At 46.4% G+C, this 115,343-nt stretch carries 102 protein-coding genes and 1 pseudogene (2 of these 103 cut by a window edge); 45 read left to right on the top strand and 58 right to left on the bottom strand.

Annotated elements, in window-relative coordinates; translation table 11 throughout:
- The 6 genes from GXP69_RS02620 to GXP69_RS02595 all read right to left on the bottom strand — a co-directional run.
- On the bottom strand, positions 1 to 432 hold the start of the coding sequence (locus tag GXP69_RS02620; protein WP_163912025.1) for a hypothetical protein. It extends 819 nt beyond the left edge of the window; the window shows 432 of its 1,251 coding nt (coding positions 1-432); its start codon is at positions 430 to 432; its stop codon lies beyond the left edge, outside the window.
- A 319-nt stretch (positions 433 to 751) separates the two neighbouring features.
- A complete protein-coding gene (locus GXP69_RS02615; RefSeq protein ID WP_163912022.1) occupies positions 752 to 1,234 on the bottom strand; it encodes a hypothetical protein in 483 nt (160 codons plus the stop codon).
- 104 nt (positions 1,235 to 1,338) lie between these two features.
- Positions 1,339 to 2,301 carry an NAD(P)-dependent alcohol dehydrogenase gene (locus GXP69_RS02610; protein WP_163912019.1) on the bottom strand — a complete coding sequence of 321 codons (963 nt, stop codon included), beginning with the start codon at positions 2,299 to 2,301 and terminating at the stop codon, positions 1,339 to 1,341.
- 29 nt (positions 2,302 to 2,330) lie between these two features.
- Positions 2,331 to 2,765, bottom strand: coding sequence for a hypothetical protein (locus GXP69_RS02605; RefSeq protein ID WP_163912016.1), 435 nt, complete (start codon positions 2,763 to 2,765; stop codon positions 2,331 to 2,333).
- Positions 2,766 to 2,910: 145 nt separating this feature from the next.
- Positions 2,911 to 4,191: a metallophosphoesterase gene (locus tag GXP69_RS02600; protein ID WP_163912013.1), complete on the bottom strand. Its 1,281-nt coding sequence runs from the start codon at positions 4,189 to 4,191 to the stop codon at positions 2,911 to 2,913.
- Between the two features lie 84 nt (positions 4,192 to 4,275).
- The gene (locus GXP69_RS02595; protein WP_163912010.1) at positions 4,276 to 5,283 is read right to left on the bottom strand and encodes an alpha/beta hydrolase; all 1,008 of its coding nucleotides are present in this window, start codon (positions 5,281 to 5,283) and stop codon (positions 4,276 to 4,278) included.
- 845 nt (positions 5,284 to 6,128) lie between these two features.
- On the opposite strand from GXP69_RS02595, the pseudogene GXP69_RS02590 reads away from it, so the two are divergent.
- Positions 6,129 to 6,335 (top strand): annotated as a pseudogene (locus tag GXP69_RS02590) (NADH-quinone oxidoreductase subunit D); the annotation flags it as partial.
- Here GXP69_RS02590 and GXP69_RS19330 read toward each other — a convergent pair.
- The 3 genes from GXP69_RS19330 to GXP69_RS02580 form a co-directional block, all read right to left on the bottom strand.
- Positions 6,302 to 6,574 carry an alcohol dehydrogenase catalytic domain-containing protein gene (locus GXP69_RS19330; protein ID WP_394367347.1) on the bottom strand — a complete coding sequence of 91 codons (273 nt, stop codon included), beginning with the start codon at positions 6,572 to 6,574 and terminating at the stop codon, positions 6,302 to 6,304. The pseudogene GXP69_RS02590 and the gene GXP69_RS19330 overlap by 34 nt on opposite strands.
- Positions 6,575 to 6,690: 116 nt before the next feature.
- Positions 6,691 to 7,083: a hypothetical protein gene (locus tag GXP69_RS02585; RefSeq protein ID WP_163912007.1), complete on the bottom strand. Its 393-nt coding sequence runs from the start codon at positions 7,081 to 7,083 to the stop codon at positions 6,691 to 6,693.
- Between the two features lie 42 nt (positions 7,084 to 7,125).
- Entirely contained in the window at positions 7,126 to 8,211 is a 1,086-nt protein-coding gene (locus tag GXP69_RS02580; protein WP_163912002.1) for a serine hydrolase domain-containing protein, read from the bottom strand.
- A gap of 564 nt (positions 8,212 to 8,775) precedes the next feature.
- Here GXP69_RS02580 and GXP69_RS02575 point away from each other — a divergent pair.
- The 4 genes from GXP69_RS02575 (at position 8,776) to GXP69_RS02560 (ending at position 15,709) form a co-directional block, all read left to right on the top strand.
- Positions 8,776 to 9,987, top strand: coding sequence for an NADH-quinone oxidoreductase subunit D (locus GXP69_RS02575; protein WP_163911999.1), 1,212 nt, complete (start codon positions 8,776 to 8,778; stop codon positions 9,985 to 9,987).
- 194 nt (positions 9,988 to 10,181) lie between these two features.
- On the top strand, positions 10,182 to 10,991 hold the full coding sequence (locus GXP69_RS02570; RefSeq protein ID WP_163911996.1) for a phosphatase PAP2 family protein: 810 nt from the start codon (positions 10,182 to 10,184) through the stop codon (positions 10,989 to 10,991).
- Positions 10,992 to 11,064: 73 nt separating this feature from the next.
- Positions 11,065 to 13,467 (top strand): DUF5686 and carboxypeptidase-like regulatory domain-containing protein, encoded by a 2,403-nt coding sequence (locus GXP69_RS02565; protein ID WP_163911993.1) that lies wholly within the window; start codon positions 11,065 to 11,067, stop codon positions 13,465 to 13,467.
- Between the two features lie 730 nt (positions 13,468 to 14,197).
- The gene (locus GXP69_RS02560) at positions 14,198 to 15,709 is read left to right on the top strand and encodes an NAD(P)H-hydrate dehydratase (protein WP_163911989.1); all 1,512 of its coding nucleotides are present in this window, start codon (positions 14,198 to 14,200) and stop codon (positions 15,707 to 15,709) included.
- Here the strand turns inward: GXP69_RS02560 and GXP69_RS02555 are convergent.
- From GXP69_RS02555 to GXP69_RS02505, 11 genes are all read right to left on the bottom strand, one after another.
- Positions 15,706 to 16,608 carry a UbiA prenyltransferase family protein gene (locus GXP69_RS02555; RefSeq protein ID WP_163911986.1) on the bottom strand — a complete coding sequence of 301 codons (903 nt, stop codon included), beginning with the start codon at positions 16,606 to 16,608 and terminating at the stop codon, positions 15,706 to 15,708. The two genes, GXP69_RS02560 and GXP69_RS02555, sit on opposite strands and share 4 nt — an antisense overlap.
- A gap of 112 nt (positions 16,609 to 16,720) precedes the next feature.
- The gene (locus GXP69_RS02550) at positions 16,721 to 17,287 is read right to left on the bottom strand and encodes an inorganic diphosphatase (RefSeq protein ID WP_163911984.1); all 567 of its coding nucleotides are present in this window, start codon (positions 17,285 to 17,287) and stop codon (positions 16,721 to 16,723) included.
- Positions 17,288 to 17,328: 41 nt separating this feature from the next.
- Complete coding sequence (gene pafA, locus GXP69_RS02545; protein WP_235925534.1) at positions 17,329 to 19,008, bottom strand: alkaline phosphatase PafA; 1,680 nt, start codon at positions 19,006 to 19,008, stop codon at positions 17,329 to 17,331.
- Positions 19,009 to 19,153: 145 nt separating this feature from the next.
- A complete protein-coding gene (gene atpG, locus GXP69_RS02540; RefSeq protein ID WP_163911981.1) occupies positions 19,154 to 20,044 on the bottom strand; it encodes an ATP synthase F1 subunit gamma in 891 nt (296 codons plus the stop codon).
- 71 nt (positions 20,045 to 20,115) lie between these two features.
- The gene (atpA, locus tag GXP69_RS02535; protein ID WP_163911978.1) at positions 20,116 to 21,696 is read right to left on the bottom strand and encodes a F0F1 ATP synthase subunit alpha; all 1,581 of its coding nucleotides are present in this window, start codon (positions 21,694 to 21,696) and stop codon (positions 20,116 to 20,118) included.
- Between the two features lie 2 nt (positions 21,697 to 21,698).
- Positions 21,699 to 22,256, bottom strand: a complete 558-nt coding sequence (atpH, locus tag GXP69_RS02530) for an ATP synthase F1 subunit delta (protein ID WP_163911975.1) — start codon at positions 22,254 to 22,256, stop codon at positions 21,699 to 21,701.
- A 55-nt stretch (positions 22,257 to 22,311) separates the two neighbouring features.
- Positions 22,312 to 22,806: a F0F1 ATP synthase subunit B gene (locus GXP69_RS02525; protein ID WP_163911973.1), complete on the bottom strand. Its 495-nt coding sequence runs from the start codon at positions 22,804 to 22,806 to the stop codon at positions 22,312 to 22,314.
- Positions 22,807 to 22,939: 133 nt separating this feature from the next.
- A complete protein-coding gene (gene atpE / locus GXP69_RS02520) occupies positions 22,940 to 23,197 on the bottom strand; it encodes an ATP synthase F0 subunit C (protein ID WP_163911969.1) in 258 nt (85 codons plus the stop codon).
- Positions 23,198 to 23,233: 36 nt separating this feature from the next.
- Positions 23,234 to 24,265 carry a F0F1 ATP synthase subunit A gene (gene atpB / locus GXP69_RS02515; protein WP_163911966.1) on the bottom strand — a complete coding sequence of 344 codons (1,032 nt, stop codon included), beginning with the start codon at positions 24,263 to 24,265 and terminating at the stop codon, positions 23,234 to 23,236.
- 38 nt (positions 24,266 to 24,303) lie between these two features.
- Positions 24,304 to 24,693, bottom strand: a complete 390-nt coding sequence (locus GXP69_RS02510; protein ID WP_163911962.1) for a hypothetical protein — start codon at positions 24,691 to 24,693, stop codon at positions 24,304 to 24,306.
- Positions 24,694 to 24,700: 7 nt separating this feature from the next.
- Positions 24,701 to 24,928, bottom strand: a complete 228-nt coding sequence (locus GXP69_RS02505; RefSeq protein WP_163911958.1) for an AtpZ/AtpI family protein — start codon at positions 24,926 to 24,928, stop codon at positions 24,701 to 24,703.
- A gap of 289 nt (positions 24,929 to 25,217) precedes the next feature.
- Here GXP69_RS02505 and porW point away from each other — a divergent pair, with 289 nt between their 5' ends.
- Genes porW through uvrC form a run of 3 tightly spaced genes read left to right on the top strand, consistent with a single transcriptional unit; the run spans position 25,218 to position 32,164 of the window.
- Positions 25,218 to 28,016 carry a type IX secretion system periplasmic lipoprotein PorW/SprE gene (porW, locus tag GXP69_RS02500; protein WP_163911955.1) on the top strand — a complete coding sequence of 933 codons (2,799 nt, stop codon included), beginning with the start codon at positions 25,218 to 25,220 and terminating at the stop codon, positions 28,014 to 28,016.
- A 6-nt stretch (positions 28,017 to 28,022) separates the two neighbouring features.
- Positions 28,023 to 30,341, top strand: a complete 2,319-nt coding sequence (locus GXP69_RS02495) for a penicillin-binding protein 1A (RefSeq protein WP_204281885.1) — start codon at positions 28,023 to 28,025, stop codon at positions 30,339 to 30,341.
- Between the two features lie 11 nt (positions 30,342 to 30,352).
- The gene (gene uvrC, locus GXP69_RS02490; protein WP_163911952.1) at positions 30,353 to 32,164 is read left to right on the top strand and encodes an excinuclease ABC subunit UvrC; all 1,812 of its coding nucleotides are present in this window, start codon (positions 30,353 to 30,355) and stop codon (positions 32,162 to 32,164) included.
- Positions 32,165 to 32,261: 97 nt separating this feature from the next.
- On the opposite strand, the gene porN is transcribed toward uvrC, so the two are convergent.
- The 10 genes from porN to lipB form a co-directional block, all read right to left on the bottom strand.
- Positions 32,262 to 33,122 (bottom strand): type IX secretion system ring subunit PorN/GldN, encoded by an 861-nt coding sequence (gene porN / locus GXP69_RS02485; protein ID WP_163911950.1) that lies wholly within the window; start codon positions 33,120 to 33,122, stop codon positions 32,262 to 32,264.
- Between the two features lie 21 nt (positions 33,123 to 33,143).
- Positions 33,144 to 34,745 (bottom strand): type IX secretion system motor protein PorM/GldM, encoded by a 1,602-nt coding sequence (gene porM / locus GXP69_RS02480; RefSeq protein WP_163911947.1) that lies wholly within the window; start codon positions 34,743 to 34,745, stop codon positions 33,144 to 33,146.
- 59 nt (positions 34,746 to 34,804) lie between these two features.
- Positions 34,805 to 35,608, bottom strand: coding sequence for a type IX secretion system motor protein PorL/GldL (porL, locus tag GXP69_RS02475; RefSeq protein ID WP_163911944.1), 804 nt, complete (start codon positions 35,606 to 35,608; stop codon positions 34,805 to 34,807).
- 72 nt (positions 35,609 to 35,680) lie between these two features.
- On the bottom strand, positions 35,681 to 36,706 hold the full coding sequence (gene porK, locus GXP69_RS02470; protein WP_163911941.1) for a T9SS ring complex lipoprotein PorK/GldK: 1,026 nt from the start codon (positions 36,704 to 36,706) through the stop codon (positions 35,681 to 35,683).
- Between the two features lie 234 nt (positions 36,707 to 36,940).
- Positions 36,941 to 37,915, bottom strand: a complete 975-nt coding sequence (locus GXP69_RS02465; protein WP_163911939.1) for a PorP/SprF family type IX secretion system membrane protein — start codon at positions 37,913 to 37,915, stop codon at positions 36,941 to 36,943.
- A 162-nt stretch (positions 37,916 to 38,077) separates the two neighbouring features.
- Positions 38,078 to 38,872, bottom strand: a complete 795-nt coding sequence (locus GXP69_RS02460; protein WP_163911936.1) for a uroporphyrinogen-III synthase — start codon at positions 38,870 to 38,872, stop codon at positions 38,078 to 38,080.
- Between the two features lie 58 nt (positions 38,873 to 38,930).
- Positions 38,931 to 40,040, bottom strand: a complete 1,110-nt coding sequence (locus tag GXP69_RS02455) for a DUF4271 domain-containing protein (protein ID WP_235925533.1) — start codon at positions 40,038 to 40,040, stop codon at positions 38,931 to 38,933.
- 46 nt (positions 40,041 to 40,086) lie between these two features.
- Positions 40,087 to 41,136, bottom strand: coding sequence for an MraY family glycosyltransferase (locus GXP69_RS02450; protein WP_204281884.1), 1,050 nt, complete (start codon positions 41,134 to 41,136; stop codon positions 40,087 to 40,089).
- Between the two features lie 103 nt (positions 41,137 to 41,239).
- Positions 41,240 to 41,644, bottom strand: coding sequence for a hypothetical protein (locus GXP69_RS02445; protein WP_163911933.1), 405 nt, complete (start codon positions 41,642 to 41,644; stop codon positions 41,240 to 41,242).
- Positions 41,628 to 42,362, bottom strand: a complete 735-nt coding sequence (gene lipB, locus GXP69_RS02440; RefSeq protein ID WP_163911931.1) for a lipoyl(octanoyl) transferase LipB — start codon at positions 42,360 to 42,362, stop codon at positions 41,628 to 41,630. The genes GXP69_RS02445 and lipB overlap by 17 nt, the downstream gene beginning before the upstream one ends.
- 130 nt (positions 42,363 to 42,492) lie before the next feature.
- Here lipB and GXP69_RS02435 point away from each other — a divergent pair, with 130 nt between their 5' ends.
- Positions 42,493 to 42,855 (top strand): YraN family protein, encoded by a 363-nt coding sequence (locus tag GXP69_RS02435; protein WP_163911928.1) that lies wholly within the window; start codon positions 42,493 to 42,495, stop codon positions 42,853 to 42,855.
- Here the strand turns inward: GXP69_RS02435 and GXP69_RS02430 are convergent.
- Both GXP69_RS02430 and htpG read right to left on the bottom strand, forming a co-directional pair.
- Positions 42,852 to 43,760 (bottom strand): toxin-antitoxin system YwqK family antitoxin, encoded by a 909-nt coding sequence (locus GXP69_RS02430; protein WP_163911925.1) that lies wholly within the window; start codon positions 43,758 to 43,760, stop codon positions 42,852 to 42,854. The two genes, GXP69_RS02435 and GXP69_RS02430, sit on opposite strands and share 4 nt — an antisense overlap.
- Positions 43,761 to 44,081: 321 nt before the next feature.
- Positions 44,082 to 45,908: a molecular chaperone HtpG gene (gene htpG, locus GXP69_RS02425; protein ID WP_163911923.1), complete on the bottom strand. Its 1,827-nt coding sequence runs from the start codon at positions 45,906 to 45,908 to the stop codon at positions 44,082 to 44,084.
- A gap of 238 nt (positions 45,909 to 46,146) precedes the next feature.
- Here htpG and GXP69_RS02420 point away from each other — a divergent pair, with 238 nt between their 5' ends.
- The 3 genes from GXP69_RS02420 (at position 46,147) to GXP69_RS02410 (ending at position 49,620) form a co-directional block, all read left to right on the top strand.
- Positions 46,147 to 46,470: a hypothetical protein gene (locus tag GXP69_RS02420; RefSeq protein ID WP_163911920.1), complete on the top strand. Its 324-nt coding sequence runs from the start codon at positions 46,147 to 46,149 to the stop codon at positions 46,468 to 46,470.
- Between the two features lie 133 nt (positions 46,471 to 46,603).
- Entirely contained in the window at positions 46,604 to 48,991 is a 2,388-nt protein-coding gene (locus GXP69_RS02415) for a TonB-dependent receptor (protein ID WP_317164561.1), read from the top strand.
- A 65-nt stretch (positions 48,992 to 49,056) separates the two neighbouring features.
- Positions 49,057 to 49,620 (top strand): hypothetical protein, encoded by a 564-nt coding sequence (locus GXP69_RS02410; RefSeq protein WP_163911914.1) that lies wholly within the window; start codon positions 49,057 to 49,059, stop codon positions 49,618 to 49,620.
- A gap of 227 nt (positions 49,621 to 49,847) precedes the next feature.
- Here the strand turns inward: GXP69_RS02410 and GXP69_RS02405 are convergent, their stop codons facing one another.
- Positions 49,848 to 50,471, bottom strand: a complete 624-nt coding sequence (locus GXP69_RS02405; RefSeq protein WP_163911911.1) for a YdeI/OmpD-associated family protein — start codon at positions 50,469 to 50,471, stop codon at positions 49,848 to 49,850.
- A gap of 164 nt (positions 50,472 to 50,635) precedes the next feature.
- On the opposite strand from GXP69_RS02405, the gene GXP69_RS02400 reads away from it, so the two are divergent.
- On the top strand, positions 50,636 to 51,877 hold the full coding sequence (locus GXP69_RS02400; protein ID WP_163911908.1) for an MFS transporter: 1,242 nt from the start codon (positions 50,636 to 50,638) through the stop codon (positions 51,875 to 51,877).
- A gap of 161 nt (positions 51,878 to 52,038) precedes the next feature.
- Positions 52,039 to 52,569 (top strand): hypothetical protein, encoded by a 531-nt coding sequence (locus GXP69_RS02395; RefSeq protein WP_163911905.1) that lies wholly within the window; start codon positions 52,039 to 52,041, stop codon positions 52,567 to 52,569.
- 24 nt (positions 52,570 to 52,593) lie between these two features.
- On the opposite strand, the gene GXP69_RS02390 is transcribed toward GXP69_RS02395, so the two are convergent.
- On the bottom strand, positions 52,594 to 53,097 hold the full coding sequence (locus GXP69_RS02390; protein ID WP_163911904.1) for a hypothetical protein: 504 nt from the start codon (positions 53,095 to 53,097) through the stop codon (positions 52,594 to 52,596).
- Positions 53,098 to 53,249: 152 nt separating this feature from the next.
- Here GXP69_RS02390 and GXP69_RS02385 point away from each other — a divergent pair, with 152 nt between their 5' ends.
- Complete coding sequence (locus GXP69_RS02385; RefSeq protein WP_163911901.1) at positions 53,250 to 53,582, top strand: DUF4286 family protein; 333 nt, start codon at positions 53,250 to 53,252, stop codon at positions 53,580 to 53,582.
- A gap of 76 nt (positions 53,583 to 53,658) precedes the next feature.
- Here the strand turns inward: GXP69_RS02385 and GXP69_RS02380 are convergent, their stop codons facing one another.
- The 4 genes from GXP69_RS02380 to GXP69_RS02365 all read right to left on the bottom strand — a co-directional run bounded on the left by GXP69_RS02380 (position 53,659) and on the right by GXP69_RS02365 (position 57,932).
- The gene (locus tag GXP69_RS02380; RefSeq protein WP_163911898.1) at positions 53,659 to 54,132 is read right to left on the bottom strand and encodes a GNAT family N-acetyltransferase; all 474 of its coding nucleotides are present in this window, start codon (positions 54,130 to 54,132) and stop codon (positions 53,659 to 53,661) included.
- Between the two features lie 107 nt (positions 54,133 to 54,239).
- The gene (locus tag GXP69_RS02375; RefSeq protein WP_163911896.1) at positions 54,240 to 54,995 is read right to left on the bottom strand and encodes an acyl-[acyl-carrier-protein] thioesterase; all 756 of its coding nucleotides are present in this window, start codon (positions 54,993 to 54,995) and stop codon (positions 54,240 to 54,242) included.
- Between the two features lie 134 nt (positions 54,996 to 55,129).
- Positions 55,130 to 55,591 carry a DUF5362 family protein gene (locus tag GXP69_RS02370; RefSeq protein ID WP_163911893.1) on the bottom strand — a complete coding sequence of 154 codons (462 nt, stop codon included), beginning with the start codon at positions 55,589 to 55,591 and terminating at the stop codon, positions 55,130 to 55,132.
- 145 nt (positions 55,592 to 55,736) lie between these two features.
- Entirely contained in the window at positions 55,737 to 57,932 is a 2,196-nt protein-coding gene (locus tag GXP69_RS02365) for a prolyl oligopeptidase family serine peptidase (protein WP_163911890.1), read from the bottom strand.
- Between the two features lie 231 nt (positions 57,933 to 58,163).
- Between GXP69_RS02365 and GXP69_RS02360 the strand changes: the two genes are divergently transcribed.
- The 4 genes from GXP69_RS02360 (at position 58,164) to GXP69_RS02345 (ending at position 61,007) form a co-directional block, all read left to right on the top strand.
- A complete protein-coding gene (locus GXP69_RS02360; protein WP_163911887.1) occupies positions 58,164 to 58,823 on the top strand; it encodes a 2OG-Fe(II) oxygenase in 660 nt (219 codons plus the stop codon).
- A 295-nt stretch (positions 58,824 to 59,118) separates the two neighbouring features.
- Positions 59,119 to 59,697: a LemA family protein gene (locus tag GXP69_RS02355; RefSeq protein WP_163911884.1), complete on the top strand. Its 579-nt coding sequence runs from the start codon at positions 59,119 to 59,121 to the stop codon at positions 59,695 to 59,697.
- An 86-nt stretch (positions 59,698 to 59,783) separates the two neighbouring features.
- Complete coding sequence (locus GXP69_RS02350; protein ID WP_163911882.1) at positions 59,784 to 60,221, top strand: TPM domain-containing protein; 438 nt, start codon at positions 59,784 to 59,786, stop codon at positions 60,219 to 60,221.
- A 6-nt stretch (positions 60,222 to 60,227) separates the two neighbouring features.
- On the top strand, positions 60,228 to 61,007 hold the full coding sequence (locus tag GXP69_RS02345) for a TPM domain-containing protein (protein ID WP_163911879.1): 780 nt from the start codon (positions 60,228 to 60,230) through the stop codon (positions 61,005 to 61,007).
- An 832-nt stretch (positions 61,008 to 61,839) separates the two neighbouring features.
- Here GXP69_RS02345 and GXP69_RS02340 read toward each other — a convergent pair.
- Complete coding sequence (locus GXP69_RS02340; RefSeq protein WP_163911876.1) at positions 61,840 to 63,099, bottom strand: M16 family metallopeptidase; 1,260 nt, start codon at positions 63,097 to 63,099, stop codon at positions 61,840 to 61,842.
- A gap of 225 nt (positions 63,100 to 63,324) precedes the next feature.
- Between GXP69_RS02340 and GXP69_RS02335 the strand changes: the two genes are divergently transcribed.
- Genes GXP69_RS02335 through ytxJ form a run of 4 tightly spaced genes read left to right on the top strand, consistent with a single transcriptional unit; the run spans position 63,325 to position 66,285 of the window.
- Positions 63,325 to 65,304, top strand: coding sequence for an alpha-ketoacid dehydrogenase subunit alpha/beta (locus GXP69_RS02335; protein ID WP_163911873.1), 1,980 nt, complete (start codon positions 63,325 to 63,327; stop codon positions 65,302 to 65,304).
- 22 nt (positions 65,305 to 65,326) lie between these two features.
- Entirely contained in the window at positions 65,327 to 65,536 is a 210-nt protein-coding gene (locus GXP69_RS02330; RefSeq protein ID WP_163911870.1) for a hypothetical protein, read from the top strand.
- Between the two features lie 40 nt (positions 65,537 to 65,576).
- Positions 65,577 to 65,903 (top strand): hypothetical protein, encoded by a 327-nt coding sequence (locus GXP69_RS02325; protein WP_163911867.1) that lies wholly within the window; start codon positions 65,577 to 65,579, stop codon positions 65,901 to 65,903.
- Between the two features lie 31 nt (positions 65,904 to 65,934).
- Positions 65,935 to 66,285, top strand: a complete 351-nt coding sequence (ytxJ, locus tag GXP69_RS02320) for a bacillithiol system redox-active protein YtxJ (protein ID WP_163911865.1) — start codon at positions 65,935 to 65,937, stop codon at positions 66,283 to 66,285.
- 24 nt (positions 66,286 to 66,309) lie between these two features.
- Here the strand turns inward: ytxJ and GXP69_RS02315 are convergent, their stop codons facing one another.
- Positions 66,310 to 66,714 carry an OsmC family protein gene (locus GXP69_RS02315; RefSeq protein WP_163911861.1) on the bottom strand — a complete coding sequence of 135 codons (405 nt, stop codon included), beginning with the start codon at positions 66,712 to 66,714 and terminating at the stop codon, positions 66,310 to 66,312.
- A gap of 65 nt (positions 66,715 to 66,779) precedes the next feature.
- On the opposite strand from GXP69_RS02315, the gene GXP69_RS02310 reads away from it, so the two are divergent.
- The 5 genes from GXP69_RS02310 (at position 66,780) to GXP69_RS02290 (ending at position 73,915) form a co-directional block, all read left to right on the top strand.
- Complete coding sequence (locus GXP69_RS02310) at positions 66,780 to 67,514, top strand: hypothetical protein (protein WP_204281883.1); 735 nt, start codon at positions 66,780 to 66,782, stop codon at positions 67,512 to 67,514.
- 108 nt (positions 67,515 to 67,622) lie between these two features.
- Entirely contained in the window at positions 67,623 to 68,534 is a 912-nt protein-coding gene (gene lipA, locus GXP69_RS02305; RefSeq protein WP_235925532.1) for a lipoyl synthase, read from the top strand.
- Between the two features lie 416 nt (positions 68,535 to 68,950).
- On the top strand, positions 68,951 to 71,110 hold the full coding sequence (locus tag GXP69_RS02300) for a T9SS type A sorting domain-containing protein (RefSeq protein WP_163911858.1): 2,160 nt from the start codon (positions 68,951 to 68,953) through the stop codon (positions 71,108 to 71,110).
- A 472-nt stretch (positions 71,111 to 71,582) separates the two neighbouring features.
- Complete coding sequence (locus GXP69_RS02295) at positions 71,583 to 72,521, top strand: DUF3667 domain-containing protein (protein ID WP_163911855.1); 939 nt, start codon at positions 71,583 to 71,585, stop codon at positions 72,519 to 72,521.
- 23 nt (positions 72,522 to 72,544) lie between these two features.
- Positions 72,545 to 73,915 carry a deoxyguanosinetriphosphate triphosphohydrolase gene (locus GXP69_RS02290; RefSeq protein WP_163911851.1) on the top strand — a complete coding sequence of 457 codons (1,371 nt, stop codon included), beginning with the start codon at positions 72,545 to 72,547 and terminating at the stop codon, positions 73,913 to 73,915.
- Between the two features lie 442 nt (positions 73,916 to 74,357).
- Here GXP69_RS02290 and GXP69_RS18930 read toward each other — a convergent pair whose 3' ends face one another.
- Both GXP69_RS18930 and polA read right to left on the bottom strand, forming a co-directional pair.
- Positions 74,358 to 74,534: a hypothetical protein gene (locus GXP69_RS18930; protein ID WP_204281882.1), complete on the bottom strand. Its 177-nt coding sequence runs from the start codon at positions 74,532 to 74,534 to the stop codon at positions 74,358 to 74,360.
- A gap of 366 nt (positions 74,535 to 74,900) precedes the next feature.
- Positions 74,901 to 77,744 (bottom strand): DNA polymerase I, encoded by a 2,844-nt coding sequence (polA, locus tag GXP69_RS02285; RefSeq protein ID WP_163911848.1) that lies wholly within the window; start codon positions 77,742 to 77,744, stop codon positions 74,901 to 74,903.
- An 854-nt stretch (positions 77,745 to 78,598) separates the two neighbouring features.
- On the opposite strand from polA, the gene ispF reads away from it, so the two are divergent.
- The 3 genes from ispF to GXP69_RS02270 all read left to right on the top strand — a co-directional run bounded on the left by ispF (position 78,599) and on the right by GXP69_RS02270 (position 82,375).
- The gene (gene ispF / locus GXP69_RS02280; protein WP_163911845.1) at positions 78,599 to 79,084 is read left to right on the top strand and encodes a 2-C-methyl-D-erythritol 2,4-cyclodiphosphate synthase; all 486 of its coding nucleotides are present in this window, start codon (positions 78,599 to 78,601) and stop codon (positions 79,082 to 79,084) included.
- A 43-nt stretch (positions 79,085 to 79,127) separates the two neighbouring features.
- A complete protein-coding gene (locus GXP69_RS02275) occupies positions 79,128 to 80,780 on the top strand; it encodes a M28 family peptidase (protein ID WP_163911842.1) in 1,653 nt (550 codons plus the stop codon).
- Positions 80,781 to 81,004: 224 nt separating this feature from the next.
- The gene (locus tag GXP69_RS02270) at positions 81,005 to 82,375 is read left to right on the top strand and encodes a LutB/LldF family L-lactate oxidation iron-sulfur protein (RefSeq protein ID WP_163911839.1); all 1,371 of its coding nucleotides are present in this window, start codon (positions 81,005 to 81,007) and stop codon (positions 82,373 to 82,375) included.
- A 160-nt stretch (positions 82,376 to 82,535) separates the two neighbouring features.
- Here the strand turns inward: GXP69_RS02270 and GXP69_RS02265 are convergent, their stop codons facing one another.
- Complete coding sequence (locus GXP69_RS02265) at positions 82,536 to 83,489, bottom strand: asparagine synthetase A (protein ID WP_163911836.1); 954 nt, start codon at positions 83,487 to 83,489, stop codon at positions 82,536 to 82,538.
- A 172-nt stretch (positions 83,490 to 83,661) separates the two neighbouring features.
- On the opposite strand from GXP69_RS02265, the gene GXP69_RS02260 reads away from it, so the two are divergent.
- Entirely contained in the window at positions 83,662 to 84,120 is a 459-nt protein-coding gene (locus GXP69_RS02260; protein ID WP_163911833.1) for an Lrp/AsnC ligand binding domain-containing protein, read from the top strand.
- 216 nt (positions 84,121 to 84,336) lie between these two features.
- Here the strand turns inward: GXP69_RS02260 and GXP69_RS02255 are convergent, their stop codons facing one another.
- The 4 genes from GXP69_RS02255 to sdaAA form a co-directional block, all read right to left on the bottom strand.
- Positions 84,337 to 85,596, bottom strand: coding sequence for a pyridoxal phosphate-dependent aminotransferase (locus tag GXP69_RS02255; RefSeq protein WP_235925531.1), 1,260 nt, complete (start codon positions 85,594 to 85,596; stop codon positions 84,337 to 84,339).
- A gap of 458 nt (positions 85,597 to 86,054) precedes the next feature.
- On the bottom strand, positions 86,055 to 87,230 hold the full coding sequence (locus tag GXP69_RS02250) for a DUF4407 domain-containing protein (RefSeq protein WP_163911830.1): 1,176 nt from the start codon (positions 87,228 to 87,230) through the stop codon (positions 86,055 to 86,057).
- A 163-nt stretch (positions 87,231 to 87,393) separates the two neighbouring features.
- Positions 87,394 to 88,119: a hypothetical protein gene (locus tag GXP69_RS02245; RefSeq protein WP_163911827.1), complete on the bottom strand. Its 726-nt coding sequence runs from the start codon at positions 88,117 to 88,119 to the stop codon at positions 87,394 to 87,396.
- 365 nt (positions 88,120 to 88,484) lie between these two features.
- Positions 88,485 to 89,390, bottom strand: a complete 906-nt coding sequence (sdaAA, locus tag GXP69_RS02240) for an L-serine ammonia-lyase, iron-sulfur-dependent, subunit alpha (RefSeq protein ID WP_163911824.1) — start codon at positions 89,388 to 89,390, stop codon at positions 88,485 to 88,487.
- Positions 89,391 to 89,595: 205 nt separating this feature from the next.
- On the opposite strand from sdaAA, the gene GXP69_RS02235 reads away from it, so the two are divergent.
- The 3 genes from GXP69_RS02235 (at position 89,596) to GXP69_RS02225 (ending at position 91,461) form a co-directional block, all read left to right on the top strand.
- Positions 89,596 to 89,880, top strand: a complete 285-nt coding sequence (locus GXP69_RS02235) for an acylphosphatase (protein ID WP_163911822.1) — start codon at positions 89,596 to 89,598, stop codon at positions 89,878 to 89,880.
- A gap of 59 nt (positions 89,881 to 89,939) precedes the next feature.
- Entirely contained in the window at positions 89,940 to 90,803 is an 864-nt protein-coding gene (locus GXP69_RS02230) for a YDG/SRA domain-containing protein (protein WP_163911819.1), read from the top strand.
- 106 nt (positions 90,804 to 90,909) lie between these two features.
- Positions 90,910 to 91,461: a DinB family protein gene (locus tag GXP69_RS02225; RefSeq protein WP_163911816.1), complete on the top strand. Its 552-nt coding sequence runs from the start codon at positions 90,910 to 90,912 to the stop codon at positions 91,459 to 91,461.
- A 179-nt stretch (positions 91,462 to 91,640) separates the two neighbouring features.
- On the opposite strand, the gene GXP69_RS02220 is transcribed toward GXP69_RS02225, so the two are convergent.
- From GXP69_RS02220 to GXP69_RS02210, 3 genes are all read right to left on the bottom strand, one after another.
- On the bottom strand, positions 91,641 to 93,056 hold the full coding sequence (locus GXP69_RS02220; RefSeq protein WP_163911814.1) for a thioredoxin-like domain-containing protein: 1,416 nt from the start codon (positions 93,054 to 93,056) through the stop codon (positions 91,641 to 91,643).
- 77 nt (positions 93,057 to 93,133) lie between these two features.
- A complete protein-coding gene (locus tag GXP69_RS02215) occupies positions 93,134 to 94,210 on the bottom strand; it encodes a site-2 protease family protein (protein WP_163911811.1) in 1,077 nt (358 codons plus the stop codon).
- A gap of 67 nt (positions 94,211 to 94,277) precedes the next feature.
- Positions 94,278 to 95,978, bottom strand: a complete 1,701-nt coding sequence (locus GXP69_RS02210) for an alpha-amylase family protein (protein WP_235925530.1) — start codon at positions 95,976 to 95,978, stop codon at positions 94,278 to 94,280.
- 107 nt (positions 95,979 to 96,085) lie between these two features.
- Between GXP69_RS02210 and arfB the strand changes: the two genes are divergently transcribed.
- Positions 96,086 to 96,490: an alternative ribosome rescue aminoacyl-tRNA hydrolase ArfB gene (gene arfB, locus GXP69_RS02205; RefSeq protein WP_163911809.1), complete on the top strand. Its 405-nt coding sequence runs from the start codon at positions 96,086 to 96,088 to the stop codon at positions 96,488 to 96,490.
- Between the two features lie 210 nt (positions 96,491 to 96,700).
- Positions 96,701 to 97,276, top strand: a complete 576-nt coding sequence (locus GXP69_RS02200; protein WP_163911806.1) for a hypothetical protein — start codon at positions 96,701 to 96,703, stop codon at positions 97,274 to 97,276.
- 442 nt (positions 97,277 to 97,718) lie between these two features.
- Here GXP69_RS02200 and GXP69_RS02195 read toward each other — a convergent pair whose 3' ends face one another.
- Genes GXP69_RS02195 through GXP69_RS02185 form a run of 3 tightly spaced genes read right to left on the bottom strand, consistent with a single transcriptional unit; the run spans position 97,719 to position 98,311 of the window.
- On the bottom strand, positions 97,719 to 97,874 hold the full coding sequence (locus GXP69_RS02195; protein WP_163911803.1) for a hypothetical protein: 156 nt from the start codon (positions 97,872 to 97,874) through the stop codon (positions 97,719 to 97,721).
- A gap of 56 nt (positions 97,875 to 97,930) precedes the next feature.
- Positions 97,931 to 98,095: a hypothetical protein gene (locus tag GXP69_RS02190; RefSeq protein ID WP_163911800.1), complete on the bottom strand. Its 165-nt coding sequence runs from the start codon at positions 98,093 to 98,095 to the stop codon at positions 97,931 to 97,933.
- Positions 98,096 to 98,146: 51 nt separating this feature from the next.
- Complete coding sequence (locus tag GXP69_RS02185; RefSeq protein ID WP_163911797.1) at positions 98,147 to 98,311, bottom strand: hypothetical protein; 165 nt, start codon at positions 98,309 to 98,311, stop codon at positions 98,147 to 98,149.
- Positions 98,312 to 98,722: 411 nt separating this feature from the next.
- Between GXP69_RS02185 and GXP69_RS02180 the strand changes: the two genes are divergently transcribed.
- Positions 98,723 to 99,559, top strand: a complete 837-nt coding sequence (locus GXP69_RS02180; RefSeq protein ID WP_163911794.1) for a cyanophycinase — start codon at positions 98,723 to 98,725, stop codon at positions 99,557 to 99,559.
- A 63-nt stretch (positions 99,560 to 99,622) separates the two neighbouring features.
- Here GXP69_RS02180 and GXP69_RS02175 read toward each other — a convergent pair whose 3' ends face one another.
- Positions 99,623 to 100,516, bottom strand: a complete 894-nt coding sequence (locus tag GXP69_RS02175) for an NAD(P)/FAD-dependent oxidoreductase (protein ID WP_163911791.1) — start codon at positions 100,514 to 100,516, stop codon at positions 99,623 to 99,625.
- Between the two features lie 285 nt (positions 100,517 to 100,801).
- Between GXP69_RS02175 and GXP69_RS02170 the strand changes: the two genes are divergently transcribed.
- From GXP69_RS02170 to GXP69_RS02155, 4 genes are all read left to right on the top strand, one after another.
- A complete protein-coding gene (locus GXP69_RS02170) occupies positions 100,802 to 102,034 on the top strand; it encodes an OmpP1/FadL family transporter (RefSeq protein WP_163911788.1) in 1,233 nt (410 codons plus the stop codon).
- Between the two features lie 17 nt (positions 102,035 to 102,051).
- Positions 102,052 to 103,485 carry an SGNH/GDSL hydrolase family protein gene (locus GXP69_RS02165; protein WP_235925529.1) on the top strand — a complete coding sequence of 478 codons (1,434 nt, stop codon included), beginning with the start codon at positions 102,052 to 102,054 and terminating at the stop codon, positions 103,483 to 103,485.
- A 253-nt stretch (positions 103,486 to 103,738) separates the two neighbouring features.
- Entirely contained in the window at positions 103,739 to 105,076 is a 1,338-nt protein-coding gene (locus GXP69_RS02160) for a M16 family metallopeptidase (RefSeq protein ID WP_163911784.1), read from the top strand.
- A gap of 114 nt (positions 105,077 to 105,190) precedes the next feature.
- Complete coding sequence (locus GXP69_RS02155) at positions 105,191 to 107,278, top strand: insulinase family protein (protein ID WP_163911781.1); 2,088 nt, start codon at positions 105,191 to 105,193, stop codon at positions 107,276 to 107,278.
- Between the two features lie 939 nt (positions 107,279 to 108,217).
- Here GXP69_RS02155 and GXP69_RS02150 read toward each other — a convergent pair.
- Together GXP69_RS02150 and GXP69_RS02145 are read right to left on the bottom strand one after the other, a co-directional pair.
- The gene (locus tag GXP69_RS02150) at positions 108,218 to 108,658 is read right to left on the bottom strand and encodes a GNAT family N-acetyltransferase (protein ID WP_163911779.1); all 441 of its coding nucleotides are present in this window, start codon (positions 108,656 to 108,658) and stop codon (positions 108,218 to 108,220) included.
- Positions 108,659 to 108,693: 35 nt separating this feature from the next.
- Positions 108,694 to 109,602 (bottom strand): DUF72 domain-containing protein, encoded by a 909-nt coding sequence (locus GXP69_RS02145; protein WP_163911776.1) that lies wholly within the window; start codon positions 109,600 to 109,602, stop codon positions 108,694 to 108,696.
- Between the two features lie 310 nt (positions 109,603 to 109,912).
- Between GXP69_RS02145 and GXP69_RS02140 the strand changes: the two genes are divergently transcribed.
- Positions 109,913 to 110,569 carry a septal ring lytic transglycosylase RlpA family protein gene (locus GXP69_RS02140; protein WP_163911773.1) on the top strand — a complete coding sequence of 219 codons (657 nt, stop codon included), beginning with the start codon at positions 109,913 to 109,915 and terminating at the stop codon, positions 110,567 to 110,569.
- A gap of 176 nt (positions 110,570 to 110,745) precedes the next feature.
- On the opposite strand, the gene GXP69_RS02135 is transcribed toward GXP69_RS02140, so the two are convergent.
- Together GXP69_RS02135 and GXP69_RS02130 are read right to left on the bottom strand one after the other, a co-directional pair.
- Positions 110,746 to 111,582, bottom strand: a complete 837-nt coding sequence (locus GXP69_RS02135; protein ID WP_163911770.1) for an alpha/beta fold hydrolase — start codon at positions 111,580 to 111,582, stop codon at positions 110,746 to 110,748.
- 87 nt (positions 111,583 to 111,669) lie between these two features.
- Entirely contained in the window at positions 111,670 to 113,835 is a 2,166-nt protein-coding gene (locus GXP69_RS02130) for a sensor histidine kinase (protein WP_163911768.1), read from the bottom strand.
- 108 nt (positions 113,836 to 113,943) lie between these two features.
- On the opposite strand from GXP69_RS02130, the gene GXP69_RS02125 reads away from it, so the two are divergent.
- On the top strand, positions 113,944 to 114,699 hold the full coding sequence (locus tag GXP69_RS02125; protein ID WP_163911765.1) for a LytR/AlgR family response regulator transcription factor: 756 nt from the start codon (positions 113,944 to 113,946) through the stop codon (positions 114,697 to 114,699).
- Positions 114,700 to 114,973: 274 nt separating this feature from the next.
- Positions 114,974 to 115,343, top strand: the beginning of a protein-coding gene (locus GXP69_RS02120; RefSeq protein WP_163911763.1) for a sodium:solute symporter family transporter. It continues 1,181 nt past the right edge of the window; 370 of the gene's 1,551 nt are visible here — the first part of the coding sequence; it begins with the start codon at positions 114,974 to 114,976; its stop codon lies off the right edge, out of view.

Raw genomic sequence — 115,343 nt, 5'->3', positions numbered from 1 at the left:
CGGCTGCGCATCGCCTATCTGGTAGAAAAAGCGGGTCAGGCTGGGCTCCTTGTAAACATAGAGCGTTATATCCCCTTCCAGCAAGACCCTCAAAAAAAGTTGTCTTGATTTGAATTCAGGCTCCCGAACATAGTGTAGTTCCCTAAGGTTATCTGAAGAGCGGTCTATGTTAACTATAAAGCGTTTGTATTTATGGATCGTGTTCAGAATCTCGAAGGCCTGTATGTTATCTATCGATTCGGTCTGGGCTTTACCTTCTTCTGTGAGTTTATATTCGATGAGAGTAGGGTTGGAGCTTTTATCCGTATTCCTGATCAGACAGTCAATCCTGGTTCCGTTATTGTCGATAAAATAGCCGGGCTCAAAAGTAACCTGGGCGTAGGTAGTAAGGCTGCAAACCAGAAGCAGTAGAGAAAGTAAAAGTTTGTTCATAAAAGTAGTGTTGGCTAAAAGTTAATTCGCTGATATAGACCGATCCTGAAATACGCTCTAATATCAAAGATATAGTATACATTTAATTTTATATAGTAATGCTGCTACTATTTACCAGATAAACACATAGAGTTATAAGTTTGCTATATCTATTGTTCACCGTGCGGTTAACATCTTGTACCAAACGCTGTTTTCTGCTTTGCCTTTTGCTTGTTCGGAGCCAAATTTTGTATAGCTAAACTACTTTGCCCATATGCATATTGGTATGCCGCTACCTGCCCGATCATAGCATTAATTGGGAATACCTCGCTCAGGTAAATTAATAGTCAATCGTATAGTTTACCTGGGCAGAACTTCTTGTTATATCGCTCATTTCAGTTTTCTTTAGGACGTACGGGCTACCATTTTTGCTAACAGAAATTTGAGAATGTAATATGAGAGGGTTCTTGAAATAAAAAGGATCATCCAAAGGCTCGCCCCTGGCTACTACAAGCTTTGCGTTAAATCCCTTTTTAACCGGACCTACTACAAGCTCCCATGGTGACCTAGCCCCAATTACAAAGTTTTTATCTTGATTATTTTCTGCACTTAACACAACGTTTAACTGGCCGGCAGGATAACTGGTCGAGCTATCCAATTCATATTTGACATAATATTCAGCAGCGTCAGAATTAACCTCTTCTTTTTTACAACCTAAACCGGTCATTACAACAATAAAAAGAAGTCCCCAGATAAGCCCCTTGCTCAAACGCTTTGGTTTAGGCTTTAAATAAACTAGCTCTATTTTTCTGAAGCTATTCATCCATTTTGAATTTCTAACTGGCTACTTTAGATCGTTTCCAGCTTACCAATTTGCACTGCAAATATTAACTTATAACCTGCTGTAGTTACAAGGTTTGTCACCCATTAATTCAGCGTAATAACCACGTTGCCAACTTTCTGGCCTGTTTCTACATACCTGTAAGCTTCAACTATCCGCTCTAACGGATACTGCCGATCGAACACAGGTTTGAACTCCTTGCGCTCGATCAACCGCTTCAGGAATTCTAAATCTGCTTTGCTGATAGTAGGTATAGGGAACAATACCTTTTTGCCTTTCCCAAACGGTGTTAGCAGTGCCAGGTAAATATTCTCCCAGTTTTTTCCGAGCTCTGTCGAGATGTAAATGCCCTTTTCCGTTAGCACCGGTTTACAATGCCCGAACGACGTTTTTCCGACAGCATCGAACACAACACTATAGTTACGATCCGCCTTTGCGTAGTCTTCCTGCGTGTAATCTATAACCACATCAGCTCCCAGGGATTTGACGAGCGGTATATGTCTGGTATGGCATACTGCTGTTACGCACGCCCCAAAGTGTTTGAGCAGCTGCACCATAGCGGACCCAATTGCGCCCGTGGCCCCATACACTAGCACATGCTGCCCGCTCTTAACTTTTGCTGCCCGAATGTGGCCCAGCGCATAGTGCGCCCCTTCGGTTATCGGGGCTGCCTCTTCGTAGGTCAGGCCATCCGGTATGGTCGTAAAAGCTTCGTTTTCTTCCAGCGTTAAGTACTCGCCATGTCCACCGCACTTTTTGTCGTTATAACCAAACACTTTTTCCCCAACCTTTACAGATCTCACTTCCTTACCCACTGCCTCTACCTGCCCGGCAAACTCACAACCAAGTGTTTGATAGTTTGGTCTGAAAACCCCACTCCAGAACCTCGAAATGAAATATTCGGCACTCCGAAATCCGCTATCGGTGCGGTTAACCGTAGAGGCATAGACCCGGATAAGCACTTCGTTACCTTTGGGCTCAGGCTTAGAAACTTCCTTTATGCTTACCACTTCAGGTGGACCATAGCGTGTATGTACTGCTGCTTTCATAAGGTGTGAAGCGTAAGGGTTTATACCTGCTAACCTGCCTTGCCAGATGCCAGAATTAGGTCTACAGGTGTTTTAGTGAAATAAGATCTGGGCAGATGGAATCTTCCAAAGGGCATGTATTCTGTCCAGCCGAAGAAAAAGGAGAAAAAGATATGAATAAAAGGGGCAGACAGAAAACTGAGAACCAGGTACAAGGCTGTTTTAGTCTTTCTTAGTTTCAGGACGAGCGGGGGCAATAAGACTGTTATCAGCATAGGAATTGGGTAGTAGATCCACCAGGGCAATCCCCAGGTAGCACCGTATTTCCCAAACAGCATCCCAACTATAACTACCAGAATGGAGAGTAGTGCAACCGTATACTTTTTCTGTCTGAACTCCTGCCCCGGCAAAACCGCTCTTATTACAAGAAAGAACACAAGCAGTGAGGCAAAGATCATTACCGGGAAATGCCATTCTGTATTCATGTTTGAGCAGATTTGGTTATGGTGGAGTTTTTAGGGTGTGATTTTTGCAAACTATAGTTAGGAATGAAAAACTCTTACTAATGCGTGCTTTTAACTTTTGTCCTTGTCTATATAAATATAAGCTAAAAGTTCGGACCAGCAGATATCATAATTCAGTCCTTTTACCTAAATCATCTACTTTATATTCAATACCCTTTTCGATGAGTAAACCTTTGGTCTTACCACTGTATTTTTCACGACCATGTTTTACATCTATTTTGATGAGAAGACCATTATAATCCGGGGTAATATCGCTGACAACATTATGGCCTACAACCATCTTAGACGCATTATAAAACTTTAAAACCTGCTCAGCTTCTTCCTGTGTAGTTTCGTGAAACGAAGCATTGAAAGGATCATAAAAGGCAAAGACTCCTGCAATGAGTACGTTCATGGCATAGCTTCTATCCCAGTAGGGGCTGTCGTACGAATTCAGTACCAGCCGTTCTTTCTGACTCAATGCCAGCCCTTTCGTTCGAAGGCCATAATACTTTCTGGCTATGCTGTTTATTTCCGGAATGGTCAGGTTCTCTTCTATAAGTTTCGATTTAATACCAGCATGCACAAAAACATAATCGCCAATCTTTTCAACTACATTTTTACTTCTCAGCCACTTCCCTAATTCCGACTCAGCTGAGAATAAGTACCTCCCGGCCTCCTCCCAATTCTGTTTACCGCTTATTTGTTTGGCAACTGCAACGTATTTAGTATCGGTATCTGAGTTATCGCCATAGAGGTTCATCACTTCATGGTTACCGATAATATAGTGCACTTTTCCGCCGGCTTTCCCCGCTTTTTCTTCCAGCATATAGATCAGCCAAAGCACCTGCGTCACATCGCCTCCCCGATCTACAAAATCGCCGTTAAGCACTAAGTGCCCCCTTCCAAATGTCCAGTTATACTTTTCATCCATCACACCATTCTTTACAAGGAAACTATAGAAGGCATTAAAATTTCCTTCTATATCTGAGATGGCTATCAGTTTAGCTGGTAACTCATAACTAAATGGCTCTATGTGGTGTGTTTCCTTTAGGTTAGCTTCAAATGAATCGCTGTCGTTATTTGCTACATGTACCTGTATGGGGTACTGCCTATCAAAAGGTGCTTTCAAAAGCTTGTTTTGTGCATCTACAGTATATTGATAGTTGCCATATATGTAGGGTCCATCTATACCTTTTAATTTTAGCTCAACAGGCTTATTCAGGGCAAACTCTATTTCTTCATTTTTAAAATAAGCATCGACTCCTGACCAGTAAATGGGGTACTCGTATTTTGCTTCATCAATATAAGCGTGCCCAAATACTAAAGTGGTTATTACCAAATAACCTGCCCACACCAGCAGGCTCCACTTTAAAAGTGTTTTAATGATCTTTTTAGATTTTTTCATGTTTTAGGGTAGTAGTCGATCTGCCAGGCATTATCGACGGGTGAGTTTTTATATCCATAATCCAGCCGGTTATACATGAACCCGTCACTTTGAAAAAGCTTCGTGCATGGCCGTTTTGATAAGGTTTTCATAGTCCTGCATTGCAGGAGTTCCTGGCTGTAATCCTATCAGGCAATGGATCTGTCCGGCAAAGCATTTGTCCCAGACCTTAACGCCCGCCTTTCTTAGTTTGGCGGCATATAATATTCCATCATCTCTTAGCGGGTCAAATTCGGCATTAATAATCACGGCTGGCGGTAGCCCTTTCAGGTTTTTGGTCAGAATGGGAGACACTTCCGGATTATTATATTGCCCCGGCGCATAGGTCTCTGCAGCAAAATAGCAGTCGTCTTTTGTTTGAAAATACCCTCTGGCATTTTGCTGATACGAAACGGAGCTCTCCATATTCTTCGGACGAAGGTCAATCGGTAATCCGTTCATGATATGCACCTTGATTTTATGGCTAATACCTTCTTTTTTAGCTTTTTGGGCAATTACTGCTACCAGGTTTGCACCGGCGCTATTACCAAGTAAGGCAATGCGACTGGTGTCTCCACCCCATTTACTTCCGTGTTGGACAATCCATTTAAAGGCATTGTAGCTGTCATTCACCGCAGCTGGAAATCTGTGTTCCGGTGCTACCCGGTAGTCAACGGCAAAAACAATGGCGCCAAAGGTCTTTGCTTCTTGCCATAGGGAGTACTCCCACCCCGGCAACAACGGCATAATAAAACCACCTCCATGGTAATTGATAATAATGGGAAGGTTTTTCTTTTGCAGGGGATTAAAGACGAGTACCGGAATGCTGTCTGCTGTGATCTTAATTCGCTGCACATCTTCTTTGGGATAGGGCCTTAGTGGCAGGTCGACATATTTGATTTGCTCAATGGGAATGCTACGAAGCTCTTCAAGCGTCCGGTCTTTATAGCCAATCATTTTCAAGAAGGCTGCTATATTGGGGTCTAACTGGCGACTTCCGCAAGACTGGGCAAAAAGCCCTTGCTGGGATAAGAGAAAGAGGCTTAGAAAAAAAAGGAGTAATATTTTTTTCATGTATCTATTGGTTGAATAATTGGTGTTGCCCAGTGATTTATTTCTTTAACAATGCAACTATGCAGTACTGTGCAATGAGAAATAAGCCGCATAGTACAGAAGGTAAAATCATTGTAGGAAAGTGGTATACTGTTCCTTTACCACCTATACCCTTGATTTATAAATATAGCCTTTGGTAATCTCTCCATTTTGTTAATTCTGTTTTCATAACGATGCCAAAGGTTATCTGCTGTAGAAGGAGCATATGTGGTAATTCCATAGAGTGAATCTAGCACATAGTACTTTGTATTGCAAGGTACTGATGACTTTATTATATGAATCATACATTATTATCCGTGAACTTCGGCGGATTTTCGACGAACAGACTGGATCAGAAAGAGTGAGAAGGGGAAGGGAAATAAACAGCAGCAGCCACTTACCAAAGCTACTTTATTGGGCAGTGTATAGATTGCGTTGATACACTGCGGATGGAAGGCGGCACCAGCGACCTGCTGGAGAGGGTTAATCCTATTAAGCTACTAAAGCAAGAATGAATAGAGTAAAACTACATGGGATTTCCTTTTAAATAGGCACTCAGAAGGTGAGCTGATGCCAATGCATGATTTCTTCTCATTGTGTCCTTCTCAATTTCGCTTGCCTCAAAATCCTCCTCCTTTAGTATAAACGTAACAAGGCTAATGAATATACTATCTATCTATCTATCTATCTATCTATCGCCAATAAAATATAACAGAAGTCCAACTATAAACCTCTCTAAACAAACCCCTGCAGAATTCCCCCATTTTTCCGAACTTTGCTATTCATTAACTCTCTAACTTTTTAACTTTCTAACTCCAGTATCCACCATCTACAAAGAATACCTGCTACAATCAGAGCCAAACAAGTTCAGCCTGGATGGCCTGAAGGCAGGCGAGATGATTGTGAACATGGGACCGCAGCACCCAAGCACACATGGCGTACTGCGCCTGGAAGTGATTACTGATGGCGAAGTGATACAGGAAGTAGCGCCGCATATTGGTTACCTGCACCGCTGTTTCGAGAAGCACGCTGAACACACAGCCTCTACCTGCCCAGCAAACTCACAACCAAGTGTTTGATAGCTTGGTCTGAAAAGCCCGCTCCAGAACCTCGAAATGAAATATTCGGCACTCCGAAATCCGCTATCGGTGCGGTTAACCGTAGAGGCATAGACCCGGATAAGCACTTCGTCATCTTTGGGCTCAGGCTTAGGAACCTCCTTTATGCTTACCACTTCAGGTGGACCATAGCGGGTATGTACTGCTGCTCTCATAATATGTAGAAGTAAGGGTTTAACTTGTGGTTAAAATGCTTTAAGCTTTTGATAGGCACACTTCGGAGGTCAGTTACCAGCGCGCCTGCATTAGCAGAGGGTTACGCTACGCTATTTTATTGAAATAAAATCTGCACAGTCGGAATTTTCCAAAAAGGCATGTACTCAGTCCAGCCGAAGCAAAAGGAAAAAAAGACGTGTATGAAAGGGGCCGAAAGAAAGCTCAGCACCAGGTACAGGATCGTTTTAGCTTTTCTTAGTTTTAACACAAGTGGTGGGAGCAGGACCGTTATTAACATTGGAATTGGATAATAGATCCACCAGGGCAACCCCCAGGTAGCTCCGTATTTGCCAAACAGCATCCCTACTATAACCACCAAAACAGAGAGCAGGACAATTGTATACTTTTTCTGCAGAAACTCCTGACCTGGCAAGACCGCCCTGATCACAAGAAAGAAGACAAGTAAGGAAGCAAAAATCATTATCGGGAAATGCCATTCTGTATTCAAGTGCTGAGCAGGTTTAATTTATAGTGGAGTTTTTATAGGGGTTTAGTCCTGAGTCCTCAAAATTTTATGAATACCATTTTCAATGTCCGACAGGTCTGCATTTTCGGCATTAGACAAGATTATAATGAATTGATTTTTTTGAGTTCTTCTGGTTATGAAACTTGCAAATCCTGCCAAGTTCCCTTTATGACAGTAAACATCCCATACACCACCTCTTTCTCGCACAAACCAACCATAGCCGTACTCCTCCGGAATATGCTGTTTCAGCATCTGCTCTTTCATATTTGCAGATAGAAGGCCATCTAAATATAGTGCCCTGTCCAACTTATACAAGTCTTCGGTGGTTGAAAATACACTCCCTGCACCGTCAATGTTTTCCAATGGAAAATCAATAATGGCGGGTTCCGTCTGACTTGCATCCTTATATCCTTTTGCTATTTTATCCAGTTTGGAATTTCGAGCTACTCCAGATGAAGTCATACCTACAGGGTCGAAAATTTCAGTCTGCACCAATTCGGCATACCCTTTTCCTGTAACAGATTGTGCAATTTCTTTAAGGATTACATATCCCGAGTTTGAGTATTTAAAACCTGATCCCGGTTCAAATCCTAAAGTAGCCTTCGACAACAACTTTTTTATGTCCATTCCTTTTTCCTCGTTGATAACCTCATTGATACCAGAGGTATGCGATAATAGCTGATGAACACTGATCTTGCCAAGCTTGGAATCTAAATTAGTGAAGTGTTTATTGAGTGTATCATCCAATTTAAGTATACCCTTATCCACAAGCCTCAGTATAAGAATGGCTGTGATTGGCTTAGAAACAGAAGCAATAAGAAACTTGGTGGTGTCGCTATTTTGTAGATTATTCTCTTTATCAGCGCTCCCGAAAGATTTCTTGTAGATGATTTCTCCTTGATCTGCGACTAAGATGTTCCCTATAAATTCTTTGTCTTCAAAAGCCTTTTGTGCCAGATAGTCGATTCTCTCCGTTTTAGTCTTTCCAGAATTATTCTTACAAGTCACAAGGAAAAGAAGTAACAAACAGTATACTATTATTCTCATTTTGAATCGCATTGATTTATGTCTACTTGGCTTTTTTGCCGTTGCCCTTAACGGCTCGTACATAAGCCGAGCAAGGTATAGCCGAAGCCTGCCTTATGTGCTGGGTTAGGTGATTTAATTTTATATGAAGTATAAAAACTACAAGTTAAGTTTTACAGGTTCCATATTTAAAACCATAAGTATGATAAAAGACATAAAACTAACCCAAGAGAAGACTATTACTAATCTTCTTAATTTCTTAAATTCTAGCTTTTCTTCTTTTTCTTTGTATAAGTAAAATGGGAAAAAGATTAATACTCTTGTATATAAATTACTAAAAGGATTGAACCACATTTCTAAAAAAGATACATCTGAGTTCTTCTTCCTTTTAAAAAGTAGAAAATGGTAATACGCCTTTGTCCACGCACTAACTCCGCATAAAAAGAAAAGAAAAAGGCTAAACCAATTCATTAATTCATATTATTTATTACACTTAACAGTAGTCGGATAAACGTAACTGCATTAACGAATATACTATATATCCCTGATAAAATATAACCAATTCCCAACTATAACAAGCCCCTGCATTTCTCCCACCTTTTTCCGACCTTTGCTAGTCATTAGTCTATAGCCATTATTCATTCGCACTTGAGTCAGTCTACCATCTATAAAGAATACCTGCTGCAGTCGGAGCCGAACAAGTTTAGCTTGGATGGCCTGAAGGCGGGCGAGATGATCGTGAACATGGGGCCGCAACACCCGAGTACGCACGGCGTTTTGCGCCTGGAAGTGGTGACGGATGGCGAAGTGATACAGGAGGTGGCGCCGCACATTGGCTACCTGCACCGCTGTTTCGAGAAGCACGCCGAAAGCATGGCGTATAACCAGGCCATTCCCTACGTAGACCGCATGGATTACCTGGCTGCCATGAACTCGGAGCACGTGTGGTGCATGGGCGTAGAAAAACTGCTGGGCATTACCGACCAGATCCCGAAACGGGTAGAGTACATCCGCGTGCTGGTGGCCGAGCTAAACCGCATAGCCTCGCACTTTGTGGCGATTGGCACTTATGCAATAGACATCGGGGCTTTCACGCCGTTCCTATGGCTGCTCCGCGACCGTGAACATATTCAGCGTTTGCTGGAGTGGGTTTCGGGGGCACGCATGCTTTACAACTATATCTGGGTGGGTGGCTTGTACTATGACCTGCCCATCGGGTTTGAGGACCGTTGCCGTGAGTTTATAAACTACCTGCTGCCCAAGCTCGATGAACTGGACACTATCCTGTTAGAGAACAAGATCTTTATAGACCGCACCGCCAACGTAGGTGTGCTGCCATTGGATGTGGCGATAAACTATGGCTGCTCTGGCCCGATGCTGCGTGGCTCTGGTTTGAAATATGACCTGCGCCGTATTGATAGCTATAGTGTGTACCCCGAGTTGGAGTTTGAAGTACCGATTGGCAAAGGCTTAGCAGGCACCACCGGCGACTGCTGGGACCGCAACTATGTACGCGCCCTGGAATGCAGAGAATCAGCCAAGATCATCCTTCAGTGCCTTGACCAGATGACCGGAAACTATAAACGCACTCCTGATTTTGACCCGCAGGCTGCCTGTCCTAAAAAGCTGCGTATGACCGGCACACAGGAACTATACTTTAGAGGCGAAACGCCGCGCGGCGAATTAGGCTACTTCTTCAGAACCACCGATAAAAGTGATGTGCCTTTCCGTTGCCATGGCCGTGCACCAAGTTTTGTAAACCTGTCTGTACTGCCCGAGATCAGCCGTGGCTGCATGGTTGCCGACCTGATTGCTATAGTTGGTTCCGTGGATATTGTACTGGGCGAAGTGGACAGGTAGGTCTCATTAGTCGCTGTTCGTTATTAGATTTACTTATAGTTTGTAGATGCTTTACTAAATAGTCTGCTTTCTTCCGATCAACGAATAATAAGTAACGGCTAACTAAAAAATGCCAGCGAGCAACTAATAACGAAATTCAAAATCCTACCGTTTGTATAAACCTTGATGTTTAACTTATCTAAACTAAACATAGCTTGAAACTATATAAACTTATTTCGATACACTTGCTCTGGCTTAGCATAGTGGCCGCACCGTTGCAGGCCATAGCACAGGAAAAAGACTCAGCTTTTGTAGTCCCTGCCGATACGGTATTGCCGGGCCAGAAACATCCTTTCACAGAATCGCAACGACTGGAAGGAGATAACAAACGTTTCCTGAAGCGGGCGGTTATCCCTTCAGTTGCACTCATCGGGGCCGGTATTTTAACCATGCACGACCGCGGCCCTATCAGCAGTTGGGATGTGAATGATGCCCGCGACAAGGTGCTGCCAAAATTTGCTACCAGAGCCGATGACTTCCTGATGCTGGCTCCGCTTGCCGGGTTATATGGGTTTAACATTATCTCATCGCAGAACAGGCACGAGCTAAGCCGGCAAACATTGCTACTAGCCTCGGCGGGCGCACTTACTTCCGTTATGGTCTGGCCTACTAAAAGGCTCACCAATATTGAAAGGCCCAATGGCGAACCGCATGCCTTCCCGTCGGGGCACACAGCTTATGCGTTTACCATTGCCACGTTTATGGATAAGGAGTTCCGGCACAAGAGTCCGTGGGTAAGTGTGGTGAGCTATAGTTTAGCCGGTGCCACAGGTGTGTTACGCGTACTGAACGATGCACACTGGATGTCTGATGTGCTGGCTGGGGCTGGTGTAGGCATCCTTTCGGTAAATACCGTGTATTGGATACATGCTAAACTAACACATGGCGGCGGCTTAAATACCGCAGTTATACCTGTTATGCTACCAAACGGAAGCCCGGGTGTAGGCATGTACCTTAGCTTTTAAAACATTGATGCATTAGAAATAGAAGGCGCTCTTCTGTAGCAGGAAGAAGCGCCTTTTGCTTTATCTTTACTTCATGCTACATCTCCGCCTATACCTGTTGTTTATATGTTGCCTGATAGCTACTACAACTATAGCACAGGTGCGGGAAGTTTATGGTACCGTGCGCGATGCCGAAACCGGCGAAAAGCTGCCTTTTGTAAGTATAGCTGCCAACAACGGCGAAACCGGCACCACCACCAACCTCGAAGGGCAATACCGCCTGCGCCACACACAACCTATTACCAGTCTGCGTTTCAGTTTTGTAGGATACACGCCTCAGGTCATCCAGCCAGACTCTACCGGTTTGATCAACATAAACCTGAAGCCATCGGCGGCACAGCTGCAGGAAGTTATAGTTAGGGCGGGCGCAAACCCTGCACACCGCATTATAGAACTGGCCACCCAAAACCGCAACCGCCACCGCATCGAGAACCTGCCAAGCTATAGTTACCGCACCTACAATAAATTTGTACTTACCGCTACCGACCCCAAGGGGCTGGAGTTAGCCGACACGCTGCACACTGCCCCAAAAGACTCAAGTTACTACCGGCTACGCAAGCTCTTGGAAAAGCAACACCTGTTTTTGATGGAAAGTGTAACCAACTATAGTTACCTGAAACCTAACCGCACCCAGGAAACCATCATCGCTACGCGCGTATCAGGGTTGCAGCAGCCCAGTTTTGGGATAGTAGCTGCCGAAGCCCGTGATTTTTCGGTGTATGCTGATATGCCCATCTTTTTCGGGAAGAATTACCTGAGTCCGCTCAGTCCCGGAAGCACGCGCAAATATGATTTTATATTGCAAGAAACCGTGGTTACTGGTCGGGATTCGGTCTTTATCATCTCCTTTGAGCCGCAGCAAGGCAAGAACTTTACCGGCTTAAAAGGCCTGCTTTACATCAACTCCGATGACTGGGCCGTGCAGAACGTAATCGCCGAATCGGCCAGCGACGACAAGCGCGACATACGCCTGCAGCAGCAGTTCAGCAAAGTGCAGGGGCAGTGGTTCCCGACGGAGCTCGATGTGGAGATCACCATTCCGCAGGTAGAGCTCAGGGGACATCAGCCATACGGCCGCATTCGCACTTACATCACCAACATCAACCTGAACCCCGACCTGCAGAAACGTGATTTCAGTGCCATTGCCCTGCAGCAAAGTCCATTGGCAAATAAACAACCCGAATACATCTGGCAGCAAAACCGCCCCGATAGTTTAGATGCTTTTGAGCAGCGTACCTACACGGTTATGGACAGCGTAGGCAAAGCGCAGAACCTGGACCGCACGATACGGTTAATGGAATACCTGCTAACCAAAAAACTGCCGATTGGCCCCATCAGCCTGGACCTGAACAAAGTGTTTCATATCTCCGATTTCGAAGGCTTGCGTTTAGGCATTGGTGCACATACCAACGACCGTTTGCTGAGCTGGCTAAGTGTGGGCGGCTACTGGGGCTATGGCTTTAAAGATGAACAGGAGAAATACGGCGCCGATGCCATACTTACCTTACACAAACCGACAAACCTGCAACTGCAAGCCGCTTTCTGGGAAGATGTAACGGAGCCTGGTGGCCGCCGTTTGCCTTTCCGGGAGAAGAGCCTGCTTGCCGACCTGCGTCAGCCGTTATTGCCTTTATTAGATTATACTACGCACCGCCACCTGAGCCTGTCGGGCAGGTTAGGCCGCTACCTGCAGGTACATACCCAACTACAGCAGGAAGAACGCCGCCCTACCTTATTTACTGCCAATGACCAGCCAACTATAGCCTACAACATAACCGAAGCCAAAGTCGGGCTCCGCTTTGCTTATGGCGAGCAGCTGATGCAAATGTTTAACCAAACGATGGCAATGCCTGGCAAATACCCGGTATTGTGGCTGCAGTATACACGCGGGTTGGATAATGTGCTGGACGGCAACTATAGTTACAACAAATACGACCTGCGCCTGGAAGCCAGCCTGCTGCACCGCACCTTCGGCAAAACCAACATAACTATAGCCGGCGGCCTGGTACACGGCGATGTACCCTTCGTAAATCTGTACAATGGCTACGGCAGCTACTCCGAAGATTATGAAGTGTACGCCGGCGAAGGCTTCGAAACCATGGCACCTTACGAGTTCTTCTCCAGCCGCTATTCCGCCCTTTTCCTGCAACAGGACTTAGGCAAACGCCTGCTCCGCACAAAATTCTTTAAACCTGACGTGGTGCTGGTCACCAATATCGGCCTCGGCGACCTGAAAGAACCACTACCCGAAACCTTCCTCCCGCAGGTAAAAACCATGAACAAAGGCTTCTTTGAGTCCGGGCTGATGCTGAATAACGTGATCAGCTCTGCATTCTCCGGAATTGGTGTGGGTGTATTTTACCGTTACGGCGCTTACGAACTACCTAAAAGCAAGGATAACCTGAAATTCAAGCTCACCGCTACACTGGCTTTTTAGTGTAAATGAGTCGGGGTATGGTTCTTGTGGAAACCTGCTCTTTATTAACTCACCCCTGCCTCTCATAAGAACAGTTTGCCCGAATCAGGATTTACAGGATTGGGTTTTTTGATATAGCTGACAACCACAGCTTTATAGTTGGTGTTAGTCATCCGCTCCCCTCTTCAAAGGGGAACAGTTTCTGCCATAGCTATAGTTTGGGCTGTAGTTCTATAGTTGGCAATTAACCCACCCCTGCCCCTCCCGAGAGGGGAATTTTAGCTATAGCCATAGCTTCAGTTATAGTTTTATAGTGACAGACCACGAGCAGGCAGGCGCAGCCTGGCCTAAGGAACTACTACCACGAGAAAACGATGAAACTATAGCATTTCAATCAAACTATAGATGAGCTATCGAAGGATCTCAGTCTTTGGGTTGAGCGCCTTTGACTTGTTGCGGTGCCGCAGGCAATCCGACGCAGGAGGATAGCAAGAAGGCAGCAGCGCGATGCTCGAAGACGGGGCCCCGCGGCCGTGAGCGCACCAAAGCCAGATTGAAACGATAGGTCAGTAAAGCTCCCAGGATTTGAGGTAACTATAGAATGAACTGCTTGTGGCAAGTAGTAACTATAGTTAGCTATAGTTTGAGATAGGTTTCTCACTATTCTCGAAGTGACAACACTAACTATAGTTGTTAACTTGGTAGCTAAAACTATAGTATATTCATGCAGCACACCTAATTGCCGTTCCACATGAAAATACTCTCCGCTACCCAGACACGAGAAGCTGATGCCGCTACTTTACAATTTGAGGATATCGATTCGCTGGAGTTGATGGAGCGGGCTGCACGTGCTTTTACAGCCTGTTTTGAGAACAAGTTTACTCCACAGGAGTCTTTCTTTATTTTCTGCGGCCCTGGGAACAATGGCGGCGATGGGCTGGCTGTGGCCCGGCTACTTTCTCAGCGGCAATATGCAGTAAAAGTGTTTATAGTTGGCGACCCCGAAAAAGCATCTCCTGACTATAAAGTAAACCTGCAGCGGTTGCCATCATCTGTTCAGCGGCAAACCATAGTTTCTACTGCTGACCTGCCGCAACTGCACAGCAATATGTGTATAATTGATGCTCTCTTCGGAACTGGCCTGAACCGCCCTGTTACCGGACTTTTTACAGATGTAATCCACTATCTGAATGAGAGCGGTGCCTGCATTACAAGCATTGACATGCCATCCGGACTTTACACCGACAGCCAGACACCGGAAGAAAGTACCATCATTAAAGCAAACTATACCATTAGCTTTGAACTGCCTAAACTGGCCTTTTTCCTGCCGCAGCACGAGCAGTTTGTGGGCGAGTGGCATGTGGTACCTATCGGCTTGAGTACAACTTTTATAGCGCAGGCGCAAACCAACTATAGGTATACCCTCGCATCAGATGTAAGATCATTACTAAAACCACGTCGTAAATTTTCACATAAAGGGTTGTATGGTCATGCTTTGCTCTTGAGTGGTGGGTTTGGCAAAATGGGGGCAGCTGTGCTGGCAGCACGTGCCTGCTTGCGAAGCGGTGTTGGGTTACTCACTGTTCATGCGCCAACGGCCGGGTACACCATACTGCAGACGGCAGTACCCGAAGCTATGACATTAGCCGATAAGCATCGAAAGCACATTTCCGAGCTGCCAGATAAAATGGAAAACTATAACGTGGTTGGTATAGGTCCAGGTATAGGCAAAGATAAGGACACAAAAACCGCGCTGGGTCAGTTGTTAGCTACTACGTCGTTACCGCTTGTTATAGATGCCGATGCCATCAACATCATTGCCGGCAGTGACCGCCTGAAAGCGCAATTACCCAGAAACAGGATCATCTTTACGCCTCATCCCAAAGAGTTTGAAAGGTTGGTTGGCAAGACAAAAAACGACTACGACCGGCTGGAACACCTGAAAGAATTCTGCAAGGAGTATAGTTGTTATGTTTGCTTGAAAGGCTCACACACGGCTATCGGCACGCCGGAGGGTAGGATTTATTTTAACACCACAGGCAATGCCGGCATGGCTACAGGCGGCACCGGCGATGTGCTGACCGGCGTGATAACAGCCTTGGTAGCACAAAACTATAGTTTAGAAGAAGCCTGTTTGCTGGGGGTTTATGTGCATGGCCTGGCCGGGGACTTAGCAGCGCAAAAAGTCGGGGAGATCGGGTTGGTAGCTTCTGACCTGGTTGATCATCTGCCGCAGGCTTTCCTGACACTTGCCAGCGGTTAGGAGCTTGCCAGAAATACCAGCACCGCATGCAGCAGCATGGCTCCGTCTGCCAGTAGTAAAAAGTAAACCCGAGGCCTGAACTCTGACGAGAACAGCACTACCAGGCCTGCTATCAGGGCACTTACCAGTAAAGCCAGCATAGTTCCCCCGCTCTCCGACTGCACCACTATAAGCGCATACACCAGCAATAAAACTACCGAGAGGAGCTTGGTATAGTTTACACCGATCAGGCCGGGTACAGTAAGGGTATTGGTTTGGCGGTCGTATGTATAGTCCCGAATATCAAACAGAAGTGCCAAGGCAAGTATAAACAGGAAACGGCGTAGAAACAATTGCAAGGCCTGCGGCTCCAGCACGAATATTCCGGCATCTATCAACGGAAAAAGTCCCGTAACTACAGCCCAGACATAGGCTATCAGGAATACCTTTAGCAGCGGCACTCGCCGTAACGGTTTGGCATCCTTTCGCCTGTAAACTATAGGAATTGTATAGCCAATCGAAATAATGGCCAGGTGCAGTAAAAACCAGAAATTAAGCCGCAGCCCGAAATAGAAATAAACTATAGTTGCCATCCCCAGGCTTCCTGTACCAACTATAGCCATACCAACCCGGTGCCGGTGCCACCACGAATCCTGCTGCTGGTTTCGTTCGGGTTCAGCGTTTCGGTGCAACAACACTCTCTGTATGCTGCTCAGGTTATAGGTAAAAAGCGTAGCTAGAAACACGAACACCGCCATCGGAAGGGAAACAGGGAGTTCTGCCAGCAGGTATGTTTCTATAGTTAGGGAAAAGGCACATACCGAAATGAACACACTACTATACAGCAGATAGTTGAGCAGTTGCCGGAACATGCCCGCATTTACCTGTTTCTTTTTTGTAAGTGTATGGCTTTTCTTCATCAATCCTGCAAGTTCGCAACTATAGCCTGCTTATCAAACCATCATACGGCTATAAACAAAAAGCCTGACACAGGATATCCCACGCCAGGCTAAAACAAGTAAATAATGGGTATTATAGTGCGTTCTGCTTCTCTTCAGTGAAAGTAGCATTATATAGCTCGATGCTCTCCTGGATGATCTTATAAGCAGCCTCGCGACCAAGGAATTGCTCAACAATCACTTCTTTCATTTCCAACTTCTTATAGTCTTCGAAGAAACGACGCACTTCCAGCAGGGTATGCGGAGGCAGTTCTGAAATATCATTAATGTGACGCACCGACATATCATTGTTGGCAACAGCAATGATCTTATCATCTTCTTCGTTGTTGTCGATCATCTGCATTACACCAATTACTTTCGCATCGATCAGGCACATCGGCTGTACATCTACTGAGCAAATAACCAGTATATCCAGCGGGTCTTTATCGTCGCAATATGTTTTCGGGATAAAGCCATAGTTGGCCGGGTAATGGATAGATGAGAAAAGAACACGATCCAGCTTCAGCATGCCGCTTTCCTTGTCCAGCTCATATTTTGCTTTTGAGCCTTTAGGTATCTCAATTATGGCTGTTACTACACCCGGCGCTTCTTCTCCGTAGCTTACGCTATGCCATGGGTTGTTTTTGTCTAAATTATTCATAAAACTCTTAATTAAACTTCCCGCACATCTTGCGGTACTTTTTATTTCATGTATTCTTGTAATGCTTTTCCCACGCTTCCGCTTGGTTCCTGTATATAAAGCCAGGTAGCTATAGTTGGTGCTATGTCTGATATTTCTACAGCAGTAGCGCTTTCCCCAGGCTTCACTTTCCAGCCATACCACAACATAGGTACGTGTGTGTCGTGGGTGGAATAAGAACCATGTGCCGTGCCTTTAGGTCCGTGTTTCTGCCAGTTAGGTTCCAGTTGCACAATCACGTCACCAGATCTGCGGGCGTTGTAGCCATTCTCTACCAAGCGCATCTGTCCGTGGCTCCAGCTTGTTTTCTCCAAGCAATCCGCCGTTATAGTTAGCGCTACACCCTCCAGCGTTGCTAAATAGTTAGCTACATTCTGCTGCACCTCTGCCAGGTTCAGTTTCTTTTCAGCTATGAGCTTACGGTTCAGGTATACCTGCTGGTTCGTATAACGGTCCATCCATTTGCCTGTTCCGTAGGTACGCGCCATAAATGTCTTTACAGAATCGCCTATAGTAGAGTAAGCAATTGCCCCGGCTGATGCACGTTCAGCAATCATGTATGCCGGCACGTTAGCAATTCCGTGGTCTGCTGTTAAGAACACCAACAGATTTTCTTTCCCTACCTGTTTCTCAAATTCATTCAGCAGTTCTGCTATTTCTCTGTCTAACCTGATGTATGTATCTTCTACCTCAATAGAATTAGGCCCGAAATCGTGTCCGATATAGTCTGTCGAAGAGAAGCTGATTGCCAGGAAATCCGTTGATTCGCCTTTTCCCAGTTTTTCAGACTTCAGCGCCTGCAATGCAAAGTCTTTGGTTAGTGTGTTACCAAACGGTGTTGTTCTGATCAGGTCATAATCTTTACCTTTCAGAGCAGGCAGATCATAAGGAAAAACGGGTTCCGCTTTACCTGGCAGCCCTTCTTCGTAAGGCATGTTATCTGCTGTGCTGTTTGTGTATTGTGCAATCGGCAGCAACGTGTTCCAGGTTTGGCTCAGGTACTTATCTGCCAGTTTCTGCCCATTGAACGCATTTACCCAGTCTGGCAGCGTTTGCTCGTAAAACGAACTGGTAATAAAGTTGCCTGATTCAGAATCGAACCAGTAAGCGCCATTCGCCATGTAGCCGCCCGGCAATACTGCTCCTCTGTCTTTCAAGGCTACAGCTATAACTTTTGCTTTTTTGTTTGTAGCAAGTCGTAACTGATCTGTTATAGTTGTTGACAACAGGTTTCTGGGTGACATTAGGCCTGCTTTGGAAGTGCTTCCTACTGTCTTTACTGATTTGTCTTCCACACAGTACATTGATCTACCTGCCTCACGGTCGTACCAGCTATTGGCTATAATACCATTCACCGATGGTACACTGCCTGTATAGATATTGGCATGGCCCGGCGCAGTATAGGTAGGTACATAACTATAATTTGCATTCTGGAAATTAAACCCATTGCGCACCAATTTCTTAAAACCGTTCTCGCCATACTGATCCCAGTAACGGAATAAAAAATCATAGCGCATCTGGTCTACAACTATACCCACTACCAGTTTTGGCCGGTCTATAGTTGTTCCCTTTTGTTCCTGACTGATTGATCCTGTTTTGGTTGCACAGGCTGTTAAAAGCGGCACCAGAACCAGGAGTAGTTTAATAGCTATAGTTCTCATTTTTACTTTTAGTGTGTGCATTAAAGTTACAACACACTTCTGGGTAGTCAGTACAATTCTTTGCTAAAGATTATCTTTTAACAATTTGGCAACAACCATAGTACCTCCATAAAACAGAAACGCCCACCTTTCAGAGATGGGCGCTGCTTTATAGTTTCTTTCTTCTTTATTTCGAAGCAAGGGCCTCGGCACCACCCACGATCTCGAGAATCTCCTTCGTGATTGCTGCCTGGCGCGTCCTGTTGTAAGTCAGCTTCAGCTCCTTCAACAGTTCGCCTGCGTTTTCAGTTGCCTTATCCATGGCCGTCATTCGGGCTCCGTGCTCCGATGCGTTCGACTCCAGCACAGCTTTATACACCTGAATTTTCAGCGATTTTGGTATAAGCTCCTGAATGATCTCTTCTTTAGAAGGCTCAAAAGTGTAATCTGCTACCAAAGTTGCAGCTCTGCTGTCATCAACCAGCTGTTCTTCAATTGGCAGTAACTGCTCGGTGCGTACAATCTGGGTTGCAACGTTTTTAAATTCGTTATAAACCAGCTCTACCTGATCAAATTCGCCTTTTACGAAACCATCCATGGCATGCTCTGCAGCACCACGAACTGAATCAAAAGACAGATTAGCAAATACACCAGTATAGTTGCCGATTACTTTATAACCTCTCTTAGAGAATGCCTCAAAGCCTTTTCTGCCTATCGTCAGGAAAGTAACGTTTCCGGCATCCATTTGGCTACGGTATTTGGTCGTAGCTAACGTGCTGGCAGCTTTGATGATGTTTGAGTTAAAAGCTCCTGCAAGACCACGGTCTGATGTTACAGCAATGATCAATACTCTGTTTGGCTCACGCTTCTGAGAGTAAACATTCGTTACAGAACCTTCGGTAAGCGAAGACAGATTGGCAAGAATGCCGCTCAGGCGCTGTGCATACGGACGCATACGCAGGATGTTATCCTGTGCACGTCTCAGCTTAGCAGCCGCCACCATTTTCATGGCTTTTGTAATCTGCTGTGTAGACGATACCGATGTAATACGGCTTCTAACCTCTTTTAAACTTGCCATATAGTTGTTGTTATGAGCAAAGCTAAAGGTTAAGGGTTGTACCCCTTAACCTTTAACACATAACTTGAATATTACTTCTTGTATTTAGCTGATAGCTCTTTCGCTACCTGGCGCATTACGCCTGTTGTTGAGTCATCCAGTTTACCTGCCAGCAGGGCGTTCAGTACATCAGCGTGCTGAGCGCGCATTGTGCGTAGGTAATCTTTCTCAAACGTTCTTACTTCTGATACCGGAACATCATCCAGCAGACCATTTGTAGCAGCATAAATGATCGCTACCTGCTCTTCTACCGATACCGGAGAGAACTGTGGCTGCTTCAGGATTTCCAGGTTACGACGACCACGCTCAATTGTAAGCTTGGTTGCAGCATCCAGGTCAGAACCGAATTTAGCAAATGCTTCCAGCTCACGGAACTGTGCCTGATCCAGCTTCAGTGTACCAGCCACTTTTTTCATTGACTTGATCTGAGCAGAACCACCTACGCGTGATACTGAAATACCTACGTTAATCGCCGGACGGATACCTGAGTTGAAAAGGTTCGTCTCAAGGAAGATCTGACCGTCTGTAATAGAAATAACGTTTGTTGGGATATAAGCAGAAACGTCACCAGCCTGTGTCTCGATGATTGGAAGGGCAGTTAAAGAACCACCACCTTTTACCATGTGACGGATAGACTCTGGTAAGTCGTTCATGTTACGTGCAATCTCATCAGATGCGTTAACTTTTGCAGCACGCTCTAATAAGCGAGAGTGCAGATAGAATACGTCACCTGGGTAAGCCTCACGTCCTGGTGGACGACGAAGAAGCAGAGATACTTCGCGGTATGCTACTGCCTGCTTAGAAAGGTCATCATAAACAACCAGCGCCGGACGGCCTGTATCGCGGAAGAACTCACCTATAGCAGCACCTGTAAACGGAGCAAAGAACTGCATTGGAGCCGGATCAGAAGCAGAAGCCGAAACTACTACTGTATAATCCATTGCACCACCCTCAGTCAGGGATTTAACTACCTGTGCTACTGTAGATGCTTTCTGACCTACGGCAACATAGATACAGAACACTGGCTGTCCTTTTTCGAAGAACTCGCGCTGGTTCAGGATTGTATCGATCGCTACCGCTGATTTACCAGTCTGGCGGTCACCGATGATAAGCTCACGCTGACCACGGCCGATCGGAATCATAGAGTCGATCGCTTTGATACCAGTCTGCATTGGCTCGTTTACCGGCTGACGGAAGATAACACCTGGCGCTTTACGCTCAAGTGGCATCTCATAAAGGTCACCAGCAATCGGACCACGACCATCTATAGGCTGACCAAGTGTATTAACTACACGGCCAACGATACCGTCACCTACTTTAACAGAGGCAATGCGGTTTGTTCTTCTAACGGTTGCTCCTTCTTTAATTTCGCTGTAGTCGCCTAGTAATACGGCACCCACGTTGTCTTCTTCCAGGTTCAGAACAAGCGCCTGAAGTCCGTTCTCAAACTCTAAAAGCTCTCCGGATTGTGCTCTGGAAAGGCCATAGATACGAGCGACACCGTCACCCACTTGCAGTACTGTACCTACCTCTTCCAGTTCTGCCTCGGAACGGAAGCCGGAAAGCTGCTCTCTTAGTATGGCTGATACTTCGTCAGGTCTTACTTCTGCCATGATTATAGTTTATTAATATAGGAATTGTCTTTAAAATTATTTTTAAGCTTGCGAAGGCTGTTCTTCACGGAGCTATCGATCTGTCTATCGCCTACTCGCAGCACAAAACCGCCAATCAGGCTAGGATCGATCATTTCTTCTAACTGTATAGTCTTACCAGTTTCGTTCGCTAGCCTTTCGCCCAGTTGCTGACGCAGTGCCGGAGATAAAGGTGCAGCTGACGTTACGCTTGCGCGCTGTATACCTTTCATCAGGTTGTACTGCTTCTCAAACTCTGTTGCAACAAACTCCAGTATAGCTTCACGGTTTTTGCGTGTAACTATAGTGAAGAAAGCCAGCGTCATTTCCTGCACTTTACCTTTAAACACACTATTGAGTACAGCCATTTTCTTATCTGACTTTACAATAGGGTTACGGAGCAGCATCTGGAAATCTCTGTTCTGGGAAATGGTGTTTGAAAACAGTTTCATGTCGTCATGCACCTGCTCCAAAATTCCTTTTTCCGCAGCCAGTTCAATCAGCGACTTCGCGTATCTGGAAGCAACTCTTAATTCTGACATATTGCTTTATATAAAGTATGGTCGTTGCGCGGGGCAACGCTACCTGTTATCTGTTTTAGTTAAGCGTTACTTCGCGGATGTAATCTTCAGCCAGCGCCTGCTGTGCCTTCGGATCACTCAGCTCTTTTCTAAGGATGCGCTCAGCAATATCCACTGAAAGGGCTGCAGCCATGTTCTTAACTTCTGCAAGGGCAGCAAGTTTCTCGTTCTCGATCGCTTCACGTGCCTGTGCAATCATGCGGGCACCTTCGTCGTTAGCTTTTGTTTTAGCAGTCTCAACTAGGTTGTTTGCAGCTTCAGAAGCTTCTTTCAGAATTCTGTCGCGCTCCATGCGTGCTTCTGCCAGCAGTTTCTCGTTCTCAGCTTTTAAGCCCTGCATTTCCAGCTTGGCTTGCTCAGCAGCACTTAATGCATTCTCGATAGAAGTCTCACGCTCGCGCAGTGCGCCCATGATCGGCTTCCAGGCAAATTTGCTTAGCAGGAACATAACGATCAGGAACGTTACTAACTGCCAGAAGATCAGACCAAAATTTGGGGTTACTAAATCCATTGTGTTTAAAGCTGTCTGTTATTTTTTATGTATCTACCAGTTTGCTGTTGCAATACCGGCTCTTTAACTATTCAACTACTTTTAATCTCATCGTCCGGACCATGCGTCCGGACGTGAGATTAGCAAAAGCTTATTAGCCTTTGAAAGAAATTAACAAGCAAACTACCACACCGAACAGTGCAACACCTTCGATAAGGGCCGCCGCGATGATCATAGCAGTCTGGATTTTACCACCAGCTTCTGGCTGACGAGCGATAGATTCCATGGCAGAGCCACCAATTCTACCGATACCCAAACCAGCGCCTAGGGCAACTAGACCAGCACCGATACCGGCACCCATGATAGCTAAACCAAAGTCGGTCGCTGCTTGAAGCAAAATTGCTAGTAACATAATTGTAGTTATATATAGTTAAAAAAAGAATTCAAATTAATGAGCACCTTCACCAAATCCCATGTCATCCACGTGATCGTGTTCTTCAACAGCGCCACCAAAGTACATTGCAGACAACAGGGTAAAGATATAAGCCTGCAGCAGCGCTACCAGTAACTCCAGGAAGAACATGAAGATTGCGAACGCTACGCTTATTGGCGCCACAGCAACACTTTTAAAGATAAAGATTAAGCTGAACAGGGAAAGAATGATAATGTGACCCGCAGTAATGTTTGCAAAAAGTCGGACCATCAGAGAGAATGGCTTTGTAAGGATACCGATCAATTCCACCGGAATCATGATCGGAGCCAGCCATTTCGGAACACCTGGTGTTGCAAAGATGTGCCCCCAGTAGTTCTTATTACCACTGAACACAGTAATAAGGAGCGTCAGCGTAGCCAGCACAAGCGTAACGGCAATGTTTCCAGTTAAGTTTGCCCCACCCGGCATCAAACCAAGCAGGTTATTAAACCAGATAAAGAAGAAGATAGTCAGCAGGTATGGCATATAACGCTCATACTTAGGACCAATATTACCCTTTGCTATCTCATCGCGAACAAAAATAACGATTGGCTCAAAGAATGACTGAAGACCTCTTGGCGCTTTACCTGCATTCTTCTTATAGCTGCTTGCAATAGAGAAAAACACAAGAAACAGCAATGCAACACTCACGAACATAGAAGCCACGTTCTTGGTGATAGAGAAGTCATACAGACCTGCCTTATCTTCTGACGGCTCACCAGAGGCATCTGCTCTGTAAATATGACCGTGATTGAGAACATATCCCTCGTAAGGAACAAGTTCGTGGTTCTCGTTATAGAAATTGCTGGAAGAGAAAGAAACGAATTTTCCGTTATCTATCAGTATAACCGGCAGATAAAGCACTGCGCCATCTGCAAAATGCCAGCTGTAATCATCAGCAATGTGATGCATGATCAGATCACCTGGCTTGAATTCTTCACCTTCAGAGGACGCAGCCTGAGCTGAGATCGTTAAGAAGGAAAACAGTAAAATAAATAACTTCTTCATTAAGAGATAGTTAGAAGCAACGCTTGTAAAGTGGTACTTTATTGCTCGTTCGGCTTTTTCAATTGCGGTGCGAAGTTAGCCAACAAACTGTAAATTTCAAACCCGGTAAATAGAAAATATAGCACGAAGAAGTTCAAAACGAACTGCAGCTCGTTTTCAGAGTGAAGGAATACATAGATAAAGATCACCGCTATACTCAATATCATCCGGAAACCCATTGACCCAAAGTAGTATAGTTGGAAATTATCGTTATCGTAGCTCACACCGAGCCGCGATACATAATAGGCCAGTGCTGTAACTATTACCATAAATCCGAACAGGTACCAGATATGAGTGTGCACCAGCTGGCTGCCGGTATAAAATTGCAGCGCCCCAACCAGCAGTCCTACCACTACCGAAAACAGTACAAGTTTTTTAAAAAAATTCACAGGGTACTTATTTTTTGTTTAATGAAAATATAACCAAAACCATAGAAGCAACTACCGCCACCACCAATAACCCGATCGTGAACCACGGATTTTGTGTCGCAAAATGCTCGTCCAGCTTCATTCCCAGCCATGCAGCCAGTACCATTACGCCAATCATCTGGAAAGCCAGTCCCGAATACTTCAGGTAGGGTTTGATGCCGCCCTCTTTATCTTCGCTATCAGGAGTAGTTGCCATAGGAATAATTTTGTGCAAAAGTACTGCTTTTTTTGTTGCAACATGCTGTTATTCACAAATAAGGCGCTACCAAATTGTCTAATTTTGTCTGCCAGGCCCCGCCTGAAACCAAATGCGGTTACCTATAGTTCATTACCTGGGGCTATAGTGGAAACTATAGAACTGACACTGTAAACTCGTTTAGTAACAGTGCGTACTGCTTTTACAGTTGCTATATTTATACTTTTACAACCTGCTGCATCGTTATTTTTTATACTTTAGCCTAAGTCTTTCTGCATTGCGTTATACTTTGAAGCAAAAATCTATATACTTACTGCTCCTGCTGGTATCGGCTATAGTTGGTGCGTGCTCTGTGGAGCGTAACAACCCACTTAGTAAAACATATCACAACACTACCTCACGCTACAATGGCTACTTTCTGGCCAAGGAGAAAATGCGTGCCATAGAAGCGGCGCTGCAGAAGCAGATGGTTTATGATTACAACCAAGTAATCCCGATCTATCCAACTATAGATTCTACTACAGCCAAAGCTGCTGCCGCCGACCTGGAGGATGTTGTTAAAAAAGCGTCCTTCCCGATACAGTATCACAAAAACAGCAAATGGATAGACGACTGCTACATTCTGATTGGCCGTGCACGTTACTACCAGCTCGATTTTGCCGATGCAGCCCGCACCTTTAAATATGCTAATACAATAAGCAAGGATAAAGATGCCCGCCACGAAGCACTGGTATGGCTGATGCGCACTTACCTGCAAATGCAGGAGCTGGATAATGCGAACCAGGTATCAGAATTACTACGCCGCGAGCGCCTGAACAAAGACAATGCCCGCGAACTATACCTGGCCCGTGCCCAATACCACTGGATGCAGTCCGACACAGCTGCTGTGATCGAGAACCTGGCTCTATCTGTACCTAATTTCGAGGGGAAAGACGCCGAATCACGGGTTCGTTTTGCGCTTGCGCAACTATACCAGGCCAAGCAGGAGAATAAAGAAGCATATAAGCATTACAATAAAATTCTGCGCAGTAACCCACCTTACGACCTGGGCTTTTTCAGCAGGCTATATATTGGGCAAGTTTCGGAGCTGAGCGACGAACAGGACCAGGAGCGGATAGCTGGTTTTTATCAGCGCATGCTTAAAGATGAAAAGAATGTCGAGTACAAAGACAAGATCCTGTACGAGATGGCACAGTTCGAACTACGTAAGCAGAACTATGATAAAGCGCTGACCTACCTGCAGCAATCGTTAAAAGAACGCGGTACATTGCCAAACCAGCAAGCCTATAGTTACCTGTTGGCTGGCAGAATATATTTTGAGCATCTGGGCAAATACAACATGGCACAGGCTTATTACGACAGTGCCGTACAGGTGTATCCGCAGACTGCCCCCGAATACGAAGCCGTTGCCGAACGCCGCAACGTACTTACTGCATTTGCCACGCAGTATAACACCATTCAGACTCAGGACAGCTTACAGCGCATTGCCCGCATGAGCGAAGCCGACCGAATAGCTTTTTTGCAGCAATTAGTACAGCGCCAGGAAGAAGAAAGACAGCAGTTACTTGCACACCAGGAGGCACAGCAGGCACAAAACGAACGCCGCAGGTCCAGCATCAACACAAATGATGCACTGGCTTTTAACCAACAGACTACGGGTGGGGTGTGGTATTTCGATAACCCGGCTGCTATGGCAAGTGCCCGTTCCGAGTTTATCCGTCGTTGGGGCGACAGGCCTTTACAGGATTTCTGGCGCATACGCAGCAGGGGAGAAAGTAGCCAACAGGCACAGGAAACCCAACAGGAAACTATAGCGGCTACTCCAGATACAACTTTAACCGCCGAAGCCAGAGCAAAAGCGCAGATACAGGCCTATCTGCAGGAGATACCGCTGACTACAGCCGCTATACAGCGCTCTGAAAAAATGGTAGAAGAAGCCTTGTTTACCCTGGGCAATATCTATTACCAAAACCTGCATGAAAACGCAAAAGCAGCCGAAACTTTTGAGCAACTGCTACAGCGTTTCCCTAGCACTGAGCATGCAGCCGAGACTTACTATGCCCTCTATCTGATCTACGATAAGGCAAACGACAACCGGAAACAGGCATACTATAATAAAATAAAGCAGCAATTTCCGGGTTCTGCTTTTGCCCAGTTAGTTGATGACCCTGAGTTCAGCGTTAAAAATGCAGCCGAAAACGTAAAAGCACGCGCCTTATACGACTCTGCTTACACTTATTACGAAGCAGGAAACTATAAGCAAGCACAAACTATAGTTGACCAGGTAGTGAGCCAGTTCCCGCACAACGACATTCAGGACAAAGCGGCTTATCTGGAAATCATGATCACGGCGCGCACCAAAGAGCCGCAGGCGTTGCGTGCCCAGTTGGAGCAGTTCAGAAAAGAATTCCCGGCAAGCCCACTGCAGGCAAAAGCCAATGTGCTGCTGGAACGCTATAGTTCGCTGGAGCAACAAAACATGCTTCGCAAAGAGGCCCCAACTATAGAACCGCCAAAACCCAAAGCAGCAGCTCAGCTCCGGCCCGAAGATAAAGTTAGCACAGTTATTGCATCTACAGCACCTGTGCAACCAACAGCTACAACAACAACTACAAACACACAGTCAACAACTATAGATACTACAGCCACTGTAACAACACCTGCTCAAACTATAGCAGACACGACAGCCGCAACTATAGCTGAACCTGCAGAGGAGGCTCCGGTTGCCTATAGTACTGAGGTAGATACAGCTTATTATTTTGTATTGATTTACCCAACAGACCATGCCGCTTTTAAAGACATCGCTGCCAAATACGAGAAGTTTAACCTTAAATTTTACAGAGCACAACAGCTAACTGTATCAGAGGAATCTTTCGCCCCGGGTAAAACAATGCTGGTGGCGCGCTCCATAAATGACCAGAAGTTGGCAAACAGTTATAATACAAGACAAAAAGGGCCGGAAGCCCCGGTTGGTAGAATTAGAGGCGTAGAATTCACTACCTTTGTAATCTCTTCTGCCAACTATCAGAAATTCATGCAGAAGAAAGATGTTGAAGCATATCTGACTTTCTTCAAAAACAATTATTAAGAATACATGACTACGCGTCAAAAAACTGCTACACAACCAAAATCGGTGTTCCCGAAAGTGCTAACTTCCATCTGGTTGCTTTTTTTAGGTGGCTTTGCAGCCTTTATAGTTTACATCTGGGCTGTTAGTGCAAACTTCCTTAATCTTTTCGGGGAGATGCCAAACCTGCGCACCCTCGAAAACCCTAAAAGCGAACTGGCCTCGGAACTATACTCAGCCGACAATGTACAGCTGGGTAAGTATTTCCGTGAAAACCGCTCTCCAGTTGACTACGAGGACCTGCCGGATAACTTAGTTAATGCTTTATTGGCAACAGAAGATATCCGCTTTGAAGATCACTCCGGTATAGACCCGCAAGCTATGATGCGTGTGGCATCGGGCATTATTACAGGCGACCTGAAAGGTGGTGGTAGTACGCTTACCCAACAGGTGGCTAAAAACCTGTTTAATACCCGTAGCGAAGAATTGAATAACGGTGTTCTGAATGGCGTGCCGGGAATTGGTATGCTCATCCTGAAAACTAAAGAGTGGATTATGGCCGTGAAGTTGGAGCGCAGTTACACAAAGCGCGAGATCATGACCATGTACCTTAACACTGTAGACTTTGGTTCAAATGCTTTTGGTATTAAGGTAGCAGCCCGCACCTTCTTTAACAAAGCTCCTCATGACCTGGAAGTGCAGGAGTCGGCGGTGCTGGTTGGTTTATTAAAAGCGCCAACAGCTTTCAGCCCGAAATTTAACCCTGAAAACTCCAAGCGACGCCGTAATGTAGTGCTCTCGCAAATGGTTAAGTATGGCTTTTTAGAGGAAAACGCTTATAACCAACTAAAAGAGCAGGACATTAAACTTGATTACCGTGTAGAGAACCAAAACATCGGCTTAGCCCCTTATTTCCGTACCGAAGCAAGTAAGTTTCTGCTGAAATGGTGCCGCGAAAACGGGTACGACCTCTATGCTGATGGTCTGAAGATCTATACAACTATAGATTCCAGGATGCAGAAGCATGCCGAGCAGGCTGTAGCTGAACACATGAAGGCCCAGCAGAAGCTGTTTTTCGAGCACTGGAAAGGCCGCAACCCGTGGGTAGACCGTAACAACCAGGAAATAAAAGGCTATGTGGAGCAGGCTATTAAGCGCTCTGACCGCTACAGAAACCTGCAGAGACGATTTGATGGCAACGAGGATTCCATCAATTTCTATTTGAACAAAAAAATACCGATGACCATTTTTACGTGGGAAGGCGAAAAGCAGGTAGAAATGAGCCCGATTGACTCGATGAAGTACTATAAACACTTCCTACAGACAGGCTTTATGGCGATGGAACCACAAACGGGCCATATTAAGGCATGGGTTGGCGGTATCAACTATAAGCATTTTAAATACGACCACGTAAAGCAGGGTGCGCGTCAGCCTGGCTCAACATTTAAGCCGTTCCTTTACACCGCTGCTATCGAGAACGGCTATTACCCTTGCTACGAAGTAATAGATACGCAAATGTGTATCCCACTGCCAGATGGTAATATGTGGTGTCCTAATAACGCGAACAACAAATACTCAGGTCAGAAATATACCCTACGTAAGGCCCTTGCTGAATCTGTTAACTCTATTTCGGCTTTCCTTGTAAATAAACTGGGCCCCGAAACGCTGGTTAAAACTGCTAAACGTTTAGGCATCAGTACTCCGCTTGACCCTACACCTTCGCTGGCATTGGGTGTAAGTGATGTTACCCTTTTTGATATGGTTGGCGCTTATGGTACATTCGTAAACAGCGGTACCTGGGTGGAGCCTAACTATATTACCCGCATCGAAGACAAGCATGGCAACGTGCTTTACACGCCTGTACCAAATACGGTAGATGCCCTGAGCGAAGAAACAGCCTATATGATGGTACACATGCTGAAAGCAGCTGCTGAGCCTGGCGGTACATCATACTATGGCCTGCGTCACCGCAATGGCCTGAAAAACGAGATTGGTGCAAAAACCGGTACAACTCAGAACTACTCTGATGCCTGGTTTATGGGTGTAACTCCTGACCTGGTATGTGGTACCTGGGTTGGGGGCGAAGATCGTTCCATCCACTTCAGAACTATAGCGCTGGGTCAGGGTGGCAGGCTTGCCATGCCAATTTATGGCGCCTTTATGCAGAAAGTATATGCCGATAAATCGCTGGATGTGTCTAAAGATCCTTTCCCTAAACCTTTAGCGCCTTTATCTGTAGAATTAGATTGCGCAAAGTATAACAGTGGCGGTATACCGATTGATTCTACCCAACAGGATGAATTCCTTCGTTTGCCAACTGAAATTAACCTTGACGCAGAGATCTAATTTGCGCTGAAATGCCCGCGAACGAAAAGCTGAAAGAAAAGATATCGCATCTGCCGCATAAGCCCGGCATCTATAAATTTTTTGACGACAACGGTATTATCTATGTTGGCAAAGCAGTTGATATAAGAAAGCGTGTGAGCTCTTATTTCAACCGCTCTGCCCAGCATAATAAAAAAACGCTTAAACTTGTTTCCCAGATCAAGGAAATCGAGTTTACTATAGTTGATACTGAAGCAGATGCCTTCCTGCTGGAGAATAACCTGATCAAACAGTATCAGCCCAAGTATAACATCCTGCTGAAAGATGGTAAGACGTATCCTTACATCTGCATAATTAATGAGCGCTTTCCGCGTGTAATCAGTACGCGCAATAAGATCAACGATGGCTCACGCTACTTTGGTCCTTACCCGAGTGGCACTACCATGCATGTGGTTCTGGATCTTATCCGGACGCTGTATCCATTACGAACCTGTACCTACAATCTATCTCCTGCCAATATTGAGGCTGGAAAATTTAAGGTATGCCTGGAGTATCATATAGGCAACTGCAAAGGCCCCTGCGAAGGTTTGGTAGATGAAACGGAATACAACCAGCATATTTCGCAGATCAGAAACATACTCTCCGGCAACCTAACTATAGCTAAAAACTATTTCAAAGAGCAAATGGCTGCTGCAGCGGCAGAGTTTCAGTTCGAACTGGCCCATCAGTATAAGCAAAAGCTGGACATGCTCGAGGATTTCCAGGCTAAGTCTACAGTAGTAAGCAATACGCTTTCTAACATTGATGTCTTTACGATTACCTCTAATGAGCAGTGTGCTTTCCTGAACTACCTGAAGGTAATGAACGGCTCTATTATCCTAACACAATCCCTTGAGGTAGAAAAGAAGCTGGATGAAGACGACGCTGACATTTTAGCTTCTGTTATAGTACAGTTGCGCCAGGAGTTCGAAAGCACTTCACGCGAAGTGATTACCAACATAGAAGTTACGCTGCCACTCGATAACATTGCTGTTACTTACCCACAGATAGGAGATAAACGAAAGTTACTCAACCTCTCGCTCAAAAATGCCATGTACCTGCGTAAGGAACGAGAAGGAAGACAGGAAAAGAATCGGGATCTGAATGAAAAGCGTGAGCTCAGGGTACTGGAAACACTTAAAAAAGACTTACGCCTCACTGAGCTACCCCGTCACATTGAGTGTTTTGATAACTCCAACTTCCAGGGTGATAACCCGGTTGCTTCTATGGTATGTTTTAAGAATGGCAAACCAAGTAAAAAAGATTATCGCCATTTTAATATAAAAACCGTTGTCGGCCCACACGACTTTGAGTCGATGTATGAGATTGTTACCCGTCGCTACAAACGCTTACTGGAAGAGAACCAGCCATTGCCTCAGCTTATAGTTATAGATGGCGGTAAAGGACAATTGAGTTTTGCAGTACAGGCGCTTAAGGATCTTGATCTTTGGGGCAAAATGGCTATAGTTGGTATTGCCAAACGACTGGAAGAAATCTTCTACCCTGGCGACAAACTTCCGCTTTATATTGATAAAAAGTCTGAGTCCCTGAAACTGATCCAGCGCATACGCAATGAGGCGCACCGTTTTGCTATCACGTTTCACCGAAGTAAACGCGATGCAGGTACGCTTAAAACCGAACTTACTGATATCAAAGGAATAGGCCCTGTCATTGCTGAACGTCTGTTAGCTAAGTACAGGTCCGTCAAAAAGCTGCGTGACCTAACTATAGATGAACTGACCGAAGAAGTGGGTAAGGCTAAAGCCACTATACTTTACGATTTCCTCCACTCTGAGCAACTATAGGTTATCGCTATTACAGTTTATAGTTGATGTAAAAGCCTTAAAATAAAAAAGGAGACCAAATTACTGGTCTCCTTTTTTATTTTAAGCTGAGTAGCTATTAGTAGCTCCACAAGCTGTATTCATATTCTATCAGCGCTTCCAGTGCTTCCTGAGCTGCTAACAGGCCTTTCGCACCTGCGCCATGCATATCAGCTAAAGCTCTGTCGCCTGGGTTAGATATCTTTGTAATGTATGAGCTGAACAGCCATAAATCGAAAGCATCTGCCAGGTTTTTATGCTGGGCATTGTTTTGTGCGTTATACCAGATAGCAGTTTCCGGATTGTTACGGAATACGCGTACCAGATCACTCATTTTAAACGATGCCAGTGTATTTTCTATGCCAAGTTCATTTGAAGTAGCAGGTATTTTGATCGTGATCGTCTGAATGTCATGATACATTCTGGAACGTTTCTTATCAAATACCACATCCTCTTTCAGTTCGAGCAGGTATAGTTCCTTTGCGAAATACTCGTTTGTTGCAGGTCCTGCATTCGCATTGGCATTATTTCCACCAAGCGCTGCGCCCCATGCACTCTCCTCCTCTTTTTGGTTTCCGAAACCAGCTGCAATTTCTTCCTCGCTCAAACCTGAAGCAGCTTCCTGCTTGGTCATGTTCGAAGCAAATTCTTCGCGGGTTAAGGGCTTGCTTACTGAATCATTTGCATAGGCTGTCAGCTCTCCGCTTTTTACAGCATCCATAATGATTTTAGTAATTTCCCTGTTTTCAGAAAACATCGGCCTGTTCTGCTTTTCGCGCAGGTCTATCTTGCGCCATACTGTTTTCCTGAACAATACATCATGTTCCGGAATTGGTCTGGCGGATGGACTGCTGGTAGCAGTGGTAGATACCTGCTGCGCCATCGCATTCATGCCCAGGAAAATGCCTGCTGCTATACCTAATGCTTTTACTACTTTCATATTCCTTGTAAGCTTCAAAAATTAATTCAGTGGAATGGTCCAGTTGGTTTCACCACTTACGTTGATATCTTCCACGCTTCCTTTGTAGTTCAGACGTTTTACATCCAGAACTTCAATTACTACACGGTCGCCTTTGCTGGCTTTCTGTGCAAATCGCGAAAGGTTCTCTGATGGCCCATTCACTTCTATCTGATCAATTGGGTTTACACCACGTACCAGGTAAGCTTTCCACTTTGTAACTCTGAAACGTGCTTCGTTAGGTAATAATTGTTTAAAACCTTCATCTGCAATCGCTTCAATGTTAACCTGTCTGATTGCCTGAGCTGGCAGACCACGTCTAACATCCAGCGGACGTCCATTTACTAACGGTGTAAGCGTAGGCTTTGGTATCGGACGAACCTTAAATGTTTCAGTGCCAATTGCGTTTCCGTTGCTGCTTACAGTAAGCTTAACTTCTGTTGAACTAGGAATTACTGTTACCAGGCCTTTTTTAGCGCCCTTTACAGCTTGTCCACCTGTTGCGTTAAAGCTCGGGTCGTAAGTAGCACCCAGTGCTGGCACCTGTATGTTCAGCTCATTTGCACATCTGAAGTATAAGGCCTGTACAGCAGCAGACTGAACCTGAATGACAGGCTTAGCTACGATGTACTCTTCTTCTACTACATAAGTAGTATCCTTGCCTTTTTGTCTGATGGTGATTTCGCCTTTCCAAGTTTGCTTTGAGTTACCTTCAGCATCATAGTTTGTAGCAGATGCAACGAACTCGACCTGTCCTTTACCATCAACTACTTTCAGTGGTTGACCTCTGTAACGCATTTCTGGTTTAATAGACTCAGAAGAAGCTGCAATAAACAGGTCTGCCTTGTACTTAGTACCAGCTGCTACAGTTTTGGATTCAGCACGTGCCATTGCAAAGATCTGATCTACTACAATTTTCTCTGCACCTACTTCATTCGCCAGCTTCTGTAAAGCATCAGCTTCATATTTCAGTATCTCGCTTTCTTTCTGCGACAGAACAGCCAGTGCTGCTACAAGTGGCGTATTTTCAAAATTTAGCTCTGCAAAGTCTTTGTTACGCTGTGTTTTATCGTTTTTCGCAACAGGATCTTCTTTGCCATCATTTGCCAGTGTTGCCGGCATAGTTGGGTTAAAGCCCTTCAGGAACTTTGCATATTCGTTAAGCTTATCCTTCAGCTCGTATGCAGCACCATTATTTTTATTGGCTGCACCAATCATAATAATAGCTACTTTATCCTCTGCATTCGGGTTAGCATACTGATTCGGATCATCTGGGTTTACTCCACCAGTTTCATTCACTAATTTCTCGCGCAAACCACGGATATAGCTAACCATTTCAGATGTCTTCTGTCTAACCTGCTGCGCACTTGTAAGAACCTGCTTGTCTTTAGCAGTTTCACCCATTTCTTTTACAGCAGCATTTATGCTGTTCAGAACTCCGGTATTATCCGTAACTGTTTTATCATTTACCCCCATCAAACTTTGATCGAGGAATTGAAATTTCATCAGGATAGCCGAGTTCACTTGTAGGGCCAGAAGTGCGGTCAGTACCAGGTACATCATACCGATCATCTTCTGCCTAGGTGTCTCTTTTCCTCCAGCCATTTTTTACCTTATTTAACTGTTGTTTTCGTTTTTGAATTAGAACAATAAGTAAGGCCTGACTAGCCTCTCATAGCAGTAAGCATGTTTCCGTACACTGTGTTAAGTGAGTGTAGGTTCTGTGTAAGCTTAGAAACTTCCTGCTTGAATTGTTCTGTATCCTTGCTGGCATCAGTTAAATTCTCCATCGCCATGCTCAGGTTACCATAGAATTTGTTCATGGCCTTCAGGTGGTTGTTAGCATCCTGTAGTTCCATTTCATACACTGCGTTTAGTGCACCAAGATTCTTGGTCATACCCTGGATCTGCTGGTGATACTCTTTGGCATCAACTGTAGAGCCAGCCATCTGTGCAAGGGCTTCAGAAGTAGTTGCATAAGCTACGTTCATTTTGTCTAATGAACCTGTAACTTCCTGTACTTTTAAAGTATAGTCCGATGTAGCTGAAGCAGCATGGCTTACATCGGCAAGCTGCGCGGCTGTATCGCTTAATCTGTTAAGACCTAAACCTAAAGAATTAATAGTTTCTGGCGTAATGTTTGCATCAAGCAGCATATCATCCAGTTTGCGGGTAAGACCATTGCCACCCGAAGCAGCTGTAGTTGCTGGTAATATAGCATCTCCGCTGTAGTCATCAGCAAGTTGTGGATATACTCTTGCCCAGTCCGGATCGTGCGGTTGTGGCTGGAAAGCACTCAGAGCAAAGATGATTGCCTCTGTTCCAAGACCAGCAATAAGCATAACGTCAGCACCTGGCCAGTGCTGGATTTTGAAAAGTGCACCAATAATTACGACAGCAGCGCCAAGACCGTATACTTTCGGCATCAGCACGTCGTATATGAAGCTGCGTTCCTTCTTGTTACTCATTTTGTTTTCTAAATTAAAGTGTGAACGATTGTGTTTGGGTTTTGTGGAGTATTAATAAAATAGGGGATGTTCTTATCTGAATTCTCTTCCTGATGATCTGCCGATGTAAACCATCGCATTACGGAAGCCAATATATGATCTGGAAGAGTCTTGGTATTCGAAGTTACGGGTACCTGTCTCCAGGAAGTAAGCGATATCTTTCCATGAACCACCACGAACCACTTTTCTGGTTTCAAGGCCAGCCGGATCTCTGTAAACAGGGTTCAGGTCCCAAGTAATTGGCACGTAGGCATCAGCATAGTCGTCTTCGCACCATTCGGCAACGTTACCAGCCATATCATACAAGCCAAAGTCGTTCGGGAAGTATTGTGCTACCGGTGCAGTGTAAGAGAAGCCATCGCTATAGTAGTCGCCACGGCCAGGCTTGAAGTTTGCCAGCAAGCAACCTTTCGCATTACGCAGGTAAGGGCCACCCCAAGGATAAACAGTTACATCACGTCCACCGCGGGCTGCATATTCCCACTCCGCTTCTGAAGGCAATCTAAAGCTTGGCATAGGAGCCATCCCTTCTTCAGCATTTGCCTGGTTTTTCAGTTTTGAGCGCCAGTCAGAGAAATACCTTGCTGCAAACCAGTCTACGCCTACCACCGGATAGTCATCAAATGCCGGATGCGAGTAATAGTATTCCATTAGTGGATCCCCCATGTGATAAGAGAAGTCTCGTACCCAAACAGTAGTATCAGGATAAAGGGTTTCCATCACCCAGGCTTCGCCAAGAATATCCAGAGAGTCCTGCATGATTGCCTCCATAAACTGGCGGTATTCATTATTTGTGATCTCTGTCTCATCCATATAGAAGGCTCCAATAGTAACCTGCTTGTTCAGGTTAGCCATTGTTGCGGCTATATCTTCATCGGCCTGGCCCATATGAAAGGTACCTCCCGGGCACGCAACCATACCATAAGGGATCTGCTGTGCATTATAGTCCGGACGGTCCTGCGAGCCTATCAGGTCTCCTTGTGGTCTGTTTCTCAAACCGCATCCTGCAAGCAGCAGCACCGCCAGAGCAAAGGAAGACAGCTTAAATAGTTTGTTCATGATCACTCTTAAAAAAGGTAAAATTTTTAGCAAAGTATTCTTGGCACATTTTCACTGGTGTAGCAAATATATATTGTTTAGTACCAAATAAACAAACATTTACTTGCTACACTTATTTATTATTTTTGAACGGCTTTATTAAGGGATTATTTTACAGATAGATCACTATTTTTTTCTGTATTATTTCATGAATTGCACTTTTAAGCTATATAAGCTTTTTCATGTATTTGACGGTTATCTGCTGAAGTTATATCGCGGCGTTCTTACTGGTGGCTTAAAGCGCACTGCAGGCTCGGGCAGCCTGTAAGAAAGCATCACTTCATGTGATGTTGGCGCTTTGGCCACTTTATCAAATACTGTAAAATCAAATGCGTATCCTACTCTTAATGAATTATCTGTGAATAAACCCATCCCAACAAGCGCACCAACAGCTTCCTGATGACGGTAGTTCACTCCGGCCCAATATTTTTCGCTATAGGTTACCTTAGCACCTGCATCAAACGAAAAAGTCTCTGTATCGTGCTTCACCAAGGCCATCGGTGTAAGTACAAACTCACGGGTAAGTGGCAAATGGTAACCTGCCGTCACGTAAATATGATTCTCGCTCAGCACATTTCCCTTCTTATCGTCTCCTACACCGTCCTGCTGGTTTGCAAACTCATACTCCGAATGCAGCAGGTTTGTTACCCCTCCGCCGGCATAAAATGTTTGCGATTCATACCAAATCCCAGCTCCCAGGTCATATTTTGAGTCCGAACTGTTGTATGGCACGCTCGGGTCGTTATCATCAATTGCTCTGTAGCTACCTTTCTTGATATTGTTCACATTCCCCTGTATACCCAAACCAAGTTTCGCTTCACCAACAGGTATATGAAAAGAGTAGGAAAGGGCAGCAGTAGTATAGGTAGTATTCGCAATTTTATCGCGCATCAAAGTCAGTCCTACACCTCCGCGTAGCAGTCTGACAGGAGTGTGCGCTGTAAGCAGTAACGTTTGTGGCGCCCCTCCATCGTCAAAAGTAGCATTATAGCCCAGCCACTGGTAACGAAAAATACTCATTACCTCGGGGCGGTTTGTAATGCCGGCATAAGCAGGGCTCAGCTGCATTCCATTAAAACTATAATGGGTAAATTGCGGCTGTTGCTGCGCTTGTGCCTTATAGCCAAAAACGAGCAACAACAGTATACACAAGGGTAGAAGCTTTTTCATAGGCAACCGCAACAATGCCGAGGTAAGGAATTTGTAGAAGTATATGGAATTAAATATACTACTTATACACTAAAACGCAAAAACAAGGAAATTAGTACTCCCTTATCTTTGCGTTTAGTATTATGGATTTCCTAAATAAAAGTTGCAGCAGAAACGCTTTTTTTACTTCTGCTTCTGATTTTGAATATAAACTTCTATTGCCCCTGTCATAGAAGGTGCGTTTGGCATTGGCGCCTCGATGTCCAGTTCTAATCCGGCATCGCGTACGGCTTTGGCTGTGGTAGGGCCAAATGCAGCTATACGGGTGTTATTCTGTTTAAAATCCGGGAAGTTTGCGAACAAAGATGTAATACCAGACGGGCTGAAAAATGCCAGGCAGTCGTATGTTACATCATCCAGATCCGAAAGGTCAGCCGCTACAGTTTTGTAGATAATCGCTTCTGTGAATTTGATCTTGTTGGCAGCCATAAAAGCCGGAATATCGTCTTTGCGGATGTTAGAGCATGGGAACAGGAATTTCTCATTCTTATGCTTCTTAATCACCTCAAAAAGATCCTTCGCTGTTTTTTCGCCTACAAAAAGCTTACGCTTGCGCAGCACAATATACTTCTGCAGATAATAAGCTGTCTGATCAGAAATACAGAAGTACTTCATATCAGCAGGCATTTCTATCTTGCTCTCCTGGCAGATTCTAAAGAAGTGGTCTACAGCGTTACGGCTCGTAAAAATAATTGCGGTGTGCGACAGGATATCCACCTTATCTTTTCTGAACTCCTTAAATGGCACCGGCTCTACTTCAATAAATGCTCTGAAGTCTACTTTAATGCCATACTTTTCAGCTATCGTAACATAAGGAGAGTTGTCAGTGGTAGGCTGCGGCTGTGTTACCAGTATACTTTTAATAGGTACTTTGTGTCTTTCAGGATTCGCGCTCCCTTTTGCTTTGCTCTCAACCATATATGCGGTTCTTAATGTATCACTTCTGACACCGCTGCAATACCAAGAATTTGTGTTTTTAAAAGTTAAACACAATCAATTTAAGTATTATTGCCAGCGGAATAACTTCTGTGGCGCAAAGGTATGAAAATAAATGCAGATTTTGTACAGGAGCTTTCGTATTTACTGTTGCAAAAACACGTACAATCGTGATTCCTAACAATAATGCAACCGCCAAATTAGAAATTAAAAGTATAATACCGGGCATACTGGCATTAAATGCAAGGTAAATCAACACAATCACTGGCATAAAAATACCCAGAAAAAGTATAGTTCTCACAAACTCTTGGTACTGCAGCTGCACAATATCTTCCAATCCAAAAATAAATCCCATCATTTTGAGGAAAAGGTATTTTAGCAGGATGAAAGAAAAGATAAGGACCGTATAGAACAAAATTCTGGTGGTTATGTCGGCTGTTGAAACAGGGAAAAACTGATTAAGTAACTGCACATACTGCACGCCTGTATGGATTGCGGCAATCAGCAGCGATAATGACAGCGAAAATACAAGCACGAACAAAATACTTGACCATGAGCTGATTGGCTTAGCCAGAAACCCTTCCTGCAACGAGCTAACCCTGAAAAAGGAACTAAGATTAAAGAGACTACTGAAATCACCAGGATAATTGCTTCTCAGGCTGCCATACAGCAATCCTATCAGTAACATGAAAATGGTAAAAGCATTCAGGTTAATAGTTTCCCTTGCATGGATTTTATAAGCTATCTGCCCATCCTGTTGCTGTTGTAATTGGTTTACCGGCTCGGCGCTTCTAAAGGCTGATACAACAGGCGGCTGCTCCGGATGCCAAACTGTCAGCAGGTACTTACCATCCACTGGTACCAGGCCGCGCACATAATCTGACAGGTTAAGCCTGTAAGAAGCTGTTGAATCTGCTACAAACAGCAGCTTATTGTTCAGGAACAGACAAAGGCCCTTCTGCACAGTAAAAGAGAGCGGGAAGGGAGTATCGGGAGAAATACGCACCCATTGGTGCACTGCATGATGTTCGGACTCAGCGCCGGCAACGTATGGCATTAATTGGGTAGTACCACTCTTATATACCAACCAGTCGCCTGTAAGCGCGTTTTCAGGATCCAGGGGCAGTTCTTGTGCACAAACCGGGCGCAAAGGGGCCAGGCAAAAGATTACGACACCAATAAACCACAGATATAATTTAAACTTTGGAAACACGCTGCGCAAATCTGGATTTAAATACCCCAAGAAAAATACTGAAGATTACAGAAAATACCAGCATCACGATTAGCAGGTATAGATTGCCCCATGAACTGAAGCTTACTACAAACAGAATAACAACAATATTAACTGCAGCCAACGCAAGCACAGTACCAATCTGACTAAAACCTATAGCTAACAACCGGTGGTGCACATGGTTTTTATCCGGTATAAACGGCGACTTGCCGCTAAAAATACGAATCGCAAATACACGGACCGTATCAAAAACCGGCACGAATAATATACCGATGGCCACTGAAGGTGCAGCCGGAACTTGCCGCATTTCAATAAACTGAATGGCTAAGACTGAAATAATAAAGCCGCAAAGAAGGGAGCCTGTATCTCCCATAAAGATTGTTGCTTTATGAAAGTTATACCGCAAAAAGCCCAGCACTCCCCCCACCAGGCAAAAGGCCACAGCCGCATAGTTTGCATAGCCGGCTCCGCCATATAGCTGAAAGTAGACCCCAAAGGTAGCACAAGCAATGATTACAAGTGCACCAGCCAAGCCATCCAATCCATCAATCAGGTTTATGGAGTTGGTAATACCGATTATCACAAAAAAGGTGAAAAAGTAGCTTACGCCTACCTCCAGTTCTCCTATTCCGAAAATACCCTGAAAGCTGGTAATGCGAATATCGGCAATAAACATAACAATGCCGGTTGCCAGTAACTGAACAGCAAACTTCTTTAAAGCTGAAATAGCAATCAGGTCGTCTTTAAGCCCGATAAAGAACAGGATAACACAACCAGCCAGAAGTTGCTGCACGCCATTGTTCAGGTCAGCAAAAATGGTGAGTGCCGACATGAAACCGGCGAACATAGCCAGCCCACCTAACCGTGGAGTTAGCGCCTCGTGTACTGTCCGGAAGTTTGGCTGATCGAGTATATTTTTAAGGTGGGCCACCCGAATGATAGATGGTACCGCAAATATGGCGATCAGGAAAGACCAGGCAAAAGATAGTACCAGATGTATAACTTTCTGCTCCATAGGGCTGCTTTGCAGATGCTGACAGGTTTTAACGTTCCGGCCGACTATAAATTGCCGTTAAATACTACCTTAAATATCTTTTATAGTTTGAATCAGAAACTAATCAGGAGTGTAGAACACCCTGCATGTTCAGCATACTGATTTCTATCAGGTTATCCTGTGTAATGGAATCCGGCACAAAAATAAATTTCTTGTCGAATATCTGGCGATCAATGTAATAGCTTACCCAGTACTCGTTATTTATATGGAAGATTGCCGGGTCAATGGGTTCTATCTGCACAAAGCTTTTGGCATCAATATACTCAAACATATGCCGAAGCACAGATGTCTTTACCTCCTGACCGTCTATAGTTCCGTAACCTTTTGAGGCAACCAGCACATTCTCGATCGGGTGAGGATTATTATTAATCAGGTAAACGCTCCAGGCATCTACTCCCGATTCGTTAGGCGTAGTTGCCACCGCCACCGAAATCCCTTCTACCGTACCAAAATCAATGTCTTTCTTCATGAGCAGCAGTTATAATATCAGCATCAAACAAGTGGGCCAAGTGTTTCAACAGTATTTCTTCTACCTCAACTTGTGATACTTCGCGGCCAACTTCCTGCGCCAGCGACGTCACCTTTTTATCATTGATGCCACAAGGCACAATATTACTAAAATAATTCAGGTCTGTATTTATATTGAAAGCAAAACCGTGCATCGTTACCCAACGGCTGCATTTTACACCCATGGCACAGATCTTGCGCGGGTCTTTCTGCTCGATGTGGTCGAGCCACACGCCGGTTAACCCCTGTATGCGTCCGGCTGTAATGCCATATTCTTCAAGCGTAAGTATCACGGCCTCTTCCAGAAAGCGCAGGTATTTGTGTATGTCTGTGAAGAAGTTATCCAGATCTAGGATAGGATAGCCCACAATCTGCCCCGGGCCATGATAAGTGATATCGCCACCCCGGTTTATTTTGTAAAAAGTAGCGCCTTTCTCTTTCAACCCCTGTTCATCTATCAGCAAGTTTTCTTCGTGGCCGCTTTTTCCCAACGTGTACACATGCGGATGTGAGCAGAACAACAGGTAATTTGGTGTTTGCTTTTGGGCATCTTCCGGCAAGTTACGGTTCTGTGATTTTAAGTCAAGAATTCCGGTAAAAAGCTTGTCCTGGTAGTCCCAGGCTTCTTTATAATCGATCAGCCCTAAACGTTGGAACTGTATTTCTTTGTTTTGTAACACGACGCTATAGTTATTTATAGTTGCGAAACTGCACGCTAAGCACTAATGCCATCAGGACTTACTACGCAACCTTATACTTTTATAATAGGTTTGGGTACAAATAATACCTGTTGCAAATTACAAGTTTTAGATGGCATCACCAATAAGCAAACACCTGCACACCGGCCGGCACGGTGAAAGCCTGGCGCAGCAATATCTGCAAGAGCAGGGGTATATGTTGCTTGAAACAAACTATAGATATAAACGCGCCGAGATTGATATCATCGCCAGAAAAGGTGAGCTATTGGTATTTGCTGAAGTTAAGACTAGAGCCTCCGATGTATTTGGTTACCCGGAAGAAGCAGTTGACGCACGAAAGGAAAAAATGCTGTTAGATGCAGCTGAGGCGTATATTCTGGCTATAGATTGGCAGCAGGAAATCCGGTTTGATATTATTTCGGTAACGCTGACTTCGCCACCAACTATAGTTCATTTCGAAGATGCCTTTTATTAGCGCTGCGCCGAACGCCTGTCGAATTTATCTTTCTCAAATACAAGCTTGCCGTGGCGGTCGTACTCTTTCATTAAAACGGGCTCTGCAACGGGCTCATACGCCGACTCCGGATACTGATATTCGTAATGGCGGCGGTTCCTGAAATCGTAGTGCTTTATCCAGGTGCCTACTTTACGACCCTTGTCATAGTTGCCCATCCATTCCAACTGCCCGTTCTCATAAAAGCGATAATAAGTACCCTGTACTTCGCCGTAAGCATAAGGGATGATCTCCTTTATTTTTTCAGGATTGCCATCGTAGTAGGTGATGGCCGCGTCACGTAAAAAGCCTTTATCGTAATGCGATTTGTCTGTTAATAACCCATTACGGTTATACTTTTCCCAGCGCAGGTGCTTAGTTCCGATATAGAAGTAGCCCTCTTCTATTACCACATCACCATAGCTCTTCTTGTATGGCCCATGCAGCAGCTTATATTTAGCCGGGTCTATCTCGCCACGCACTTTACCTATTCGCTTTTTGCGCACATCATATACATACTTCTCCTGCGCATAGGCATGTGGTTCTTTATACTCAGGTAAATAGCTAAATAACTCCAGCGTTTCGCGGTCTCCCTGGCCAGTGCGTGTAAAGCCTTTCTTCACTTTCTGACCCAGAAAATACCGGCTGCGCTTCTTTTTCTTCTTTTTTTCGTTTTTCTCTACTTCATCCTTTACCAGTGAAGTACTGAGATCAGGCTGAGTAGTATCGGCAGATGCTAGGGCAGAAGAATCTGTTTTACCGGCACCCTTCTGCATCGCCTGATTCAGGTTATAGTCGCTGTTCCATTTAGGCTCGCCACAGCCAACTAAGGTTAGCAACAGAACTGCCACCAAACTATAACCTATATGCGATGTGTGCTTAAACATTAATTTTTGAATGCCTGATTATGTGAATGAGTGGCTTTTTATTAGTTGATTGTTAAATTGTTGATTGTCTGAATCAGGATTTTCAGGATGAAAGGATTAACAGGATTCAGGATCTCACTCCCCCTCATCAAAGAATCAACCATTTAACAATCTAACAATTAAACCTATAGTTACACTATAGTTGTAACGTAAAGATGAACATATTTTATATATCCATCAACTCGCCTATAACTATAGCTGTGGCCTGTAAGTTTCAAGAAAAACAAAAAGGCGGCACCTGTGGCACCGCCTTTAAACTGTAGGTATATTACTAATCGTTCACTATTCTTTATCAATCAGTTCGAAGCTGCGTTTTACGAAACTAGTAAGAGCGGCACCTGACAGCATGTTCTGAGACAAGAGCGCTAAGTCAAACGCTTGGCGGGCAATGCGGCCTCTGTTATCTTCTTTGGCATTCAGCACGCGCTGGTTCAGGCTGTGGTTGGCGTTTATAGTTACGTTGTATGTGTCCGGCATATCACCCATAAACATCATACCGCCACCACCGGTCTTGCTCATATCCTTCATACGGCGCATAAACTCTGGCAGGGTTATCACCACCGGCGCATCGTCTGGAGAAAGTGGCGCCACCTCTACCATCATGTTCTTGTTGTCGATGGCTTTTTCGTAGATCTCCTTCAGGCTGTCTTTTTCCTTGTCGTTCAGTACGCTGTCTTTGGCTTCGTCTTTCTCGATCAGCTTGTTTATAGTTTCAGAGTCAACGCGCTTCAGTGTAGTTTTCTCCAGCTTCTGCTCCAGCATGCCTATAAAGTGGCTATCGATGATAGAATCCAGCTTCAGTACATCGTAGCTACGGCTCTGGGCAGCTTCTACAAACGCATGTTGCTTGTCGGCATCCGTAGTATACAGCAGCACCAGGTTACCATTCTTGTCGGTTTGGTTGGCCTGTGTAAGTGCTTTATACTCTTCTATAGTATAGTATTTATTATCAATGCTCTGCAGCAGCACAAAATCCTTCGCTTTTTCATAGAACTTGTCGTCGCTCAGCATGCCGTATTTTACGAACACGTTGATATCGTCCCAGTTCTTCTCAAATGTCTCACGATCTTTACGGAAGATCTCTGCCAGTTTATCAGCTACTTTTTTAGTAATGTACGTGTTAATCTTCTTCACACTGGAATCAGCCTGCAGGAACGAGCGGCTTACGTTCAGCGGAATGTCCGGCGAGTCGATCACACCGTGCAGCAGCATCAGGAACTCAGGCACTACGTCTTTTACCTCATCGGTAATAAACACCTGGCGCGAGTATAGTTGTATTTTGTTACGTTGTATCTCAAAGTCGTTCTTTAGCTTAGGGAAGTACAGAATACCTGTCAGGTTAAACGGATAGTCTACGTTCAGGTGAATCCAGAACAATGGTGCTTCCGAGAATGGGTATAGCTCTTTGTAGAAGTTTTTATAGTCTTCTTCTGTCAGCTCAGAAGGCTGCTTTGCCCAGATCGGGTTCGGGTTGTTAATCGTTTCGCCTTCGAACTCAACGGCAACCGGTAAGAATTTGCAATACTTGTTCAGGATCGTTCTGATGCGGGCAGCTTCTAAAAACTCTTCCGAATCCTGAGCTACGTGCAGGATCACATTGGTACCGCGAGTGTCTTTGTTAGCAGAAGTGATCTCAAACTCGGTGCTCCCATCGCAGGTCCAACGCGCAGCTTCTGTTCCTTCCTGGTATGATTTGGTAACGATCTCCACGCGCTCGGCCACCATAAAGGCAGAGTAGAAGCCAAGACCGAACTGGCCGATAATCTGGTTCTTGTCGCCGCCTGTTTCCTTGTAACGCTCCACAAACTCCGACGCACCCGAAAAAGCGATCTGGTTGATGTACTTCTTGATCTCTTCAGCCGTCATACCAATACCGTTATCCGAAATGGTGATGGTTTTGGCATCCTTATCAACAGCTACTGTTACTTTCAGTTCGCCCAGTTCGCCTTTATACTCGCCTATAGAAGCCAGGCGCTTGATCTTTTGCGACGCATCTACAGCGTTACTCACCAGCTCGCGCAGGAAAATCTCGTGATCAGAGTATAAAAACTTCTTGATGATCGGGAAAATGTTCTCGGTGTGGATCGAGATACTACCTCTTTCTTCCATGTCTATAGTTTGCTATATCTAAAGTTGATTTACTTCTGCCGGGCTGGGTTCAAAATGCGTTCCATAGTACACAACTGTGACAGGTTGTCAGCGAACAGGCAGAACAGGTACATAAACAGGTTATAGTTGTGATATTTCTGACAGATTAAACCTTACGTCCGTAAACGAGTCGAAAAGGCCTGAACAAAATTTGCTATAAGGCAGATATTCTTATATTTGTAAATAACCCATTATAGTTGTGTACCGCATAAGCCACTATATCGCCATTTTGCTACTGCTGCTCTTTACCAGAGTAATGGTACCTGATGCGCTTATACTGGAGCTACATGCCCATACGCATACTGTTCACGCCGAGCATACCGATACGCATAAAGCCCATGTTGGCCAGAAGCACACGCACTGCCCTGTAGAAGATCTTTTCGACGCCTCTTTCCAGGGAACAGCTGTACACCTGGAAGTGCTGCAGCCATCTTACAGCAGTGTATATAAAATTACCAGCCCAAGCACACCGCACAACAAGCAGCCTGCTCATTTCCTGCAGCGGGGCCCTCCTGTAGTATAAACACATTATTCTGCCATTAATGTATGCCTGCCGCCGCTGGCACACATGCCTTTTCAACATTATGGATGCATTGCCAAGGGGTAAACTATAGCCCTGCTGTGCATTCAACTATTATTTCATATTTTTGATAATCGTGTTTATAGATAAAAATCTGCAGAAACTGCTACTGCTGCCCTTCCTCCTGTTTGTGCAGCCGTTAGTCGCCCAGCAAATGCTACAGCCGGAACTAAGACCGGAAGTGAAGCAGGACTGTGGGCTTACCATTTCAGGTAAGGTGCTGGACCACGACACACGCACCGCTTTGCCGGGCGCAACCATATATATACCGCAGCTAGACCGCGCTGCCATTGCCGATGCGTATGGCAATTACCACTTTCACCACTTGTGCCAGGGCAACTATACTTTAAAAGTTAGCTTTATCGGGTATACAACCGAAACCTATAGTTTACGGATTACCACCTCTACTGTAAGAGACCTGCAACTGCATTCCGATGCCGCCATGCTGCGCTCTATTGAAGTAGTTAGTACTAAAATTATTGCAGAATCTCAGTCTACAGAAGTTTTAAAAGGACGACAGCTACAGCAAACCGAAGGACTTGCTTTGGGCAGGGCACTGGAGAAACTTCCGGGCGTAAGCTCGCTGCAAACAGGGCCTAATGTATCTAAACCGGTTATTCATGGGCTTTCTGGTAGCAGGGTGCTGATTTTAAATAACGGCGTGCGCCACGAGGCACAGCAATGGGGCGACGAACATGCCCCTGAAATTGATGCCCTGGCTGCTACTGAGCTAAAGGTAGTGAAAGGCGCTGCCGGTGTGCGGTACGGCTCTGATGCAATTGCAGGAACGATACTGGTTAACCCAAGCCCCATGCCTGATACTGTAGGCGTAAGCGGCAACGTAAGCCTGATCGGAAACACCAATGGCCGCATGGGAACTATAGCCGGCATGGTGCAGGGCAAACTGCAACATTTGCCAATCAGCTGGAGACTGAATAGCTCTATAAAAAAAGCAGGCGACTCGCATACCCCGGACTATATCCTGAAGAATACCGGCTTTGAGGAGCAGAACCTGTCTGCCGCCGTGGCTTACAACAGGGAAAAATTCGGCGCAGAAGCTTACTATAGTTTATTTCACAGTAAGACTGGTATACTTACATCAGCACACGTTGGTGCCCGCGACGACCTTTTGAATGCAATTGAACGCGGCCGCCCTGAGGAAACCGGCAGTTTCAGTTATAATATAGACCGCCCTTACCAGGATGTAAGCCACCATTTGCTTAAATTAAAAGGCTATTATACGACAGGCGACCTCGGCAAGCTTTTGTTTACGTACGCTTTTCAGCAGAATGCCCGTGAAGAGTTTGATAAGGATGCACCGCGCCACGCTCCTGAAGCACCGGAACTGCACCTGGACCTGATTACGCATACTACAGAACTGGTTTGGGAACACGAGCTGCCTTCGGCAGTGTCAGGTAGCTTAGGTGTAAGCACCATCTGGCAGAACAACACATACGAAGGCCGCCAGTTTATACCGTTTTACAAGAACTTTACAGCCGGCGTATTTGCTGAAGAGAAGTGGCGTAGCGGTAACCTGCAACTGGAAGCCGGCGCACGCTACGACTTTAAAGACCTGCGTGTAAAGAATCTGGACCGTTACAATACCCTCAGCAAGCCTACTTACAAATTCCATAACCTCTCGGGAAGCGTAGGAGCTTTGCTAGATGTTGGATACCATTTCACGTTTGGCACCAATTTGAGCTATGCATCCAGGGCGCCACACCCTAACGAGCTATTTGCTGACGGTATACATCATGGCACGGCGTCTTTCGAGCGTGGCGATCCTGATCTTACTTCTGAGCATGCATTAAACCTAAGCGCTACATTAAACTACCATACCAACCCGCGGCTTAATGGTGGCATCAGCCTGTTTTATAACAACATCTACAACTATATTTACCTGCAGCCGGCCCGCGAACCGATGCTAACTATAAAAGGAAACTATCTGGCTTACTTTTATAAACAAACAGACGCTCGTTTTTATGGTGCCGACCTGTATCTGACGTATGATTTAACCAGCCAGCTACACCTCAATACGAAAGCAGCCATTGTAAAAGCGCTGAACACTGAAACCGAAAATACAGAAAACAGTAAATACCTGCCAGGCATTCCGGCAGACCGTATCAGCGCAGACCTGCAGTACGATTTTAATGACCATACCAACTCCGGGTTATCAGACAGCTTTGTATCGGTGGGAGGACTGATGGTGGCAAGACAAAGCCGCTCCGACAGCTTTACAGACCCGAACATGCCAGCTCCGGAAGGATACTTCCTGCTGAACGCTGAAGCCGGAACAACATTGAAAATTGGGCGTCAGCCAGTGATATTGAGCGTGAGTGGTAACAATTTGCTAAACACTGTGTACCGCGATTATCAGAATAGAATGCGTTATTTTGCAGCAGAAACTGCCAGAATGTTACTGATTCGTATTAACTTACCGCTGGTTCTAAAACAAGCATCTTAAAATATAAGTATCATTTAATTTATTTCACCGTAATTGAGTATCATCTAAACATTAAACCATTACCTATGAAGAAGTTTTTGAGACCATATCTTGCCTTTTTGATGATGGGTTCACTGATTGTAACAACAACTAGCTGCGGCGACGACGACGATCCGACTCCAACATCTGACAAGGAGTTGATCACAACTGTTAAGCTGATCCTGGAGCCTGAAAAAGGTAATCTGGTACAGGCAACTATAAAAGACATGGATGGTGTAGGTGGTGCTGCTCCTGTAAAAGAGACCCTTGTTTTAAAACCAAACACAGTTTACACTGGCGAAACCCTGTTACTGAACGAGCAGGAAAACCCGGCTGTGGAAATCCATACCGAGATCCTGGATGAAGCGGATGATCACCAGATCTTCTACACTCCGAGCAGCGGCCTTAACCTGACTGTTGCAGCTACTGACAAAGACTCTCAGAACCGCCCTGTTGGTTTAGCTACTACTTTTACAACTGGTGCTGCCAGCACAGGCACGCTTAAAGTTGTATTAAAGCACCAAAAAGGCACTAAAGCTGCTGCCCCTGGCAATGCTAATGCCGGCGAAACAGATATCGAAGTTACTTTCGACGTGATTGTTCAGCAATAATCTGAACTACCTATAAAACAGAAAAGGCGCCTAGTTAAGGCGCCTTTTCTGTTTTATAGGTTATAGTTGGGCAGAATCTAAGAACTGCAACTATAGCATAACAGAATCTGCTGCTGTAACTATAGTTGCTGGACTTTGGAAGAATTGAAAAAATAGAAAAACGTACGCACAACACAGCACAGGCATTATGTTCAGCTGCCGTTTCACCCACTGCCTGTCCGAGTCCGTTAACCCATCAACAATTTCTCCACAACTTTAGCAACGCGGTTTTCCCTGGTTTCCGGGCGTTTGGCTTCCAGCACAGAAATTACGTGCTCTTTACGGTGAGTGAAGGCCAGGTTTGCGAAGCGCTCTGTTAGATCGGCTTGCTCCAAAGCCTGTTGCAGATCAGCAGGCACTGTAACGGTTTTAGTGGTTCTATCTATGCCCGGGTAATCTGCCCCCATTTTAGACGGTTCCTTTCGCTCTTGTTTATGTCTGAACCGCAGCGAAGACCAGGTATCATCTATAGCTACCAGGCGCACACCCTCGTATCCAAGGGCTGCTATAGTTTCCCAGCCATAGTCGCGGGTTATATCAGATTTAACGGCAGATGATTTTTTAGGATAAGCTATCCACAACAGTCCGTCCGGTTTAAGCGCCGCAGCAGCCTGGGGAGCCAGCACATCGAGTTCTGCCTTAGTGGTAACAAAAACCTGCACGGCATCAAAAGCAGCTACTTGGGTAGTAGTGTCAGCAGCTGTTAGGGTGGCACACTCGTGCGCAAACAGGTGTTGCAACTCTGCCGGCGCGTTCAAAAGCAATAAGTTGTGAGCTGGTTTTAGCTGTAGTTTCTGACCAATCGATGCCATAGCTTATAGTTGTTTCCGTCTTCAAAATCCAGCCCTAAACTAAAGCTTAATCTACAAAAAGCATAACGGTAGCGGATATAAACTATAGTTTTGGTTTTTTCAACAACCCATTGCACTTTACGAACCCACCCCTTATATTTAGTAGCAACTATACTCCTGAAGCTATGTCTGTTACATCGCCTGCTCCCGCCAAACATTACCTGATGAATGCTGCCGTTATTGTAGCTGCCCTGGGCTATTTCGTGGACATTTACGACTTGGTACTGTTCAGTATTGTGCGCATACCCAGCCTGCAGGACCTGGGCGTAACAAGTCAGGCAATGTTACTGGAACAGGGCGTGCTATTACTGAATATGCAGATGGCCGGTATGCTGCTGGGTGGCATTGGCTGGGGTATTTTGGGCGATAAGCGCGGTAGGTTATCCGTATTGTTCGGCTCTATCTTTCTGTACTCTATAGCCAACATCCTGAATGGTTTTGTTACCGATATAAGCACTTATGCTGTTCTGCGGTTCATAGCTGGCGTGGGCTTGGCAGGTGAGTTAGGTGCCGGTATTACACTTGTGTCGGAGGTGTTGCCGAAAGAGAAGCGCGGTTATGGCACAATGGTAGTAGCAACTATAGGCATATCCGGGGCGATACTGGCTGGCGTGATTGGCGAATACTTTGGCTGGCGCACAGCTTATTTTATTGGCGGCGGCTTAGGCATGCTGCTTTTGTTTCTGCGGGTGGGCATATACGAGTCTGGGATGTTTAAGAATCTGAAGGAGACACATGTTACACGTGGAAACTTCCTGAGCCTGTTTACGAATGTCCGGCGCTTTACAAAATATCTTAAATGCATTCTGATCGGTGTGCCGATCTGGTACGTTGTTGGTATTCTGATCACTTTCTCACCGGAGTTCGGGCAGGTACTTAATGTTGACGGAACTGTTTCGGCAGCGAGGGCTGTATCTTTCTGTTACCTGGGGCTGGTTTTCGGAGATTTTGCCAGCGGCTACCTGAGCCAGCAGTTCCGGAGCAGGCGCAACGTTGTGCTGGCATTTATGCTGTTACTGGCAGTTATTGTGGGCATTTACCTGATCAGCGAAAACATCTCACTGAACGGCTTTTATATCTTATGTGTGGCACTTGGTTTTGCGAGTGGGTACTGGGCTGTGTTTGTAACTATAGCTGCAGAGCAGTTTGGCACCAACATTAGGGCAACTGTTACCACTACGGTACCTAACTTTGTGCGTGGGGCTGTAGTGCCGCTTACCCTGGCCTTTACTGTATTAAAAGACGGCATCGGCCTGGTGCCCGGCGCGCTGGTACTGGCTGTTGTTTCTGTTTTAGTTGCAGTTTATGCAATTGCAACGTTAGAGGAAACCTACGGCAAAGACCTGGACTACATGGAGCAACTATAGCTTTCGTTATATTTAAAACCTATCAATTAAAGCAACCACAACTTACTACTTACCAAAGTTTTACAAATCAAACTATAGTTTTAAACCACATTTTCAGTACAACTAAATAAGCGCTTGCCAAGTATAGATTTATAGTACTCATTGTAAAGTTATACCTGGTTATGAAGAAGCATCTTATATCCAGAATCTCGGATATATCTTCTTTACTCCTGCTGGCTTTTGTGCTTTATACATCGCAACCCCAGGAGCCACAGAAGCAGATGCGTACTGTACCACCCAGCCCTCCACCTGCCCCTGTAACACTGGCTGCCCTAACTGTACCAACCGATGAAGCTTATTTTGACCTGATAGTGGAAACATCAGAGTGCCTGGGCGAAAAACTTTGGATAGGCGGTAAAATCGAATGCCTGACCACACTCGATAGCCATGGAAGAAAGCCGGCTTTGCGTAAGTTTGCCGTAAAAGACCTGACCGCAACTGGCCTTAGTACTTACAACAGCTATAAACTCCGAAACAACTATGGCACTTTAAAAGCAATTGGCGATAAGAATGGGCGCGTATTTTTGCAGCTGCAGGAGGGGCCGATGCAACTACAGCCCACAACCGGCGAAGCACCTATTACAGTTTCGTATGAGCGCACACTCCCGGAGGCTATTTACCACGATACAGACGGCAACTGGATATGCAAATAAAGCAGCGAAACTATAGTTTATAGTTTAATTGGTGTCACCGTCATCATAGTTACTGTCATCCTCTTCCTCATCAAAACCTAAGTTTTTCATGCGTTGGTTGCCTTCTTCCAGCACGCGTTTAAGTTCGGGGTTCTCTTCTATGCGTTTGCCTATTTCGGGGTCGAACATAATGGTAAAGATGGCTTTGAGATAGGGTTTGCTTTCGGCTCGTTTTCCAAAGGCTTCTTTCTCTGCTTCCGACATACCTTTTATCCAGCGCTCCAGTTCAGGCTTTATCTTTTCCATGCCGGCTATCATTTCATCGTTCAGTTTGTTCACCATGGCAATGGTTTTCTTGTCGTCTTTCTCGGCAAAAGCAGCTTTTAAACCATTGGCGTAGTTTTCCATAATCTTATGATACTTCGCCTCAACAGGGTTCTCATTTGCTGCAACTATAGTTTGGGGCACAGGCGTTACCACTGTGGCAAATGAAGGCAGGCTAAAACCCAAACCGGCCAGCAGCAAACCGGCTACAAACACTTTTTTCATACCTTTATTAAGTTTTTATATAAACTATACGCGAACAAGGAATTTTTGTAGTTATCTGAAGGGTAGTATAGTTTTATGAGGCAAGGCACTGCCCCAGCTGCACAATTTTAGCGGCAGCTTTAATAACCAGTACCTATTTAGTACTTTTGAGTATGATATTGTATAACGTAACCGTAAGTATAGATAATACTGTGGCCGCAGACTGGCTGCAGTGGATGCAGGAAGTGCACATCCCGGAAGTGATGCAGACCGGCTTTTTTCTGGGGAACCAGATCTGCCGTGTTGTTGAAACAGAAGACACAGGCGGCACCACTTATGCTGTTCAGTACACCTGCCGCAACGTAGAAGACCTGATGGAGTATCAGCGGGACCATTCGCCGGCACTGCAGCAAAAGCTGCATGAGCGCTATGCGGGCCAGTATGCTTCTTTCAGAACGATGCTGGAAGTAGTTGGTGTAAACGTAGAGCGTAAAGAACAGGAATAAGCTCAATTAAACCAAAACAAAAGCCTTCGCTATACCCGGAAACAGGTATAGCGAAGGCTTTTGTTTAATGATCTGATCAGGCAGTATAATCCATTATCTGTTGTTCGGTCATGGTGCAGTTTAGCCATTCGCCGTCCAGCTCGGCTCCTATTTTTTTGTAGAAAGCGATAGCTGGCTCGTTCCACTCCAGCACCTGCCACCTGAAGCGTTTGGCATTTACACGTTTGGCTTCGGCGGCCACGGCATCAAATAGTTTTTTCCCGATTCCACTACGGCGCAGGCGCTCCGTCACGATCAGGTCTTCGAGGTAAAGCATTTTGCCTTTCCAGGTAGAGTAGCCCATGTAGTATAGTGCAATACCAACTATACCATCCTCTGTTGATTCAGCCACAAAGAATTCGAAGATCGGGCGCTCACCAAATCCATCCCAATGCATGTCTTCCAGGGTGTTGGTTACTTCCTGAGGCGCTTTTTCATATGCTGCCAGCTCGTGTATCAGCTGCAGCACCTGCGGCAGATCATCTAAAGTCCCTTTTCGTATCTGTATCACGTTTATTGTTAATTGTTTATTGCTGATTGTTAAATTGTTAATCTCCTAGTGAGAAAGACGCAACGTATTGCCTCTCTACATTCTTAACTTTCTAACTTCCAAACTTTCTAACCTTCTAACTTCTTTAACTCCCAAACAGTCTTCGCTTGTACCAGTTCTTTACCGGTTTGCTGGCTGCTGAGTTTGTGCAAAACTATAGTTTCTGTGTCTCCTGTGCCAGCTTCTGAAATTACGGTATCTCCTAACAGGCTTTCGGCTTTGTAAATAACGTCCAGCTCCTGCAGCTGCTGCTCCAGCACTTCGGTTGGCAGCGTATAGAGTATCCATTGCAGGTAGCGGGTGTTGGTAACATGGCGGTTCAGGTCGATGTCGTGCCAGCGTACGGGCATTTGCTCTCTAAACTGCGGTTCCTGTAGTTGCGGCAGCTTCCCTTTGGCAAAAGACAGCGGCTCCTGGTTAGGCACTACCTCAATTTCAGATATGAAATCCGGCACCGATACCAACTGGCGCTTCACTACATCCATCACCAGCCATACACTAGTTGCCTGTCCCAGCAATTCGTTCTCCAAACTATAGATCCTGAAATCGCGGTGCAGAAAAACACGTTCGCGGCCCGATGCCCAGGTTTCCACAACTATAGTTTCGCCGTGTTTGGGATAACGGAACATCTCTACACGCATGCGCTGCAGCACCCACGTTAGCCCACGCTCCAGTAATTCGTACATCGAGATGCCCATGCTGCGCGTGTTCTCCCAGGCAGCTTCCTGCATGTAACTTACCAGCGCCGGCATTGTAGCGTTGCCCTGGTAATCTATCTCGCTGGAACGAGCTATAAACTGACTTCTGCCGGGGTACGATTTCATAGCTTCCGGTGGTTTGGTGGTGTGCAAATGTACGGAAGATTTAAACTTTATGACTTAGGCAACAGGCCAACTATACAAACAAAAGAGCACAACCGTTACCAGTTGTGCTCTTTTATAGTTGCTTAAACTATAGTTTACATCATAGCACCGAGTCCGGCACCGATAGACATGAATATGATGGCTAACCCATAAAAGCCGATGATAACTATAGTTAAAATGCCCATAAACTTGAAGAGTGATTTCAGGTTTCTGAAGGACTCCGTTACCAGTTCCTCATTCTGCATTCTTAACCCATCTTGCATCTTATCCGAGAACCTGTACAGGTACAGCACCGGGAAGAAATAAAGTGCTGCAAACAGCAGGTAAAAGAATGTAAAAAAGGCACCTCCGGCTGCACCGCCACCAAACTGCGACATGGCCGTGCCGAATGTGGCACCAGCAAAAACACCCACTAATACCATAAATCCGACACCTACAAACCCAACTATAGCCAGGAATTTACCCCACTTAGCGGTGTTTTTCAGGAAATCTTCCGATGCCAGGTTAAGGTTAAGGCCCTGCGGGGCTGGTGAATCTGCGTAAAGATCTGCTTCCATAAATTAAATGTTGTTTAGTTGTTAAAGTTATACCTCTTTAAATATAAGGAATATCCTATGCCTCAACACCATAACACAGCATAAAAAAACCGCGCTACCTGTGGCAGATAGCGCGGCTAAAGCAGAAAGGTATCTTTTTGCCTGTTTATTTATTCTGAGCTTCGCCTTCGTAAGGGTTTACGCCCATGTTCTTGTAAATGAATGAGTACGTATCAGCCCACTCCTGAATTACCAGTGATGTTGGCTTACCAGCACCGTGGCCTGCACGCACATCTACTCTAATTAAGTACGGATTACCCGGAGCACCTTTGTCCTGTAGCTCAGAAATGAACTTGAACGAGTGCGCAGGCACTACACGGTCGTCGTGGTCTGCGGTTTTAACCATGGTAGCAGGGTATTTCACACCTTCCTTGATGTTATGCAGCGGCGAGAATTTGTACAGGTTCTCGAACTGAGCCGCATCATCTGATGAACCATACTCCGGAACCCACGCCCAACCAATGGTAAACTTATGGAAGCGCAGCATATCCATCACACCTACCGCAGGCAGGACAACTTTCGCCAGCTCAGGGCGCTGTGTCATAAAGGCACCAACCAGCAAACCACCATTAGAACCACCAGCCACAGCCAGTCTTTCTGACGATGTATACTTGTTACTAATCAGGTACTCGGCAGCAGCTATAAAGTCATCGAATACGTTTTGCTTGTTAGGCGTCATGCCGGCTTTGTGCCAGTCTTCGCCGTACTCGCCACCACCGCGCAGGTTTGGCATGGCATACACGCCACCGTTCTCCAGCCACAGCATATTGGCAATGCTAAAACCAGGCGTCATCGAGATGTTAAAGCCACCGTAAGCGTACAGGTAAGTTGGGTTTGTGCCATCCAGTTTCAGGCCTTTTTTGTGCACGATAAACATCGGCACTTTGGTACCGTCTTTCGAAGTATAGAACACCTGCTTGGTTTCGTAAGCGTCGGTATCTACGTTCACTTCGGTTTTGCGGAACAGCGTTACTTTGTTGCTTGGCACATCGTAGCGGTAAATAGTTGGCGGATACGTGAAAGACGTAAACGTAAAGAAGGTCTCTTTCTCTTTCTGGTCGCCGGCAAAACCGCTAACGGTACCCAGTGTTGGCAGCTCTACTGTGTTCAGTTGCTTACCGTTCTGGTCGTAAACTATAACCTGGCTGGTAGCATCTTTCATGTAAGTAGCTATAATGCGCCCACCTACCGTAGATACGCCCTGCATCACGTTATCCGACTGCGGAACTATAGTTTTCCAGTTAGCTTCCTGTGGTTTTTTCGGATCAATAAGCACCAGGCGGTAGCGCGGTGCATTTTTGTTGGTTTGCACCAGCAACTTATCACCAAAGTTATCGATCACATTGTACTCGCTCTCGAAGTTGTCAACTATAGGTTTTATAGTTGATTTCGGATCCGTCAGGTCTTTGTAGTACAGCGCGTTGGCTCCGCTGGCACCTTCCGATCCGTTCAGAATCAGGAAGCGTTCATCGTCTGTGGTCTGGCCGTAGAAGTTGCGCAGGGCATGTGCTTTGTCTTCGTAGATTAGCTTATCCTGGCTTTGCGGCGTGCCAATTTTGTGGTAGTATACTTTGTGGTACTCGTTCTTATTGGCCAGTTTGTTGCCTTCAGTTGGGGCATCGTAGCGGCTATAAAAGAAGCCATCTTTGTACCAGCTCGGGCCTGAGAATTTCACCCACTCTAGTTTATCGTCCAGCATTTTACCGGTAGCCGCGTCCATTACCTGGTAGGTGTTCCAGTCAGAGCCGCCGCTTGAGGTACCCACTGCCACATATTTGCCATCTTTAGAGAAGGCAAAAGCTGTAAGTGCTACTGTTCCGTCTGAAGATAACTTGTTTGGATCGAAGAATACTTTTGGCTCAGACTCCAGTGTTTCCTGCACATACAATACGCTCTGGTTCTGCAAGCCATCGTTTTTATAGAAGTAATATTTACCAGCCTTTTTAAAAGGGGCACCATATTTCGGGTAATTCCAGATCTCCGTCAGGCGGTTTTTGATGTTGTCCCTGAAGTCGATATCACCCAGGTACTCCTGTGTTACTTCGTTCTGCGCTTTTATCCATTGGTCAACTTCATCATTGTGCGTTTCCAGCCAGCGGTAAGGGTCAGCTACCTGTTTGCCGTGGTAGTTGTCAACGTGGTCTACTTTTTTAGTTTCAGGGTAAGTTAAGGCCGCTTCAGTAGTTACTGCAGCTTCCGTAGTAGTTTCGGTATTCACAGGTGTGGTTTCGGTTTGCGATGATTTACATGCCGACACAGCCGTCAGGCCGCCCGCCAGTAATAATACAGTTGTCTTTTTCATAAGAATCTTTTGCCTGTATGGTTATAATTTGAATAATCGTATTGGTTTACAAGTTACAAAAAAATAGCCATACGATGGCTCACGCAACACCTGCTTATACGTCAGCGGACGGTTCAGTTGCTGCTAAAAAATTTACTGCCCCCTAACCTGTACAGGTAAAGCTTCCGGTGCTTACATTTGCCAGCTTTTTTTATAAACAAAGCGTAAAGAGGAAACTTAAACCTATACTATATGACAATACACAAGCAGGAAGAAGAAAAACTGCTGGAGAAATTCGAGCATATCGCCGACCAGTTATCAGATAATGGATATGCTATAGTTGACAATTTCCTGGACCCGAACGAAGTACACAGCCTCCTCGGCGTGCTCACTCACCACAAGGAACTCGGCACCTTTAAAAAAGCCGGAATTGGCACCTCCAATCAGTTTACAGTAGACAAGCAGGTACGCGGCGATTATATCCGCTGGATAGAACCAACTGAAACGCTCCCACCCACACAAGCATTTCTCGACCACATGGACGAAATAATGCTCTACCTGAACCGCACCTGTTTTCTGGGCCTGAAAGACTACGAGTTCCATTTTACATTATACCCACCCGGAACTGTTTATCAACGCCACGTAGACCAGTTCAAAGAAAACGACCACCGACGCCTCTCCTTTATCTGCTACTTAAACGAAAACTGGCTGCCAGCACATGGCGGTGAACTGCGCTTATACTTACCGCAACCCGACGGTTCCGAAAAACAAGTTGACATACTACCAATTGCCGGCCGCCTGGCCTGCTTCCGCGCTGACCTGATCCCACACGAGGTACTTGCTGCCACCCGCCCCCGCTACAGCCTTACCGGCTGGATGCTAGACCAACTTAACGACCTTACCTTTCTGTAGCAACTGCTATAGTTTACCTCCACTCTTTTATTTTCTGCTGATCTCAGATCGGCTTCCCGCCATAAGTATAGTTATGGCTATAGTATAATACTATAGCGCCTGCACCAACAATATTGGAGGTTCTGCTTTATAGCTGACAGACAATTAACTATAGTTCCTGCAAGGCATTATCAGGCATTTATATTAACATTTATGAATATTATGGGTTACCTTTAAAACGATGGTTTCATAAATTCGTACTGATAACGCCTTGCAGGCACAACTATAACGTATACCAAATACCTAACTTAAACTTATGAAAAGACTATTATTTTATCTGATCGGATTTGTAGTTCTGGCTTCGCAGTCGTCGTGCGGATATAACGACATGGTGGCTAAAGACGAGAACGTAGAGGCCGCCTGGGCCAACGTGCAGAACGCCTACCAACGCCGTGCCGACCTGATCCCGAACTTAGTGAATACAGTAAAGGGAGCAGCCAACTTTGAGCAGGAAACACTTACTAGGGTAATTGAGGCGCGCGCCAAAGCTACCAGCGTAAACATCAGCCCGGACAACCTGACACCAGAAAACATCCAACGCTTTCAGCAGGCGCAGGGCGAACTATCCGGCGCACTTAGCCGCCTTCTTGTTTCTGTAGAAAGATACCCGGAACTGAAAGCCAACCAGAACTTCCTGGAACTACAGGCACAGCTGGAAGGCACCGAAAACCGCATTGCAGTAGAGCGTCGCAAGTTTAACGAGACTGTGCAGGACTATAACTCTTATATCCGCTCGTTCCCGCGTAACATCATAGCCGGCTGGTTCGATTTTGAAAAGAAAGGCTATTTTGAAGCGGACGCAGGCTCACAGCAAGCCCCAACGGTACAATTCTAAATTGTTTAATGGTTGAATTGCTTAATTGTTATTTTCTATTTTGATGATAAACAATTTAACAATCCAACAATTTAACCATACAAGCCATGCCTAAAGACCTTATAACTCCTGAAGATGAACAGGTTATAGTTGCAGCCATTCAGGAGGCCGAGCTGAACACGTCTGGCGAGATACGCGTGCACATAGAGAACAACTGCAGCACCGATGTACTGGACCGTGCTACCGAAGTTTTTGCCGAGCTGCATATGCACCTTACCAAACAGCGCAACGGTGTGTTGTTTTATGTTGCTATTAAAGATCATCAGTTTGCCGTGATCGGTGATGCCGGTATAAATGCCATTGTGCCCGATCATTTCTGGGAAGACATTACCGCGGAAGTCATCAAACACTTTAAGCAGGACCATTATGCCACCGGCCTGGCTAATGGCATCCGTATGGCCGGCCAGCAACTGAAATCGCACTTCCCTTACAACAAACAAGGAGACGTTAACGAACTGAAAGACGATGTCTCGTTCGGAGATTAGATAACTATGCCCAGACACATTATACTCTTCCTGTACCTTTGCTGGCTTCCGATTTTTGCGTTTGCCCAGAACAGCGATTTTCCGCCGAGGCCTAACCCACCGCGCCTGGTTAACGACCTGGCCAACATCCTGACACGGGAAGAGGTTGCTGACCTGGAACAGAAACTGGTAAACTATAACGATACCACCTCCACGCAGATCGCTATCGTTACCATCCCTTCCATCGGTGATTATGATGCCAACCAGTATGCTGCTGAGCTGGGTGAGCGCTGGGGTGTAGGCTCTGCCAAGTTCGATAATGGTGTGGTAATTCTGGTAGCCATGGAGCAGCGTAAGGTTGCCATCCAGACGGGCTACGGCATGGAACACATTATTCCGGACGCCATTGCAAAACGCATTACCGAATACACGCTAAAGCCAAATTTTCAGCAGGGCGAGTTTTATAAAGGCCTCAACGAGGCTACTTCTTTCATCATCAGCGTAGCCAGCGGCGAGTACCAGGCCGACCCACAGGCATCCGGGGAGGGTGGAGGTCCATCCATTATGTTCATCATCATTATCGCGTTGCTGATTTTGTTTATACTCTCCAGGTTCGGTAAAGGTGGTGGAGGCGGACGTGGCGGCAGAGGCTATTCCCGCACGTTTGGCGGCCCGATCTTTATACCTGGCGGCTTCGGCACATTCCGTACCGGCGGCGGTATTTTTGGTGGTGGCGGTGGAGGCGGAGGCTTCGGCGGTTTCGGAGGAGGTTCCTTCGGTGGAGGCGGTGCCAGCAGCAGTTGGTAATACAGCCCTTCGGGCAATTATGAATTAGAAATTATGAATGATGAATGGGAGATGAGGCTTTGGCTTCATCTCCTTTTTTGTTTGGACCTGGATTTGCAGGATTTGCAGGATCGGGACTTTGCTATAGTTCTAAGCTTCTCATTTTAACCTGCTTCTCCCAAGAAGGGCTATATTCTATAGTTGGCGTTTGTCATCCCCCTTCCCCCTCCGAAGGGGGACTTTTCTGCCTTTGCTATAGTTTGAGGTACAGTTCTATAGTTGCGGTTTCAACACCCCTATAGTCCCCTCAAGGGGACAGTCTTCGCTTTTACTTTTTCACCAGCTATAGTTGTCTCTAGTTTCAAATCACAAACAGGCAGGCCCAGCCTGCCCCTAGAGAACTACACCCACGAGAAAAGCTACAGAACTATAGCAGATCAAATCAAACTATAGATGAGCTATCGAAGGATTACAGTCTTTGGGTTGAGCGCCTTGTAGATTTCTGGTGGCGTAGCCATTGCGAGGGACGAGCAAAAGAAAGGTACACCGCGCGATGCCCGAAGACGGGGCCCCGCGGCCGTGAGCGCACCAAAGCAACTATAAAACGATAGGCTAGTAGAGCTCCCGGGATTTGAGGTAACTATGAAAGGAACTGCTTGTTTCAAGTTGCAACTATAGTTAGCTATGGAAGAATAGCTTCAACTATAGTTGGCGATAGATTTCTCACGAAGTTCGAAATGACAATGATGAAATTATAGGACATATAAGATGTCTCGGCGAACGCTCGACATGACGAAAAAAGGATGCTGATACACGACCAGCATCCTTTTAGTAACATATAGCAACTATAGTTTTAAGCTTCCGCTTCTACTTCTTTCTTCTCAGCTTTATAAAGCAACGTAGAGCAGTTATTCGGGCTCAGCACCTGTTTCGAACAACGCTGGATATCAACAGGGGTTACGGCCTGTATCTTTTCGCCCTCGGTGTTTACAAAATTGGCATCGCCTAAAAGTTTGCCATAAGCCAGGTTCATGGCACGGTTCAGCAGCTCTATTTCGGAGAAGACTAAGCTGGTTTCGGCCTGGTTCTTTACTTTGTTCAGCTCTTCTTCGTCTACCAAAGTATCCATCAGCTCCTGGTTTATTTTTTCGATGGCAGCATTGGCTTCCTGCAGGTCTACGCCCTCGTTCAGTTTTCCCTGAATAATCAGCAGCCCCGGTTCTATGCTACCAGTTACAGATGCCGAAATGGAGTTAAACAGTTTCTGCTCTTTAACCAGTTGCTCATACAACCTGCTCGACTTACCACGGCCCAGAATATCGCTGATCAGGTCTATTGCATAATAATCTTCGTGGGTGCGGTGCGGCATGTGGTAGGCTTTGTAAATGGCGCTAAGTGGTACATCGGCACTCGTTTCCAGTACACGGGGCTCATTTTGCGCCGGTTCATTTGGGATGTGGCGGGTGTACTTCTCGCCGGCAGGTATCGGGCCGAACCATTTCTCGGTTAGCTCTTTGGCTTGCTCGAAGGTAATGTTCCCTGCCACTACCAATATCGCATTGCTTGGCGAGTAATGCTTCCTATGGAAGGCTTTTACAATGTCCATCGTGGCATCTTCTATATGCGCGATCTCCTTGCCTATAGTTGCCCATTTGTACGGGTGGTTTTTGTATGCCAGCGGACGCAGCTTCAGCCACACATCGCCGTAGGGTTGGTTCAGGTAGTTCTGCTTAAATTCTTCTACCACCACTTTGCGTTGTACTTCCAGGCCATGTTCGCTAAAAGCCAGGTCCATCATGCGGTCCGACTCCAGCCAGAAGCCCGTTTCGATGTTCTGTGCCGGCACAGTCAGATAATAGTTGGTGATATCGGGGCTGGTAAAGGCGTTGTTCTCGCCGCCTACACGCTGCAAGGGCTCATCGTAAACCGGAATGTTCACCGATCCGCTAAACATCAGGTGCTCAAACAAATGTGCAAAACCAGTGTGTTCTTCCACTTCGTCGCGCGAGCCCACATCATACAACACATTCAGTACCGCCATCGGCGAGGTATGGTCTTCGTGCACGATCACGCGCAACCCGTTATCTAAGGTAAATTCTTTAAACTGTATCATGTTTATTTTAAGACATAAGATTGAAAGACAAAGGATAAAAAACTTCTAAGGTTATACTATAGTTGAGCGTGCCGGTTTTGGCTTTAGGTAGTATAAGTCCTTTGTCTTTTGTCAAATAGTCCTTTGTCAAAAGTATAAGACAAAAGTATAAATTAGCTACTATATTTTGTCTCTAAAGCTAATATACTAACTTGCCTACCTGTAACAAGGTTTTCCTTTTTTAAGATGAATTATAACCGCAAAGACTACTCCGACGACGAACTGATCTCTCTTTATAGAGCTATCCTGAAGCCGCGCATGATTGAAGAACGCATGCTGGTACTGCTGCGCCAGGGCAAGGTAAGCAAATGGTTTTCCGGCATTGGCCAGGAAGCAATAAGTGTAGGATCAGCCATGGCGCTGGAGCAGGACGAATATATACTGCCACTGCACCGTAACCTGGGCGTATTTACCAGCCGCAATGTGCCGTTGGATAGACTATTCGCACAGTTTCAGGGCAAGAAAACCGGTTTCACTAAAGGCCGCGACCGCTCGTTCCACTTTGGGTCTAATGAGCACCATATAGTTGGTATGATTTCGCACCTTGGGCCACAACTGGCTGTAGCCGATGGTATAGCTCTGGCTGATCTGCTGGATAAGAAAGAGAAAGTAACGCTGGTATATAGTGGCGATGGCGGTGCATCGGAAGGCGATTTCCATGAAGCGCTGAATGTGGCGGCTGTGTGGGGCCTGCCAGTTATTTTCATGATCGAGAACAACGGTTATGGTTTGTCTACGCCAAGCAACGAGCAGTTTAAGTTTAAGCAGTTTATAGATAAAGGACCGGCCTATGGCATGGATGCCCTGCAGATAGATGGCAACAACCTACTAGAAGTTTACCACACGGTACGTCAGACAGCGGCCAGCATGCGCAAAAACCCGCGCCCGGTTTTAATTGAGGCTATGACCTTTAGAATGCGCGGCCACGAAGAAGCCAGCGGTACCAAGTATGTCCCGCAGGAGCTGTTCGAGAAGTGGGCGAAAAAAGATCCGGTGGAGAACTATGAGAAGTTTTTGCTGGATGAACTGGTACTGACGCCGAAGGCTGTAGAAACGATACGCGATGAAATAAAAGCCGAAATTGAAGCCGGCCTACAAACCGCTTTTGCCACTCCAATGCCTGTTGCCGATAAGCAGGAAGAAATTGCGGATATGTACAAACCGTATGTGCAGCAGCCAGTGGCGCCAGCCTCAGGAGCTAAAACCGAAAAACGCTTTGTAGATGCTATTTCGGATGGCTTGCGCCAGAGCATGGAGCGCTACCCGGAACTGGTGCTGATGGGCCAGGACATAGCCGAATATGGTGGTGTGTTTAAAGTAACAGAAGGTTTTGTAGAGAAATTTGGCAAAGAGCGTGTGCGTAATACCCCATTGTGTGAGTCGGCCATACTTGGTATTGGCCTGGGCATGTCGGTGAAGGGCAAGAAGAGCATGGTAGAGATGCAGTTTGCTGACTTTGTGAGCGTAGGCTTTAACCAGATCGTAAACAATTTAGCCAAGAGTCATTACCGTTGGGGCCAGCACGCCGATGTGGTAGTGCGTATGCCAACAGGTGCCGGTACTGCCGCAGGGCCATTCCACTCGCAAAGCAACGAAGCCTGGTTCTTCCACACCCCTGGTTTAAAGATCGTTTATCCGTCGTCTCCGTATGATGCTAAAGGACTTTTGAATGCCGCGATCGAGGACCCGAACCCGGTAATGTATTTCGAGCACAAGCTGTTGTATCGTTCTATCTCACAGGAGATTCCGGATGATTACTATACCGTAGAGATTGGCAAGGCAAAGACAGTAGCGGAAGGCGAAGATTTGTCCATCATAACATACGGTATGGGCGTGCACTGGGCTAAGCAACTGCAGCAGGAAATGCCTGGCACCAGTATCGAGATACTAGATTTACGCTCACTGTTGCCGTGGGATAAAGAAGCCGTAAGAAATACGGTAGCCAAGACCGGACGCGTTATTATACTGCACGAAGACACCCTGACCGGTGGTATAGGCGGCGAAATTGCAGCCTGGATTGCCGAGAACTGCTTCGAACACCTGGATGGTCCTGTTGCCCGTGTGGCCAGCTTAGATACGGCCATACCGTTTGCGCCGCCACTGGAAGCAGAGTTCCTGCCAAAACAGCGCCTGCGCGAAAAGGTGGAAGCCATACTTGCGTACTAAACTATAGATCTTACATAAAGCTATGCCACGTAACCGCCTGCTGTACGCTTTCCCTGTCTGTTTTGCATTGCTGGTTTTTACCGGATGCGGCAAAAAAGGTATACCCTGCCCATCGCCTACCGGCAAAAGTGTAAAAGTACAGGCAAAGGGTGCAGCAGGACTGGAAGCGATTAAAGTACCAACCGATAAAAACGGCCGGGTACATAAGCGAAAGCGGTTCGTGCTTTTCTAAACTATAGCTGCCTTAACGATACGCATTAACCAACCTACCTATGAAACAACTTTCTACTTTACTGATCATTTGCCTGGTGCTGGTGCTATTGCCGGAAAGAGTTTCCGCACAAACGAGAGCTACTACCGACGGAAAACATAAAAAAGAACAGAAGCGCTTTTTAAGAGAAGCCCGTAATACAGAGTCTACCTACAAGGAAACCCACCTGAACACGGGTAGCTTCACATTCAGGAAAGGCGAAGCTGCACGAAAACGGGCTAAAAAGCGTGACGAGCGCCTGCAATATAAGTTTGATGAGACAGGAAAGCCACTTAAAAAGAAGCAACTCTTTAAGAAGAAAGCAACCAGAAAGCAGGCAGGCAGGTAAAATAGCATAATACCAAACTATAGCAAACAACATGAACTGGCACCCTCTAAATAACACAGAACAGTTAGATCTGGTACTGGAAGAATCGAAGCACACCCCGGTCGTTATCTTTAAGCATAGCACCCGTTGTTCTATAAGTTCAACGGCCAAAAGCAGGCTGGAGCGCCAGTGGGATGGGAAAGGTCTGGACCACGTAAAACCGTATTACCTGGACCTGATAGCCTACCGACCGGTTTCGAACGAAGTGGCTGATGTGTTGGATGTGCAGCATGAGTCGCCGCAGTTATTGCTGGTGCAGGATGGGGTCTGCACTTACAATGCATCTCATATGAGTATCAGCGTTGATGAACTGAAGAAAAAAGTTGCTGCTGCCAACGCGTAGCAGCAACTTTTTACGTTTAATCACTTAGTATATAAAGCTTACCGTTTGTTTGATTTCCGGATGAAGGCTTAGTGCAACCGGGCAGGTACGTGCAGCATTTTCCAGCATTGCTTTCTCTTTTGCAGTATAGTCGTTGGCAGGCATTTTAAAAGTGAGAACCACTTCGGCTATACGGCGAGGTTCGGCAGCCATAATTTTAGTGGTCTCGATCTCCATGCCTTCAATGGCAATGTTGTTGCGGCTTGCCACAATACCCATGATGGTCATCATGCAGCTGCCAAGTGCGGCGCAAACCAGGTCTGATGGCGAAAATGCTTCGCCGCGACCGTTGTTGTCGAGGGGTGCATCGGTTATAACATTGTTGCCTGAAGCCAGGTGCTGGGCGGTGGTGCGAAGTTCGCCTAAGTATTTACTTTGAATAGTAGCCATAAACTATAAAATTTGAATAGAAACGTGAATTTAGCTACTTTTAAACAAACTATAAATTTATTAAAGTGATACGATCCATCGCTTTTTCAATAGTACTTGCTTTTGCCGTTGCTATAGTGCCGGCACTTGCACAATCCCAGGAAGATGAAAGCTTCCGAAATGAACTGAGCTATGGCATAAACCTTAACTCCAATGGCGGGCTAATAGGTGGCGTGTTTGTGCGCTCAGCTTTTACCATGAACGACGACATGCTGCAGTTTGGCGGCCTGGAGATTGTAGAAGTAAAGCACCCGAGAGAGCTTCGCGTGTACAGCGGCCAGACCGGCGATTCCTTTATTATTGGTAAGCAAAACTATCTGTTTGTGGTGCGCCCGCACTATGGCCGTGAGCTGGTACTTTTCCGGAAAGCGGCTGAGTCGGGGGTGCAGGTAAATGCAGTGGGTGCTATCGGGCCATCGCTTGGGTTGCTGGTGCCCTACTACATCCGGTATAACTATGGGCAGACAGGATCGCAGGATGTACGGACAGAGCAATATGAACCAAAAATACACAACAATGAGCGCATAGAGGGTGCGGCAGGCGTTTTTACAGGCCTTGGAGAAACCAACCTGAATGTTGGCTTGCACGGTAAAGCCGGTATGAGCTTCGAGTATGGCCGTTACAACGAAAGCGTGGCCGGTATAGAAGTAGGCCTGATGGTAGAAGCCTTCACCAAAGACATGATCATTATCCCTCAGGCTGAAAATAACAACATATTTACTTCTGTGTACCTGAACATTTACTACGGCCGCCGTAAATAAGCTGCTTCTCCGAACAAAACCTGTGCTGGCGCTGTTGCATAAAGGCACGGCATAAAACTTAGGTCTTATGCTAATGTGTCTTAACACATTACTTCCTATCTTTGCAGCATGGATGAATTAATATCACTTCCGGTAATACAGCCTAACACCACTCCGGCCGAACTGAGTGAAAATGGCAAGATCCGCAAGCCGAACTGGCTGCGCGTAAAGTTGCCTGTGGGCCAGGAATACGCCAAAGTACGTAACATAGTAGACGAATATAAACTGCATACCATCTGCGAAAGCGGCAACTGCCCTAACATGGGTGAGTGCTGGGGAGCAGGTACAGCCACCTTCATGATTCTGGGGAACGTTTGTACCCGCAGCTGCTCTTTCTGCGCTGTGGCTACTGGCCGTCCGAACGAGTATGATGAAGATGAGCCACGACGTGTAGCAGAAGCCATTCAGCTGATGGGCGTGAAACATGCCGTTATTACATCGGTTAACCGCGACGAGCTGAAAGACCGTGGTGCTGCCATCTGGCATGAAACGGTAAAACAGGTAAAACTACTTTCTCCTGCTACAACTATAGAAACCCTGATTCCGGATGTGAAAGGCACCTGGGATGCGCTGATAACTATGATCTCGGCTGGCCAGGAAGTTGTATCGCATAACATGGAAACGGTGAAGGAGCTTTATCGCCAGGTACGCCCGCAGGCCAAATACGATCGAAGCCTGGAGCAGATACGCCGCACCAAAGAGTATGGCAAGCGTACTAAAACCGGTATTATGCTGGGCTTAGGCGAAACACGCGAGCAGGTATACCAGGCTATGGACGACCTTGCTGCAAACGGTTGCGATATATTAACGCTGGGCCAGTACCTGCAGCCAACTAAACTGCACATCGAGGTTGCTGAGTTCATTCATCCGGATCTTTTTGAACATTACCGCGAAGAGGGCTTGCGCCGGGGAATTAAGTATGTAGAGTCGGGCCCGCTGGTACGTTCTTCTTACCACGCTGAGCGCCACGTCAACGTTTAATGGTAGCATAACTATAAATTACAAAGCCCTGCAGTGCTAAACTGCAGGGCTTTTTGTTTTAGCACCTTGATCGAAGGAAAGAACAAACTATAGATTACTCAAAACCAACTATAGCTGCACTGCTTGTGTACTTAACTATAGCTTTGGCTCCGGAACTATTTTACCTGCAACCAGCTGTATTTCTTTTTGTTGCAAGCTTATATCCAAAGTGGTGAATAAATTCCCTGCTATATACTATTTTACAAATATTAAGTAACTTCACCTGTAAAGCTGTTGAGCAGCAAGGGTATAGTACAAATTGGTTAAGTAACTATAGCGTATTGCTGTATACTCTGTAGCTGATTTCTGCGTAAAAGCACTGATGCTGCTGCGCCCACGCTATAGCTGCACCTGTTCCATCACTCATAACAAGTTCTATGAAGTTACGCTACTACAAAAACGTTACTTTTGCCGCCCTTTTGCGTTGCAGGTTATGGTTATTGCTGCTTATGCAATGGCTGCTGGTGCAGCAGGTACTTGCCGACTCACGGGCACACATGATCCCGCTTTCGCTGGAGGAACGCCTGAAGGCTGCTGATGTGGTAGTGGAGGGTGAGGTTATCTCTAAAAAATCGTTCTGGGATGCACAGCATGAAAACATCTACACATCCAATATTATAAGGATATACAAGGTGTTTAAAGGTAACCTGAAGGAAGAGCAGCTGGAAATAATAACCGAAGGTGGTACCGTAGGTCTGGAGAAGCATGTTTACTCAGTTGCCCTGAAGCTACAGAAAGGCGAGCAGGGAGTGTTCTTCCTGAACCGGCAAAGCGCAAGACAAGGTATGCCGCAGAATGTAAGGTTAAGCACATTACCCTATGGCAGCGAGCAAGGCTTTATCAAATACAACCTCAGAACAGGAGCAGCCGAAGGCGTTTTTGAAGACTATGCCACTATAAACCAGGTTTACAAAGCCGTTACCAACAGAACAGGCACCAACTATAAGATCGTATCAGAAAACAAGGAACTGTTGCAGCTGGAGACCAGACAGGCCAATGTGCTGAATAGCCCCAATGCACCGGTAATTGCTGCGTTTTCCCCAACCACTGCAAGTGGTGGCACCAAAACCGTACTAACTATAACCGGTAGCGGCTTTGGCACAACCCGCGGCAAAGGAGCCGTATTTTTCAGGGATGCCGATGACGGAGGCACCAGCTTTACCGAAGCACCTGAGGATGGCTACCTTTCCTGGTCCAATACCCAGATTCGGCTATACGTTCCATCCACAGGAGTAGATGGAGGCACTGCCGGCACCGGCGAGATCAGGGTAACAGCTAATGATGGAACAACTACCACATCAGTAGCAAAAATTACCATCCCTTACTCATATACAAACCTTTACGAAGAAGAAGACCAAAACCCGAATGATAATATTCCGGGTGTATTTAAGTCGTACCAGCCTACCCTAATTAATGTAGACAGGCAAGGAGGCTATAGCATTCATTTTGCGCCCAGTATGCAAAGCCGCGTTGATGCGCAGGAAGGCTTTAAAAGAGCGATGAATAGCTGGGTATGTGCAACCGGTGTTAACTGGAAAATAGGGGCGCCCACTACTAAAACTTCTACTGCAGCCGACGACGAAGTTACCATCCTGTTTGCTCCCGAATCTAAAGTAGGTAAAAACGTGCTGGCTCGTACCCTTAGCCGCTACCGTGGCTGCAGGCTGCTGGCTACAGGCGAAATAAGCTGGTGGTTGTCAGAATTCGATATGGAAATTAACAGCGACATCAGGTGGCAATTCGGGCCAGGCGAACCAACCGGCAGCCAGTTCGACTTTGAGACGGTGATGCTGCACGAACTTGGCCACGCGCATCAGCTAAGCCATGTAATTTTGCCTAATGTTGCCGTCATGCACTATGCGCTTGAGTTCAGAAGGTTTTTCCGGGCGCTAAGCGAAGCCGATATAGCCGGCGGTAACTTTGTAATGGAGCGCAGTCTGCAACCAAACATCTGCCAGCAACCTCTTATCAGGCCAAGCGAAGGCAGCGAGTGCAACCTGGCTCCGGAAATTCTTGCTTTCCAGGCAGCTTATAACAGCTCTGGTGATGTTGACCTGCAGTGGACGACGAATGCTGAAAACAATATAGTTCGCTATATAGTAGAGCGCAGTGCCGATGGCATTAACTTTACAGAAATAGGGACGGTAGCGGCTTCTGCTACCAACACTTTTACAGATACTGACCCGCTTCCGCGCACTGGCTTTTACAGGTTGCGGGTTATTTATGCGGATAATACAGAAAGCTTCTCTGCGAAGGTGCGTGTTACCGACCCGGGCTTCCTGTACGTTTTTGAAGTGTTCCCTAACCCAGTTCGCTCCGATAACAAGATCTCTATATCCTTCCTGGTAGACCGGAACATACCGGCCCAGCTCTACTTATATGATACAAGTGGAAAGACTGTACGTAGCGTAGAAGTCGTGTTTACGGATATTAACCTGCCGCTGGAAATGGACCTTTCCGGAGTATCGCCGGGTATTTATATCCTGCGTTGGGTTACAGAAACTAACAGCGGATCTACCAGAATTGTAAAGCTATAGTTCCTGCAACTATAACAAAGTGGTAACTATAGTTCCGGCTCGTTATAGTTGCAGCCCCAAAACAAAACAGGCGCATCCTGCTCTGCAAAATGCGCCTGCTAACACAAACTCCATACTTTACTTTATGTTCTGTAAACCTCTAAGTACAATGGCCTGTGCTCTGTCTGAAAAGTAGATCTAGAGTTGCACGTTTGGTTTATAGCCTGGAAAAGGATCGTAATACAGAAGCAAATTAAAGAGTATAATTTAGGGTATGCAAGGGAAACTGAAGCACATTGGTAACACCAGTATTTTGTATTAAGAAAGCCTCGAAATGGCCTTAAAATGAGGTTAAAAAGGTTAGCTTGTAAAAAAAGCAGCCCTTTTTGGTGTTTGCGTAACATTTAGCTCTTAAAAAGAGCAGTTTTCTTCATTTTATGAAAGCAGACTTCCCACTTGTAAACTTATTACCAGGTGCATAACTTCGCTGTTCATGGCTAAAAAGAGACGAAAGTTTACGCAATGCCCCAACTGTGGCTATTCGTTTGAAGATGTAAACAACTACTGCCCTAATTGCGGACAGGAAAACCACGACCTGAATGTGCCTGTAAAACATCTCATCGCTGAGTTTTTTGAGGGCACCATCCACTTCGACACCAAAATCTGGCGAACCCTTAAACTCCTGATACTGAAGCCAGGACTCCTGACCGAAAAATTCAATGTCGGGCAACGTGCGTCTTATGTTCCGCCATTTCGGTTGTATGTGTTTATCAGCATCGTTTTCTTTTTTCTGCTTGCCCTCAACCATAGCATCTTTAACGTAAGAGCACCTGAAATAAATAAGCTCCCAGCCGAAGAAAGGCAGAGGGTGAAAGAAGGCTTTCAGGAGGTTGAGAAAATTGCACCGGGCTTCATTAAAACAGAAGCAACTATAGATTCTGTTGCACGGGACCGGGACAGTACGGCCTATTCAGCTGAGCTAAATTTCGGTAATGATGAAACGGGCGCCTTTATGGAAACAAAAGCAAAGCAATTCCTTGGGGGTGGAGAAGCATCGCGTGCCAAACTGCTGAAAAACACATCTTTTATGATGTTCCTGCTGATGCCGCTTTTTGGTTATCTGCTATACCTCTTTTATTTAAAACAGCGCCGCAATTATGTAGAGCACTTAATGTTCTCTATACACCTGCACTCATTCTGGTTCTTAGTACTCATACTTGTAATGTTAATTAACTTCGTGCTACCAGAAGCTGCATTGCTGAAGTGGGCCTTCTTGCTGATGATGGTGTATTTGTATCTAGCTATGCTGCGGGTGTATAAAAGTTCTTATCTTAAGACGCTGTTTAAGCTCCTGCCTATTATGCTGCTATACCTGATCTGTTTGCTGATATTCTTTTTAGGGAATGTAGTGGTGAGTGCAGTGCTGGCTTAATTCTATAATCTTCCGTTTTGCATATGTTACAGACTACTACCTGGGAGAAGCTGATCTCTAAAAAACGCTTCGAGAGTGCTGATAAAAAATATAGTTCTGATGAGTCGGTGCGGGGCGAATTTCAGCGGGATTACGACCGTATTGTGTTTTCATCTTCGTTTAGAAGGCTGCAGAACAAAACCCAGGTAATGCCTATGCCCGAAAGCGATTTTGTGCATACCCGCCTTACCCATAGTTTAGAAGCCTCGGTAGTTGGCCGTAGCTTGGGGCGTATAGTTGGCAAAAGCATACTGGAACGAAACCCGCAATTAACACAGGAAAAGCACATACAGGAAGCAGACTTCGGGGACATAGTTGCCGCCGCCTGCCTGGCGCATGATATTGGCAACCCACCTTTCGGCCACTCTGGCGAAGATGCTATCTCCTCTTATTTTGAAAGCGAAGCAGCGCAGCCTTTTATGCGGCAACTGACAGAAGCGCAGCGCAAAGACCTGCAAAGTTTTGAGGGTAACGCAGCCGGTTTCAGAGTACTGACCTATACCTACCCGGCGCACTGTAACTTGTCGGGTGGCTTGAGCTTAACCTATACTACGCTGGCAACTTTTACCAAATACCCGAAAGAGTCGCTGCCGGTAATTCCTAAAACAAAAAACACCAGCGAGAAAAAGTACGGGTTCTTTCAGACCGAGAAAGCATGGTTTAATACGATAGCGCAGGAGCTGGGGCTGCTAAAGAAAAGCGCCGACGGTACTGTGTTTTATCACCGCCATCCGCTTGCCTTTTTAGTAGAAGCCGCCGACGATATATGTTACCGCATCATCGATTTTGAAGATGGCCTGAAACTGGGTTTAGTTGATCAGGAGAAAGGAATAGGCTTGTTAAAACAGATCCTTAACGATGATCCAAACCGTGTATCCACTATAAAATTTTATGACTGGCGCGAAGAGATCGGCTACCTGCGTGCCCGTATCATCGGCAAGCTGATAGACGAATGTGCGGCCGTTTTCCTGGAGCACGAACAGGAGATTTTAGCCGGCACGTTCGATACACCACTCATTAACCTGTTGGACTGCAAACCAGTGCTGGATGAAATCAAAATGCTTTCGATAGAGAAGATCTACCGAAACCTCCCGGTGCTGGAAATTGAAGCGGCTGGTTTTGAGGTATTAAGCGGCCTGCTAGATGCTTGTATGAAAGCAGTTTTCCTGCCTGAGTCGAAGCGCCACCGCAAACTCGCTGACCTGATTCCTGCGCACTACATCGAACTACCAGAACAAGTATCCGATTACGAACGCATCATCCACATCACAGACTTCGTCACCAGCCTGACAGACCAGGCTGCTATAAACCTGTACCGCAAGATAAAAGGGATTGAATTGCCTAGGATGTATTAGGCAGGAATTACGGGTAAAATAGCTTGGTTCTGTAGTTGTTGCCACAACATTTCGTTGGCGCACGTTTGTAACCCGTGTCTAACTATAGGCTTACCTGCAACTCAACTAACCTGAAAGGACAGTCAATTGCAGATACGTTAGCGATGGTTTCATAGTTAGCGTTGGTCAAACACCCCTGCCTCTCCTTAACTAAGGAGGGGAGCTATATTACCTCACCCCAGTCCTCTCCTTTTATCGAGGCCCCCTACCCTTACAACAGGAGAAGAAGATTTTTTCCATTGCTATTGGTACAGTTATAGTTCTATAGTTGGTAATTAACCCACCCCTACCCCTCCCAAGAGGGGAATTCCGGCTATAGCTATAGTTTCAACTATAGTTTTATAGTTCTAGTACATGAGCAGGCAGGCGCAGCCTGCCCCAAGGAACTACAACCATGAAAAGGCTACAGCACTATAGCTATTGAAATAACTATAGTGGTAGCTATCGAAGTGTTATCAGTCTTTGGGTTGAGCGCCTTTGACTTGTTGCGGTGGCGCAGCCAATCCGAGCGCAGCGAGGATAGCAAGAAGGCAGCAGCGCGATGCCCGAAGACGAGGCCTCGCGGCCATGAGCGCACCAAAGCTAGATTGAAACGATAGGTCAGTAAAGCTCCCAGGATAAAAGGTAACTATAGCACGAACTGCTTGTGTCGAATTTCAACTATAGTTAGCTATAGAACAGTAATCTCAACTATAGACTGCGATAGATTTCTCACTCTGTTCGAAATGACAGATAAAATGAACTATAGCCAAAGCTATTGGCATACCTGTCCTTACACACCAGTTAAGTCAGAAGACCCAGCCCCATAGCTAAACACGAGCGGCCCATGCCAGCAAACGTCAACTATTGAACATATCAGAGCCCTTGGCTCCGCTTAAGATGAAAAAAAGCGGTGACTGAAGATTAATCTCTCAGTCACCGCTTCAAACTATAGTTTCAGTAAATCTTAATGTGCTTCGAGCCAGTTATCACCTACTCCTAAACCAACCTCCATCGGTACACTTAGTGGCAGGGCATTTGTCATAAGCTCCACGATTTTAGGTGTTACAATTTCTACTTCTTCTTTTGGAGTATCAAACAGCAATTCGTCGTGTACCTGCAGAATCATGCGGGTTTTCAGCTTTTCTTGCTTCAGGTACTCGTGTATGTTGATCATCGCAATTTTGATGATATCAGCAGCGGTGCCCTGTATTGGTGCGTTGATGGCGTTACGCTCGGCAAACCCGCGGATGTTCTGGTTGCGTGAGTTGATGTCGCGGAGGTAGCGGCGGCGGCCCAGCAGGGTTTCCACGTATTCGTCTTCACGGGCTTTATTGATGGCTTCATCCATGTAGTGCTTCACAGCCGGAAACTCCTGGAAATAGGCCTCAATAATGTCGGCGGCTTCGCGACGTGGAATGCTTAAACGTTCTGCCAAGCCAAATGCTGAAATGCCGTAAATGATACCGAAGTTAATGGTTTTGGCCCTGCGTCGCATCTCGCTGTCAACCTGGTCGAGCGGTACATGAAACACTTTGCTGGCTGTTGATGCGTGAATATCAAGTCCGTTTTTAAAGGCCTCCTTCATGGTTGGGTCGCCACTGAAATCAGCCATAATGCGGAGCTCGATCTGCGAATAGTCGGCGGAGATGAGTAGGTGCTTGTTATCTCGCGGCACAAAGGCTTTGCGAATCTCGCGGCCACGCTCTGTACGGACCGGTATGTTCTGCAGGTTCGGGTTGGTAGAGCTAAGGCGGCCGGTAGCAGTTACAGCCTGGTTAAACGAGGTATGCACCCGGCCATCCAGTTCGCAAACCAGTTGCGGAAGCGCATCCACATAAGTCGATTTTAATTTGGTAAGCTGGCGGTGGTCCAGGATCAATCTTACGATCTCGTGCTCGCCGGCCAGTTTAGATAAGATCTCTTCGCCGGTAGCATGCTGCCCGGTTTTGGTCTTTTTTATCTTGCTCTTACCGTGTAATTCCAGTTTATCGAACAGGATTTCGCCCAGCTGTTTAGGCGACCCGATATTGAACTGTTCGCCTGCTATCTCAAAAATACGGCGTTCTATTTTTATGATCTCACTTTCTAACTGTGTCGAAATATCAGCCAGCGCATCAGAATCTATTGTTATCCCTTCGCGCTCCACATCGGCAAGTACTGGCACCAGTGGCGTTTCCACATCGCGGAACAGTTTCATTAAGCCCCGTTCCTGCAGCAGCGGTTCAAAGTATAGTTTCAGGCGCAGGGTAATATCAGCATCCTCCGAGGCATAATCTTTCACTTCTTCCGGCGAAAGGTCAGACATGTTCTTCTGGTTTTTCCCTTTCGGCCCGATCAGGTCGGTTATCGGAATTGGCGTATAATTCAGGTACGTTTCCGATAGCACATCCATGTTGTGGCGCATTTCGGGCTCGAGCAGGTAGTGCGCCAGCATGGTATCAAACAATGGACCTTGCACCTCAACCCCATAGTTCTTGAGCACGATAATGTCGTATTTGATGTTCTGGCCTATCTTCTGAATAGCCGGATTTTCGAGGACGTTTTTGTAAAGGTTAACTATGCGCAGTGTTTCTTCCCGGTCGTTTGGCGGCACAGGGATATAATATGCTTCGCCGGGGCGGTAGCTGAACGACATGCCCACCAGTTTTGCCGTAATCGGGTCAATACCGGTCGTTTCGGTGTCAAATGAGATCTCGTCCTGTTGTTGCAGATAATTTACCAGGCTTTGGTGTAGTTCCGGTATGTTGATGAGGTGATAATCAATGAGCGAATTCTGAAAGCTGCGCATCGTAACCGGCGCAGCCTCAACTATAGCTTCCTCAATGGCCGGTGTATCTACAGCTCCAAAAAGAGATGTCTGGCCCGAATCGGCTGTTTTAGAGCGGCGGGCTGGTTTGGCAGCTGCACTGGTGGTAGCCGTAGCCAGCGGTTGTCCTAATACACGCTGTGCCAGCTGGCGGAATTCCAGCTCGTTGAACAGGTTGATGAGTTGTTCTTCGTTCGGAGCTTCACATTGCAGGCCATCTTCGCTAAAGTCCAGCGGCACGTCGCAATGTATCGTGGCCAGTTCCTTGGACATTAGGCCCTGGTCAGCAAAGTTTTCTACGTTCTCTTTCTGCTTACCTTTCAGCTCGTGCGAGTTGGCTATCAGGTTCTCTACAGTGCCAAAACGCTGGATTAGCGCTTTGGCCGTTTTTTCGCCGATGCCCGGTATGCCCGGAATATTATCAACGGCATCACCCTGCAGCCCAAGTATATCAATTACCTGGTCTACGCGCTCAATTTCCCACTTCTCCAGTACTTTCTGCACGTCCCATACTTCTACGGCATTTCCTAAAAAAGCAGGTTTGTAGAGGAAGATATGGTCTGTCACCAACTGGCAGTAATCTTTGTCGGGCGTCATCATATACACATCAAAACCGGCTTTTTCGGCTTTGCGGGCCATGGTACCGATAATGTCGTCGGCTTCGTAGCCGTCCAGGATGAGCACAGGTATGTTAAAAGCTTCTACAATCTTTTTGCAGTAAGGTATCGCCACCGAAATATCTTCGGGCATAGCCTGGCGGTTTGCTTTATACTCGGCAAAATTCTCGTGGCGGAAGGTCTTGGCAGCAGAATCGAAAGCGACACCAATATGGGTTGGTTTCTCTTTTTGCAGCACTTCTACCAGCGTGTTGGTAAAGCCGAGCGCTGCGCCTGTGTTCATGCCTTTTGAGTTTATGCGGGGGTTCTTGCTGAACGCAAAGTGCGCCCGGTAAATCAGGGCCATGGCATCAAGCAGGAATAGTTTTTTTCTAGGTTCGCTCATAGTATAAAGGTAGCGCGTGGGGTTAATATCTGCAAGTAGGTACGGTGGGAGGTTAGGTTATAGTTCTATAGTTTCTCTTTTGTCATGTCGAGCAATAACCGAGACATCTTATATGTCCTATAGTTTCATCACTGTCATTTCGAACACAGTGAGAAATCTATCGCAGACTTTATCCTCTAGCGAACTATAGTTACAGCCGGACACAAGCAGTTTCTTTCATAGTTGCTGTTTATCCTGGGAGCTTCACTAACCTATAGTTGTCATAGTTGCTTTGGAGCGCTCACGGCCGCGGGGCCCCGTCTTCGGGCATCGCGCGGTGTACATTTCTTTTGCTCGTCCCTCACAATGCCTGCGGCAACAGAAATCTACAAGGCGCTCAACCCAAAGACTGAAATCCTTCGATAGCTATAGTTTCTATAGTTGGATGAGCTATAGTTTTATGGCCTTCCGTGGTAGTAGTTCCGTGAGGCAGGCTGCGCCTGCCTGTTCGTGGACTGCAACTATAGAACTATAACTGTTGAAATGTAAATGCAGAATTCCCCACTCGGGAGGGGTAGGGGTGGGTTAAATGCTAACAATTGTACTCTAGCTTCAACTATAGCAACAGCCGAGAAGTCCCTCTTTGAAGGGGGTAGGGGGATGACTATCGCCAACTATAGAACTATAGATGAGCTCCTTCACCTGTTTTTAGTAGAGTGCTGAGGTGAGGTAATAGCTACTTACTATAACCGCATTAAACCTTAGCACCGCATGCACGTCAAAGAAACTATATAGACACTACCACATTAATCGTATTTTTCCGTTAGATTTACCTTTACGACATTCTGCTTAACTATAAGCATTTACCTATACCTATGAAATTAAAGATCAGAACCGGCTTTGGCTATGACGTGCACCAACTACAGGAAGGGCTCGATTTCTGGCTGGGCGGTATTAAGATTCCGCATACGCATGGCGCACTAGGCCATTCCGATGCCGACGTATTAGTTCACGTTATCTGCGATGCCCTGCTGGGTGCCGCCAACTTGCGCGATATCGGTTACCATTTTTCCGACAAAGACCCGAAGTACAAGGGAATCGACAGTAAGATTTTATTGAAAGAAGTAGTGCACCTGCTTTCGCGGGAGGGCTACGAGATCGGAAACATTGACTCCACGGTTTGCCTGCAGGAACCTAAACTCAACCCGCACATTCCGGAAATGAAGGCATGCCTGGCCAACGTAATGGGCATACCGGAAAGCGATATCTCTATTAAGGCCACTACTACAGAGCAACTTGGCTTTGTAGGTAAAAAAGAAGGCGTAGCTGCCTTTGCCAGTGTCTTAATTATCAAACAGTAACAAACCAAAACCTACTAAACTATAACTTCACCTTACAATTAACATGAAACACCTCCACACCTATGGTTTTGTGTTGGCTGCGCTGCTTGCTTCAGGCTGCGCTTCTACCAGCAACACAACCTCTAAGGCTCCTGTAACTGACGCCGAGAAGCTTCGCGCTGTGGCTACAACTTATGGCAATACCATCACGGCTGCCGACCTGTCTAAACACCTGCACATCATCGCTTCGGATGAGTACGAAGGCCGTAACACCGGCGAGAAAGGTCAAAAAATGGCTGCCGAGTACATTGCCCGCGAGTTCAGAGAAGATGGCCTGATCGGGCCGGTGAAGAACAGCAGCAACCCGTATTACCAGGCTTTTGATCTTGAAAGAAGCCAGTGGGGCGAAGGCCACATCCTGGTAGGAGGCAAAAAATTCCAGATGTTGCAGGATTTCTTTGTACTGGGAAGCTCTCCATACCAAACCGAACAAGCCACAGAAATTGTGTTTGCAGGTTATGGTATTGATGACGCCAAGTACTCTGACTATGCCAACGTTGATGTAACTGGTAAAATGGTAGTTGTACTGGCCGGCGAACCGAAAGACAGCAAAGGCAACTTCCTGATCAGCGGCACAACCAAAGCATCTGACTGGGGCAACGACTACCGCGCTAAACGCAATGCCGCTACCAAGCGTGGCGCCAAGAGCGTACTTATAGTTACAGGCACTAATGCCGCTGAGTTTAACACCCAGACACAGCGTTACAAGTCTTTTGCAAGCCGCCCTTCTTTAGGCCTGAAAAACACACGCACCCAGGAAAGCGCGGCATCAATGTTTGTGTCGCCGGCAGCAGGAGCAGCCTTGCTAAGCACTACGCCTGAAAAACTGATTGCTTATGGCAACGAGGTAGCTAAAGCAGGCAAGCCGGTTGCAGCCACTTTCACACCTGCCAAAGATGTAAAAGTGCTGACAGCACGCGTTACTACACTGGTACCAACCGAAAACGTATTGGGCTTTATTGAAGGGTCTGACAAAAAAGACGAAGTTATAGTTGTAACAGCGCACTACGACCACGTGGGTATGGAAGAAGATGCTCCTGGCGACGATAAGATCTTTAACGGTGCAAACGACGATGGTTCTGGTACTGTAGCTGTTATTGAGCTGGCCGAGGCATTTGCACAGGCCAAAAAAGCTGGTTATGGCCCACGCCGCAGCATCCTGTTCATGACAGTTACGGCCGAAGAAAAAGGCTTGTTGGGTTCTGAGTACTACTCAAACAACCCGATTTTCCCGCTTGAGAACACTGTAGCCAACGTTAACATCGACATGATCGGCCGTATGGACTTCGATTATGAGAAGCAGAACGACAGCAACTATATTTATGTAATTGGTGCCGATAAACTTTCTTCTGAGCTGCACACCATTAACGAAGAGGCCAACCAGAAGTACGTGAACCTGAAACTGGACTATAAGTACAACGACGAGAACGATCCGAACCGTTTCTACTACCGTTCAGACCACTACAACTTTGCCAAGCATGGTATTCCGATCATTTTCTACTTTAACGGGGTGCACGCCGATTACCACAAACCTGGAGACGAAGTAGACAAAATTTTGTTCGACAGCGCTGAAAAAGTAGCCCGCCTTGCCTTCTACACCACTTGGGAGCTCGCAAACCGCGATAACCGCATTGTAGTAGATAGCAATAAAAAGTAAGACTTTAGAGTTTAGAAGTTAGAAGGTTAGAAAGTTAAAAAGTTAGAGAAGGGCTGTAAGGTAAGCTATAGTTATAATTCAATGAACTATAACTCCTTTAGTCACTACTTCAAAAACTTGAAACTTTCTAACCTTCTAACTTTTTAACTTTCTAACTTTGGGTCTGTTTTCTTTTTTATAGTTTAAGCAACTATACAGGAGAGAAGACAGTAGGCGAAATAGTTATGAGTAAACTAAAGCAGTTTCTGCTGGATGCGGAAACAAAATCATTCGACCCGAATCACCGCGCTACTATAAAATTCAACATCGGTAAGTATAATGCCGCTGTGCAGCGTGGCCTCACCCAATATTCCGACCATGAACTGGCCCGCGAACGGGCGTCCTATATCAAAACCAACACCATTAAGGACCTCGACAAGTACCTGATGGAGTTTGAAGCCAACTTTACTGCCCGTGGCGGTAAGGTAATCTGGGCTCGCGATGCACAGGAGGCACTGAAAGAAATAGGCGAGATCATGAAGCGCAAGCGTGCACGCTCTGTTGTTAAGTCTAAATCCATGACGACAGAGGAACTGCACCTGAACGATTACCTGGAGAAGAACGGCATAGAAGTGGTGGAGACCGACCTTGGCGAGTACATTGTACAGCTGGCCGAGCAGCGACCATACCACATCGTAACACCGGCTATGCACATGTCTAAAAAAGACATTGCCGACCTGTTTGTACGCAAGCTTAACATAGCACCCACCGACGATGCCCAGGAGCTGGTAGGCGTAGCCCGCAGGCTATTGCGTGAGAAGTACACTTCTGCAGAGGTAGGCATAACCGGCGGCAACTTCCTGCTTGCTGATGTAGGCGGCGTAGCTGTAACCGAGAACGAAGGAAATGCCCGCTTATCTACTGCCTTCCCGAAAACCCACATTGCTATAGTTGGTATCGAGAAGATGCTGCCGTCTATTATGGACTTGGATCTTTTCTGGCCACTATTAAGCACCAGCGGCACCGGACAGAATGTAACAGTTTATAACACGGTTTTCACAGGTCCGCGCCAGCCACACGAAAAGGATGGTCCGGATGAAATGTATGTGATACTGTTGGATAACGGCCGCACCAGCCTGATGGCACACCCTGAGAAACGGGAAGCCCTGAACTGCATCCGTTGCGGCGCCTGCCTGAACATTTGCCCGGTTTATAAAAACATTGGCGGCCATACATACGAGAGCACCTACTCCGGACCTATCGGCTCTGTGCTAACTCCGCATTACGATGGCATGGCCGAGAACAAACACCTGAGCTTTGCCAGTTCGTTGTGCGGCGCCTGTACATCGGTATGTCCTGTAAAGATTAACATACATAACCTGCTGCTGCTAAACCGCAAGCAAAGCGTGGATATGAACCTGGCCGAAAGTCAGGAAAGAACCGCTCTGAAATTATGGTTAAAAGCCATGAAGAGTCGCAAGCTCATGAACATGGCACCAGCTGGCATCAAGAACTATGTACTGAAATACGTGCAGAAAAGCAGCTGGAGCAAACGCCGCGAACCGTTAAAAGTAGCGCCAAAATCATTTAACCAGCTTTGGAAGGAAAGAAGTTAATTTCTGATTGTTAAATTGTTGATTGTTAAGTATCAACTTTGCTTCATTGGCAATCCTTATTCAACTATAAACAAAAACGGCCTGCAACTATAGCAGGCCGTTTCACATTAATCCATTATCCGGATTGTCTCCATTATCGGCTTCGTTCATAAGCTATAGTTTAAAAGATGGATGCATGGCCGGGGCGGCGCTGAAACACAGTTACATCATTAATATCCTGCAGTCTGCAGATAAAGCGGGTCATGCGTTCTACACCGAAGCCGGCACCAGCAGTTCTTGGCAGCTCGCCACGTTTTGCCACTTCCAGGTAATCTTTAAATATCTCTTTGTTGGCGCCGGTCTCGGTCATGCGCTTCAGTAGCTGCTTGTATTCGTTCTCACGCTCTGCGCCAGACAAGCCTTCGCCAAAGCCTTCGGGCCATACCAGGTCATAGTTAAAATAAGTGCCCGGGCGCATCTGGTCTTCTTTGTCGTAAAACTCGCGCTTGTGGTTCAGCAGCCAGTATGGCGTATCCAGTAGCTGCGACTGTATCATTTCGTAATCCGGGCCAAGGGCGGCTTCCAGTTTCTCAGTGCGGTAAACAGGCCATTTCTCGTACAACGGCAGCAGTTCGTCACGTATCTCCAGCAACAGCTCGGGCAGTTCTTCGTTCAGACGGGCAAACACAAAGTTTACCAGGTCCTCCATAAAATCCATTACATAAAAGCGGTCTTTGTTCTTAAACTCAAAATCTATCTGCGTAAACTCGAACAGGTGGCGGCCTGTCTGCGCACGATCAGAGAACTCCAAGCGCACGTTCGGCGACACAATGTAGATGCTGTCCAGGTCAGGGTGCATCAGAGCCAGCTGTTTATGGAAGATCATGGACTTGGTCAGGCTCCAGCGCTTATCTGCGTACGGGATGCTGGCATCTACCACACCATGGTTAAGCGGGTCGGTAATCGGCGATAGCATGAGCGGCATGAGCTGCGTCAGTCCTCGTTTAAACATAAAATCGTGTGTGGCGCGCACAATGCCCTGCTGTATGCGCAATACTCCCGGCAGTGCGGGCCGGCTCAGGTGGCTCAGTACTTCCTGCAACACCTTTGGCTCTTCTAAAACTTCTGTTTGCATAATTATTTATTTAATTGATTATAAAATATTTACCTGACACTATACTATAGCTTAGCAATTCAGGTTGTGCAATTTTAGCACCTTGATAAAAATAAATTTACATCGTTATTATATTTTTAATACAAGCACGTATAAATTGCGATATCCGCAAAACGAATCGAATTTCGACTATATGAATTATCAAATTGATAACCTGGATAAAGAGATTTTAAAAGCACTGATGCAGGACGTGCAGCAACCTTACACCGAAATTGCCAAAACGTTGGGCGTATCGGGGGGAACGATACATGTGCGGATGCGGAAGCTTACAGAAATGGGAGTGGTTACCGGTGCGGAGCTGAAAATCGACCCAATGGCGCTTGGCTACGACATCTGTGCGTTTATCGGGGTGTTTCTGGAGAAAGGCTCGGAGTACAGGGAAGCGGTGGAGCAGATGCGACTGGTTCCGGAAATTGTGGAGCTGCACTATACCACAGGCTCCTATAGTATGTTTGTAAAAATGATCTGCCGCGATACCAAGCACCTGCGCGAAGTACTGAACGAGAAGATACAGGTACTACCGGGCGTGCAGCGCACCGAAACCTTCATTTCGCTGGAAGAAAGCATTAGCCGCCAGATCACGATTGAATAAAAAAGCCGCCTGCACTATAAGTTCAGGCGGCTTTTTATAGTTATAGTTGGCAATGCCCTCGCTCGCGTCCTGCGAGTGTGAGCTATCAGGTGGCGTCCCGCCACGTTATCATCTAGTTTTAAACTATAATCTAAAGTATAAACTATAGTTAGACGCGGCCAGAGTCCGCTTAATAGCTCACACTCGCGGGACGCGAGCGAGGGCTAAAGTCATAGTTTACTTCAGCTTTTCAAGCGCAGCACGTAACCTGCTCATTGAGGCCTTAATGTCCTCCAACGAAGCGCCACCAACTGATAAGCGGAACCAGTTAAGCTCCGGCTCAGAACCGAACGCGGAGAACGGCACTACCGCCAGCTTGGCTTCCGAAAGTATATAGAAGGAAATGTCTTTGCTAGTGCGCAGCACTTCGCCAGCCGGAGTTGTTTTACCAGCCAGGTCCATCTTCACAGACAGGTAAATGGCACCCATTGGCTCTATGGCATCAACAGCAAAACCTTCTTTCTGCAGGTCTTTAAAGCCATTGTATAGCACTTCCAGGCTGCTTTGTATTTTCTGTTTCAGCCCGGTCATGAAGGTGTTTACCTGTTCTGGCTGCTGCAGGTAGGCGGCTGTTGCCATTTGTTCTGCTTTCGGAGCCCAGGCACCTACGTGGCCAAGTATGGCTTTCATTTTATCCATCACTATAGTCGGGCCATAAGCATACCCAACGCGCACACCGGTGGCAGCAAAACTCTTCGAAATACCATCGATGTAAATCACATAGTCTTTTAGCTCCGGTCGCAGGTTTACCGGATCGAAGTGCTGGTGCTCTGTGCCAAAGGTCAGCATCCAGTAAATCTGGTCGTACAGTATGTAAAGTGGCTTTTCGCCGGCGCTGCGGTTTTTGTTCTCTTCTACTACCAGGTCACAGATCTCCTGCAGGTCTTTTTTAGCGAACATGGTGCCGGTTGGGTTTAGCGGCGAGCACAAGGCCAGCAGCGTTGCGCCTTTCAGGTGCGGAGCCACATCGGCGGCAGTCGGCATAAAGTTGTTCTCAGCCCGGGTCTCTACCATTACAGGTGTAGCGCCAGACAAGTGGCAGTAATGGTTGTTGTTCCAGGATGGTGTCGGGAATACCACTTTATCGCCCGGATCAACCAGGGCCAGGTAAGTAGCATAAATCAGCGGGCGTGAGCCACCAGCTACCAGAATATCATTCTCAGGGTAGGATAAGCCCAGTTTATCTTTGGTAAAGGCCGTTACCGCTTTGCGTAGCACCGCTACACCATTGGCAGGCGGGTAATTGGTATGGCCTTCGTTGTACGCTTTGGTGATGCCTTCTTTCAGTTCCTTCGGAATTGGATAGATGCTGGGATCGAAGTCCCCGATGGTCAGGTTGCAGATTTGCTCTCCACGTGCAATCATGGAATTAACCTCACCGGCCAGCTTTATAATTTCGGAGCCGATCAGGTTCTGAGCCATTTTTGAAACGGTCATGTCAGGATGGGTTTGGTTACTGCAAGTTACGATTTCTGGAAAAGTATAGCAGTCACGATGTGTAAAAAAGCACGAATAACAGCAAAGTTTATAGTTCCCGTGCTCACTTGCGTATGTGTAACAGTAACTATAGAACTATAGCTAAAACTATAGAAGTTGCCGAAATTCCCCTCTCGGGAGGGATGGGTTATAGTAGTAGCCTAATCTCCCAACAACCAAGATCCTTTCAGGATGACAGAAGAAAGGAAGTAACCAGAATAACGCGGACTAGGAAGTCCGCAGCAGATTGGTTTCGGACAAAGAAGTCCGAAACAGCAAAAGTGTAAAAACACTAACTATAGAATAATATCTAGGCGCCCTCTCCTGTTTTTAGGAGAGGGCTGGGGTGAGATAAACAAAAACGCCCGGACAAGCTTTTACACTTTCCGGGCGTTTCATATCTATAGTTTATTCTTTTTTTACCACTTATAGTAGCCGTTCTCTTCGCCATCGTTCAGTATTTCGGCGGCGGTATTCGGGCTGCGGTTCACATCAGTTAGTTTACGCTCGCGCCATACAGCTGCAGATTCGCGGACCACATCTAAATGAGCGTCGGACTTGATACGTTCTTCTTCGCGTTTGGCATCAATTTCATACTCCATACGAGCAGCAAACTTGGCTTCGGCTACTGCTTGGCGGGTGTCGTACTGTTTCTGGCGCTCCAGCACACGCTGCATTTCCTGGGTGGTACGTTCGTGCTCCACACCTTTCAGAATATCATCGTAAGGGCCTTTGTTAGTGATGAGCTTCGTGAAAATCGGGGCTGTCTCCAGACAGATGAAAAGCAATGTAATAAAGAACACCGGCAACCACGGCAGTTGGTTCAGAGCATCAATACGGGCCATTAGGCCATCGTAGTTAGAAAAACTTTTCTGACCTTCAGCTACCGTCTGGTCGTACTGTTTCATCAGGTCGGCAATGCGTTTTTCCTTAACCAGAATCCGGTCGGCGGCGCTGGCCTGCAGTAGCTTCAGTTCTTCATCTACTTTGTCGTACTGGCGCTTTTTCTCTTCGTAAATCGGGCCTTTACCAACTTTGCCTGTACCACCTGTACCGTCGGCTTCGGCAGCTACCAGTTCGTATAGTTTATTACGCTCCTGCACTTTCGCTTCAATCTCAGCACGGATGGCCGTAATCTCAGACTTCACAGAATCTACTTCGGCAAACTGTTTGCCTACCAGGGTTTTATGCTGTATCGCCAGTTCGGCCTGCTTTTCTTTCAGAATGGCCTGTATCTCTTTGTCAAATATCTTCAGCTCCAGCGGTTTAGAAATAACGATTGCCAGTATCAGCGCCAGCAAAATACGCGGCGTTACCATCAGTAACTCTTTCCAGAAGCGGCCTTCTTTCCGGATAGTGGAAACTATAAAACGATCGAGGTTGAAGATAACGGCACCCCACAACAAGCCAAAAGCCATGGCCATAGGCACCGAATCGAACACAGAGTAAAGGGCATAACCGCCCGATAAGCTGGCCAGCACGCCTGTAAAGAGCACGGTTGCACCAACACCTGCATATTTTACGTGCTCCGACTTAGAGCACTTCTCTAAAATGGTGTCGTCGGCACCGGCGCACCACCAAAAAAAATTCTTCATTTATTCTTACTGAACTGAACAAGCCTGACGCAAAGCACGACCTGCATTATTAACGCGCAACTTACTGGTTTTTATACTTTTGAGTTCTAAAATGTGACGAACCGCCGGCAAAAAGGGACGAACTTACGCTTAAAGCGGCAACAGCAGCATTATTCGATTAAGTTCAATTGTCCTGAAAGCTTTCTTCTATCTTGTTGTAAAGCAAAAACGAGGCCATGGCACTGGCTACTACGGCACGCGTATCTGCCTGCAAGTCAGGCTTTAGCCACACCTTACCTCCGTTTATAACCTGCACTGCTCCAACCATGCCGTTAGCATCCCGAAACGCATATCCTACTATCTCTGAAAGTGGTAGCGATTTGCCTTCAAATTTGTAAACCGGCTCCAGCTTAAAAGTGGTACTCCCGTTTGTGAGCTCACCTACAAAGTCCTTTCGCTTAAAATAATGCCGGGGATCTATAGTTAAAACGCGCCATTCCTCGCCATCCGGAGAGATGATCTGGCTGGCATAATACTCCATGTTCGGCGAAAGCTCTATTGTAAGGCCGTTGCCATCCTCCCACGACTTTATGCCCAGGTAGCTTGCCGAGGCAACCGACCACTGTTGCCCCTGCTCGTTTTGTAAGGTGAGCTGATACTTCTGCCTGGCTTCGTTCTCGTTGTAGCCAAAAATGTTAGTGCTGCTTTTTTGCACCCAACCACGCTTTACATTTACAACCGTGTAGTTGCCGATGGTAAAGCTGCCATTCGGCTTAAACATGTTGCGCCCGGCTATCGGCAGCTCTTCGGCCTGCTGCTTAAAGCTGGATTCTACAGCCATTTGTGGTACAGTGCACGCCGATAGTGTAGTGGCCACAGCCAGCGATGCGATGATCAGGTGCTTTTTCATAGTTTATAGTTAGCGCTCAATTGATTTTTTATAGTTTGGTATTGATGTAGTCTATCGATGATTCGGGTAAAGTGTAAACCCACTCCTGCCCCTCCCAGGAGGGGAATAAATTACTTGTCATCCTGAGTACTCTTGAGACGCGAGTCGAAAAGAGCCAGCGTAACTACAAGAGATCTTATCTGTCCCACTCAGAAGCTGCATAAGATTTCTCACTTTTTTCGAAATGACAATAATAAACTATAGTTCTTCAACTATAAAGAGCATCTAACTATAGAAACAGTTGCCTGCACTACAAAATAAAAGGGCAAATAACCGCACAGGTCATCCACCCTTTCTAACTTTTTAACTTCCCTACTTTCTAACTGTTACACTGTGTCTTCGTCAGGCAAAATTTCCACGTCCTGCACCAGCACAAAGCTTTCTATTTCGCGGGCACGTGGTGTATTGGCCAGACCACCTTCAGCAGTTTCTTTATACTTACGCTCCATGCTCTCGCCTACTTCGCCGAGGGCAGCCACGCACTGGTCTACCGGTATAACTGGGTCTACACCAGCTATAGCCAACTGCGACGATGAATAAGCAATTGCAGCCGCACTGGCATTACGCACTATACACGGCACTTCTACAAGCCCGGCAACAGGGTCGCACACCAAACCAAGCATACACTGTATAGTAATGGCCACGGCATTGAACACCTGCTTCACATCGCCGCCCAGGCAGTAAACGATACCGCCGGCTGCCATAGCAGCAGCACTGCCAGTTTCGGCCTGACAACCACCTACGGCACCTGCCAGCGAGGCATTCTGTTCAATAATAAGCGCTATACCGGCTGCAACCAGCAAGGCTTCATGTATCTTTCTGTCATCTAGTCCATGCAGGTCCTGCAGCGTGGTAAAGGCACCCGGCAAAATACCCGACGCACCGGCAGTAGGCGCTGCCACCACACGGCCCATGCACGAGTTTACTTCCTTAGCACCCAACGCCCTTGAAACCAGCATTTGAAACTCCGGCGACAGCACGGTAACCGGTGAGTTGGCCACTTTTTTAGCACCGTTGTTTACCATGCCCGAGCGCGAGGTCATGTTTTCGGTGAGGCCGGTTTTTACGGCATCCTTCATCACCTCGTACGCCTTGGCAATGTTTTCCCAGATAAATTCTTCGGTACGGCCTTTCTGCTCAATTTCGTATTCCAGTACCGGCTGGTATAGTGGTTGGCCGGTTTCAGCGCAGTGCGCGTCCCAGCTCTTAAAATCAGTGAATAATAACGACATATAGTTCTGTTCTAAACCTACCGGATGCTTTTAAAAACGGCGGCAATAAAGATAAATCAAATTTCAGCAAAGCCCTATAGTTGGGGCTTATAGTATAACAACAGCACTACCCTGTTTTGTTCTACCCCGGGCGCTGTAAAACCCTGGCTAACAAGCTTAACTTTGTTGCGTAGCACATGATGCAGCTAACTTAAACTATAAAACCATGAACAACAACTATAAACGGGTTTCCATGAAAGTATACGGAAAAGTACAGGGAGTCTTTTTCAGGGCCAGCACCCAGGAGAAAGCACAGGAACTTGGCCTTACCGGTTTTGTGCAGAACGAGCCAGACGGCACCGTGTACTTAGAAGCCGAAGGCAACCCTGAAACTATAGCTCAGCTCGAAACCTGGGCACATCATGGGCCGGACCGTGCGCGAGTGGAGAAAGTGGAAGTAAAGGAGTTGGATGGATTGGCTGGGTTTAACAAGTTTGAGCAGCGGCGGTAGGATATAGTATTGTTCTGATAATTAACTACATTTACTAATACATCAACAACTGTAACCCCATGGCTGAGCGCATCTTTGGGCACATCCCTAATGTTTACGAAGGGGATAATTTTGAAAACAGACTAACGCTTTCGCATAGCAAAGTTCATAGGCCAACCCAAGCTGGTATAAGCGGCTCTCAAAAAGAAGGTGCTGACTCTATAGTTCTTTCCGGTGGCTATGAAGATGATCAGGATTTAGGCGATGTGATTATCTATACGGGGCATGGCGGAAGAGACCCGGACTCTAAGAAACAAGTGGCTAATCAGATTCTATCAGACAAAAACTTAGCCTTAGCAATTAACTGCCAGAATGGGTTGCCGGTCAGAGTAATAAGGGGTGCGAGCCATAAGTCTCAATTCTCTCCTGAGTTTGGCTACAGGTATGATGGTTTATACAAAGTAGTTAAGTATTGGAAGAAGAAAGGTAAATCTGGCTTTAACGTTTGGCTGTTCCGTCTAGAGAAGATAGATACTGACAAAAGCCTTGGCTTTGAAGTTAAAGAAGATGCTCCGGAATATGCAAAGACAACCCGAACAACAGTTATACAGCAGCGAATTAACCGCGACTATAGTTTAACTATAAGAGTAAAAGAAATTTATAATTTTCACTGCCAGGTATGTAACACAAAGCTTTTTACAAATGCTGGTTTTTATGCTGAAGCAGCCCATATAAAACCACTCGGTGAGCCGCATCATGGTCCGGATACGTTAGATAACCTGCTCTGCTTGTGTCCTAATCATCATGTAATGTTTGACTTTGGTGGATTTATGATTGATGATGATTTTACTTTAGTTGGTTTAGATGGCAAACTAACTGTAAAACCTGAGCATCAGATCAATAAAGATTTTCTCCGGTATCATAGGGAGCACTTTACTATCTAACCCATACTCCGCCCTACTCGAGCGAATCTTGTAGCTACGATTAAGCTGGCCCGAAATCATAAATCCTGATCGGGGCAAAGCTGTTCACAAAACAAACTATAGTCACATGATCACATTAGAACAACTAGAGCAGATGGTTAGCGGGCAGTACCAAACTATAGTTTCGGAGATATCGTCGTTGGACAATAGCCTACTGAACTATAAATCTGCCCCTGAAAGCTGGAGCATACTGGAGTGCCTGGAACATCTGAACCGCTACAGCCGCTATTACAACCCTGCTCTTGCCAAAGCCATAACTAAGCATACAAGCAATAACTCTGCACCTGGCATTAGCTATAGTTGGTTGGGCAAGAAATCGCTGGAGATGGTGCGCCCGCAAAATGGCAAAAAGCACAAAACGGTAAAGCACATGAACCCGGCCAACAGCCAGCTAAGCACCGCAACTATAACCGAGTTTCTGGAGCACCTGCAAGACTTGGAAAACCTATTGCGAAGCGCCAAAACTGCTAACCTGAACAAGAAAGTCATTCCGGTAGAGTTCTTTAAGCTGCTGAAAATGCGGATCGGCGAAACGCTGGAGTTTATAGTTACCCACCAGGAGCGCCACCTACAACAGGCACTCAGAGTAAAACAAGAAGCGGTATTAGTGACCAGTTAGCAGCGTAAGTTTGATTGCTGATTGTTTATTGTTGATTGCTGGTGAGCATGCCGCCAGTTTGTAGCTAGTATTTCCCGGAACTATAGTTTTGCCGGCTATAAACTGGCCCCACCTATAACTACAAGTTGCAAACTTGCGGCAAAGGCTTGTTACTCGAACCTGCTAACAATCGACAATCATCAACTAACAATCAAAACTTCTTCCTTCTCGCCGGTGTTCAAGTCTACTTTAAAAAGCTGGTGGCTGTTGGTACTGGTAACCCATAGTTTGCCGTTCAGGAAGAGCAGATCGTTGGGTTCGTGCAGGCCGCTGGTTAGGGTGCGAACGCGATTGCGGCTCAGGTCGAGCACTTTTATTTTACCGTTGTAGGTGTCGGCAATGTATACGTCGCTGTCTATAATCTCTACGCCTACGCAGTGCTGCAGCAGGGCATCGTCTACATGTCCATCTATATCTCCAAAATCGAACAAGCCTTGGCCGAGCGGGGTGAGCACCATGCCAGTATCGATGTTTATAGTTCGGATGGCGCTGGCTTCGGCATCGGCTACGTACAGTACATTTCCGTTTATGGCCAGTCCGCTGGGCTGGTTAAAAGCAGATTCCAGCCAACGGCCATCTGCCAGGGCTTCGCGGCCGGAGCCGGCAAAACGGTATACTTTTTCTGTGTTCAGATCCATGCGCAGCACCTGGTGGTTACCGGCACTGGCAATAAACATGCTCTCCCCGTAAATAAGCAAATCCCAAGGGCTGTTGGGGTTAACCGGTTCCTGGGTGCGTTCATCCATAAAGTAATAATCCAGCTCGCCGTTGCCAGCTATAGTTGTTACCATTTTGTGTTTCAGGTCTACTTTCCGGATGGCGTTGTTCTTGGCATCGGCTATATACAACATATCACCGCGCAGCGCCATGCCGTGTGGTTCGTAAAAAGTGGCATTGCTATAGTTACCGTCACTAAATCCTTGTTCGCCACTGCCAATCGTTTCAAGAATCAACCCTTGCTGATTTAGTTTTAAAATCCGATTGTGCCCACTGTCGGATAGGTAAATATTGCCTTCGGGGTCGCTGATGAGCTTGGACGGGAAGAAGAGCACAGAAGTCTCGCGGCGCTCCACGTGGAAATCGACAGGCTCGTAGTTCAGTTCGTCTTTAAACTCAGCTTTCAGGCGCTGTATGTAAGGTTGCACCCTATCGTAAACACCTTCGCCGGCATGCTGCCCAACCACTTTGCCATGCGGGTCTATCAAAACTATAGTTGGCCATGCTTTTATGCCATACTGGTCCCATAGTTTATAGTCGGCGTCGTTCAACACCGGGTGCTCAATCCCGAATTTCAGGATGGCTTGTTTTATCGTTTCGTTCTGCTTTTCGGCATCGAACTTAGCGGAATGTACGCCAATTACCACCAGCACGTCGTTGAATTCTTCTTCCAGGCGCTTCAGGTCGGGCACGATGTGCTGGCAGTTGATGCAGCCAAAGGTCCAGAAATCGAGCAGCACAATTTTACCCCGCAGGTCTTTTATAGTTAGCTCGCGGTTAGTGTTCAGCCAGCCATGGGCAGTTCGTAGGTCGGGGGCATTTACGCGGCCTGTCAGCATACTTTATAGTGGATGGTGTAATTCTATAGTTACCGCCAACTATAGGAAAGGTTTTGCAACGCCACAACTATAGCAACTTACTGCAGCGCTGATTTGATCATGATAAACTCGTTGATGTTATCGGTGTTGATAACGCCGGCCAGGCGACCGTTTTCCAGAACCGGATAGAGTGGCGCTTTTGATTTCTGCAGTTCGGTGTAGGCATTGGCCAGTTTATCGCGCACATCAAAGGTAACAATGTCGGTGCTCATGATCTCGCCTACTGGTGCTTCGGTTTTGTTTCCTTTCAGCGCCTGAATCAGCTGCCCGCGGGTAAGCGTGCCGAGTACTGTGCCTTCCTGCTCCACTATAAAGTCGTGTTCTGAGCCCATCAGGAGTTTTTCAAGTGCATCTTTTACGGTATCGGTCGGGGTCAGGGTAACATAGTTGGTCATCATGCCTTCCCGCACCACGTGGCCACGCAAAAAGTCCAGTTGCTGCACCACCACATTCTCGGTATAGGCGCCAAAAAACACGAACAAACCAATCAGAATCAGGAAAGGATTGGCGAAGAACCCATAGAACACAAAGAAGATAGCCAGCAATTGGCCCAGGTTTGCCGCAATTTGGGTGGCGCGCACCCTGCCCAGTTTAAAGGCCAGCAGCGCCCGCAACACACGGCCCCCATCCATCGGGAAAGCCGGAATGGCATTGAATAATACTAACACAATATTCACGAACAGTAGCATGTAGAAGAAGTTGGCAGCTGTTATCCGCATAAAAAAATCTTCGTTGGGCACACTGCTCAGGCCAGGCAATACCAACCAAAGTAATAGCGCGATCACTACATTCACAGCCGGGCCTGCCAGCGCAATTAAAAGTTCCTGTTTCGGGTTTTCAGGCATCTGCTCCAGGCTGGCTACGCCACCTATAGGCAGCAGCGTGATCATGCGGGTTTTAATGCCGTAGCGTTTGGCTGTGAGTGAATGGCCCAACTCGTGCAGCACCACGCAAAAGAAAACAGCCAGCACAAAACCAATAGCCAGCAGAATGGTGTTCAGGTCGCTGCCACGCTGTGCTTCAGAAAAAGCCACCCAACCCAGCAACAGCACAAAGGTCCAGTGCACCAGAATTTTTATGCCGGCTACTCTGCCCAGCGTTAACGACCATTTCATATCAGTTCAGCAACTATAGCTATACTATACTGAAACGACCTGCCACGCTATTTGTTCTTGCGCCTGCCTACGTAGTTTTAGCCAGCGATTTACGTACCCTGAACCAGCGGTAGCCATAGGCACTCAACGCTACTTCACCATTTTTCGGGGCTTTGTAAGTCTGGTTACTGGTAACTTCTATCAGGTTGGGTTCGGCAGCCTGCAACTCGGGTATAAGCACTTTCTGGGGTTGGCTGCTCAGGTTATGCACCACGTAAAGCGTAAATTTTTGGGAGCAACTATGGGCAAATACTTTCCGGTTATCGGTTTCAATAATACTGAAATCACCGCTGCCGAGCTCCGGAAACTGTCGCCGCATGCGTATGATCCGCTCCATCCAGTTCAAAAATGAGTCAGGGTCGCAGAGCTGATCCGTAACGTTTACTTTTTTGTAGCTATACTTGCCCGAACTGATGATGGGCCGGATCAGGTCGCCTTCGTAATCAGAGAAGCCGCCGTTCAGCGCATTGGCCCACTGCATGGGTGTTCTTACGCTGTTACGCTCCGGCTGTGTCAGGTCGTCGCCCATGCCTATTTCGGCCCCGTACTGTATCATGGGTGTGCCTGGTAGGGTAAACAGCAAACTATAGGCAAGCTCCATTCGGGCCCGGTTATCGCTGAGTATGGGTGGCAACCTGCGCCGTATGCCCCGGCCAAATATCTTCATGTCTTCGTCGGGAGCAAATACTTTAAATATATCGTCCTGCTCCGATTTCTCCAGGTCTTCAATGTTCAGCTCGTCATGATGACGCAAAAAGTTAAGCCACTGCGAGGTGTAATCTTTGTCGGGCAACATGCGCATGCCTTTGGCGATGGGCGAACCTTCTTTACGGGCCAGGGCCAGAAAAACGTGCTGGTTCAGCAGGAAGTTAAACATCATATGCATGCGCTGTTTACCCTTAAAAAACGAGCCCACCACATGCGGCGGTCCCGACGCTTCGGCCAGCAGCACGGCATCCTGACTATGGGTATTTATAAACTCGCGCATGTCTTCTATCAGGTCGTAAAATTCGAGCTTGTCCTTCTCGGTATCGCTCTGGATCAGGATATGAGCTGCATCCACCCTGAAACCTGCCACACCCAGCATCAGCCAGAATCGCATAATGCGGTGTATCTCCTCGCGCACATCCGGGTTGGCAATGTTCAAGTCAGGCTGATGCTCGTAAAAGCGGTGCAGGTAAAACATTTGGGCCTCTTCGTCCCAGTTCCAAATGCCGTCCTGTTTGTCAGCAAAGGCCGGTTTACCTATGTCTTCTTCAGGTTCTTCTTTTACCCAGGTATAGTAGTTGCGGTACTTCGAGTTCGGGTTGCGGCGTGCTTCCTGAAACCAGGGATGCTGGTCGGATGTATGGTTGATCACCAGGTCTACGATCACTTTCATGCCGCGCTCGTTGGCTTCCTTTATAAAGATGGCAAAGTCGCCGAGGTCACCCAAGCGCTTGTCTACATTATAATAGTCCATCACATCATAGCCATTGTCGCGGTTGGGTGTGGGGTAAAAAGGCAGCAGCCAGATGCAGGTTATACCTAAGGTCGCTATGTAATCCAGTCGGCTGATGAGTCCCTGAAAATCGCCGATGCCATCGTTATCAGAGTCCTGAAAGGTTTCTACATCCAGGGCATACACTACGGCCCGTTTGTACCACAGGTCTTTTTCTTCCATGTAACTATCGTTTTGGTGCCCGGCTATAGTTGATCCGGACAGGTGCTGCTGCCCGGTACCGCGCAAACAAATTGTGGCAGGGCAAATAAATTAGGGTACCTTGTACTACGACTATACTTTATACTATGGTTCGTTCGTATGGTATAGGCAAACACCTTTAGGCAAGGCGCTACATGGATATTTCAGAAAGAGATTTTGAGAAAGAACTACAATTTCAGGCATCGCGGAGCGGTGGTGCAGGCGGGCAGAATGTAAATAAGGTAGCAACTAAAGTAGAGCTACGGTTTCATGTGGAAAGCTCCGAATTGTTAAGCGTTGAAGAGAAGCAGCGGATTCAGGAAAAACTGGCAGCACGCATAAACAACGACGGCTACCTGCAGGTTGTGTGCCAGACCGAGCGCAGCCAACTACAGAACAAGGCCCTTTGCATCGAGCGTTTTAAAGAGCTGCTGCGGCAGGCGCTCACTCCCCAGAAAAAACGCAAAGCCACCAAACCTACCCGAGCATCGGTAAAGCAACGCCTCGAGAACAAAAAGCGGCAGTCGCAGAAAAAAGCCGACCGGCGTTTTAACCTATAGTTTATAAAGCAGACAAGACAGCGTATAGGCTGTCTTGCTTCTGTTTACTGTGAACCGTGGATTGTGGGAATATTTATCAATAAAATATAATTAATCTTTTTGGAACTATAACTATACGAGTTATTTATTTTTAAAGCGGCGCTTTTTAAATCTTTCTATACTTCAGGAAAGGTTTTTGCAAAGCGCTGCTTGAACAACTGCTTAACCCTTATGAACTTCAAATACGCACTATTACTAGTCCTTTTATCTTTCTTAAGCTTCGATGCTGCGGCTCAGAAATACCGTACGGCCCTTGGTCCACGTTTTGAGAGCGATAAACTGGGTTTATCCTTACAGCAAAAGCTAAACGAGCGCGGCACTTTGGAAGTAATTGGTGCACTGGGCGAGCGCGAATTCAGTGGCACCGCCTTGTACGAATGGCACTTCCCTCTGTTAGGCGAGCGCTTTAACTACTACATAGGTGCCGGCGGGCACGTTGGCAACCTGAAAGATAAAGGTGTTTTTACCGGCGCCGATGCGATACTGGGCATAGAGTATAAAGTGAATGGTTTGCCTTTCCTGCTGTCGGCAGATATAAAACCGGCCTTTCATATAAATCACGAAGATTGGGTTGGACTGTCGTCGGGTGTATCGGTGCGGTATGTGCTGGTGAAAGAGAAGAAAAAGAAACGCTCTATCTGGCCATTTGGCAACAAAGATGATGAGAAGGATAGCAAGAAGAAGAAAAAGAAGAACAGCGACGAGACTCCTTCTGTCTGGGATATTTTTAAAGGCAACAAACAGTAGTACCAACTATAAACAAAAAAACCCGGAGGGGACCGGGTCTTTTGTGGAGCACATTGCTATTGCGGTAGTCTGTTTTCTAATGTGGTTTTAGAGGCATAGTTGGCAGGTTAGCAGGGTATACTCCCCGGCCAATTTAAATAACAACCGCATTTATAGTTGGTTAACGGGTTTTGCGCCGTGCCCCGTTCTGCAGAATCTGAATCTCACTTTACACCTTAATTAAACTCTGCCCTGTAAAGTTAAGCGCTTTGCTGCAACTATAAAAGGGAAACCGGCACACTTCCGTAACACGGTATTTAACCGCCACTATACTTCATAAAAAGCTACTCGCAAACCATTAGCGAGCTTTACTAAACAAAAAAGCAGGCATTTAGCCTGCTGCTATAACATTTTACAAAAAACTGCTTATCCTTAATAAACAACAGCGCCAGCCTGCGCAGGTTTATGCTGCAAAGGCTGGCGGAGTTGTATACTGGTTAGGGCCAACCAGCATTTCGGGGTAGTTTGTATGCGTCATCAGGTTTCTTGCTTCGCGTGCTTTTACCCGGGCCAGGTAAAAGCACATTATTAAAGCAAATATCAGGAGAAGGGCTTTCATAGGTTTATTGGTTAGGGTGTCAGGCATGTGCGTCAGCAAGTTGTAAGTGGCCTTCGTTAGCTGCGGGGAGCTACTACTTCCACCACATTCAGCATGTTAGGGTACGCTGCGTAATGCTCCAGTTCCTGCTGCACAACGGCATTCTTAACATCATCAGTAGCTTTAATAAAGGCGAATGCGAAGGCAACAACCATAGCTAAAAGGAGAAGGATCATTTTCATAGTTTTAAAGATTATAGGTTCAGGTGCTTTTAATTTTTAGGTGCGTTAACATTAGCTCTTAGGGGCAACAACTTCAACTACTGGCAACAGGTTAGGGTAAGACTTGTACTGGTTGAGTTCGTGCTGGAATGCGATCTCTTTGTTTTCGGTAAGTGTTTTTTTACATACGGCTCCGAAACCCAGGAATAAGAAGATAAGAAGTGCGATGATTTTCATAATTTTAGGTAGTTAGTGGTTATAGATATATTTTTTTCTGACTGCTTTCAACTAATAGATGAGTCTCATTTCCAAAAGGTTGCTCGGCTCTCTATAATTTTTTTTATTTCTGATTGGCATATTACACTTTACGTGCCAAACCACACAATAACCTGATTATCAGCATTATACAATACAAACAAGTCTATATTTAATATCAGGAGTGTCCGGCGGCGTACAGTTCATTGTTCATAAGCGTACAGGTGTACACACAGCGAACAGTTGTAACATGCTACCTCATAATATTTTACACGCCAAACTATAACCAGCAGCAACAATTCAGGGGTAGAGAGATGTGCCAGCACGCGCTACCAATTCAACAAAGCCAGCCAAAACCGAGTATAACAGACATCTTCTTTAGTAGAAATACAGATGCAACGAGTTAAAGGAAAACTGATCGCCCTGGGAGGCGGAGATGATGATGGTCTTATCAAACTGATCAGGTCAGAGATATGCGATATACATTCTCATATAGAAGTTATAGCGACTGCCACCCCCAAACCGGACGATGCCCTGGACTCAGGAAAGGCTTATAAAGAGGCTTTTGAGGAACTGGGCTGCAGCAACGTACGGTTCATGCGCATCGACGAAGATCACGAAGCTGATACACCGGAAAACCTGGAGCGAATCAGCAGTGCCAACGTTATCTTTTTTACGGGTGGCGACCAGCTTCGGCTCTCCAAGTTTCTGGGCAACTCCAGGCTGCTTGAAATTATGAGCAGACGCTACCGGGAAGAAGATATTATTATATCAGGTACCAGCGCAGGCGCCGCCGTTATGTCTGACCGAATGATCTACGATGGCTATGGCCATTATTCGCTCATCAAAGGTGAGATGAAAACAACCGAAGGGTTCGGTTTTATAAACAACATCTACATTGATACCCACTTTGCTGAACGAGGTCGTTTTGGCCGCCTGGCCCACGCCGTAGCCCACGACCCAACTCACATTGGCATTGGCCTTAGTGAAGAAACCGGCATTATCATAAAAGAAGGAAACCTAGTGGAGGTATTTGGTACCGGAGTGGTAACGATTATAGATGCAAGCAAAATTAAATTCTCCAGGGTGCGCAAAGCAGAAGAAAACGAGCCCATTGCGGTGGAAAATCTAGTGATGCACCTGCTGGTAGAAGGATACCGTTACTGCCTGAAAGAGCATTTGTTCCAGCCGATGGAATACCAGCCTGTCCTAAACGGAAATAAAATTTAGCTTTGAGCCAAAACATTAAAGCCGGGCAATGCCATTGAGCGGGCACATCCCGGCTTTACTATCCTACTTATAGTCCTCTTTCTGTAGTTCCATATTAATTGCCACGCCGGCTTTGGCGCCCTCGGCGGCGGCAACTATAACCAGTTGCATGTCTCGGTCGGCATCGCCGGCTACGTATAAGCCAGGGATTGCTGTTTTCTGGTTACGGCGGGTTTTAATTACACCTTTGCTGGTAAACTCGCACCCTAACTGCTCACCTAAATCACATTGTTGTATACAACCTGTATTAAAAAACATGGCCTGCTGCTCGTGCACCTCGCCGTTGGCCAGCACAATCTGCTTCAGCTGTCCTCCATCGCCTCTTAGCCCGTTAATGCGTGTCGTGCAAATCTTAACACCATTGCGTTGTAGCTTCTCCTTATCAGTGTGCCGGAGCTTATCGGTACCATCTGTGTAGAGGGTTACATTTTTGCTCCAGGTTGTCAGAGCAAGTGCTTGCCCCACCCCATCCCGGTTTTTGCCATACACGGCAATGGCTTTGTCGCTGTTTTCCCAGCCATCGCAGTACTGGCAATGGTGTATGCTTTTACCATAATAAGGCTCTATACCCTCTATTTCGGGCAGCTTATCTTTCAGGCCGGTTGCCAGCAGCAATTTCCTTGATCTGTATACCTGGCCATCGGCATCGTTTACGACAAAAATTCCCTTGCTATAGGTAGCTGTAACTATAAGTTTGTCCTGTAGTTCTATATTATACTTCTGTAGTTCTTCGCGGCCCTTCTTTATAAATTCCAGCGGGTTCATTCCGTCGCTGCTCAGGAAGCCGTTCATATGGTCAGACCAGCGGTTGCGTGGCTTGCCTGTATCAAAAACCACCACCTTGCGGCGCGACCTGCCTAAAAGCATAGCTGCATTTAAACCGGCTGCACCGCCACCAATTATTATAACATCATACATAATTATCTGTCGTTCTTTTCGGAAAGTATGTAAACGTACAAGCAGCTTTACCGGATGAAGCTGTTTGGTTTAAATTTATAGATACCAGTTGCAGCAAAACCCGTATGCATAGCCGCTAAACTGCACAGATATTGGTTTTTAGAACATCTTTGAACCGTTTCAGTATAATTTTCGACCGACAGCAAAAAATATTTGAAAAAAGACATCTTGCCCATTAGGTAGCATATTAATTATTTCTATATTTGTTTAGATGTATAAACACTTCTATACTAAAAGTAGCACTTTATGAAAAGCAAAATTTTAGCCTTGCTGGGTAGCACCCTGCTCACGGGCACAGCTATGGCCGGCGGATACCAGGTAAACCTTGCCAGCCAGCGGCAAATAGGCATGGGCCACACTGGTACTGGTTTAAATACAGGAACATCAAGCATCTTCTTTAACCCAGGCGCCATGGCGCAGGCACGTAATGGCGTTACCATCGGGGCTAGCTTTATCACAGCTAAAATAGGTTATCAGGCACCTGAAAGTAACAAGACTATACAGGCCGATAACCCAACAGGTACGCCTTTCCATGTTTATGGTGTATATGGTATTACAGACAAGCTTAAGGCTGGTATCGGTGTGTATACTCCTTTTGGTAGCACTGTAAAATGGGGTGATGAATGGAACGGTCGTTTTGGCTTAAGTGAGCTTTCGTTACAGGCAATTTATGTACAGCCGACCCTGAGTTATCAGATAACTGATAAACTGGGTGTGGGCGCTGGCCTGGTTGTAGCCTTTGGTAGCGTAAACTTACAGAGAGTGCTTCCGGTACAAAACTCCAACGGCGATGAGGCTAAAATAGAAATGGATGGCGGCGCTAATACAACAGTAGGTTTTAACGCAGGTATCCACTTACAGGCATCTGATAAGTTATCATTCGGTCTGAACTATCGCTCTAAGATAAATATGGAGGTAGAGAACGGCGATGTTACTTTCACAAATGTACCTGCTGCTGCAGGCGCTAACTTCCAGCCAGGCACTCAGTTTTCGGCTGCATTGCCAATGCCAGCCACCCTGTCATTTGGTATTGGATACCAGGCTTCCGATAAATTAACATTAGCACTTGATATCAGCCGTGTTGAATGGAGCGCATACAAAGAACTTCGTTTTGACTTTACCAAACCGGTTGCCGGCAATAACTTCTCTGCAAATGCCCGTAACTACGAAGATGTTTACATTTACCGTATAGGTGGCGAGTATAAGGTTAACGATGCACTTGCAGTGCGTGCCGGTGCTTATTTAGATAAAACACCTGTAGAAAACGGCTACTTAACACCAGAAACACCAGATGCTGATTCGCGCGGTCTTTCAGTTGGTTTAGGTTACGCTTTCTCTGAGAAATTTGGCGTAGATGCTTCTTTCCTTTACATCAATAAGAAAGAGAGAACAGACTTAGCGAACTTATCTGGTGGTGTGCCGGGCACATTCAAATCTATAGCATATATCCCAGGTATTGCCTTTAACTACAACTTCTAATTTACGCGATAACTGAAATGAAAAATCATATCTATAAATCTGGCATGCTGGCTCTTTTTGCTGGTGTGCTGCTCACAAGCTGCGATCCCGAGATTGATGGGCCATCAGTAAGCGCTGGTACTCAACTTAATCTTACCAAATATGTAGCTGTCGGCAACTCTCTTACTGCCGGTTTCGGTGATAATGGCTTGTACCGCGAAGGACAGTTAGGCTCATACCCGGCAATTCTGGCAGGTCAGTTTGCAGAAGTAGGTGGTGGCGCCTTTGTACAGCCGCTCTTCACTGAAGCACAGGCAAACGGCTCAGGCTATCTGCGACTAACAGGTTTTACGTCTACCGGCTCTCCAATTACATCACAGGTAACTACTAACCTGGCTCGCCGCGAACAAAATTCTCCGCTGCTTACCAAATTCACCGACCCTATAAACAACTTAGGTGTACCGGGTATTAAGGTAGCAGATGTTAAGACACCTGGTTATGGTAGTGTACAAGGCAACCCGTACTTTGAGCGCATCACGCCGGATAACGCAGCTTTGCAGACTTATCTGCAGCGCGTGCAGCAGTCTACAGACCACACATTCTTCAGCTTATGGCTAGGAAATAACGATGTGCTGTCTTTTGCAACTGCTGGTGGCGCATCAGCTTCTGCATCAAACCAGATCACCCCGGTAGGTGTTTTCGAGTCTAACTATAGCGATCTGGTTAACGCATTAACTGCAAACGGCCAGGAAGGTATTGTAGCCACTATTCCGGATGTATCGGTAGTTCCGTTCTTTACTACAGTTGGTCCGCAGGTAAAACAATCGCTTACAGCGAATAATGTACCTGGCATGGTAGCAATTACTGGTGCCGGCCAGACAAGAACGCAGTTTGCTACTGCCCAGATTAATGCCCCTACAAATGGCGTATTATTTACACTAACAAGTGCAGCTTATGCTCCGCTGATTGGCACGAAGACCGGTAAATACTGGAGAGATCTTGCACGCCAGGTAAGCCCCAACCCAGCCGACCCTAACATAGTAAGAGCAACCCTGCAGAACCTGCTTAGCGCAGATAAGGGTTATGCAATCGATACGACTCAATTATTTGGTGTATCTGCCGGAAACCCTTGGCCAAGCGCCCTGCTGCTTGACGTAGCAGAACAAACGCTGGTTAAGGATGCTACAATTGCGTTCAATAACATCATTAAGGCCCAGGCAACTGCCAAAAATCTGGCTGTATTTGATGCAAACGCCTATTTCAACGGTATTCAGAGTGGCTTTGTAGCAAATGGTGTAGCTTATTCACCATCCTTCATTACTGGCAACCTGTTCTCATTGGATGGCATCCACCCAACGCCAAGAGGCTATGCTATAGTTGCCAACGAAATGATAAAAGCCATCAACGCCAAATATGGCTCGAACATACCAAAAGCTGACGAAACTCAATACCGTGCGGTACTTTTACCGTAAGTATAGTTTACAAGTTTAAAGTATAGCTAAAAAGCGCCTCTGTATAAGGGGCGCTTTTTTATTTTATCCCTTGTTATAGTTCGTCGAGTTATCACTTGGGTTCGTCTGTAAGGCATTTGAGTTTGCCGAATGATGCCCTCGACAGTTGCTGGCAGGCTGGGATATTGGGAACAGAAACCTTAATTTTAAACCGGTAAAGTGCCGCCTTTCGGTAAGCTTTATCACCTTTAGTATCATTATATACCTAAAACATATGAAACGTAAAATTTTTGCCTGCCTTCTGTGGTGTGTGGCCAGTGTTGCAGCAATGGCGCAGACGAAGAGCAACAAGATCGAGTTCACGGAGTACACCCTCCCGAACGGACTGCACGTGATTCTGCACCAGGATAACTCCACCCCAAACGTGGCAGTATCGGTGCTGTACCATGTAGGTTCTAAAAATGAAGTAAAAGGCCGTACCGGCTTTGCCCACTTCTTTGAACACCTTATGTTTGAAGGTACCGAGAACATTGACCGCGGCCAGTACATGAGCATGGTGCAGGCAGCGGGCGGCTCGCTTAACGCCAACACTTCGTTTGACCGTACTTATTATTACGAGTTACTGCCATCGAACCAGATTGCCCTTGGCCTTTGGATGGAAGCAGAGCGCATGAAAGGCGCTAAAGTGGATGAAGTAGGCGTGGAAACGCAGCGCAAGGTTGTACAGGAAGAAAAGCGTATGCGCGTAGACAACCAGCCTTACGGAACGATACTGGAAAATACGTTTGGCCTGGCTTACACAACCCACCCTTATAAAGTAACGCCTATCGGTACGTTCGAGGACCTAAACAATGCCAAGATCGAGGAGTTCCGCGACTTCTATAAAACCTTCTATGTACCAAATAACGCCACGCTTTCTATTGCCGGCGATATCAATGTAGAAGAGACAAAGAAAATGATCGAACAGTATTTCGGCAGCATCCCAAAAGGCACGAAAGAAATACCAAGACCAACTATAAAGGAGCCAAAGCAGACAGAAGAGCGCCGCAAAATAGTGTATGACAACATACAGCTGCCGGCAGTTATCCAGGCTTATCACATTCCGGCGCAAGGTACGCCAGATCACTATGCCCTTTCTATGCTTACTACGCTGTTATCAGGTGGCCAGAGTGCTCGTTTACCAAAAGCACTGGTTGATAAGCAGCAGAAAGCTGTAGCTGCCCTTTCAATACCTTTCCCTACCGAAGATCCGGGTCTATTCCTGACGTATGCTATTGCTAACGTTGGTGTAGATGCGCAGGCACTGGAAGATGCCATGAATGTTGAAGTTGAGCGTGTGAAAACAGAGCCACTAAGCGATAAGGAGTTCCAGAAACTGCGCAACCAGGTTGAAAGCCAGTTTGTGCAGCAGAACAGCACCGTTGCAGGCCGCGCCGAGAACCTTGCTAATTACCATGTGTACTTTAAAGATGCCAACCTGATCAACACTGAGATTGACCGTTACATGAAAGTAACGAAAGAGGATATACAGCGGGTGGCAAAAGAGTACCTGACAAAAGACAACCGTGTAGTATTGCACTACCTGCCAAAGTCAGCTCAGCCAAAACAGTAAGTTTTCTAGACAAAAGACTTAATGACAAAAGACAAAGGAAGATTAAAGCTATAATTACATAAGTCTTTTACTCTTTGTCCGATAGTCCTTCGTCAAGTTTAAATAAAGAGAATCATGATAAAGAAATTATATACCACATTAGCGCTTGCTCTGGCGCTGGTATCTGTTGCTCCGGCACAAACCAAACAGTCTCCGCCACCGGCGGGTCCGGCTCCTAAAATTGAGCTGGGTAAGTATGAGCAGTTTACTCTAAAGAACGGGCTGAAAGTATATGTGGTAGAAAACCACAAGCAGCCGGTAGTATCTATGTCGCTGGTACTGGACAGAGATCCGATCCTGGAAGGCGATAAAGCAGGTTACGTGCAGGCTTCCGGCCAGATGATGCGTACCGGTACTGCTTCGCGCACCAAAGATCAGTTTGATGAGCAGGTAGACTTTATCGGTGCATCGCTGTCTTTCAACTCAACAGGTTTCAACGCCTCTTCCATGAAGAAGCACCTGCCAACGTTGCTTGACCTTACTACCGATGCGCTCCTGAACCCTAAGTTCACACAGGAAGAGCTGGATAAGATCAAGAAGCAGATGAAAGCAAACCTGGCGTCAGAAAAAGACAACCCGGATGCTATTGCCAGCAAAATGCGTAACGTATTACTGTATGGCAAAAACCACCCGTACGGTGAAGTAATGACAGAGAAAACAGTAGATAACATTACACTTGCCGACATCCAGAACTACTATAGCACCTACTACAAGCCAAACATTGGCTACCTGGCAGTTGTAGGCGATATCACACCAAAAGAAGCGAAAAAGCTTCTGACTAAATCGCTGAAGAACTGGAAGAAAGGCAATGTACCTACTAAAAAATACGACCTGCCAGCAGCTCCAAGCAAAACACAGGTAGTTATAGTTGATCGCCCGAGTGCCGTACAAAGTGTGCTTGCTTTCACAAACCCTGCTGAGCTTAAGCCAGGTGCTCCGGATGCCGTATCAGCACAGCTCATGAACACCATTCTTGGTGGTGGCAGTTCTGCCCGTCTGTTCATGAACCTGCGCGAGGCAAAAGGTTATACTTATGGTGCTTACTCGTCGCTTAGCGCAGACCAGATCCTGGGCCGCTTTAACGCATCTGCCAACGTACGTAACGCCGTTACCGACAGCGCTGCAACTGAGTTCCTGAAAGAACTGACCAAAATCCGCAACGAGCGTGTAACTGACGAAGAACTGAACTATGCGAAAGCATACATGACCGGTAGCTTTGCCCGCGGTTTAGAGAGTCCGGCAACAGTAGCCATTTATGCTATCAACACTGCCCGTTACAACCTGCCAGCCGATTATTACGCCAACTACCTGAAGCAGGTAGAAGCTGTAACAAAAGAGGATGTACAGCGTGCTGCCCAAAAGTTTGTGAAGCCTGAGCAACTATACATTGTTGCTGTAGGTAACGCCGCCGACATAGCTGCAAAACTAAAGAAGTTTGACCTGGAAGATGGCCAGATTGTTTACTACAATGCAGCCGGCGAAAAAGTAGAGCGTACAGCTGCAGCCGCCGTTCCAGCCGATATTACTGCCGAGAAAGTACTTGCCAGCTATGTGCAGGCAATTGGTGGCAAAGCAAACATTGACAAGATAAAAGACATCACCGTTACCAGCAACGCTACTATTCAGGGTATGCCGCTTGTTATTACACAGCAACAGAAAGGCGCTGACAAGTTTGTAGCTGTAGTTAGCATGAACAACAGTCCACTGCAGCGCGTGGTAATTAACGGCAACAAAGGTAAAATGGAAGCTCCGATGCAGGGTGTAAATAAGGACATGACTGCTGAAGAATTAGCTACTCAGAAACTTGAGTCTGATATGTTTGCTCACCTGCGCTACGACAAACTGGGTGTAACAACTAAAGTAACCGGAATAGAAGACGTTGATGGCAAAGAAGCGTATGTAGTAGAAGCAACCGCTGCTAACGGCCAGAAAACGCTACACTACTTCGATAAGGCAACAGGCTTGCTATTGAAAGACGTGAAAAGCCTTCAGTCGCCTCAGGGTGTACTTACACAAACAAAGAACTATAGCAACTACAAGGAAGTAAACGGTATCAAAGTACCGCATACAGTAGAGACTACTGTAGGTCCTCAGGTAATTAAAGCCGAAGTACAGAGCGTTGAAGTTAACAAAGGCATCAGCGACGATACTTTTAAGATCTAAATTATAGATTGATCTAAATCAGAAGCGGCTACTCCAAAAGGGTAGCCGCTTTTTTTATGGGCTATATCGTAGCATCAAGTCTTATTGAGAATGTAGAATTGATAATGCTATAGTTTCACCTGTTATCCCGATTGAAAGTCGAAGCGTTCTATATGCTCTATAGTTTCTCTTTTGCCATTTCGAAGGCAGTGAAGAATCTATCTCAATCTATAGTTTCTTTCTTGTCATGTCGAGCGTCAGTCGAGACATCTTATATGACCTATAGCTACCTTTAGTTGCTACTTGCCACAAGCAGTTCATGCTATAGTTACCCTTCATCCTGGCAGCTCTACCAGCCTACAGTGTTATAGTTACTTTGGTGCGCTCACGGCCGCGGGGCCTCGTCTTCGGGCATCGCGCTGCTGCCTTCTTGCTATCCTCCTGCGTCGGATTGCCTGCGGCACCGCAACAAGTCAAAGGCGCTCAACCCAAAGACTGATATCTTTCGATAGCTGCAGCTATAATTGAATTGAGTAGCTATAGTTCTGTAGCCTTTTCGTGGTGGTAATTCCTTGCGACAGGCTGCGCCTGCCTGTTCGTGATCCGTAACTATAAAACTATAGGATCAACTATAGGAAAGGTAGTAATTCCCCTCTCGGGAGGGGTAGGGGTGGGTTAATTAGCAACTATAGAACCTTGATTCAAACTATAGCTCCCTTACCTGTTTTTAGGAGAGGGCTGGGGTGAGGTAAATATTCCCCGCCTTAGACTACCGAGAAGCGATTTCGAAGGTAGCGAGCGTAGCTCTGAGGGGCAGGGGTGGTTGGATCTACAGTAACTATAAAACTATAACTTACCCCAAACCTATCAAATTCCACTTAATCTGCGGTTCATACAATCATTTCCCGACAGCCCGACATTCATACTATAAAATCACACCATCAAGTAACAACTGCTCTCTTATCTGGCAGGCAACGACATTTCATACAGGTCGAAGCCGGCGGCCCAGAAATCTTTCTCTACCCGGGATAATTTGAAATTCAGTTTCTGATAAAATGGATACACTAACTGCGAGGTGCGCACAACTATAGTTTCTATTTCCGGATTGCTCCTGATCTCGGTTAGCCTGTGCTCCAGCAGCTGCCGTCCTACACCTTTCCCCTGCTGCTGAGGATGTATGATGTCCCAGGAAAGACGAGCCTGTTTCTGGTCGGGGAAGTAATTAATGCCACCGCAGCCAACTATAGTTTCGTTATCCAGAAATACATAGTAACTCTCCAGCTCCTTCTCCAGGTAGAACAGGAAGTCGGGTTCTTCTGATGGATGGAAATATTGCGGGGTGTTAAGGCGTAGCAGCTCCAATAGTGTGCTTTTATCCGCAGAGGTATAGGACCTGATCATCAGCTAAAATGGCATATTATTTTTACCAATAGTGTTTAAAACAGCTCGCCCTGTACCGGCTGTATATATTTTTTGGGAACTTTCAGATTAAGGCCGCACACTTCGTTCAGTTGACCGATCAAGTAAATAGCCAGCTCTGGTGCCAGCGTATTATCGGGTTCGTGCACAAAAAAGTAAAGTTGCTGTAGTCCACTGTCAAACCATAATTTCAGGCGCTGCACCCAGGCATCGATGCGTGAATAATCGGTAGGATGCAGGCCATTGCCTACAAAGCGGATCATAGCTGCCGGTGTGGTAAGGCGCATGTGCAGTACATCACGGCGGCCTGCCACATCGGTTATCACAGTGCCCACTTCATATTTTTCCAGCAACTCAAACAACTCTTGCCCTGCTACTTCATCTGTAAACCAGTCGGGGTGGCGAAACTCTATAGTTACCGGTATAGATTCAGGTATAAACCTCAGAAAAGCTTCCAGGTCAGGCAACTGATCGGGACCAAAATAAGGTGGCAACTGCAAAAACGAGCTTCCGAGGTTATCTTCCAGACCAGCAATGGCTTCAAAGAAAGCAGTCGTTATACTTTGGGTATTGCGCAGTGGCCCCTCATGGCTGATAAGTTGTGGAAATTTTGGGCAGAATTTAAACCCGCGTGGCACCGAGTTTCTCCACCTGTCTATAGTTGTAGGCCCCGGAATATGGTAGTGCGTACTGTTGAGTTCGATAGTGTTAAACTGCCGGCCATACCACAGCAGCGAATCTTTTTCGCGCATGCTTGCAGGGTATATGCTTCCGGCCCAGGCCTTGTTCACCCACACCGGCAGACCTATGTAAACCTCAGGCTTTGCCTCCTGCTTATGCTGCTGCAAAACTACCTGAGTACCAGCATTATCTGCCGGCAAGGTAAAATCTACATGTGCTATAGTTTGTAGTTTGCCAAAATCCATTGTACCGGTTGTTTTTGCTTTATACGCTTTAGGCCCGAGCCAGGTAGTTTAGGGGAAATGCTGTAAAGCAATAACACATGAAATTATGATCTTATGAATATATTTTAATAAATTTTTTATTGCATTTTATCGAAAGCAAAGTTATTAAAATAAGGCTATACTTCCATATAAAGCACTTTTCGCATTATAAGACTTATAGCAACTTTGTACCTTATCCTGTATCCCCCCACATCCTTTATGCAATAAGTCCGTAAAAAGCTTCGTTTAAAAAAATATTCCTAAATTTGCCGTTTCACCAACATATATAAATATGATATATAATAGAAAGTGCATCCTGTTATCAGTAATCATTTTTCTATTTATTGGCCTTAGCCAAACTACAATAGCACAAGATAGCAACCAAACACAAACAGGAACTGCCTCCTGGTATGGCAGTAAATACCACGGGAGAAAGACCAGCAGCGGCGAACGTTATAACAAGAACGAAATGACTGCAGCACATAATACACTCCCTTTCGGTACAAAGGTAAAAGTTACCAACCTGGCCAATAACGAATCTGTAGTGCTGCGCATCAACGACCGTGGCCCATTTGTAGGCAACCGCATTATTGATGTTTCGGAAGTAGCCGCCAGAAAGCTGAACATGCACAAGCAAGGCGTAGCCAAAGTACAGGTAGAAGTGCTCGAATTAGAAGGCAAAGGCATCAGTAAGGCCGATGACCCGTTTAAGCCAAACACTTACACTATACAGTTCGGGGCTTACACTTCAGAAAAATCGGCACGGGAGCAAAGCGAAAAGCTGAAAGCCTTTGACAAAAGCCTTACTGTAGAACTGCAGCAAGAGCAGATGAAAGGCAAAAAGATACACCGCCTCAGAATCGGCCAGTTTGAAAACAGACAATATGCCGAAGCTTTTAACGAACTTCTGAAAGAAGAAGGTCTGGCCGGCAAAGTGCTGGAGTCTTAAGAAACTATAGTTTAAACTATAAATGGGAGTGCGGTTACCTTCTGGTAGCCGCACTTTTTATTTCGGAAGTTTATAGAGCGCTGCATTTTGATAGCTAAAGAGAACGGCTATATTGAACCCAGCACAAACGGAGAGCACGTAAAGTGTCGAAAACTATGACGGGCCATGACTCTGAACTATAGTTTAACCTGCAAGCCTTTATACCCCTGTTTTACTTTTGCTACAAATGTAAGCAGCAGCTGCGCCAGATCCGGAATGCACTCCAGGTTAAGGGTGTGCCCTATGTTTGGCAGAATTTCGAGTTCGGCATTAGGCAGCGCCTGGTACATGGCCTGTCCCATTTCCGGCGTACAAAGCATGTCTTCGCTGCCGTGCACAACCAGCACCGGTAACTGTACTTTCTTCAGCTCCTGCAGGTAATTGCCGCTTTCTTCAGTGGCGCGCACCAGCTTCAGCAGGTTTTCTGTTGATGGGCTTTGGCCGGCCTTGCTGTTTTTGAGGTCTTCTATTGTGATGATCGGATTCAGGAAATAGCTACGCCCCAGCACAAAAGGCAGCATCACATCCAGCATCAGCGGGTAGCCGCCAGCCAGCAGGGCCTGTTTCCAACTATAGCCAATGGCATCAAAAAAGGCATCTTTGTATGGGAAAGTGGAGAGCAGCACACCAGCCTGCACCAATTCCGGGTAGTTAACCAGGAAACGTTGCGCAACTGCTCCGCCATAGGAAATACCCACCAGCGTGGTTTCCGGCAACTTAAGCGAACGCAACAGATCGGCTAGATCGGCTGCGTGGCCTTCGAAGCTCCGGTGCTCAGGTGCTGCATCGCTCTGCCCCTGAAACAACAGATCAACCAGCACCACCTTGTACTCATTACCTAAAGCACGAACCACGCCGCCCCAAGCCGCTGCAGACTGCGATAAGCCATTCAGGAAAACGAGCGCCTGTGCAGCATCTTTATTTCCGTGTATCTCATAGTATAAATTCAGTCCGTCGGGTAGTTGGTGTATCATGTGCGGGGGTGTTTAAGGTTAGGTTGCTGCAGGCAAAACTATAGTAAAATCTAAGAAAGCAAAATATACCAGCCAGCAAATCAGAAACTATACCGCTGATAAGGAAGTAGCTGTTTGCTGTTTGTGTGGTTGACCTTCCGGGGCCAGCGGTACCGTAAACCAGAACCTGCTCCCATTGCCGGGTTCGCTTTTTACCCAGATAAAACCACCGTTACGCTCCACAAACAGGCGGCACAGCAACAGACCCAGCCCGGTTCCTTTCTCGTTGGCAGTGCCTTTGGTGGTTTGTGCCAGCTGTTCCTGACTAAATAAAGATGCCACTGTTTCTGCCTTCATGCCAATTCCTTCGTCCTCCACGGTTATCTCTGCCATGCTGCTGTTGGTTAGGCAGGCGCGCAGCTTTATAGTTTTGCCGGGTTCCGAGAACTTAATGGCATTGTGCAGCAGGTTCCGGATCACAAACGAGAGCATGTTAGCATCGGCATACACATTCAGGTTATCAGCTATAGTTGCCTGCCAACTTATATTTTTGGCTGCGGCGGTATCCTGCAGCAGTGCCAGGTTGGTTTCTATGTTCTGGTGCAAAACTATAGTTTCTGGTTCAAAAGTTACCGTATCGCCGGAGCCAGTTTGCGCCGCCGACCATTGCAACAGGTTCTCCAGCAAGGCTTGCAGGTTACGAACAGATAATTGGGTATGGTTAGCCAGTTTCTGCATCTGTTCGGGCTTCATTCTGTCAGAGAAGTTGAGCAGGATGTTCAGGAAGGAATCGAGGGTGGCAAGCGGAGTGCGTAAGTCGTGCGAGATGATGGAAAAGAAACGATCCTTAATGCCGTTGATGCGCATGAGCTTCAGTTCAGATGCTTTCAGCTGCCGCACGGTATGCTTTAGTTCCTGTGTTTTGCTACGCAGTGCGGCTGTCCGGTTGGCAACGGTTAATTCCAGTTCTTTTTTCTGCTGCTCTATCAGGTGTTTGCGCTCCACTTCCTTTTCCAGCTCCAGGCGTTTCTTCTCCAGCACTTCGTTTGCCAGTTCAGTGGTAACAGTGTTAAGACGATAGGCCAGACCAAGTGAGAACAGAACTACCTGCGCCACAATGCCCACTTGCGCCGAGTATAGGGTAAGCGGTGTATCCGGCAGCCAGTGCATCTCTTTGAGAATAAACAGCAGCGACCCAACCACAAACAGCAAATTGGCGAATACGAAATATAGCGCCGGCCTGTAGCCTTTATAAAACGAGATAGCGCCAACCAGCAGCATGGCAACCAGCACAGCCCCGCCAATTATACCGATCAGGTCCACGCAGGCTTTAAGCAGGTCGATGGAGGTAAAGTAGGAGAGCAGCCCCATTGCCACCGGTATAGCATAAAGTAATGCCAGAAAGGTAAGCACCCTATCCCAGACGGGCATGGTTTGGCGGGTATCCAGGTAGCTGCGGGTAAAGAGCAGGCGGAAGATACCGTTGAACGTAACTATAAAAGCAAAACTATGGGCATTCCAGTATGGGGCATCGGGCCAGAGTAGCTCCAGCGCAAAACCATGGTAGAACATAAAATACAGGCCCGTTCCGGTTAGCGCCATTACATAGTATAAATAGCTACGGTCGCGCACCGATATGTACAACACCAGGTTGTAGAGCGCCATTACAATGATGACACCGATAAAAATACCCTGTACAAACAAACGGCTGTTGTTAGCTTCTACTACCTGCTCCGGCGTTTCCAGTTGCAAACTCAGGTGCTGTGGCTTATAAAGGTTAATATCGCCCTGCAGGCGCAGGTAAACCAGGGTCTGGCTATTGGGCGCCAGCTTCACCCGAACGTATGGCTTGTTTTGCGGCACATCGCGGGCACTAATCGGGAGCAACTGGCCGCTCTGGCGTTTTTCTATAGTTCCGTCGGGGTGTTGCAGGTATAGTTCCAACCGGCTCCAGCCTCCTGCATACAGGTAACGCTCCTGCTGGTAAGGGCTGTTGTTTTGCAATACAAGACGTACCCAATGCACCGTTTTGCCGGCAGGTAAAACTGCAGTCGTATCGAGTTGCTTAAACTGCTCCTGCGTTATAGTTGCCAGGTCTTTCTCACCGCTTACATCATGGTACACCTGCAGGGGCTGCTGTATTTGCTGGCTGCCCGGCTGCAGGGCAACTATAGCGGCATCCTGGGCAGCAACTATAGTTACGCAAAGCAGCAGCAACAATCCTGTTACCAGCAACCCAACGGTTAATCTGAATTCGCGGCTTCCCCTGTTCATCTCTTCAATTTAGGAAATAAAGCAATTGGTAGCCACAGCTTTGGCAGCAGAGTTGCCTTATTCATCTTAAATTTAATATATTTAGTAGCTCAGACTAAAGAAAGATGTATGGCTAAGGTTAAATTACTGATTGCGGAAGACGATGTGGTGATTGCTCAGAATTTAGCGCTCACGCTGGAGGAGATCGGGTATGAGGTATGCAACACCGTGAGCTCCGGCGAGGACCTGCTGCTACAGGTGCACCAGCACCATCCTGACCTGGTGATACTGGATATTACCCTGGAAGGAAAACTGGATGGCATCGAAACAGCAGCTATACTTGCCCGCTCCACGCAGGTGCCTTTCATTTTTATGACGGCGCTATCTGACAGGGAAACTATAGATCGTGCCAAGCAGACCAACCCGCATGCCTACCTGGTAAAGCCTTTTGATGTGCGCACCCTGCAAAGCAGCATCGAAGTAGCTATACACAACGCTGCCACACGCCTGCAACCGGAAACCCCAGCCAGCGAAGCCACTCCTGCCCAGGAACCTGCTGATAATTACCTGCTGCACAACAGCCTGTTTGTAAAAGTGCGCAACCGCCTCGAAAAAGTTTCCTTAAAAGAGATTGTATGGGCCGAGGCGCAGGATATTTACTGCAACATCAAAACACAGAACCACATTTACCTGGTAAGCCAGAGCCTGAAAAACCTGGAGCAGCGCCTGCCGGCAAAAGATTTTATGCGCGTGCACCGCTCTTACATTGTGCGCCTTACTGCCATCCAGGCCATCGAAGACAACCACATCCTGATCGGCAACAAACAGATCCCTATTGGCAACACCCACAAAGACAACCTGCTAAACCGACTGCAGATCCTGTAAGTTAGAAAGTTGGGAAGTTTGTAAGTTAGAAAGTCGAGCAGGTGGAGAGATGCAATGCCTTGCGCCCCTGCCATGGAACTATAGTTTGGCTTTATTCTGCTACTCATTCCACCTCTTATTCAAAATCCACTCATTCAGTTATTCAAAATTCCGCCCTCACCTTACCATCTCCGGATTTCACCTTGAATTACTCCGAGTTCGCAAGTATAGGCCGAAAGCTATGTGATTAATTGCTTACCTTAAAACTAGTTAGCTTCACTTAAACTCTGTTCTTATGAACAACTTAGCTTCTTCGGAACTAGTTACGGCAGGCTGGGCAATTGTAATTGCTTATGCTGCAGTTATCCTCTACTTTGTAATTCGCGGTGCCATGCGCACCCGCTCCATTTCCGACTATGCGCTGGGCAGTGTTGTTTTTTCGCCGGTTGCTGTGGGCCTCGCTCTTGCCGCATCCATGACGAGTGCTGCCACCTTCATCATTAACCCGGGCTTTGTAGCCCTGTACGGTTTAAGCGGCGTTATCTCAATGGGTATTGTACTACCTCTGGCTGCTCTTGTGTCGCTGGCTATACTTACAAAAGGTTTCCGGGCGATGGGCACGGCTGTAAAGGCCCAAACTATGGCACAGTGGATGGGTGCTGTGT

The sequence above is a fragment of the Pontibacter burrus genome, from assembly GCF_010686685.1.
Taxonomy (GTDB): Bacteria; Bacteroidota; Bacteroidia; order Cytophagales; family Hymenobacteraceae; genus Pontibacter; species Pontibacter burrus.
This window is presented reverse-complemented; position numbering and strand designations above follow the sequence as displayed.

Bases quoted from the DNA above. Each gene is read 5' to 3' on its own strand.
- GXP69_RS02580 (WP_163912002.1), bottom strand. From the start codon at position 8,211: ATGTACGAGCCGTTAAGGGCAACGGCAAAAAAGCCAAGTAGACATAAA.
- arfB (WP_163911809.1), top strand. From the start codon at position 96,086: ATGGATATTTCAGAAAGAGATTTTGAGAAAGAACTACAATTTCAGGCA.
- atpG (WP_163911981.1), bottom strand. From the start codon at position 20,044: ATGGCAAGTTTAAAAGAGGTTAGAAGCCGTATTACATCGGTATCGTCT.
- GXP69_RS02225 (WP_163911816.1), top strand. From the start codon at position 90,910: ATGATCACATTAGAACAACTAGAGCAGATGGTTAGCGGGCAGTACCAA.
- GXP69_RS02370 (WP_163911893.1), bottom strand. From the start codon at position 55,591: ATGGAAGCAGATCTTTACGCAGATTCACCAGCCCCGCAGGGCCTTAAC.
- GXP69_RS02315 (WP_163911861.1), bottom strand. From the start codon at position 66,714: ATGGCTACTATTCAAAGTAAATACTTAGGCGAACTTCGCACCACCGCC.
- GXP69_RS02350 (WP_163911882.1), top strand. From the start codon at position 59,784: ATGCCTAAAGACCTTATAACTCCTGAAGATGAACAGGTTATAGTTGCA.
- GXP69_RS02525 (WP_163911973.1), bottom strand. From the start codon at position 22,806: ATGGATTTAGTAACCCCAAATTTTGGTCTGATCTTCTGGCAGTTAGTA.
- GXP69_RS02135 (WP_163911770.1), bottom strand. From the start codon at position 111,582: ATGATACACCAACTACCCGACGGACTGAATTTATACTATGAGATACAC.
- GXP69_RS02430 (WP_163911925.1), bottom strand. From the start codon at position 43,760: ATGTTTAAGCACACATCGCATATAGGTTATAGTTTGGTGGCAGTTCTG.
- atpA (WP_163911978.1), bottom strand. From the start codon at position 21,696: ATGGCAGAAGTAAGACCTGACGAAGTATCAGCCATACTAAGAGAGCAG.
- GXP69_RS02250 (WP_163911830.1), bottom strand. From the start codon at position 87,230: ATGAAGAATTTTTTTTGGTGGTGCGCCGGTGCCGACGACACCATTTTA.
- GXP69_RS02255 (WP_235925531.1), bottom strand. From the start codon at position 85,596: ATGACCGTTTCAAAAATGGCTCAGAACCTGATCGGCTCCGAAATTATA.
- GXP69_RS02215 (WP_163911811.1), bottom strand. From the start codon at position 94,210: ATGAAATGGTCGTTAACGCTGGGCAGAGTAGCCGGCATAAAAATTCTG.
- GXP69_RS02295 (WP_163911855.1), top strand. From the start codon at position 71,583: ATGGCTAAAAAGAGACGAAAGTTTACGCAATGCCCCAACTGTGGCTAT.
- GXP69_RS02325 (WP_163911867.1), top strand. From the start codon at position 65,577: ATGAAACAACTTTCTACTTTACTGATCATTTGCCTGGTGCTGGTGCTA.
- GXP69_RS02150 (WP_163911779.1), bottom strand. From the start codon at position 108,658: ATGATCAGGTCCTATACCTCTGCGGATAAAAGCACACTATTGGAGCTG.
- GXP69_RS02140 (WP_163911773.1), top strand. From the start codon at position 109,913: ATGATATATAATAGAAAGTGCATCCTGTTATCAGTAATCATTTTTCTA.
- GXP69_RS02290 (WP_163911851.1), top strand. From the start codon at position 72,545: ATGTTACAGACTACTACCTGGGAGAAGCTGATCTCTAAAAAACGCTTC.
- GXP69_RS02595 (WP_163912010.1), bottom strand. From the start codon at position 5,283: ATGAAAAAAATATTACTCCTTTTTTTTCTAAGCCTCTTTCTCTTATCC.
- GXP69_RS02275 (WP_163911842.1), top strand. From the start codon at position 79,128: ATGAAACACCTCCACACCTATGGTTTTGTGTTGGCTGCGCTGCTTGCT.
- porM (WP_163911947.1), bottom strand. From the start codon at position 34,745: ATGGCTGGAGGAAAAGAGACACCTAGGCAGAAGATGATCGGTATGATG.
- pafA (WP_235925534.1), bottom strand. From the start codon at position 19,008: ATGCACACACTAAAAGTAAAAATGAGAACTATAGCTATTAAACTACTC.
- GXP69_RS02300 (WP_163911858.1), top strand. From the start codon at position 68,951: ATGAAGTTACGCTACTACAAAAACGTTACTTTTGCCGCCCTTTTGCGT.
- ytxJ (WP_163911865.1), top strand. From the start codon at position 65,935: ATGAACTGGCACCCTCTAAATAACACAGAACAGTTAGATCTGGTACTG.
- GXP69_RS02180 (WP_163911794.1), top strand. From the start codon at position 98,723: ATGCAACGAGTTAAAGGAAAACTGATCGCCCTGGGAGGCGGAGATGAT.
- uvrC (WP_163911952.1), top strand. From the start codon at position 30,353: ATGCCCGCGAACGAAAAGCTGAAAGAAAAGATATCGCATCTGCCGCAT.
- GXP69_RS02435 (WP_163911928.1), top strand. From the start codon at position 42,493: ATGGCATCACCAATAAGCAAACACCTGCACACCGGCCGGCACGGTGAA.
- ispF (WP_163911845.1), top strand. From the start codon at position 78,599: ATGAAATTAAAGATCAGAACCGGCTTTGGCTATGACGTGCACCAACTA.
- atpE (WP_163911969.1), bottom strand. From the start codon at position 23,197: ATGTTACTAGCAATTTTGCTTCAAGCAGCGACCGACTTTGGTTTAGCT.
- GXP69_RS02345 (WP_163911879.1), top strand. From the start codon at position 60,228: ATGCCCAGACACATTATACTCTTCCTGTACCTTTGCTGGCTTCCGATT.
- GXP69_RS02605 (WP_163912016.1), bottom strand. From the start codon at position 2,765: ATGAATACAGAATGGCATTTCCCGGTAATGATCTTTGCCTCACTGCTT.
- GXP69_RS02495 (WP_204281885.1), top strand. From the start codon at position 28,023: ATGACTACGCGTCAAAAAACTGCTACACAACCAAAATCGGTGTTCCCG.
- porK (WP_163911941.1), bottom strand. From the start codon at position 36,706: ATGAACAAACTATTTAAGCTGTCTTCCTTTGCTCTGGCGGTGCTGCTG.
- GXP69_RS02565 (WP_163911993.1), top strand. From the start codon at position 11,065: ATGCTACATCTCCGCCTATACCTGTTGTTTATATGTTGCCTGATAGCT.
- GXP69_RS02130 (WP_163911768.1), bottom strand. From the start codon at position 113,835: ATGAACAGGGGAAGCCGCGAATTCAGATTAACCGTTGGGTTGCTGGTA.
- GXP69_RS02445 (WP_163911933.1), bottom strand. From the start codon at position 41,644: ATGAAGAAAGACATTGATTTTGGTACGGTAGAAGGGATTTCGGTGGCG.
- GXP69_RS02145 (WP_163911776.1), bottom strand. From the start codon at position 109,602: ATGGATTTTGGCAAACTACAAACTATAGCACATGTAGATTTTACCTTG.
- GXP69_RS02610 (WP_163912019.1), bottom strand. From the start codon at position 2,301: ATGAAAGCAGCAGTACATACACGCTATGGTCCACCTGAAGTGGTAAGC.
- GXP69_RS02330 (WP_163911870.1), top strand. From the start codon at position 65,327: ATGCCACGTAACCGCCTGCTGTACGCTTTCCCTGTCTGTTTTGCATTG.
- sdaAA (WP_163911824.1), bottom strand. From the start codon at position 89,390: ATGTCGTTATTATTCACTGATTTTAAGAGCTGGGACGCGCACTGCGCT.
- GXP69_RS02450 (WP_204281884.1), bottom strand. From the start codon at position 41,136: ATGGAGCAGAAAGTTATACATCTGGTACTATCTTTTGCCTGGTCTTTC.
- GXP69_RS02560 (WP_163911989.1), top strand. From the start codon at position 14,198: ATGAAAATACTCTCCGCTACCCAGACACGAGAAGCTGATGCCGCTACT.
- GXP69_RS02385 (WP_163911901.1), top strand. From the start codon at position 53,250: ATGATATTGTATAACGTAACCGTAAGTATAGATAATACTGTGGCCGCA.
- polA (WP_163911848.1), bottom strand. From the start codon at position 77,744: ATGAGCGAACCTAGAAAAAAACTATTCCTGCTTGATGCCATGGCCCTG.
- GXP69_RS02170 (WP_163911788.1), top strand. From the start codon at position 100,802: ATGAAAAGCAAAATTTTAGCCTTGCTGGGTAGCACCCTGCTCACGGGC.
- GXP69_RS02375 (WP_163911896.1), bottom strand. From the start codon at position 54,995: ATGAAATCGTACCCCGGCAGAAGTCAGTTTATAGCTCGTTCCAGCGAG.
- GXP69_RS02390 (WP_163911904.1), bottom strand. From the start codon at position 53,097: ATGAAAAAAGTGTTTGTAGCCGGTTTGCTGCTGGCCGGTTTGGGTTTT.
- GXP69_RS02185 (WP_163911797.1), bottom strand. From the start codon at position 98,311: ATGAAAATCATCGCACTTCTTATCTTCTTATTCCTGGGTTTCGGAGCC.
- atpH (WP_163911975.1), bottom strand. From the start codon at position 22,256: ATGTCAGAATTAAGAGTTGCTTCCAGATACGCGAAGTCGCTGATTGAA.
- htpG (WP_163911923.1), bottom strand. From the start codon at position 45,908: ATGGAAGAAAGAGGTAGTATCTCGATCCACACCGAGAACATTTTCCCG.
- porL (WP_163911944.1), bottom strand. From the start codon at position 35,608: ATGAGTAACAAGAAGGAACGCAGCTTCATATACGACGTGCTGATGCCG.
- GXP69_RS02245 (WP_163911827.1), bottom strand. From the start codon at position 88,119: ATGAAAAAGCACCTGATCATCGCATCGCTGGCTGTGGCCACTACACTA.
- GXP69_RS02400 (WP_163911908.1), top strand. From the start codon at position 50,636: ATGTCTGTTACATCGCCTGCTCCCGCCAAACATTACCTGATGAATGCT.
- GXP69_RS02155 (WP_163911781.1), top strand. From the start codon at position 105,191: ATGATAAAGAAATTATATACCACATTAGCGCTTGCTCTGGCGCTGGTA.
- GXP69_RS02270 (WP_163911839.1), top strand. From the start codon at position 81,005: ATGAGTAAACTAAAGCAGTTTCTGCTGGATGCGGAAACAAAATCATTC.
- GXP69_RS19330 (WP_394367347.1), bottom strand. From the start codon at position 6,574: ATGAGAGCAGCAGTACATACCCGCTATGGTCCACCTGAAGTGGTAAGC.
- GXP69_RS02160 (WP_163911784.1), top strand. From the start codon at position 103,739: ATGAAACGTAAAATTTTTGCCTGCCTTCTGTGGTGTGTGGCCAGTGTT.
- GXP69_RS02340 (WP_163911876.1), bottom strand. From the start codon at position 63,099: ATGATACAGTTTAAAGAATTTACCTTAGATAACGGGTTGCGCGTGATC.
- GXP69_RS02365 (WP_163911890.1), bottom strand. From the start codon at position 57,932: ATGAAAAAGACAACTGTATTATTACTGGCGGGCGGCCTGACGGCTGTG.
- GXP69_RS02200 (WP_163911806.1), top strand. From the start codon at position 96,701: ATGAACTTCAAATACGCACTATTACTAGTCCTTTTATCTTTCTTAAGC.
- GXP69_RS02615 (WP_163912022.1), bottom strand. From the start codon at position 1,234: ATGAATAGCTTCAGAAAAATAGAGCTAGTTTATTTAAAGCCTAAACCA.
- GXP69_RS02230 (WP_163911819.1), top strand. From the start codon at position 89,940: ATGGCTGAGCGCATCTTTGGGCACATCCCTAATGTTTACGAAGGGGAT.
- GXP69_RS02165 (WP_235925529.1), top strand. From the start codon at position 102,052: ATGAAAAATCATATCTATAAATCTGGCATGCTGGCTCTTTTTGCTGGT.
- lipA (WP_235925532.1), top strand. From the start codon at position 67,623: ATGGATGAATTAATATCACTTCCGGTAATACAGCCTAACACCACTCCG.
- GXP69_RS02405 (WP_163911911.1), bottom strand. From the start codon at position 50,471: ATGGCATCGATTGGTCAGAAACTACAGCTAAAACCAGCTCACAACTTA.
- GXP69_RS02190 (WP_163911800.1), bottom strand. From the start codon at position 98,095: ATGAAAATGATCCTTCTCCTTTTAGCTATGGTTGTTGCCTTCGCATTC.
- GXP69_RS02125 (WP_163911765.1), top strand. From the start codon at position 113,944: ATGGCTAAGGTTAAATTACTGATTGCGGAAGACGATGTGGTGATTGCT.
- GXP69_RS02505 (WP_163911958.1), bottom strand. From the start codon at position 24,928: ATGGCAACTACTCCTGATAGCGAAGATAAAGAGGGCGGCATCAAACCC.
- GXP69_RS02265 (WP_163911836.1), bottom strand. From the start codon at position 83,489: ATGCAAACAGAAGTTTTAGAAGAGCCAAAGGTGTTGCAGGAAGTACTG.
- GXP69_RS02360 (WP_163911887.1), top strand. From the start codon at position 58,164: ATGACAATACACAAGCAGGAAGAAGAAAAACTGCTGGAGAAATTCGAG.
- GXP69_RS02550 (WP_163911984.1), bottom strand. From the start codon at position 17,287: ATGAATAATTTAGACAAAAACAACCCATGGCATAGCGTAAGCTACGGA.
- GXP69_RS02220 (WP_163911814.1), bottom strand. From the start codon at position 93,056: ATGCTGACAGGCCGCGTAAATGCCCCCGACCTACGAACTGCCCATGGC.
- GXP69_RS02460 (WP_163911936.1), bottom strand. From the start codon at position 38,872: ATGGTTGAGAGCAAAGCAAAAGGGAGCGCGAATCCTGAAAGACACAAA.
- atpB (WP_163911966.1), bottom strand. From the start codon at position 24,265: ATGAAGAAGTTATTTATTTTACTGTTTTCCTTCTTAACGATCTCAGCT.
- GXP69_RS02410 (WP_163911914.1), top strand. From the start codon at position 49,057: ATGAAGAAGTTTTTGAGACCATATCTTGCCTTTTTGATGATGGGTTCA.
- GXP69_RS02195 (WP_163911803.1), bottom strand. From the start codon at position 97,874: ATGAAAGCCCTTCTCCTGATATTTGCTTTAATAATGTGCTTTTACCTG.
- GXP69_RS02555 (WP_163911986.1), bottom strand. From the start codon at position 16,608: ATGAAGAAAAGCCATACACTTACAAAAAAGAAACAGGTAAATGCGGGC.
- porN (WP_163911950.1), bottom strand. From the start codon at position 33,122: ATGAAAGTAGTAAAAGCATTAGGTATAGCAGCAGGCATTTTCCTGGGC.
- GXP69_RS02600 (WP_163912013.1), bottom strand. From the start codon at position 4,191: ATGAAAAAATCTAAAAAGATCATTAAAACACTTTTAAAGTGGAGCCTG.
- GXP69_RS02335 (WP_163911873.1), top strand. From the start codon at position 63,325: ATGAATTATAACCGCAAAGACTACTCCGACGACGAACTGATCTCTCTT.
- GXP69_RS02395 (WP_163911905.1), top strand. From the start codon at position 52,039: ATGAAGAAGCATCTTATATCCAGAATCTCGGATATATCTTCTTTACTC.
- GXP69_RS02235 (WP_163911822.1), top strand. From the start codon at position 89,596: ATGAACAACAACTATAAACGGGTTTCCATGAAAGTATACGGAAAAGTA.
- GXP69_RS02355 (WP_163911884.1), top strand. From the start codon at position 59,119: ATGAAAAGACTATTATTTTATCTGATCGGATTTGTAGTTCTGGCTTCG.
- GXP69_RS02465 (WP_163911939.1), bottom strand. From the start codon at position 37,915: ATGAAAAAGCTTCTACCCTTGTGTATACTGTTGTTGCTCGTTTTTGGC.
- GXP69_RS02175 (WP_163911791.1), bottom strand. From the start codon at position 100,516: ATGTATGATGTTATAATAATTGGTGGCGGTGCAGCCGGTTTAAATGCA.
- GXP69_RS02260 (WP_163911833.1), top strand. From the start codon at position 83,662: ATGAATTATCAAATTGATAACCTGGATAAAGAGATTTTAAAAGCACTG.